Source organism: Leucobacter sp. GX0328, from assembly GCF_053567315.1.
Genome location: NZ_JBSGPC010000001.1, coordinates 171188 through 284043, shown reverse-complemented (window position 1 = coordinate 284043; position 112856 = coordinate 171188). Strand labels below are relative to the sequence as shown.

Below are 112856 nucleotides of genomic sequence, written 5' to 3'. Positions count from 1 at the left end.
TCGCTGGTGCAGGGATCGACGCCCAACCGCATCACGGTCGCGGATTCGGTCGCCGGCGACTCGCGGGTCGCCCTCGAACGCATGCTCGCGGCACGGCCGTGATCGTCGTCATCGGGGCGGGCGTCGCCGGGCTCTCGTGCGCGCTTGCCGCCGCCGCGACGGCGGCCGGCGCCGAGTGCGGCGTCGAACTCATCGGTCTCGAACCCGGGATGGCCGAGGCCGGCGACGACAGCCGTGCGGCGGGCTGCAACACCGTGCTCGCGCAGGGCGGCATCGCCGCGGCGATCGGCCCGGGCGACTCGCCGGAGGCGCACCTCGCCGATACGATCGCCGCCGGCGCCGGTCTCGTCGACCCGCAGGCCGCCGACGTCCTGGTGCGCGACGGCGCCGCGGCGTTGCGGCGGATGCTCGCCGGTGGCTTCGCAGCGGATCGCGACGCCGACGGCCGAGTGCGCCTCGGGCTCGAAGCCGCCCACTCGGCCTCCCGCATCGTGCACGGCGGCGGGGACCGTTCGGGCGCGGTGCTGCACGCATGCCTGAGCGCGCGGGCGCGCGACGCGGAGCGCGCGGGCCGGCTCGTCATCCGCGGGAAGATGACGGCGGTGTCGCTGATCGAGGACGCGGGCGCAGTGACCGGAGTCGTGCTGCGCGATGCGCACGGCGGGCTCGCCGTGCGCTCTGCCGATGCGGTGGTGCTCGCCACGGGCGGCTACGCCGGACTGTTCCCGCGCACCTCGAACCATGCGGAGGCCCGGGGCGAGGGCATCGTGCTGGCCGCTCGAGCGGGCGCGCTCGTCGCCGATCTCGAGTTCGTGCAGTTCCACCCGACCGTGCTCGCGGGCACCGGCGAACTGGTGTCGGAGGCCGTGCGCGGAGCCGGAGCGGTGCTCCGCGACGGCAGCGGGCGACGGTTCATGCAGGGCGCCGACCCGCGCGCCGAACTCGCGCCCCGCGACGTGGTCTCCCGCGCCGTGCACCGCACCCTGCGCGAACGAGGCGAGGTCTCGGTGTGGCTCGACGCCCGCGGCATCGAAGCCGCCGAGGGGCCCGGGGCGCTCGCGAAGCGGTTCCCCGGCATCAGCGCCATGCTCGCGCGCCACGGCTACGACTGGGCGCGCGAGGAGATTCCGGTCGCCCCCGCGGCCCATTACTCGATGGGCGGGGTCGCGAGCGATCTCGACGGGCGGTCGACGGTGCCCGGGCTGCTCGTCGCCGGCGAAGTCTCTTCGACCGGCGTGCACGGGGCCAATCGCCTGGCCTCGAACTCGCTGCTCGAAGGCCTCGTGTTCGGTGGCCGCGCCGGTCGTGCCGCCGCCGCATGGGTGCGCGACGGCCGTGCGCGCTGGGAGCCGCGCGGCCCCGGCATCCGGGCCCTCGCCGCCGACGCGACGCCGGTGCGGCTCGCATCGTCGACCGAACCCGTCGCGCACGGCCGGGAAGCGCTCGAACGCGCCGCGGTCGCCGCCGCGCTCGAGACCGGGCTCGGCATCGAACGCGATGCGCACGGGCTGGGCGCCGCGCAGGAGGCGCTGCGCCCCCGCACCGGCCCCGCCGCCGAACTCGCCGCGATGCTCGTGCTCGCGGCCGCGGAGCGCACGGAATCGCGCGGTGCGCATCAGCGCGCCGACCACCCCGGCAGCGACCCCGTCCAGGCGCGGCGACGGGCGTTCCGCTTCTCGCGCCCCGACGCATCGGGTGCTGCGAGTACCGCCGACACCGCGGCCTCTGCCGCGGCACGATCCGTTCAAGGGAGCCTGACCCCGTGCTGACCCCGCACCACATCGAATCCGCCGTCCGCCGCGCACTCGAAGAGGATGCCCCGTGGGGCGACCTCACCGTCGAGCTCACCATTCCGCAGGAGGCGCAGCTCACGGCCCGCATCGTCGCGCGCGAGCCCGGGGTCTTCGCGGGCGGCCCCGTCATCGAGGCCGCATTCGGGCTGACCGACGCGCGCATCGTCGTCGCCGACCTCGTGCCCGAGGGCACGCGCTTCTCGTCGGGAGACGTGCTCGCGCGCATCTCGGGCCCGGCGCGCGGCGTGCTCACCGCTGAGCGCATCGCGCTGAACTTCGCCCAGCGCATGAGCGGCATCGCCACGCTCACCTCCCGCTTCGTCGATGCGGTCACGCATACCCGCGCCCGTATCGCCGACACCCGCAAGACGACGCCCGGTCTGCGCGCCTTCGAGAAGCACGCCGTGCAGGCCGGCGGCGGTTCGAGCCACCGCTTCAGCCTCTCGGACGCCGTGATGGTGAAGGACAATCACCTCGTCGCCCTCGGCGCCGCCGACGCCGAGACCACGACCGCCGCCCTGCGCCACCTGCGCGAGCGCGCCGGGCACACGACCTCGATCATCGTGGAGGTCGACCGCCTCGACCAGATCGCCCCGGTGCTCGAGGCGGGCGCGACCGGCATCCTGCTCGACAACCTCGACCCCGCGGCGCTCGCCGAGGGCGTGCGGCTCATCGACGGGCGCGCGATCGCCGAAGCCAGCGGCGGCGTCACCCTCGACACGGTCGCCGCGATCGCCGAATCCGGCGTCGATATCGTCTCGGTCGGCCTGCTCACCCACGGCGCCCGCGCCCTCGATCTCGGCCTCGACGCCGACCCGGTGGCAGGGCCCGTGACAGGCGCACGATGAACCGCTACCTCGACGCCGCCGCGACGGCTCCGCTGCGCCCCGAAGCGCTCGCCGCCATGGTCGCGGTGCTCGAAGCCGGGCCGGCGAACCCGTCGAGCGTGCACGCGCCCGGTCACCGCGCGCGGGTCGTCGTCGACGAAGCACGGGACACCGTCGCCGCGGCGCTCGGGGCACGGGCCAACGAGGTGGTGTTCACCTCGGGCGGCACCGAGGCCAACAATCTCGCGATCATCGGGGCGGCGCTCGCGCGGCCGCGCGGGCGGCACATCGTCACGACCCCGATCGAGCACCCCTCGGTGCTCGAGAGCTGCGACTACCTCGCCCGCATGTTCGGCTTCGAGATCGAACTGCTGCCGGTCGATGCCGACGGCGTCGTGCATCCGGCGGCCGTCGAGGCGGCCGTGCGCGCCGACACCACGCTCGTATCGGTCGGGCTCGCGAATGCCGAGATCGGCACGGTGCAGCCGATCGTCGAGATCGCCGCAGCCGCCCGTGCGCACGGCGCGCTCGTGCACACCGACGCCGTACAAGCGGCGGCCGCGCTGCCGGTCTCGTTCTCGGACGACGCCGGGTCGGGCTGGCCGGGCGGCGCCGTCGACGCGATGACCGTCGCGTCCCACAAGTTCGGCGGGCCGCAGGGCGCCGGGGCGCTCCTCGTGCGCAGCAGCATCGCGCTCGAACCGCTGCTGCACGGGGGCGGTCAGGAGCGCGGCCTGCGCTCGGGCACCCACAACGTGCCGGCGCTCGCCGGGTTCGCGGCCGCCGTGCGCGCGGGCCGCGCAGCGATCGGCACGCACGCGCTTGCACTACTGCGCAGCCGTGACGCGCTCATCGCCCGCGTGGTCGCCGAATTGCCCGGCGCCCGACTGACCGGGCACCCGGAGGAGCGGCTGCCCGGTCACGCCTCGTTCGTCGTGGCCGGGCGCAGCGGCGAGTCGATGCTCGTCGCTCTCGATGCGGCGGGGTTCGCGGTCTCGTCGGGGTCGGCATGCGCGGCGGGGGAGGACGAGCCTTCGCCCGCGCTGCTCGCGCTCGGCATGGACCCCGTGCTCGCGCAGACCGCCATCAGGTTCACGCTCGACGATGCGATCGACGTCGCCGACGTCGATCGCATCGTCGCGGTGCTGCAGCGGGAGGTCATCGGCCGCTGATGCATGTGTGACGTCCCCTCCACTGAGGTACCGGCGCCGCACCTACGCGGCACGCCCGGCCGACTGCCGCTGCCGAGAGCGGAGCATGCGCGCGGTGAGCGGCACCTCGACGACGCGTTCGACCATGCGCACGATGGCGTCGTCGTCGTCATCATCGGCGGTGATCGCGAGCGCTTCGGCGATGTGACGGCTCGCGACCGTCTGGTTGCCCCGCAACCACCACAGCAGCGCGCTGAGCGCGAACTGGCCCGGACGCAGTTCGGTCGGGGTGTCGGCAATCGACCGAGCCAGGGCATCGACGAGCGGAGGCAGCCGCTCGTGGTCTTCGAAGCCCGGGCAGATGCCCGTCAGGATGCGTCTGATCGACCAGCCGGCGACGGGCGGCCGGCGAGACCCGTCGTCGACATCGATGGGGATGCCGGCGAAGCCCTCGGGCGCTTCTCCGCACTGCGCGAGCTCGATCGGGAACTCGGGCCGCGTGAGCAGGCCGATCACGAGTACGAGCCAACGGTCTGAGTGCGCTGCGGTGCGCGCGAGACGGGCGGTGCTCGTGGGGTCGAGTCCGGAGGAGGGGGTTGCGCTCACGGCCCGCAGCGCCTCGGCCACGGCCGCCGTCTCGTGCATCCAGTCGAGCCCATCGCGGGGGAGGGACCGGCTGCTGCGAGCGGCCTCGCCGAACGAGCGCCCCGGTACCGGCCGGGGGATCGTGTACGGCGGCAGCTGCGACAGTGCCTGCGAAACGGCCTCTGATCGGGCGGGGTCGGGGGCGGGGATGCGACCGAGGGTCGAGAGATCGTGCACCTCGGCGTCGCTCCGATGCAGGCGGGCGACGGTGCTCCGCTCGATCTCGGAGAGCGGCCGCCCGCCCGCGGGCGCGTGCGGGTCGAGGAAGCCGACCCAGCGGTCGGCGGCCAGGCAGCACAGCTCGCGCAGCGGGAGGCCGTCGCGACGCAGACGACGCTCGAGGCGTCGGGCCAGCCGCTGCCAGGGGGCCGGGCCGCGCGGAGGGAACGGCAGATCGGTCGTGATCACGATCGCGGGCGAGATCGTCTCGATCTCGTGCAGTTCGCGCAGGGTACCTGCGATGAAGTCGAGCAGCGGCGCGGTGGTCGCGGGGCTGTCGTCCTCGGGCAGATCGAGCCGCACCGTGCGGCCGGCGAAACGGCCGGCGAAGAGGACGATGAAGATGCTGTTCGTGGCGGTGAAACCGACGAGCAGGGGGAGGGCGGCGAGGAAATCGGCGGTCGTGCGGCACCGGATGACCTCTGGCGTGGAGTCGGAGTATGCGGTCATACCTCGATCATCGGCACGATTCGCGGGCGTTCCGAGTTCTCCACAGAACTCGCGACGAGAGATCCACGAATTCGCCGAATAGCGTACCTGTGGAGGAAGAAGCTTTCGGCGATTTGGCGCCTCGCCCGCCTGCTTGCTACGCCAGTTGCGCCTCCACCTGGCGCAGGTCGGCCTCGAGGGCGACCCAGCCGAGCATGGCGCACTTCACCCGCATCACGAACTTCGAGACGCCCTGCAGCGCGACGGCGTCGCCGAGCAGCTCGTCGTCGGGCTCGCCGCCCTTACCGCGCGCCTGGATCATCTCGCGGAAGGCGTCGATGCGCACCTGCGCCTGCTCGAGCGTCAGCGGCTCCTCGCGGATCAGCTGCGACAGGATCGAGGCCGACGCCATCGAGATCGAGCAGCCCTGGCCCTCCCAGGCGATGCCGGTCACCGTGCCCGTCGCCGGGTCGACCGATACCGAGAGGTCGATCTCGTCGCCGCAGCTCGGATTGAACTCGTGATGCGATGCCGAGAGTTCGCCGACGGCCGGATCGAGCGCGCCCTTGCCGATCGGCCGCTTCGAATGGTCGAGAATGACTTCCTGGTACAGACCGTCGAGCGCGCTCATGCGGATACCTCCACGCCGAAGTACCGCTGGGCGCCGCGGAGCGCGTCGAGGAACCGATCGATCTCGTCCTCGGTGGTGGTCAGGTGCACGCTCGCCCGCGTCGACGAGGCGATGCCGAGGGCCCGGTGCAGCGGCTGGGCGCAGTGGTGGCCGACGCGCACGAGCACTCCCTGCTCGTCGAGGAACTGGCCGACGTCGTGCGCGTGCAGGCCTTCGACCGACACCGCCGCGAGCGCGACGCGCTTCGAAGCATCCGCCGGTCCGAGCAGGCGCAGCCCCGGGGTGGCGGCGATGCCGTCGACGAGGCGCTCGACGAGCTCGTGCTCGCGCGAAGCGGCGCGATCCATACCGACCTGCGAAAGGAACCCGACGGCCGCGCCGAGCCCGACCGCCTGCGATACGGGCTGCGTGCCCGGCTCGAAGCGCATGGGCGGCGGCATGTAGAGCGCCGACTCCATCGTCACCTTCGTGATCGCCGAGCCTCCCGTGCGCGACGGGGGCAGTGCGTCGAGCAGCTCGGGCCTGCCGTACAGTACGCCGAGGCCGTTCGGGCCGAGCATCTTGTGCGCCGAGAAGGCAGCGAAGTCGACGCCGAGCGCGCCGAGATCGACGGGGATGTGCGGCACCGACTGGCAGGCGTCGAGCACGGTGACCGCGCCGACGGCGTGCGCGAGCTCGACGAGCTCCGCGACCGGGGCGAAGTAGCCGGTGACGTTCGAGACGTGGGTGAAGGCGAAGACGCGCGTGCGCGCGTTCAGCGCCTCGCGGGCGTCGTCGAGCGTCCACGTGCCGTCTTCGCGCACCGGGATGTAGCGGAAGGTCGCGCCGGTCTTGGCGGCGAGGCGCTGCCACGGGATCAGGTTCGCGTGGTGCTCGCTCTCGGTGACGAGGATCTCGTCTCCCGGCTCGAGGCGGTAGCGTTCGCTGCCCGGCACGCCCAGAGCGTCGCCGGCGTTCGCTTCGAAGATGCCGAGCGCGAGGATGTTCAAGGCGTCGGTGGCGTTCTCAGCCCAGACGATCTGCTCGGGCGCCGGGGCGCCGACGAACTCCGCGACCGCGGCGCGGGCGCCCTCGAACGATTCGGTGGCCTGGCCGACCGCGCCGCTCGTGCCCCGATGCACCGCGGCGTTCGCCGATTCGAGGAAGCGCCGTTCGGCGTCGAGTACGACGCTCGGCCGCTGCGACGTCGCGGCCGAGTCGAGGTACGCGGCCGATCCGGGCGTCGCGTCGAGGTGTGCGAAATAGGGGAAGGCCGCGCGGAGCTCGGCGACCTCGGCATTGGAGAGAGCGGACATATCCACCATTCTTCCACTCGGGACTGTCTGCAGCCCTCAACCGCGTCGGCCGGCGCAGTATTCCGTCTGTCGCGGCCCCAGGGTCCGCCCATCGGCCTCATGGTAAAGACGCGCGTTGCGCTTTTTCTGGATGACGTCTAATGTTCTTGATGGGATGCTCACGGCATTCACGTAGTTTTCGGCAGCAAGATACTCGCGCTTCTGCAAGCACGACCGTATGAACGCGATACCAATGCCGAGAACCCGACTCAATTCTGCGGACTCCGAGGAGAACATTCAGTGAAGAATTCGACAGTGCGTCGTACGAACGTCGCAAAGGTCGGCCTGGCGCTGGCCGCCGCCGGAGCGCTCGCATTCGGCGGTATCTCACCCGCGTATGCGGCAGACCTGACGCTCGGGCCGGGCGACGTCGCCGGTTTCGAGAACGGCGACGAGACGCAGGTCGGTGCGGGCTACAACTACGACCAGTGGCATGTGGGTTCGAACTACGACCCGGAATTCGCACTCGAGCAGAGCGTGCAGTTCGGCGAGTGCTCGGTCACCGCCCTCGCGCAGACGAGCTCCGAGCCCGGTGTCTCGGTCGTGCAGCTGCTGAAGGGCTTCCCGATCGATGCGAGGCCGACCGCCGGACTCCCGGCCTACGGCGGCGACGGCACGCTCGCACCTATCGAAGGGCTCGTGAACTCGACCTCGATCGAGGTGCTGCAGGGCAGTGTCACGCTGCAGATCCCGGTTTTCGTCTTCGATGGCCTGGACGATGAGCCGCGCTCGCCCGAGTCGTTCTCCACGGTCCGATCCGTCGCGCTCGAGCCCGGCACCTATAACCTCGCCGATCTCGCACTGACCGATTCCAGCGGGTGGACGAGCTTCCTCGGCACCTCCTGGAGCGAGATCTACACGAACCTCCAGGCCGATGTCGACGACGACTACTACTTCCAGATCCTCGGCGTCGGTTTCACCGGCTCCGAAGGCGCTGAGGTGTCCACGGTCAGCTTCGGCGGCGACACCTACTACTTCGGCAGCGGTGACTGCGCTCCGGCTCCCGAGCCCCAGCCCGAGCCGCAGCCGCAGCCCGGCCCGACGGCGCCTAAGCCGCCGGTCGCGGTGCAGACGGCCGCCGAGTAACGGAATACAACGGAATAGTTTCACGAGCAGCGCAACGCTGCGCGGAGTGCGACGAGGTCTCCCGGGTGCGTCCCGGGAGACCTCGTCGCACTCGTGATGGAAGGGACCGCGAGATGACGGTTGCGGACGACGAACACGGACAAGGCGCTGAACCCGGGCCGCTCCCTGCCCGTCGGTTCGATTCGGAGACCGGGGCGGTGGCCGCCGACCTCGCACCTCGAACCGCCGAGCCGCGAGCGCGGAAGCGCTGGCCGTGGTTCGCCGCCGCCGGCGCCGTCGTGCTCGCGGGAGCGGGCATCGGCATCGCGGCGGCCCTGGGCGCATTCGCTCCGGCTCCCGAGCCGGTGGCCGAGCGACCCGCTACGACCGCACCTGCGTCTCCCGCCCCCACTACTCCGGCGCCCGCGCCGCCCCGCGAGCCGCTCACCACCAGCATCCCCTCGGTGCAGCAGATGCCCTACACGGAGGTGTGGAACCCGCCGGACGGCGGGCAGTACTTCTGGCAGATCGTGGACCCCGCGAACGGCTACCCGCAGACCGGGGGTACGACGTACGTGCTCGCGCACGCCTGCGAGAACCAGAGCTGTGCGGGCGACCAGTTGCGCAGCCTCGAAGCCGGCGACACGATCGACTACCTCGGCCAGGCGTACCGGGTGCAGGAGTCGCGCGAGATCCTGAAGACGGATATCGCCGCGCAGGACATCTGGTATCACGACCCGAATCGACTCGTCGTCATCACCTGCGTCATCGAGACGACTTGGGATCAGTCGGATAAGAACGACATCGTCATCGCGACGAAGCTGTGAACACCGGCATCATGAGCCTTCCGGCGGGGTGAGTGCCCAGTTCGCGGCGCCGCACGCCAGCACGAGCGTTCCGGCCCCGAGCGGCAGCAGCATCGCGACCTCGACGCCGGCGTCCTCGGCGACGGCTCCTGTGGCAGCGGCCGCGAGCGATTGCCCGAGCATGATGCCCGAACCGAGCATCGTCATCACGGTCGCCGAACGGCCCTCGGGGCTGCGGATCGCGCCGAAGCTGAAGATCGTGACGAGCAGCGGGCCGATGCCGATGCCCATGAGCGAGAGGCCGACGAGCACCGTGCCGACGGAATCCGCGCGCGCCAGTGCGATGCCGCCCACGATGATGAACAGGTTGAAGAGCAACCAGCGGTAGCGCAGGGTGAAGCGCGGCGAGAACAGCGCGACGCACAGGGCGAGGATGGCGGAGCCGACGCCCATCGCGCCGTAGAGCAGGCCCGCCGACTCGGCATCGCCCTGCTGCTGCATGAACGCGGTGAGCGTGGTGAGCGTGGTGCCGAAGATCAGCCCGACCGAGAAGATGCCGAAGACGATGACCAGGAGCGACGGTCGGAACAGGTGGCTCGCCGGGGCGAGCACCGCGGCGCGCTCCTCCTTCGTGCGGGCGGGCACGGCGGTGCGGTGCAGGGCGAAGGCGCCGACGAAGAACACGGTGAGCACCGCCGCGCCGACGATGGGCGCCCACGCGCCGAAGGCAAGCGCGAGCACGCCGACGATCACGGGGCCGAAGACGAACACCATCTCGTCGGCAGCCGACTCGTACGCGAGGATCGACGACAGGGCGCGGGGCGCGCGCTCCGGCGGCAGCCGGGTCGTCGCGATCGTGACCACCCGCGAGCGCGACATCGGCGACACCTGCGGCACGGTCGCGCCGACGAAGAACGCGGTGATGAACACCGCCGAATCCGGGGTGTCCGCGGTGGTCACCCAGGCGATCGCGACGAGCGCGAGGCTGTTGCACAGGCCGGCGACGATGAGGGTCGGGCGCTGGCCGAAGCGATCGGCGGCAGCTCCGATCAGCGGGCCGACGATCGCCGAGCCGATGCCGACCATCGCCGAGCCCAGCCCGGCGGTCTCCACGGAGCCGCGCAGCGAGACGATGAGGGTGAGCACGCCGACCACCAGCATCGCGAAGGGCAGCCGCGCGATGAAGGCGAGCGGGAAGTAGGCGAAGCCCGTATGCGAGATCAGCGTCGCGCCGCGCGGGGCGGGAGTCGGGGTGGAATCGGCGGGGAGCATAGCCGACACAGCCTAGCAGCGTTCGGGCGGAGGAGTGTGGCGCCGCGGGCGACGCGTACGATGAGGGGGTGATCATTCTCGCCGCCACGCCCATCGGCAACCTCGGGGACGCCTCGACCCGGCTGCGCGAGGTGCTCGGCTCCGCGAGCGTCGTCGCGGCGGAGGACACGCGCCACACGGTGCAGCTGCTGCGGCTGCTCGGCATCGAGCACCGCCCGGAGCTCGTGGCGCTGCACGACCACAACGAGCACGACCGTGCGGCGCAGCTCGTCGACCGCGCCGAGCACGAGGACCTCGTGCTCGTGAGCGACGCTGGCATGCCCACCGTCTCCGACCCCGGCTTCCGCGTCGTGCAGCTCGCGGCCGAGCGCGGCGTGCAGGTCACCGCCGTTCCCGGCCCCTCCGCGGTCGTCACCGCGCTCGCGGTCGCGGGGCTCCCGACCGATCGCTTCGCCTTCGAGGGGTTTCTGCCGCGCAAAGCGGGCGAACGCGGTCGCGCGCTCGCGATGCTCGCCGACGAGCGCCGCACGCTCGTATTCTTCGAAGCGCCGACGCGGCTCGCGGCGTCGCTCGCAGACCTCGCCTCGGCGTTCGGCGGCGACCGGCCCGCGGCCGTCTGCCGCGAGCTCACCAAGCTGCACGAGGAGGTGCGCCGCGGCCCGCTCGACGAGCTCGCCGAATGGGCGGCCGGCGGCGTGCGCGGCGAGATCGTCGTCGTGGTCGGGGGAGCGCCCGAACGGACCGTCTCGCCCGAGACCGCCCTCGCCGACGTGCAGCTGCGCGTCGCGGGCGGCGAACGCCTGAAGGACGCCGCCCGCGCGGTCGCCGAGGCCACGGGGCTGTCGGCCAGGGATCTCTACGAGGCCGCCCTCGACGCGCGTCGGGGCGACGGCGCCCGGTGATCCCTGGCGCCGAATACAGAGAACGCAAAGACCGATGGACCAGACTGGGGAGCTGCGCCGATTCGCGCCGCGCGTCGCCGCCCCGGATCATGCCGACCCGTTAGTGAGGAACCCAGCTGTGAAGCTCACCCGCACCATCCTGCCCGCCGCCGCCGTGGCGGCCCTGCTCCTGATGACCGCCTGCTCGAGCGGAGGCCCCACCCAGGACGCCTCGGGGGCCGATTGCATGGCGCCGGGCGATGCCAGCAAGTCGATCGAGCTCTCGGGCGAGACGGGCGCCGAGCTCAAGCTGAAGTCGAAGACGCCGGTGCGCACCGAGACCACCGAGCGCTCGGTCATCACCGAGGGCAAGGGCGCGGTCGTCGCCGAGGGCGACGCGATCACCTACTCGATCACGGTGTTCAACGGCGCCACCGGCAAGATCCTCGAAGCCGATGACGGCGCGGGCAACATGATGCCCATGGCGAACCAGGACATCGAGGGCGTCTTCTCTGCCGCAGCCGGTTCCGACCCGCTCGCGGGCGGCGTGCTCAGCTGCGCCACCGAGGGCCAGCGCGCCGTCGCCGTGGTACCGCTCGCGTCGATCCTGAACGGTTCGACCCCCGAAGACGCCGGTGTTCCCGATATGACCGAGAAGGACGCCATCGTCGTCGCGGTCGACACCACCAAGATCACCCGCGGCGATGGTGCGGCCGCCTCGGGGGCGGAGGATGAGATCGTCTGCGAGAAGCTCGACAAGCGCGATGAGCAGTACCCGAAGGTCGACCTCGGCGACGGCGCCTCCGAGCCGAAGATCACCATCCCCGAGTGCATGGAGCCGCCGACCGACCTCGAGATGCAGGTGCTCGAGGAGGGCGATGGAGCCGTCGTCGCCGAGGGCGACGAGATCATGACCAACTACGTCGGCGTCGACTGGAACGGCGCGGTGCGCTTCGACGGCAACTGGAGCGAGACCGGCATCCCGTTCAGCACCGAGAAGGGCAAGCTGATCGAAGGCTTCCGCTCGGCGATGATCGGTCAGAAGATCGGGTCGACGATCCTCGTCACCATGCCCTCCGACCAGGGCTACAACGATGGCATGACCCGCACCTTCGTGCTGCAGCTCGTCGAGAAGAGCGCCTAGGCGCCCCGCGCCGGTGGCTTCGGGCACAATGGTGGCATGAAGCGCGTCATCATCCTCGGATCCACCGGTTCGATCGGCGAGCAGGCGCTCGACGTCGTGCGCCGCAACCCGTCGAAGTTCCAGGTCGTCGGGCTTATCGCCGGTACGCAGGGCGAGCTCGTGCAGCAGCAGGCCGAGCAGTTCAACGTCGAGCACACCGGCCTCGGCGCGGACGCGGCGGTGCAGCTCATCCGAGATGTGCCCGCCGATGTCGTACTGAACGGCATCACCGGCTCGATCGGCCTCGCCCCGACGCTCGCGGCGCTCGAAGCGGGGCGCACGCTCGCCCTCGCGAACAAGGAGTCGCTCATCGTCGGCGGCGATCTTGTCACGGCGGCCGCGAAGCCCGGTCAGATCGTGCCGGTCGACTCCGAGCATTCGGCCATCGCGCAGGCGCTGCGATCGGGCTCCCGCGACGAGGTTCGCAGGCTCGTGCTGACCGCGTCGGGCGGCCCGTTCCGCGGCCGCACCCGCGACGCGCTGCGCGACGTCACGCCCGCCGAGGCGCTCGCGCACCCCACCTGGGATATGGGCCGCGTCGTGACCACGAACTCGGCGACCCTCGTGAATAAGGGCCTCGAGGTCATCGAGGCCCACCTGCTCTTCGGCGTCTCGTACGGCGACATCGAGGTGGTGGTGCACCCGCAGTCGATCGTGCACTCCATGGTCGAGTTCGTCGACGGCTCGACGATCGCCCAGGCCTCGCCCCCCGACATGCGCCTGCCCATCGCGCTGGGCATGACCTGGCCCGACCGTCTCGCGAACGTCGGCGCGCCGCTCGACTGGAGCACCGCCTCGACCTGGGAGTTCGAACCGCTCGATTCCGAAGCGTTTCCCGCCGTCGAACTCGCGAAGGAGGTCGGGCGGGCGCGCCGCACCTACCCGGCGGTGTTCAATGCCGCGAACGAGCAGGCCGTCGAGGCGTTCCACGCCGGTCGCATCGGCTACCTCGACATCGTCGACACGGTGCGCGACGTGCTCGAGAAGCACACCGCCCCCGACGCGCTCACGCTCGACACGCTCGTCGAGGCCGAGCGGTGGGCGCGCGAGCAGGCCGAGAAAGCGATCGCGGCGAAGGCCCGGTAGCGCCGCGGGTACGGCCAGACCCGACAGGGATCGTCGAGCCCGTCACGCGCAGCGTTCACCGGGCGCGCTCCCCGAAACTCCACAGCGCCGACCAGTAGCCTGAACCGCGTGATCGAAGTGCTGCTGTATGTGCTCGGAGTCGTGATCCTGCTCGCGGGTCTCGCGCTCTCCATCGCCCTGCACGAGGTCGGCCATCTGCTGCCGGCGAAGCTCTTCGGCGTCAAGGTGACGCAGTACATGATCGGCTTCGGCAAGACCATCTGGTCGCGCCGCATCGGCGAGACCGAGTACGGCGTCAAGATGCTGCCGTTCGGCGGATACGTCGCGATGACGGGCATGTACCCGCCGCAGAAGCCGGGGGAGGCGCCGCGCGCCTCGACGACAGGGTTCTTGAACACGGTCGTGCAGGAGGGCGGCGCGGTCGCCCACCGCGACGGTCGCGGCGCCGTGCTCGAGATCGAGCGCGAGCTCGACCGCGTCGGCGATGCCGGCGACGGCGCTGTTGCGGGCGGCGATGCCGAAGACGTGCCGGGGGAGTCCCGCAGAGGGATCGCCGGCCTCGTCGACGAGGCGCGGCTCGCCAGCGCCGAGACGATCGCGCACGGGGAGGACCACCGCACCTTCTACCGGCTGCCCGTGTGGAAGAAGATCATCATCATGCTCGGCGGGCCGTTCATGAACCTGGTGCTTGCCTTCGTGTTCTTCGCGATCGCGCTGGTCGGCTTCGGCGTGCCGCAGTCGAGCACGACCCTCGCCCAGGTGAGCGAATGCCTGCTGCCCGCCTCGAGCACGTCGACGAGCTGCTCGACCGGCGACCCGGCGGCCCCCGCCGCCGCGGCCGGGCTGCTGCCGGGCGACCGCATCGTCTCTGCCGACGGCGCCCCGATCGACGACTGGCAGCGGTTCAGGGATCTCGTCTCGGCGTCGCCGGGAGTGCCGATCGATCTCGTGATCGAGCGCGGCGGGGCCGAGCAGCGCCTCGAGCTCACCCCCGTGGCGAACGAGCGCGCGGTGGTCGACGACAAGGGTGCCGCCGTCACAGGTGCGGACGGCGCACCGGTCACCGAGACCGTGGGCATGGTCGGCGCGACGCCGGCCTCGGAGACCGTCGCGCTGCCGATCACGGCCGTGCCGGCCTACGTCGGCGATAACGTCGCGAACGTCGCGGGCGTCATCGTGCGCCTCCCCGAGCGCATGGTCGATGTCTGGAATGCGGCGTTCGGCTCGGAGGCGCGCGACCCGAACGGCCCGATGGGCGTCATCGGGGTCGGCCGCCTCGCGGGCGAGGTCGCGAGCCTCGACCAGGCGCCGGTCGCGGCGCGCACCCAGATCATGGTGCAGCTGCTCGGCTCGCTGAACGTCGCGCTCTTCGTGTTCAACCTGGTGCCCCTCATGCCGCTCGACGGCGGGCACGTCGCGGGCGCCCTGTACGAGGGGCTGAAGCGCGGCATCGCGCGCCTGCGCGGCAGGCCCGATCCGGGCCCGGTCGATACCGCGCGCATGGTGCCCGTCACCTTCGTCGTCGTGATCGCGCTCGGCGCGATGAGCGTGCTGCTCGCCTACGCCGACATCGTGAAACCGGTGTCGCTCTTCGGCTAGCTCCTAGTAGGTCGGGGCGGCGGGGAGGCCGAAGTAGTCCTCGAGGTTCGGGATGCCCTTCGCCTGCATGTCGGCGGCGACCTCCGGCCCGACGTAGCGGAAGTGCCAGGGCTCGTACACGTAGCCGACGACGGGCTCCTGGCCCGGCTGGTAGCGCATGATGAAGCCGAAACGGTACGCGTTGTCGCGCGCCCAGATGCCCTGCGGCGTGCCGCCGAACGCCTCGCTGAGACCGCAGCCGCCGCACTCCGTGATGTCCATCACGAGCCCGGTCTGGTGCTCCGAGAAACCGGCCCGAGCCGAGTAGGTCTCGGCCGCCTCGACGCCGTCCGACGCGACGTAGCTGTCGAAGAGGGACACCTGGTAGTAATAGTCGCGGAAGCCGCTGGCGATCGTGAACGGGACGCCGGCGGCCGAGGCCTCGGCGTACATCGCCTCGGCCGCCGCCGCTGCCTCCGCGCGCATCGGCTGGCCGTTCTGATTCGGCACGTTCGGCATCACGAGGTCGCCGGGGGCCCAATCGATCGGATTGAACGGGCGCTGCTTGTTGACGACCACCTGGTACGAGGCGGGGTCGTCGACCGACCACTGCGGGGCCGGCGGTTCGACGGGCACCTCTTCGACGGGCGGAGCGGGCTCGGGCGTCGGCTCCGGTGTCGGTGTCGGAGTCGGAGACGGCGTGCGCTTCGGCGCCGCGGGCTTCGACGCCTCGGCCGCGGTGCTCTGCTGCGACATCGCCGAGATCGTGGCCCAGGTCGCACCGCTCGCACCGAGCACGGCGGCGACCCCGATCACGGTGCCGATGAGGAGGCGCTTCCGCCTGCGCCCGCTCGCAGCCGCGGGAGTGCTTGCCGGGGTCGGGGGCGTCTCAGCCGCGCCGTCGCTCTGCTCGCGCGCCTGTTCGTCGTGAATGCCTTGCACGAGGTCTGAGAGGTCGTCGGGGTTCGTCATCGCTGCCAATCGCACGTCCGGGTCTGCGTCACAGGCGATCCTACCCGCGGCACCGGGCGACCCGGCGGAGGAGCACGGCGCTTCCCGGGACGACCGCTGTAGACTCGGGCCCGTGGCAGCTGTGAATCTGGGAATGCCGTCCGTGCCCGAGGTGCTCGCACCGCGGCGCGCGACTCGGGCGATCAAGGTCGGTTCGGTGACCGTCGGCGGCGGTGCGCCGGTGTCGGTGCAGTCGATGACGACGACGCCGACGACCGACATCAACGCGACGCTGCAGCAGATCGCCGAGCTCACGGCGTCGGGCTGCGACATCGTGCGCGTCGCCGTGCCGAGCCGCGATGACGCCGAAGCACTGCCGATCATCGCGATGAAGAGTCAGATCCCGGTCATCGCCGACATCCATTTCCAGCCCAACTACGTGTATGCGGCGATCGATGCGGGCTGCGCCGCGGTGCGAGTGAACCCGGGCAACATCCGCAAGTTCGACGACCAGGTCGGCGAGATCGCGAAGCGCGCGAAGGCCGCCGGGGTGTCGCTGCGCATCGGCGTGAACGCGGGTTCGCTCGAGCCGAGCCTGCTGCAGAAGCACGGCAAGCCGACCGCAGAGGCGCTCGTGGAGAGCGCCGTCTGGGAGGCCTCGCTCTTCGAGGAGCACGACTTCCACGATTTCAAGATCTCGGTCAAGCACAACGACCCGATCGTCATGGTGAAGGCGTACCGGCAGCTCGCCGAACGCGGCGACTGGCCGCTGCACCTCGGCGTCACCGAGGCCGGCCCCGCGTTCCAGGGCACGATCAAGAGCGCCACCGCGTTCGGCATCCTGCTCTCCGAGGGCATCGGCGACACGATCCGCGTCTCGCTCTCGGCCCCTCCGGTCGAGGAGGTGAAGGTCGGCCTGCAGATCCTGCAGTCGCTGAACCTGCGCGAGCGCAAGCTCGAGATCGTCTCGTGCCCGTCGTGCGGCCGCGCCCAGGTCGACGTCTATACGCTCGCCGAAGAGGTCACGAAGGGCCTCGAGGGCATGAGCGTGCCGCTGCGCGTCGCCGTCATGGGCTGCGTCGTGAACGGCCCGGGCGAGGCCCGCGAGGCCGATCTCGGCGTCGCGAGCGGCAACGGCAAGGGTCAGATCTTCGTGAAGGGCGAAGTCATCAAGACGGTGCCCGAGAGTGAGATCGTCGCGACCCTCATCGCCGAGGCGAACCGCATCGCCGAGGAGATGGGGCACGAACGCGAATCGGGCGCGCCCGAGGTCGTCACCGTCTAGACGATCGGCTCCGGCGGCCGTCAGGCGAGCGCGAGCGCGAGCCTGCCGCTCGGCACGTCGGCGCTCACCACCCGCGCCGAAACCTCGGTGCCCGGCGCGAGTCTCTCGGGCACCGGTTCTGCCGACGCCGTGATCGGCGGGTCCGCGATCTGCAGGCGCGCACGCGACCCGCGCACCTCGAGCACGGTTGCGGCGACCACATCGCCGATGCGGTCGTGCAGCAGCGCGGCCTCGACGCGGTCGAGCGCCTCGCCGCCGATGCGGCCCGCGAGCGACGACGAGGCCCGCATGAGCGCGGGCAGGTCGCCGAGGCTCGCCCGCGCCCACTCGGGTACGGGGGAGCCCGAGCAGAGCGCTTCGCAGATGACGAGGCCCCAGCGGTCGACGAGGCGTCGCAGCGGCGCCGTCACGTGCGCGTAGGGGGCGGCGATCGCCGACTGCACGGCGTCCTCGGCCGAGACCGTCCCGCCCGCGTCGAACACGGTGTAGCCCGCGCCGCGGAAGAGGCTGGCCGCAGCGTGAAGCACGGCGAGGCCCTGCGCCGTGTCGCGGGGCACATCGCGCAGGTAGTCGCCGTACGCCGTGCGCTCGGGCCACGGGAGCCCGAGCGCCCGCACGCGCACCTTGAACTCGGCGAGGGTCTCGGCTTCGGGCGCCGGCATGGTGCGCAGAATGCCGATGCCGCCGTCGAGCATGATGCGGGCCGCAGCCATGCCGGTGAGGAGGGACAGCTGCGCGTTCCACTCCTCGACGGGCAGCGGCGACCGGCGTTCGATGCGGTAGCCGGAGTCGTCGCACACGATCTCCTCGTCGGGCATGCTCAGGCTCGCGCCGCCGCGCCGGTGCTCCTGCGCGATGCGCAGCAGACCGAACTCGCGCAGCAAACGCACCTGCTCGCGCGCGCTCTCCGCGTCGATCTCCCGCTGCGCTGCGGCGTAGTCGAGTCGTGCGCGCGAGCGGACGAGGGCGCGCTCGACCCGTGCCGGCGCCGCGGCGCCTCCCTCGAACTCCGCGGCTCCCGACGCGTCGACAGGGATCGTCCAGACGTACGCCGTGCGGTCGCCGGTCGGGTGCAGAGACACCCGGTCCTCGCTGAGGATCGGCGGGTGCAGCGGGACGAGGCCGTCGGGCAGGTAGAGGGTCTGCCCGCGCCGCCGCGCCTCCAGATCGATGGCGCCGCCGGGCCGCACGAACGACGGCACGTCGGCGATCGCGTACCGCAGCACGTAGCCGCCGGCGGCGTCGCCCGCGGGGGCGGGCTCGATGCAGAACGCCTGGTCGAGATCCTGCGACCCCTCGGGGTCGAGCGTGACGAACGCGATCCCGCGCAGATCGAGGTCGGGGAGCGGGCCGCCATGCGCCGCCTCGGCCTCGGCCAGCACCTCGGCCGGGAAGCCGACGGGCACGCCCGATTCGGTGCGGAGCTCGGAAAGAGCGGCCGCGAGGCCGTTCTGTTCCGTCCGCCGGGTGAGATGCGCGCGCCGACTGGGCATGGCCCCAGCCTAGACCTCCCTGCGCGGGGCGCCGCCCGGAATCTTCCGTTCCGATCTCCTAGACTCTGCAGATATGGCCGATCACGTACAGAATCCCGCCGACGACGCTCTCGCCCGATCGATCGACGCGCTGCTCGCGGAGGCAGGCATCGCGCACCAGCGCAAGCTCGTCGAACAACTGATCGAAACGAGTCTCGGCCTGGGAGAGGACGGCACGAGCCGCGCCAATCTGAAGCTCACCGCGGCCGCGATCGCCGAGATGCGGCGCGCCTTCCAGCTCTTCGCCGGCCACGAGGGCCCGCGCAAGGTGACGATCTTCGGCTCGGCGCGCACCCTCGTCGGCGACCCGCTCTGGGAGCAGGCCGAAGCGGCGGCGCGCAGCCTCTCGGAGCTCGGATGGATGGTCGTGACGGGGGCCGGCCCCGGCATCATGGAGGCCGCAGCGCGCGGTGCGGGCCCCGAGATGTCGCTCGGGGTCTCGATCCGGCTCCCCATGGAGGAGAAGCCGAACGACATGATCAACCAGGACGGCAATCACGTCGCCATGCGCTACTTCTTCACGCGCAAGCTCATGCTTGTGAAGGAGTCGAGCGGATTCGTCTGCCTGCCCGGCGGCTTCGGCACGCTCGATGAGACGTTCGAGCTGCTCACGCTGCAGCAGACGGGAAAGATGCTGCCCGCCCCGATCGTGCTGCTCGACCGGCCCGGCGGAGATTTCTGGGGCGGCTTCGAACGCTTCGCCCGCGAACAGCTCGCCGCGTCGGGCATGATCGCCGAGGACGACCTGGATCGGGTGCTCATCACCGACTCCGCCGAGGAGGCGGTCGAGGAGATCGCCGGGTTCTGGCGCAACTTCGACTCGCTGCGCTGGGTGCCCGACCGCAGCGCGACCGGCCCCGGGGCGCCCGAGGCGGAGGCGCGCTCGGCGGCGGGCGACGGCGAGCCGCCGAAGTACGACCGCCTCGTGCTGCGGCTGCGCGCGGAGCCGACCGCGGCCGAGATCGCCCAGCTGAACGAGCGGTTCGGCGAGATGCTCGCGGAAGGCCGCATCGAGACGACCGGCCCGGTCGGCCCCGAGGTCGTCGACCGCGACCGGCTCGAGCTGCCGCGCCTGACGCTCGTGCCGATGCCGCGCGCGGTCGGCAAGCTGCATCGGCTCATCCGGGCGATCAACGCGCTGGAGTCCGCGCCCCGCTGACCGCTGAGCCTACTCGTCGCTCGACGCGGCGAGATGCTGGGGAATGTCCCGACGTTCGTGCAGGACGCGCAGAACCTCGATGCGACTCTCGTCGGCGATCTCGATGTAGAACAACAGGTACGGGAAGTCTCGAGCCTTGCAGAATCGCAGTACGGCGCCGGGAAGAGCCTTCGAATACGCGTCTGAGCCGAGTGCAGGATAGTCGACGATGCGGTGAGAAGCCTCGGCCATCGCGTCGATGAACCGATCTGCGATGTCGTTCGAGCTGTGCTCGGCGTACCAGGCGACTGCACTGAGGTATTCGAGTCGCGCCTGGTCCGTCCAATTAAGCGTCGGCGTGCTCACGCGCGATCCGCCTTGCTTCAGCGTGTATCTCTTCCGAGGACATCGTCGACAGCGGCGAGTTCATCCCGTCGAGGATCTTCTGCCGGAAGATCGCCTCCTCGCGCTTCTCGCGGATGAGCTGGCGCATGTATTCGCTCGCCGAGGTGTACGCGCCGTCGTGCACTTCGTGCTCGACGAACTCCTTGAGCTCGTCACTGAGGGAGATGTTCATCGTGGCCATGCCCGGATTCTACTGCGAATGACAATCTTTGTCATAGGTCATGCAATATATCGGCCCTAACCCGATGCGGCTTTGGCGTGTCAAGCCCCCGCTGCGGCGCGCGCGACGGCGGTCGCGATGCGGCGCTCGCGGGTCTCGGGGCGCTTCGCCTCGAGGATCGCGTTCACGAGCTCCTTGCGGTGCGTGAAACTGAGTCGGTCGAACGACTCGCGGCTGCCGGGTGCCGCGTCGAGCGCCGCGGCGAGATCGGCGGGCATTTCGACTTCTCGGGGCGCAGTGTCGAGCGCTATCCCAGCCTCGATCTCATCGCCGATCTCGACGCCGAGCGCGGCGCGGTTGGCTTTCGAGATGCCGATCATGTACGCGCCGCCCATCGAGGCGAGGCGCAGCCGCGCCGAACGCCCGCCGATCGTGACGATCACGGCCGCGCGCTTGCCGCCGCCGAGCGCGGCGACCTGACCCTCGTCGAGAACGATCGCAGTGGCCGGGCCGTGGGGCTCGAGCACGGTGCGCACGGTGAGGCTCATCCCGCCTCCTCCTCGCCCCGCGCCACGTAGGCGGCGAGATGCCGCCCGGTGAGCGTCGAGCCGTCCTCGACGAGCGCCCGCGGCGATCCCTCGAACACGACCTCGCCTCCCGTATGGCCCGCGCCCGGGCCGATGTCGATGATCCAGTCGGCATGCGCCATCACGGCCTGATGGTGCTCGATCACGATGACGCTCTTGCCCGCATCGACCAGGCGGTCGAGCAGTTCGAGCAGACGCTCGACATCCGCGAGGTGCAGCCCCGTCGTCGGCTCGTCGAGCACGTAGACGTCGGCGTCCTCGATCATGCGGATCGCGAGCTTCAGGCGCTGGCGTTCGCCGCCGGAGAGCGTCGAGAGCGGTTGGCCGAGCTTGATGTATCCGATGCCGGCCTCGACGAGGCGGTCGAGGATCTTCGCGGCCTTCGGCACCTTCGCCTCGGCGCCCGCCTCCGAGGTTCCGGCGAAGAACTCCCGCGCTTCCGCCATCGACAGGTCGAGCACCTCGGCGATGCTCTTGCCGCCGAGCGTGTACTGCAGCACCTCCGAGTCGTAGCGCTTGCCGTCGCACACCTGGCAGACGCTCTCCATCGTCGCCATCATGCCGAGGTCGGTGTAGATGATGCCGGCGCCCTTGCATTCGGGGCAGGCGCCCGCTGAGTTGGCGCTGAAGAGCGCCGGTTTCACGCCGTTCTGCTTCGCGAATGCCGTGCGCACCGGGTCGAGCAGGCCGGTGTACGTCGCCGGGTTCGAGCGCCTGGACCCCTTGATCGGTCCCTGGTCGACCGCCACGACGCCCTCCCGATTCGAGACGTACCCGTGCACGAGCGTGCTCTTGCCCGAGCCCGCCACTCCTGTGACGGCGCAGAGCACGCCGAGCGGGAAGTCGACGTCGACGCCCGTGAGGTTGTGCTTGTCGGCGCCGCGCACCTCGAGCGCGCCGGTCGCCTCGCGCACCGTCACCTTGAGCTTCGCCCGATCGTCGAGATGCCGCCCCGTGCGCGTCCCCGAAGCGCGCAGGCCGTCGACGGTGCCCTCGAAGCAGATCTCGCCGCCGTCGGTGCCGGCACCGGGCCCGAGATCGACGACGTGGTCCGCGATCCCGATCATCTCGGGCTTGTGCTCGACGACGAGCACCGTGTTGCCCTTGTCGCGCAGCTTCACGAGCAGCGCGTTCATGCGCTGGATGTCGTGCGGGTGCAGGCCGATCGACGGCTCGTCGAAGACGTAGGTCGCGTCGGTGATGGGGGAGCCGAGGTGGCGGATCATCTTCGTGCGCTGCGACTCTCCGCCCGACAGCGTGCCGGTCGGGCGCTCGAGCGAGAGGTAGCCGAGCCCGATCTGCACGAACGAGTCGAGCGTGTCGATGAGCTTCGCGATCAGCGGCGCGAGCCCGGGGTCGTCGATCGTGCGCGCCCACGCCGCCACATCCGAGATCTGCATCGCGCACACATCGGCGATCGAGCGCCCGTCGATCTTCGATGATCGCGCGGTCGCGTTCAAGCGGGTGCCGTCGCATTCGGGGCAGGTGCGGAAGACGATCGCGCGATCCACGAACGCGCGGATGTGCGGCTGCATCGCCTCGCGATCCTTCGACAGCATCGACTTCTGGATCTTCGGGATGAGGCCCTCGTAGGTGAGGTTCACGCCCTCGACCTTGATCTTCGTCGGCTCCTTGTGGAGCAGGTCGTCGAGCTGCCGCTTCGTGAAATCGCGGATCGGCGTGTCCATCGGCACGACGCCCGAGAAGACGCGCCCGTACCAGCCGTCCATGCTGTAGCCCGGCACCTTGAGGGCCCCGTCGTTCAGCGACTTGTCGGCGTCGTAGAGCTCGGCGAGGTCGAAATCGCTCACCGAGCCGCGGCCCTCGCAATTCGCGCACATGCCGCCGAGCACCTCGAACGAGCGCCGCTCCTTCACGGTGCGGCCGCCCTTCTCGACGGAGACCGCGCCCGCGCCCGAGACCGAGGCGACGTTGAACGAGAACGCGTTCGTGCCCCCGATGCGCGGCGATCCGAGGCGCGAGAAGACGATGCGCAGCATGGCGTTCACATCGGTCGCCGTGCCGACGGTCGAACGGGGGTTCGCGCCCATGCGCTCCTGATCGACCGTGATCGCGGTGGTGAGCCCCTCGAGCACATCGACGTCGGGGCGCGACTGCGTGGGCATGAACCCCTGCACGAACGCGCTGTACGTCTCGTTGATGAGCCGCTGCGACTCGGCCGCGATCGTGCCGAAGACGAGCGAGCTCTTGCCCGACCCCGAAACTCCCGTGAACGCGGTCAGACGGCGCTTCGGGATCTCGACGTTCACGTTCTTGAGATTGTGCTCGCGTGCTCCGGAGACTCGGATGCGATCGTGCGAATCGGCGGGGTGGACCTGCGCTCGGCCCGCGGCTTCAGTGCTCATAGGGGACAGGGTAGCGCGGGCAGGGGCCGTGCGCTCGCCATCGTGTATTATGGGTTGCTGTACTTCGGCGAGGGGCGCAGCACTGCGCCCGTGATCGACGCGGTAGTGCCTCTCACGGGCCCTTCTGACGCGCCAATCGGCGAGACAATTCGAAAGGGCGCAAGGCCCGTAAAGGAGACATCATGAGCGAGAACAAGCTCGTCGCGAATGCACGCGACAACTTCGGCAAGGGCGCAGCGCGCAAGCTCCGCGCCGCCGGCCAGACCCCGGCCGTCGTCTACGGCCACGGCACCGACCCGCTGCACATCTCGGTCGATGCGCACGCCCTCAGCCTGATCGTCCGCCAGGCGAACGCGCTCATCGAGCTCGACGTCGACGGCAAGCCCCAGCTCGTGCTGGTCAAGGACGTGCAGAAGGATCCGGTGCGCCAGATCATCGAGCACATCGACCTCATCGTCGTGAAGAAGGGCGAAAAGGTCGAGGTCGAGGTTCCGGTGCACGTCACCGGCGTCTCCTTCTCGGGCACCAACGCGCTGCAGGAGCTCAACACCCTGCGCCTGAGCGTCCCCGCGACGAACATCCGCGACTTCGTCGAGGTCAGCGTCGAGGGCCTCGAGGCCGGCACCCGCATCGTCGCCGGCGACGTCCAGCTCGACGCCGATGAGCTGCTGCTCGACGCTGCCGACCAGCTCGTCGTGCACATCGTCACCCCGCGCGGCGCTTCGGAGGACGAGGGCGCCGAGGCAGAGGCCGCCGAGTAAGCGACCCACCGCAGCAGAACCCGTCGGGCCGGCCATCGCGCCCGACGGGTTTTTGCATGCCGCGGATCGTGACCCCGGTCAGCGATCTGCGGCAGAATTGTCGGGGGCCGATGCGAGCATGGAGGCGTTGATGTTCTGGCGCACACGGAATGAGGGAGCGGAACGAGTGTCCGAAGACAGCTGGTTGATCGTCGGCCTGGGCAACCCGGGGGCGAAGTACGAGACCACCCGGCACAACGTGGGCCAGATGGTGCTCGACGTGATCGCCGATCGGCTCTCCGCGCGCTTCTCCTCGCACCGCACCGGCGCGCGCGTCGCCGAAGGACGCATCCGTCCGGGCGGGCCGAAGGCGGTCCTCGCGAAATCGAACGGATACATGAACACTTCGGGCGGCCCGGTCTCCGCGCTCGCGAAGTACTTCGGCGTGCCGGCCGAGCGCATCATCGTGATCCACGACGAGCTCGACCTGCCGTTCGACACGCTCAAGCTCAAGCAGGGCGGCGGCCACGGCGGCCACAACGGCCTCCGCGATATCGCCAAGGCCCTCGGCACCCCCGATTTCCTGCGCGTGCGCGTCGGTATCGGGCGGCCGCCCGGGCAGCAGGACGCGGCCGACTTCGTGCTGCGGCCGTTCTCGAGCGGCGAGCGGTCGACGCTCGCCGTGCTGCTCGAGGACGCCGCGGACGCGGCCACCGCGCTCATCGACGACGGCCTGCTCGCGGCGCAGCAGCAGTTCCACGGAGCCAAGCAGTGAGCCTCGGCGGCATCGAGCGGCTGCTCGAGCAGTCGGAGTCGTTTCTGCAGGCGCAAGACGCCGCCGCGCAGGATGCCGACTTCTCGGTGACGGAGGGGCTGCGCGCCCCGCTGGTCGCCGGGCTCCTGCGACGGCTGCGCGGCGGCGGCGACCGCGGGGCGCTGCTGCTCATCGCGGCCACGAGTCGCGAAGCCGATGCCCTGCGCACTGCGATCGCATCGATTCTCCCGAAGGCCGACACCGTCGAGTTCCCGGCGTGGGAGACGTTGCCGCACGAGCGGTTGAGCCCGAGCCCCGAGACCGTCGGGCGCCGCGCGCAGGCGCTGCGCATGCTGCGGGAGCACACCGGCGAGCGCATGCTCGTCGTGGTCGCCTCGGTGCGCGCCGCACTGCAGCCGATCTCGCCGCACGCGGCGACGGCCGAGCCGCTCGTTCTGACAGCGGGCGCCGCATCCGACGGCCTCGACACCGTCGCTCGCGCACTCGTCGATCGCGCGTACACCCGGGTCGACATGGTCACCCGGCGCGGCGAGTTCGCCGTGCGCGGCGGCATTCTCGACGTGTTCCCGCCCGAAGCGCCGCACGCGGTGCGCGTCGACTTCTTCGGCGACGAGGTCGACCAGATCCGGGCCTTCTCCGTCTCCGACCAGCGGTCGGCAGGCGACCCGCTGCCCGCGGTCGAGCTGTGGCCGGCGCGCGAACTGCTGCTGACCGACGATGTGCGCGAGCGCGCCGCCGCGCTGCTGCCCCGGTTCCCGGCGCTCGGCACCCTCCTCGAGAAGTTGAGCAACGGCATCCCGGTCGAGGGGATGGAGAGCCTGCTCCCGCTGCTCGTGCCCGAACTGCTCCCGCTCACCTCGCTCATGCCCGAGGGCGGGGCCGTGCTCGTGGCGTCGCCCGAGCGCGTCGCCGGGCGCGCGGTGAGCCTCGTCGAGACGAACCGCGAGTTCCTCGAGGCGGCCTGGCATGCGGCGACCGCGGGCGCGGATGCGCCGATCCCCGCCGACGACTCGAGCATGCTCACGATGCGGGAGCTGCGATCGGGCTCCCGGGGCCTGCGCCCGTGGTGGACTCTCTCGAGCTTCGTGCACGGCGAGGATGCATCCGCCGAGCACGAGGGGGGCGCCGACCCCGTCGTGCCCGTCGACCCCGCCGCGATCGCCGTGCACGGCGCGCCCTTCCCGCGCCCGGCGCAGAGCGCAGACCCGACGGGCGCCGCCATCCGAGTGCTCGGCGAGCGCATGCGCGAAGGCTGGCATGCGGTCGTCGCCGCCCAGGGCATGGGGCTCATCGAGCGCGCCCGCGACGTGCTCGCCGAGGCGGGCGCCGCCGCGCGCATCGTCGACGAGCTGCCCGCAGAGCTCGAGAACGGCGTCGTCTACCTCGTCACCGGCGTCGCGCCATCCGGCTTCGAGAGTCCCGAGGCGAAGCTGCTGCTCGCCACCGAGGCCGAGTTCTTCGGCCGCGCCGTCAGCGCTCAGGCCGCGGGCAGCCAGAAGCTCGCCCGGCGCCGCGGCAAGAACGTCGTCGACCCCCTGAAGCTCGTCGCCGGCGACTACGTCGTGCACGAGACCCACGGCATCGGCCGCTTCGTCGAGCTGACGCAGCGCATGGTGCCGACCGGCATGGGGCGCGATGCCGAGAAGGCGCCCCGCGAATACCTCGTGCTCGAATACGCCGCCTCGAAGCGCGGGCTGCCCAAGGACAAGCTGTACGTGCCCACCGATCAGCTCGACCAGCTCTCGCGCTACGTCGGCGGCGAGGCGCCCGCCCTGTCGAAGATGGGCGGCAGCGACTGGTCGAACGCCAAGTCGAAGGCCCGCAAGGCCGTGCGCGACATCGCCGTCGAGCTCGTGAAGCTCTACTCGGCGCGCGTCGCCTCGAAGGGGCATGCGTTCTCGCCCGACACCCCCTGGCAGCACGAGCTCGAGGAGGCGTTCCCGTACGCCGAGACGCTCGACCAGCTCACCACCATCGACGAGGTGAAGCGCGACATGGAGCGGCCGATCCCGATGGACCGCCTGCTCGCCGGCGACGTCGGCTTCGGCAAGACCGAGGTGGCCGTGCGCGCGGCGTTCAAGGCGGTGCAGGACGGCAAGCAGGTCGCCATGCTCGTGCCCACCACGCTGCTCGTCACGCAGCACCTCGAGACCTTCCAGAACCGCTTCGCAGGTTTCCCCGTATCCATCCGCCCGCTCAGCCGCTTCCAGACCGAGAAGGAGTCGACCGATACGATCGAGGGCCTGGCTGCGGGCACCGTCGACGTCGTCATCGGCACCCACCGGCTCCTCGCCGAGAGCGTGCGCTACAAGGATCTCGGGCTCCTCATCGTCGACGAGGAGCAGCGCTTCGGCGTCGAGCACAAGGACGCGCTGAAGAAGCTGAAGACCGGCGTCGACATTCTCGCGATGAGTGCGACGCCGATTCCGCGCACCCTCGAGATGGCGGTCACCGGCATCCGCGAGATGTCGACGCTCGCGACCCCGCCCGAGGATCGCCACCCGATCCTCACCTTCGTCGGCCCGCGCAGCGACAAGCAGATCGCCGCCGCCATCAGGCGCGAGCTGCTGCGCGAAGGGCAGGTCTTCTTCGTGCACAACCGCGTCTCGTCGATCGGGCGCATCGCCGCCCAGATCTCGGAGCTCGTGCCCGAGGCGCGCGTCGCCGTCGCCCACGGCAAGCTCTCGGAGCATCAGCTCGAGCGCGTGGTGCAGGATTTCTGGGAGCGCAAGTTCGATGTGCTCGTCTCGACCACGATCATCGAGACCGGCCTCGACATCGCGAACGCCAACACCATCATCATCGACGCCGCCGACAAGTACGGCCTGAGCCAGCTGCACCAGCTGCGCGGCCGTGTCGGGCGCAGCCGCGAACGCGCCTACGCCTACTTCCTCTACGACCCCGACAAGCCGCTCACCGAGCACGCGCACGAGCGACTCGAGACGCTCGCGACGAACAACGAGCTCGGCTCGGGCATGCAGGTCGCGCTGAAGGATCTCGAGCTGCGCGGTGCCGGCAACCTGCTCGGCGGCGAGCAGTCGGGGCACATCGCGGGCGTCGGCTTCGACCTCTACCTGCGCATGATCGGCGAGGCCGTGAACACGTTCAAGGGGGAGGAGACGAGCGGGCCCTCCGAGCTCGTGCTCGAGCTGCCCGTCGACGCGCACATCCCCGAGGCGTACGTCGAGAGCGAGCGGCTCAGGCTCGAGGCCTACCAGAAGTTCTCGGCCGCATCGCACCCGCAGGCTCCGGAGGATCACGTCGCGCTCGTGCTCGAGGAGCTCACCGATCGCTACGGCGAGCCGCCCGCGGAGGTCGAGCGCCTCGCTGCGGTCTCGGCGCTGCGCCGCCGGGTCACGAAGCTCGGCATCGCGAAGCTCGTCGCGATCGGCCCGAACCTGCGTATCGAACCCGTGCGGCTGCTCGACTCGCGGCGCATGCGCATGAACCGCATGTACCCGGGCGCCCGCTACACCGAATCCACGGGGGTGCTGCAGATCCCGATGCCGGGCTCTGCCTCGCCCGCGCGCAGCCCGCTCGCGTCGGTCGGACGCAAGCCGACGGACGATGACGGCGATGTCGTGGCCTGGGCAGGGCGCGTGCTCGCGCACCTGCTCGAGGACGATGCGCCGGCCGCGTGATCCCTGTGCTAAAGTAGACCCTTGGTGCGCAAGCGCCCGATTTGTTGAGCCCTCCACGGCCCCTGCACCCTCGCGGGACGGGGCACGGAGCGGGATTCACGAAACACCTCCATTTCGACAGAAAGCAGCACGACAGTGACTCGCACTTATTCGCCGAAGGCAGCTGAGCAGAAGCACGACTGGATCGTCATCGACGCCACCGACGTGGTTCTCGGCCGTCTCGCCTCGCACGCGGCAGCCCTGCTCCGCGGCAAGCACAAGACCACGTTCGCCCCCCACATGGACATGGGCGACTACGTCATCATCGTGAACGCCGACAAGGTCGTTCTGACCGCCAACAAGGCGGCCAAGAAGATGGCCTACCGTCACTCGGGCTACCCGGGCGGCCTCACCGCCGTCAGCTACACCGAGCTCCTCGCGAACAACCCGGAGCGCGCGGTCGAGAAGGCCATCCGCGGCATGCTTCCCAAGAACTCGCTGGGTGCCGACCTGTTCCGCAAGCTGAAGGTCTACGCGGGTGCCGAGCACCCGCACGCCGCGCAGCAGCCCACCCCCTACACCTTCGGCCAGGTCGCGCAGTAATCGCGCCCGACGAGACGTTCAAGAGAGAGACTGCACAGTGACTGAAGAGCAGACCGTGGCCACCGAGAGCTACACCACCGAGACCCCGGCCGCCCAGGCGACCGAACAGGCCCCGCGCCCCGCGCTCACCGTTCCCGGTGCCGGCGTCGGCCGCCGCAAGCGCGCGATCGCGCGCGTGCGCCTCATCCCCGGTTCGGGCACCGCGACCGTCAACGGCCGCGAGCTCGCCGAGTACTTCCCGAACAAGCTGCACCAGCAGCTCATCACCGACCCGTTCACGGTGCTCGAGCTGAACGGCTCGTACGACGTGATCGCACGCATCACCGGCGGCGGCCCCTCGGGCCAGGCGGGCGCCCTGCGTCTCGCCATCGCTCGCGCGCTCAACGAGATCGACGCCGAGCACAACCGCCCGACGCTGAAGAAGGCCGGCTTCCTGAGCCGCGACGCCCGCGTCATCGAGCGCAAGAAGGCCGGCCTCAAGAAGGCGCGCAAGGCTCCGCAGTACTCGAAGCGCTAAGCTTCGGAGCTTCCTTATGGGACGCCTTTTCGGCACCGATGGGGTTCGGGGTCTGGCCGGGGTCGATGTGACCGCCGACCTGGCCCTGGGCCTCGCCCATGCAGCGGCTCTCGTTCTCGGCCGTTCGGCCCGGAGCGAGAGCCGTCGTGCTACCGCCGTCGTCGCGCGCGACCCGCGCGTCTCCGGTGAGTTCATCGCGGCCGCTGTTGCAGCCGGCCTCGCCTCCGCCGGAGTCGACGTGCTCGACGCCGGCGTCATCCCGACCCCGGCAGCGGCGTACCTCGTCGCCGACACCGGCGCCGATTTCGGCGTCATGGTCTCGGCCTCGCACAACCCCGCCGCCGACAACGGCATCAAGTTCTTCGCTGAGGGCGGGCGCAAGCTCGCCGACGACATCGAGGACGCGATCCAGGAGGCCATGAGCCGGCCCCCGATCGCGGTCACCGGACGCGAGGTCGGCCGCATCCGCCGCTTTGCCGACGCCGAGGACCGCTATCTCGTGCACCTGCTCGGCACCCTCGAAGGCCTCCGCCTCGACGGGCTGCACGTCGTGCTCGACTGCGCGCACGGCGCCGCGGCCGGCATCTCGCCCGACGTCTTCAGCGACGCCGGTGCGAAGGTCACCGTGATCGGCAACGACCCCGACGGCTTCAACATCAACGACGGCGTGGGCTCCACCCACCTCGAACCGCTGATCGCCGCAGTCACCGAGCACGGCGCCGACCTCGGCATCGCGCACGACGGCGACGCCGACCGCTGCCTCGCGATCGACGCCGACGGCAACGTCGTCGACGGCGACCGCATCATGGCGATTCTCGCGCTCTCGATGTCGGCGCGCGGCCGCCTCGAGCAGAACACGCTCGTCGCGACCGTCATGTCGAACCTCGGACTGAAGCTCGCGATGGCCGACAACGGCATCGATGTCGTCGAGACCGGAGTGGGCGACCGCTACGTGCTCGAGTCGATCAACGCGAATGGCTACTCGCTCGGGGGCGAGCAGTCGGGCCACGTCATCATGAGCGAGTACGCGACGACCGGCGACGGCATCCTCACCGGCCTGCACATCGCGGCCGAGATGGTGCGCAGCGGCAAGACGCTCGCCGAGCTCTCGACATGCATGACCGTGTACCCGCAGGTGCTCGTCAACGTGCGAGGCGTCGACCGGACCGGCGTGAACGGCGACGAAGTGCTGCAGCAGGCCGTGACCCAGGCGGGTATCGCGCTCGGCGGCAAGGGCCGCGTGCTGCTGCGCCCCTCGGGCACCGAGCCCGTCGTGCGCGTCATGGTCGAGGCCGAGCACGAGGACCAGGCGCTGAGTCTCGCGAACGACCTCGCGGCCATCGTCAAGGAGCGCCTCGCGGTCTAGCAGATCCTCGTCGGAGAGCTCACGGCCCCGTCGACCCGAGCGCGGGTCGGCGGGGCCGAGTCGCGCCCTACGATGTACGGATCCCTGCTGAGTGCGGAGCCATACGGTTCACCGTCATGGCCCCGGTGGGCCATATGGCACCACACCTGTTGGAGCGCCGGCGCGGCCGGCGCCAGGGCAGGGAGCCGTTCGATTCAGAGCTTGCGCAGGAGCACCTTCTGCACGCTGTGGTCGGCGTCCTTGCGCAGCACGGCCGTGGCCCGCGCGCGGGTCGGTCGGATGTTCTCGATGAGGTTCGGCTCGTTGATGTTCGTCCAGAACTCGTCGGCGACGGCCATGGCGACCTCGTCCTCCAGGCCGGCGTAGCGGCGGAAGTACGAGTCGGGGTTCGAGAACGCGCTCGCCCGCAGCTTCAGGAAGCGGTTGCGGTACCAGCGGTGGATGTCGGACGTGCGCGCGTCGACGTAGACCGAGAAGTCGAACAGGTCGCTGACCGCGACCGGATGCTCCATCGACGCCGGGCGCAGCACGTTGAGCCCCTCGACGATGAGGATGTCGGGGCGGCGCACCACGGCGTACTCTCCGGGCACGATGTCGTAGATGAGGTGGCTGTAGATCGGCGCGCACACCTCGGGCACCCCGGCCTTCACCTGCGACACGAAGCGCAGCAGGGATCGCCGGTCGTACGACTCGGGGAAGCCCTTGCGCGAGGCGATGCCGCGGCGCCGCAGCTCGGCGTTCGGGTACAGGAACCCGTCGGTCGTGACGAGCGACACGTTCGGCGTCTCGGGCCAGCGCGCGAGCAGGTCGCGTAGAATACGGGCCACGGTCGACTTGCCGACCGCCACCGAACCGGCGATGCCGATGACGAACGGGCTCTGCTGCTCATCCGGATGCTGCAGGAAGCCGCGGGTGCGGTTGTGCATCTCGCGCGCCGCCAACGCGTACTGGTTGATGAGCCGACTGAGCGGCCGGTACACCTCGGCGATCTCGGTGAGGTCGAGCGGCTCGCCGAGGCCGCGGAACGCCCGCACTTCCTCCTCGGTCAGCGGCATGGGAGTGGTGTCCGCGAGGCGCGACCATTCCTCGCGCCCGATCTCGGTGAACGGCGTGAGGAATTCGGGTCGGATCAACGCCTGGGTGTCGGTTCCGATTTCGCCGGTCTCGGCGCTGCTGTCAGTCATCGTCCATCAATCGTGCCACTAAAATATTCCTCATGTGTGGAATCGTCGGATATGTCGGCCCGAATAGTACGGTCGACGCGCTGATCGGTGGCCTGCGCCGCCTGGAATACCGCGGATACGACTCGGCGGGCATCGCCGTGTACGACGACACCGGTCAGATCGCCGTGCGCAAGCGCTCGGGCAAGCTCGCGCGCCTCGAAGAGCTGCTCGAGGCCGCCCCCCTCGCGGCCGCGGGCACCGGGATCGGCCACACCCGGTGGGCGACCCACGGCGGCCCCACCGACGAGAACGCGCACCCGCACCTCGGCGACGACGGCAAGCTCGCGCTCATCCACAACGGCATCGTCGAGAACTTCGCCGAACTGCGCGCGGAGCTCGCGGGAGAGGAGTTCCACGGTGAGACCGACACCGAGGTCGTCGCCGTGCTGCTGGGCCGCGAGGTCGCCCGCACCGGCGATCTCGAATCCGCGTTCCGCGGCGTCGTGAAGCGTCTCGAGGGCACCTTCACGCTGCTCGCGATGCACCGGGACGAGCCCGGCAAGGTGGTCGCCGCCCGGCACCACTCGCCGCTCGTCGTCGGCCTCGGCGACGGCGAGAACTTCCTCGGCTCCGACGTCGCCGCATTCGTCAGCTCGACGCGTCGCGCCGTCGCTGTCGACGAGGACAACATCGCGATCATCACGCCCGAGGGCGTGCGCATCACCGACTTCGACGGCGCTGCGGTCGAGTTCGCCGAGTTCGAGGTCGAGTGGGATGCCGATGCGGCCGACAAGGGCGGCTGGTCGTCGTTCATGGCGAAGGAGATCAACGAGCAGCCCGAGGCGGTCGCGAACACCGTGCGCGGCCGCCTCTCGGGCCGCGCGGTCGTCGTGCCCGAGCTCACTCCGCTCGATGACCGCCTGAAGGAGATCGACCGCATCGTCATCATCGCCTGCGGTACCGCATCGTACGCGGGACAGGTCGGTTCGTACGCGATCGAGCAGTGGGCGCGCGTGCCCGTCGAGGTGCAGCTCAGCCACGAGTTCCGCTACCGCGAGCCGGTGCTCAGCGATCGCACCCTCGTCATCTCGGTCAGCCAGTCGGGCGAGACGATGGATACGCTCATGGCCGTGAAGTACGCGATCGAGCGCGGCACCACGACCGTCTCGGTGTGCAACACGCAGAGCGCCACCATTCCGCGCGAGTCGGATGCGGCCGTGTACACGCACGCCGGCCCCGAGGTCGCCGTCGCGTCGACGAAGGCCTTCACCGCCCAGATCACTGCGCTCTACCTCATCGGTCTGCACCTCGGCCGCGTGCGCGGCACCCTCTCGGACGACGATTCGGCCACGGCCGTCGCCGAGTTCGAGACGCTGCCCGAGAAGGTGCGCGAGGCCGTCGACACCCACGAGCAGATCGCTCAGCTCGCGCACTGGATGGCCGACACCCGCTCGGTGCTCTTCCTCGGCCGCCACGTCGGCTTCCCGATCGCCCTCGAAGGCGCGCTGAAGCTGAAGGAGATCGCCTACATCCATGCGGAGGGCTTCGCCGCGGGCGAGCTGAAGCACGGCCCGATCGCGCTCATCGACCACGGCCAGCCCGTGTTCGTGCTCGTGCCGAGCCCGCGCACCGCGCCGCTCATGCACTCGAAGGTCGTCTCGAACATCCAGGAGATCCGCGCACGCGGTGCCCGGGTGATCGCGATCGTCGAGAAGGGCGACACCGCGGTGCTGCCGTACGCCGACGACGTCATCCGCATCCCGCTCTCGGATCCGCTGTTCGACCCGATCCTGCAGGTCGTGCCGCTGCAGTGGTTCGCGCTCGAGCTGTCGACCGCGAAGGGCCTCGACGTCGATCAGCCGCGCAACCTCGCGAAGTCCGTCACCGTCGAGTAGCGTTCGCAGCATGATCGTCGGCATCGGCGTCGACACGGTCGACATCCCGCGCTTCGAGCGGCAGCTCGAGCGCACCCCGGCGCTGCTCGAACGGCTCTTCACGCCGACCGAGCGCGGGCTGTCGCTCGTCTCGCTCGCCGCGCGCTTCGCCGCCAAGGAGGCGCTGATCAAGGCGCTTGGCGGCTCGGGCGAACTGCGCTGGCACGACATGAGCGTCGCCAGGGATCGGGGCGATGCGCCGGCGTTCATCTCGACGCCGCGCTTCGCCGAGGCGCTCGCCGAGAAGGGCGCGCATCGCGCGCACCTCTCGATGACGCACGACGCCGGCGTCGCCACCGCGTTCGTCATCATCGAGCGCGACCCGCACGCGGAGACCCCCGGGGGAGGCGCGCGATGACGCGGCTCGAGATCGCCGACCCGGATGCGATGCACGACCTCGGCCTGCGGCTGGGGCGCGTGCTCGCTGCCGGCGACCTGCTCATCCTGACCGGGCCGCTCGGCGCGGGCAAGACGACGCTCACGCGCGGCATCGGCGAGGGCCTCGGCGTACGCGGGCCCGTGCAGAGCCCGACCTTCGTGCTCGCGCGCACCCACCCGTCGCTCGTCGGCGGTGCTCCGCTCGTGCACCTCGACGCCTACCGTCTGAACGATGCGACCGAGCTCGACGACCTCGACATCGACTTCGAGGCCTCCGTCGTCGTCGCCGAGTGGGGCGCCGGCCTCATCGACGAGCAGGAGTCGTGGGTCGAGATCGTGATCGAGCGCCCGGTCGGCGCGGGGGAGGCCGTCGATGCGGGCGCGGGGCCCGAGGCGGAAACCGACGCGGAGCACGAGCTCGTCGAACCGCGCATCGTCACCATCGCCGGGCACGGGCCCCGATGGCAGAGGGGAGTGCTCGCATGACCGACGCGCACAGCGATATCGCGGCGCCCGAGCTCGGCGGGCAGGTGCTGCTCGCGATCGACACGGCCATCGGCACGAGCATCGCGCTCGGCGCCGACGGGCGCATCACCGAGGTCTCGAGCGACGACCCCCGCGGCCACGCCGAGCTCATCGGCCCGCTGCTCGCCGAGGTCTTCGACCGCTCGGGCGTCGCGCCCGAGCGGGTGACCGGCGTCGTCGCAGGTATCGGGCCCGGCCCGTTCACCGGGCTCCGCGTCGGCATCGCCGCCGCGCACGTCTTCGCGCAGTCGCGCGCCGTGCCGCTCCTGCCGTTGCAGGGACACGAGGCCGTCGCGCTCGATCACCTGCGGGGCGCCGAAGCCGGCGTGCGCGTCGTGCAGGATGCCCGGCGGCGCGAACTATTCGTCACCGACTACTCGGGCGTCGACTGGGCGGGCATCCCCGTGCGCAGCGACGGGCCGCGACTCGTCGCCCGCACCGACCATGCCCCGGTCGTAGGCGAGATCTGGCCCGAGCGCATTCCGGCGAGCGGGCTCGTGCGCCTCGCCGCCCGTCGCCTGGCCGCCGGCCTCGCCTTCGAATCCGACCGCGCCCTGTACATCCGCCAGCCCGACGTGCTCGTGTCGTCGGGGCCGAAGAAGGTCATTCCGAGTGCTTGATGCGGTGGCGGGCGAGCTCTCGATCCGCTCGGCCGAAGAATCGGATCTCGACGCGATCCTCGCGATCGAACGCGCCGTGTTCGGCGGCGAGGCCTGGAGCGAGGGCGCGCTGCGCTCGGAGCTCACGGGCGACTTCCGCCGCTATATCGTGCTCGTCGATGAAGCCGGGGCCGTGCAGGGCTACGCCGGCCTTCTCGCGGTAGGCGACGACGGCGACATCCAGACCATCGCGCTCGCACCCGCCGTGCGCGGTGCGGGCCACGGCAGACGCCTCATGGATGAACTGCTCGACGAGGCCGACCGACGGGGCACCCGCCAGGTGTTTCTCGAAGTGCGCGCCGACAACCCGCCCGCCCGGGGCCTCTACGCCTCGCTCGGCTTCGCGGAGATCGGCGTGCGCCCCCGCTACTATCAACCCGACGACGTCGACGCCGTGGTCATGCGGCTGAATCTGGAGGACCGGCGATGAGCCCGAACCGCGAGCCTCTCGGGAGCGCTCATGGCACGAGTGTCGAGCCGCTCGGCAGTGCTTATGGCACGAGCGTCGAGCCGCTCGTGCTCGGCATCGAGACCAGCTGCGACGAGACCGGCGTTGGTATCGTGCGCGGCCGCACGCTGCTCGCCAATGCGATCGCGTCGTCGATGGAGGAGCATGCACGATTCGGCGGCGTCGTGCCCGAGGTCGCCGCGCGTGCGCACCTCGAAGCGATGACCCCGACCATCGACCGCGCGCTCGCAGACGCCGGCGTGACGCTCGACGAGATCGACGCCGTCGCGGTGACCTGCGGCCCCGGCCTCGCCGGCGCGCTCATGGTGGGCGTCTCCGCCGCGAAGGCGCTCGCGGTCGCGCGCGGGCTGCCCCTCTACGCCGTGAACCACCTCGTCGGCCACGTCGGCGCCGACCTGCTGCAGAGCGAGGGGCTGCGCCCCGCCGTCGGCGACATCGGCGAGCTCGAACTGCCGACGGTCGCGCTGCTCGTGTCGGGCGGCCATACGTCGCTGCTCGTCGTGCGCGACCTCACGGGCGACGTCGAGATGCTCGGCGAGACGATCGACGATGCCGCCGGCGAGGCCTTCGACAAGGTCGCCCGCCTGCTCGGGCTGCCCTACCCCGGCGGCCCCCAGATCGACCGCGCCGCCGCAGACGGCAATCCGACGGCGATCCGCTTCCCCCGCGGCCTGACGCTGCCGAAGGATATGGCGAAGAACCGCTACAACTTCTCGTTCTCGGGGCTCAAGACCTCGGTCGCCCGCTGGGTGGAGAAGCGCGAGGCCGAGGGGCTCGAAGTGCCCGTCGCCGATGTCGCCGCGAGCTTCAGAGAGGCCGTCGTCGACGTGCTGCTCACGAAGGCGCTCGCCGCGTGCGCCGACCTCGGCGTACCGCGGCTGCTGCTCGGCGGGGGCGTCGTCGCGAATGCGCGCCTGCGCGAGGTCGCCGCGGAGCGCTGCGCCGCCGCGGGCGTCGAGCTGCGCGTGCCGCCGCTGTCGCTGTGCACCGACAACGGGGCGATGATCGCATCGCTCGGCGCGCAGCTCGTGGCGGCCGGCCACGCGCCGTCATCGCTCGGCTTCGGCGCCGACTCGACGCTGCCGGTCACCGAGATCCAGGTCGCCTAGACCCGTCGCCTGCTCGACTCGTCGACTGCAGGCTGCCCGCCCTGCCGCCTGCCCGCCCTGCCGGCTGTTTACCCCGCCCGAACTTCGGCTCTCACCCGTATTTCGGATCGCATCCCCGGTTCTCATCCGAAATACGGGTGAGAGCCGAAGTTCGGGCGCAGGTGTCCGTCAGCAGCGCTCGGCGAGGAGCGCGACGTGGCGCTCGCCCTCGCGGGTGAGGAACAGCGTCGCGCTCCGCGATCCCTGCAGCTTCAGACGCGACCGCAGCTGCGCAGGGTCGACGTCGGCGCCCCGCTTCTTGATCTCCAGGCGACCGATTTCGCGCGCGGCGAGCGCCTTGCGCAGCTGCTTCTCCTTCGCCGGCAGCCGCTCGAGCACGCGAAAGGCGGCGGCGAACGGCGTCGGGACGAGCTCGTCGCCCGTGAGATAGGCGATGCGCGCGCTGACCATGCCCGCCCCCAGCTGCTCGGCGAGCAGCCCGATGAGGCGCGCGCGGATGACGGCGCCGTCGGGCTCGTAGAGGAACTCGCCGAGGCCGCGCGCCTCGGCATCGGGAGTGTCGGCCGAAGCGGTGAGCTCGTGCACGTGGTCATCGCCATCGCGGCCCGAGCGGTGCACGAGCGCCGCGCGACCGATGCCGGGTCGCGCGGCGGCGCCGAACCACAGCCCCATCTCGACGAGCTGCCCGTCGCTCGACACCCACTGCGCCTCGGCGTTCTCGGGGATGAGGTCGCGGTCGAGCCCCGGGCCGAGCTTCACCCCGGTCGGCATCCGGTCGCCGTGCGAGAAGGCGAAGCCGAGCGAGGGGGAGTAGTCCCCGTGCGAAGCGAGGCGTCTCGTATCCCGATGCCCGGCCGTGCGTCGGGCGGGGTCGAGGAAGGCGCCGTCGACGCCGTGCGCGAGCGGCAGCGCCTCCGCGTCGCCCACCCGCACCTCGGCGTCGCAGCCGACCGCCCGCAGGTTGTGCGCCGCCAGTCGTGCCGTGAACGGGTCGAGCTCGACCGGGGCGGGAGTGAGACCCGCGCCTGCGATCGCGAGCGACTCGGCTCCGATGCCGCAGCCCAGGTCGGCGACCGATGCGCAACCCGCGCGCGCGAAGCGAGCCGCATGCAGCGCCGCGATCGGCGCGCGGGTCGCCTGTTCGAGCCCCGCGGGCGTGAAGAGCAGCCGCGAGGCGAGTGCGCCGAACTTCGCCCGCGCGCGGCGCCGCAGGTCGGCCTGCGTGAGCAGTGCCGAGACCTCGTCGGGTTCTGCTCCCGCGCGCCGCAGTGCGGCGCCGACGGCGGAGGGGTCGCTGCCGCCCGCGATCTCGGCCTCGACGCCCCGGAGGCGTTCCGCGCCGTCCGGGGCGAGCAGGGCCCGCCAGCCGGGCGGCCCGTCGGGGCCGTCTGCGCGCGTCATGCTCGGGTGCGGGGCGGGTCAGTATGCGTAGGAATCGTCCCAGGCGCCTTCCATGCCCGAGATGGCGGCGCCCATCGTGCCGAGCATGATGAAGATGAAGCCGATGTAGAAGATGAAGAACAGCGCGACCATGGCGAGCGAGGCGTAGCCGATGATGGTGCCGGTGAGGGCGAGGCCGCGGCCGGCGTCGCCGTTGCGCTTGATCTGGCTGAGGGCCATGTGCCCGAAGACGATCGCGGCGATCGGCGACAGGAAGGCGAGCACGATGGAGACGAGCGCGAAGGCATTGGTCGCGGCGAGCGTCGTGGCGCCGGCAGGAGCGGTGGCGGGCGGCGCGGGGAGCGGGGCGACGTAGGGGGCGGGTTCCGAGCCCGCGACGACGGCCTCGGGGAACTGCGCCGAGGGGAGCTGCATGTCGGGCAGCGGGACCGTGGGCTGTGCGGACGTGGGCTGCGGGGTGTCGGGGGTCGTCATGGTTTCCTCGATTCCGGTCGGCCGAGCAGGCGCGCTCAGGCGTCGCCGTCGATTATTCCACACCGCCGTTTCGCGCCGCCGTTCTCGAGGCGGGCGGCCGCAGGGCGGCGGCGGCCGTTCGCTGAGCGCGATCCCCGGCCGAATCATTGGCACTCACCTTGCGAGAGTGCCAGCGACGGCCATAGACTTTGCTGCAGAGCCCGACCGAAGTGGTGGGGCGCGAGAGTCACCTTGTCATCAGAAAGAGGTCAACCGTGTCGGTAGCCATCAAGCCGCTCGAAGATCGTATCGTCATCAAGCAGGTCGAGGCGGAGCAGACCACCGCTTCGGGTCTCGTGATCCCGGACAGTGCGAAGGAGAAGCCCCAGGAGGGCGAGGTCGTCGCAGTCGGCCCCGGCCGCGTCTCGGACAGCGGCACCCGCATCCCCGTCGACGTTGCCGTCGGCGACATCGTGATCTACTCGAAGTTCGGCGGCACCGAGGTCAAGGCCGGCGGCCAGGACTACCTCGTGCTCTCGAGCCGCGACATCCTCGCGGTCATCGAGCGCTGAGCGCTCACCGAGCACTCGCCCTGAGGGCGCGCACCGCGCCCGGGCATCAGCAGGAGCCCGTCGGGATCATCCCGGCGGGCTCCTGCGCGTTCGCAGGCGGGTTCGCGGAAGCGTTCCCGGTGCGCGATCCATCCCCGCCCGCGCCCTAGACTGGTGCGGATGAGCAGCACACGCACCGGCCTGGCCTTCGGCATCGGGGCGTACGCCTTCTGGGGCGCCTTCCCCTTCTACTTCACCCTCATCGCGGTCGTGAACCCGCTCGAGGTGGTGCCGTGGCGGGTCGCCACCACCTTCGCCGTCTGCATCGTCGCGGTGACCGTGCTGCGCAGATGGCGCCTCGTCCGGGCGATCCTGCGCACCCCGAAGCAGTTCGGCTGGTTCGCGCTGTCTTCGCTCATGCTCTACGCCAACTGGCAGATCTTCATCATCGGCGTCATCACCGGCCACGTCATCGAGACCGCGCTCGGCTACTTCATCAACCCGCTCTTCACGATCGTGCTCGGCGTCATCTTCCTGAAGGAGCGCCTCAGCCGCCTGCAGTGGACCGCGGTCGCGATCGCGGCGGTGAGCGTGCTCGTCTCGGCGATCGCCTACGGCTCGTTCCCCTGGATCGCGCTCGGCCTCGCGTTCTCGTTCGGCATGTACGGGCTGCTGCGCAAACGCACGGGCGAGGTCGACGGCATCACCGGCCTCATGATCGAGACCCTCGCCTCCGCGCCGATCGCAGTCGTCCAGCTCGTGCTGGTCGGCGTCTTCGCGGGGCTCACCGGCCTCTCGCACGGCACCGGCATCACGGTGCTGCTGATGCTGAGCGGCGTGATGACCGCGATCCCGCTCGTGCTCTTCGGCGAGGCCGCCAGGCGGCTGCCCCTGTCGACGCTCGGCTTCATCCAGTTCCTCACCCCGATCATCAACTTCCTCTACGGCTACTTCGTGCTGCACGAGGAGATGACCTTCGGGCGCTGGGCCGGCTTCCTCGGCGTCTGGTGCGCGCTCGCGATCCTCGTGTTCGACATGGTCAGAACGGGGCGGCGGCAGGCCGCGGTCTTCCGGGAATAGGGCGTTCGCCCGAGGCGCAGCCGTTCCGAGGCCGCACCCGCCGCGATCCCTTACACTGAATAGTGGTACGGCGGCCGCCCGCATCAGTCGACCCCGCGCCCCCAGGCCCAGCCACAACATAGATGAGGTTTTATGGAACAGCGTGACCCCTTCGCGTTCACCGGTCTGACTTATGATGACGTGCTGCTGCTCCCCGCGCACACGGACGTCATTCCGAGCGAGGCGGATACGTCGACCCAGCTCACCAAACGCATCCGCCTCGGCATCCCGCTCATCTCGGCGGCGATGGACACCGTGACCGAGACCCGCATGGCCGTTGCGCTCGCGCGCCAGGGCGGCATGGGCATCCTGCACCGCAACCTGTCGATCCAGGATCAGGCCGAGATGGTCGACCGGGTCAAGCGCAGCGAAGCGGGCATGATCACGAACCCCGTCACCACCACGATCGACGCGACGGTCGCCGAGGTCGACGCGCTCTGCGGCGAGTACCGCGTATCGGGTCTGCCCGTCGTCGACCAGAACGGCACGCTGCTCGGCATCATCACCAACCGCGACATGCGGTTCATCGCCCCCAGGGATCGCGCGAACGTGCGTGTCGAGGACGCTATGACGCGCATGCCGCTCATCACTGCGCCGACCGGCATCTCGCGCGCCGACGCCGCGGCGATCTTCAGCAAGCACAAGATCGAGAAGCTGCCCCTCGTCGATGACGCGGGCAAGCTCACCGGTCTCATCACGGTCAAGGACTTCGACAAGGAGGAGGAGTACCCGAACTCGGCGAAGGACGATGCGGGGCGCCTGCTCGTCGGTGCCGCGGTCGGCTTCTTCGGTGACGCGTGGAAGCGCGCGGGCGCCCTCGTCGACGCGGGCGTCGACGTCATCATCGTCGACACCGCCAACGGCGACAGCCGCGGCGTGCTCGAGATCATCGCGAAGATCAAGGCCGACCCCGCATTCGCGCGTGTCGACGTCATCGGCGGCAACGTCGCGACCTATGCCGGTTCGAAGGCGCTCGTCGAGGCCGGGGCCGACGCGGTCAAGGTCGGCGTCGGCCCCGGCTCGATCTGCACCACCCGCGTCATCGCCGGCGTCGGCGTGCCGCAGGTGACCGCGGTCTACGAGGCGGCCAAGGCGGCGACGCCGGCGGGCGTTCCGGTGATCGCCGACGGCGGTCTGCAGTACTCGGGCGACGTGGCGAAGGCCCTCGTCGCCGGCGCATCCTCGGTGATGATGGGGTCGCTCCTCGCGGGCACCGACGAGAGCCCGGGCGAGCTCGTGCTGCTCGGCGGCAAGCAGTACAAGAACTACCGCGGCATGGGGTCGCTGGGCGCCCTCCAGACGCGCGGCGAGCGCACCTCATACTCGAAGGATCGCTACTTCCAGGCCGACGTGCCGAGCGATGAGAAGCTCATCGCCGAGGGCATCGAGGGCCAGGTCGCCTACCGCGGCTCGGTCGGCACGGTGGTGCACCAGATGGTCGGCGGGTTGCGCCAGTCGATGTTCTACGTCGGTTCGCGCTCCATCGACGAGCTCAAGGAGCGCGGCGAGTTCGTGCGCATCACCTCCGCCGGGCTCAAGGAATCGCACCCCCACGACGTGCAGATGGTCGTCGAGGCGCCCAACTACCGGCGCTAGATACGGCACTTCCCGGAAGGGGGCGGAGCGGCTTGAACTGCTCCGCCCCCTTCCGCCGTCTGTCAGGAGCGAGCGGATAGACTGGCAGGGTGAGCAACGAGATCGAGATCGGGCGGGGCAAACGCGCCCGCCGCGTGTACACCTTCGATGAGATCGGCATCGTGCCGACCCGTCGCACCCGCGACCCCGAGCTGGTATCGACCTCCTGGTCGATCGACGCGTTCCATTTCGGGCTGCCGGTGCTCGGCGCCCCGATGGATTCGGTGATGTCGCCCGCGACGGCGATCGAGCTCGGCCGTCTCGGCGGTCTCGGCGTGCTGAACCTCGAAGGCCTGTGGACCCGGCACGAGAACCCCGAGGCGCTGCTCGAAGAGCTCTCGACGATCACCGATGAAGTCGCCGCGGTCAAGCGCATGCGCGAGATGTACGCCGCGCCGATCCGCGCCGAGCTCATCACCGCGCGGCTCGGCGAGATCCGCGAAGCCGGCGTCACGGTGGCCGGGGCGCTCTCGCCCCACCGCACCGCGCAGTTCACCGAGACCGTGGTGAACGCCGGCGTCGATCTGTTCGTCATCCGCGGCAACACCGTCTCTGCAGAGCACGTGTCGGTCGAGGGGCGCGAGCCGCTCAACCTGAAGCAGTTCATCTACGAGCTCGACGTGCCCGTCATCGTCGGCGGGGCGGCGACCTACCAGTCGGCGCTGCACCTCATGCGCACGGGCGCTGCGGGCGTGCTCGTCGGTTTCGGCGGCGGCGCATCGTCGACGACCCGCGCGACGCTCGGCATCCGCGCACCGATGGCCAGCGCGATCGCCGATGTGGCGGGCGCGCGCTCCGACTATCTCGACGAGTCGGGCGGCCGCTACGTGCACGTCATCGCCGACGGCGGTCTCGGCAGCTCCGGCGACCTCATCAAGGCGATCGCCTGCGGTGCCGACGCCGTCATGCTCGGCACGGCGCTCGCCAAGGCGTCTGACGCTCCGGGGCGCGGCTGGCACTGGGGCCAGGAGGCCCACCACGAGGATCTGCCGCGCGGCAAGCGCCTGCAGGTCGCGCCGGTGGCGCCGCTCGCCGAGGTCATCAACGGCCCGGCCCACACCGCAGACGGCGATGCGAACCTCGTGGGCGCGCTGCGCCGCGCGATGGCGACGACCGGGTACTCCGAGCTGAAGGAGTTCCAGCGCGTCGGCATCGTCTACGCCGAACGGTGACAGTGACGAGTACCGAGCCCGCTTCCCGTAAGCCCGAGTACCTCGGCGACCCCACGATCGCGCGCGTCGCGACGCGGCCGCGGTGGATCGCCGCGCTCGCACTCGCGCTGGCGGTCGCCGCGGGGTTCGCCTGGCTCGGCCGGTGGCAGCTCGACAACGCGATCCGCACCGACGCCTTCGACAGCGTCGAGTACGAGACGCCGCGCCCCCTCGAAGAGCTCGCTGAGCCCGGGGTCGCAGTGACCGAGGCGGCCGCCGGCGCCGTCGTCACGACCGCGGGCACGATCCGCTCGGACGACCTGCAGGTCGTCGCCCCGCGAGACAACGCGGGGCAGCGCGGCGCCTGGGTCGTGGGGCACCTCGTCACCCCGGCCGATGCGGCGGGCGAGACGCGCCACCTCGCGGTCGCGATCGGGTGGGCGCCCAGCGCCGCACAGGCCCGAAGCGCGATCGACGAACTCGCCACAGGCGGGGCGCTCGAGCCCGAGCTGGCGATCGAGGGGCGGTTCATGCCGACGGAGGGGCCGGTGGTGCCCGATGCCGGCGAGGACCCGTCGCTCATCAAATCGATGGTGCCGGCCTACCTCGTGAACCTCTGGAACGGCTTCGACAGCGGCGCGTACGCCGGGTACCTCGTGCTGCACCCCGAGGGCGACACCGCGCAGCTGATCGAATCGGTCGCCCTCGACCCGATCGACTCGGTCGCGCCCGAGGCGCCCGAGGCCGTCAACTGGCTGAACGTCTTCTACGCCATCGAGTGGGTCGTCTTCGCAGGTTTCGCCGTCTTCCTCTGGTGCCGCCTCGTGCGCGACGCCTGGGAGAAGGAGCACGAGATGAAACTGCTCGTCGCCGAAGAAGCTGCGGCTGCAGAGCGAAATGCACTCGCTGAACGATCAGACAGCGCCGAATAGAATAGGGATCATGCAGCTGCAGCCCAAGCCCGCCGATTATCCTCGCATCCGCAAAGCGTTGAGCTTCTACAAGGTCACCTCGGTGGTGACCGGTGTGATGCTCCTGCTGCTCTGCGCGGTGATGGTCATGAAGTACGCCTTCGGCGTGCAGCTCTACCTCTTCACACCCGACGGCTTCGCGCATTTCACGCCCATCGCGCAGGAGGGGCTCGAGAGCGAGTTCGCTCCGCAGGGCTTCGATCTGTTCCGCGCGATCCTGATCGCGCACGGCTGGTTCTACGTCATCTACCTCGTCTCCGACTTCCTGCTCTGGAGCCCGATGCGCTGGAACTTCTGGCGCTTCATCCTCATCGCGCTCGGCGGCGTCGTGCCGCTGATGTCGTTCTTCCTCGAAGCGCGCATCGTGCGCGAGGTCGACGGCTTCCTCGCCGAGCGCGAGGCCGCGCCCGCGGCGCGGTAAACTTCTCCCATACGTCACCCGCCGCGGTTCATGCCGCGTTATTCCGAAAGGCCGACCGCACAGACTATGGCGACGCAGGCACAACAGACCGAATCCGGGCACCGTCCCGTTCTCGTGGTGGATTTCGGGGCGCAGTACGCGCAGCTGATCGCACGCCGAGTGCGCGAGGCCGGCGTGTACTCCGAGCTCGTACCCCACACGATCACCGCGGCGGAGATCGCCGAGAAGCAGCCGCTCGGCATCGTCATGTCGGGCGGGCCCTCCTCGGTCTACGCCGAGGGCGCCCCCCAGTTCGACCCGGCTATCTTCGACCTCGGCGTACCGATGCTCGGCATCTGCTACGGCTTCCAGGTCATGGCGCACACTCTCGGCGGCACCGTCGCGAAGACCGGTGACAGCGAGTACGGCGCGACCGACGCTCAGCTGCTCGGCGACGGCGGCGCCCTCCTCGGCGGTCAGCCCGAGGCGCAGAGCGTGTGGATGAGCCACGGCGATGCCGTGCAGCAGGCTCCCGAGGGCTTCGAGGTCTACGCGAAGACCGACGTCACCCCGGTCGCGGCATTCGGTTCGCCGGAGCGGGGGCTCTACGGCGTGCAATGGCACCCCGAGGTGAAGCACTCGGAGCACGGCCAGCGCGTGCTCGAGAACTTCCTCCACCGCATCGCCGAGATCCCCGCCGACTGGAATGCGGGCAACGTGATCGCCGATCAGATCGAGCGCATCCGCGAGCAGGTCGGCGACGCCCGCGTCATCTCGGCCCTGTCGGGCGGCGTCGACTCGGCAGTCTCGACGGCGCTCGTGCACGAGGCCATCGGCGACCAGCTCACGGCGGTCTTCGTCGATCACGGACTGCTGCGCAAGGGCGAGCGCGAGCAGGTCGAACGCGACTACGTCGCCTCGACCGGCGTGAAGCTCATCACCGTCGACGCGGCCGACATCTTCCTCGGTCACCTCGAGGGCGTCACCGACCCCGAGCAGAAGCGCAAGATCATCGGCCGCGAGTTCATCCGCGCCTTCGAGAAGGTGCAGCTCGATCTCGTCGCCGAGGCGAAGGCGTCGGGCGAGAAGGTCAAGTTCCTCGTGCAGGGCACGCTGTACCCCGACGTCGTGGAGTCGGGCGGAGGCTCGGGTACCGCGAACATCAAGTCGCACCACAACGTGGGCGGGCTGCCCGAGGACCTCGACTTCGAACTCATCGAGCCGCTGCGCGCCCTGTTCAAGGATGAGGTGCGGGCGATCGGCCGCGAGCTCGGCATCCCCGAGGCGATCGTCGGTCGCCAGCCGTTCCCCGGCCCCGGCCTCGGCATCCGCATCGTCGGCGAGGTGACCCGTGAGCGTCTCGACGTTCTGCGCGAGGCCGATGCGATCGCCCGCGAAGAGCTGACCATCGCCGGGCTCGATCAGACGATCTGGCAGTGCCCGGTCGTGCTGCTCGCCGATGTGCGCTCGGTGGGCGTGCAGGGCGACGGCCGTACCTACGGCCACCCGATCGTACTGCGCCCGGTCTCGTCGGAGGACGCGATGACCGCGGACTGGACGCGGGTGCCCTACGACGTGCTCGCGAAGATCTCGAACCGCATCACGAACCAGGTGCCCGAGGTGAACCGCGTCGTGCTCGACGTCACCTCGAAGCCGCCGGGAACGATCGAGTGGGAGTGAGCGTTCAGGAAACGGCCATTTCTGGCCGTTTCTCGCTCACTCCGGGTTCGTCTCGACCCCGGTTGGCGCGTCAGCGCCAGGGTGTGGAACGCCCATTTCTGGGCGTTTCTCGCCTATTCCGAGGCCGTCTCGGCCTCGGTCGGGGCGCCAGCGCCGTAGAGGTGGAACGGCCATTTCTGGCCGTTTCTCGCTCACTCCGGGGTCGTCTCGACTCCGGTTGGCGCGTCAGCGCCAGGGGAAAAGCCCGGCTTCGGCTGGGCTTTTCCGTTTCGTGTCGCGCCTGCGCGGCCGGGCCTGTCACACTGGGGTGATGGCGGATACTCAGAATGGCCGTGTCGCGGTCTACCTCGACTTCGATAACATCGTGCTCTCCTGGTACGACCGGGTGCACGGGCGCAACTCGTTCGGCCGTGATCGCCAGCGCATCGCCGAGAACCCGAACGATCCCGAGACGGCGGCGCGTCTGAAGGCCGCCATCGTCGACGTCGGCGCGATCATCGACTACGCCTCGTCGTTCGGCACGCTGGTGCTCACGCGCGCCTATGCCGACTGGTCGGCGCCGATGAACGCGGAGTACCGGTCGCAGCTCGTCGCGCGCGCGGTCGACCTGGTGCAGCTCTTCCCTGCGGCTGCGTATGCGAAGAACGGCGCCGACATCCGTCTCGCGGTCGATGCGGTGGAGGACATGTTCCGGCTCGACGACCTCACCCACGTCGTGATCGTCGCCGGCGATTCGGACTACGTGCCGTTGGCGCAGCGCTGCAAGCGCCTCGGGCGCTACGTCGTGGGCATCGGCGTGGCCGGGTCGACGGCGAAGGCCCTGCAGGCGGCGTGCGACGAGTTCGCCTCGTACGATGCTCTGCCGGGCATCGAGCGGCCCGAGCCGCCGGCGAAGGCGGTCCCTGCACGGTCGTCGCGGCGCGGCGGCCGGTCCGGCGCCGCCGCTCAGTCGGCACCGGCCGCGCCCGCGGAGCCGGAGGAGCCCGGCATGAGCCTCGCCGACGATGACGTCGATGCCGTCGACGTCGACGACGAGTTCGACGACGATACCGAGGTGTCGGTGACGGGCCTGCTCATCCGCGCACTCTGGCTCAGCCAGGACAAGGACGACTCGGGCTGGCTGTACAGCTCGGCGGTGAAGCAGCAGATGCGCCGCATGGACCCGTCGTTCAATGAGAAGGCGATGGGGTTCCGCTCGTTCTCCGACTTCCTGCGCTCGCGCTCCGAGGTGGTCGAGCTCGAAGAGACGGGGCACGAGCGCCTCGTGCGGCTCCGGGATCAGTCGGCGTAGCCCGGCGATCCCTGGCGCTGTCGGCCTGGTCGGCCCGGCCGGCCCGTGCGCCTGTGACCCCGCGAATGCTGGAAATAGTGCAGTATCCGTGACGAATTGTGCACCAGATCGTGCATGCGCAGGGTCGCTGCCGCGGCACGGGATGCCCCGGGCCCAGACGACGATGGGCCCGGCCGCAGAACGGCCGAGCCCATCGAAAGCGCGCGCTGAGCGCTCAGTCGCCGCGCAGGATCGCGAGGATGCGCAGGATCTCGACGTAGAGCCAGATCAGCGTGACCATGAGGCCGAATGCGGCCGACCAGCCCCACTTCTCGGGCACGCGGTTCTTGACGCCGTTCTGGATCAACTCGAAGTCCATCACGAGCGAGTACGCGGCCAGCAGTACGGCGAAGACGCCGATCGCGACGCCGAGCCAGCCGGAGCGCATGCCCCACGGGCTGTCGGTGAGGTTGAACATCACCAGCACGAAGTTGATGAGCGAGAACACGCCGTAGCCGACGAGCGCGATGAGGAAGATCTTGTTGAGGCGCGGGCTCGTGCGCACCTTGCCGCTGCGGAAGAGCAGCAGCGTGACGCCGAACACCGACAGCGTGCCGATGATCGCCTGCGAGACGATGCCGGCCCACTGGGCCTCGAAGATGCCCGAGATGCCGCCGAGGAAGACGCCCTGCGCCGCAGCGTAGGCGACGATGAGCGGCACGCTCGGCTGCTTCTTGAACGAGTTCACGAGGCCGAGCACGAGGCCGACGATCGCGGCGGCGAAGATGACGAGCGGGGCGGCCTTCACGAGCCACCAGCCGACGGCGCCGAACGCGAGCACGATCACGAAGAGCAGCGCCGTCTTCGAGATGGTGTTCTCGTAGGTCATCGGGCGGTCCGAGGGAGCGATCGCCGGCGGCTGGCCGGGGCCGAGACCCGCGCCCGTCGCGGGCTGGTCGATGCCCGGGCGCTGCGGCTGGGCGGCCGGCTGGTCGTAGATGCGGTGCAGCTCGTCGGCGGTCATCGTCTTGCCGTTGAGTGCCGGGTTGCGGCTCAGGGCGGGGTTGCTCATGCGTCGGAGTCCTTCCTGGCGTATGGGCCGAAGTCATGTGAGTACTCCCAGACTATCGAATACGGGCCCTGCCGCGCCTGTGTTTTCGGGCTGAATGCCGGTGGGCTCCAGGGATCGCCCCGCTGAGTCCCGGCCACTACACTGTTGGCATGCCAGCGCCTCTCGTCATCGGCCACCGCGGTGCCTCAGGCTATCGCCCCGAGCACAGCGAGTCGGCGTACCGCCTGGCCTTCGAGCTCGGCGCCGATCTCGTGGAGCCCGACATCGTCTCGACCCGCGACGGCGTGCTCGTCGTGCGGCACGAGAACGAGATATCGGGCACGACCGATGTCGCCGCGCACCCGGAGTTCGCCGATCGGCGCACGACGAAGGTCGTCGACGGTAAGAGTCTCACCGGCTGGTTCACCGAGGATTTCGACTGGGCCGAGCTGCGCACGCTGCGCTGTCGCGAGCGCCTCGCGAAGCTGCGGCCCGCGAATACGGAGTTCGATGGCGATGAGCCGATTCTGCGGCTCGCGGATGTGCTGCGCATCATCGATGATGAGAGCGCCGCGCACGGCCGCGAGTTCGGCGTGGTGCTCGAGATCAAGCACGCCCAGTTCTTCCTCGACCGCGGCTACGATCTCGGCGAAATGCTGCTCACCGACCTCGAACGGGCGGGCTGGGACGCGCGGCCCGATCGGGTCGTGTTCGAGTCGTTCGAGCTCGGCGTGCTCGACCGGCTGCGCGAGGCGGGCGCGCAGGGCGAGCTCGTGTTCCTGACCGAACGCGGCGGCGCTCCGGCCGATGAACCGGTCGGCGATGCGCACCCGCGCGGCTACGTCTGGTATCGCAGCGACGCGGGCCTCGATCTGCTCGCGACCCGGGTCGACGGCATCAGCGTCGCGAAGAGCAACCTCATCAAGCTCGGCCCGGTCGGTATCGCGGTCGGCCCGACGACGCTCGTGAAGCGGGCGCACGCGCGCGGGCTGCGCGTCTACACGTGGACGCTGCGGCCCGAGAACTTCTTCCTGAGCCTGCGCTTCCAGCGCCCGATCTCGCCCGCGCACCACGGCGACTGGCAAGGCGAGTTCGGTCTGATCATCGGGTCGGGCGTCGACGGCATCTTCGTCGATCACCCCGATCTGGGCCGCGCCGCGGTGGAGAAGCGCGAGGGCTGAGACCGCCTAGCGTGCTGCGCCGACGCACTCGCCGACGAGGTTCGTCTGCATGAGCGTGCGGATCTCGGCGGAGTCGCAGCCGCGGTCGAGCAGGAAGCCGAGCTTCGCGATCGCGGCCTCGACGGTGAGGTCGGAGCCGTCGATCGTGCCGGTCGCCGCGAGTTCGCGGCCGACGGCGTACCGGTCGAGGTCGACGCCGCCGTTCGCGCTCTGCGTGATCGCGACGACCGGGATGCGGCTGCACACCTCGCGCAGGGCGCCGAGCATGCCGGGGCGCGCCATCGGCGCGGTGCCGCTGCCGTAGCACTCGAGCACGAGCCCGTCGGGCGCCCCGCCGACCGCCGCGCGGAGATCGGCAGCGGTAACGGCGGGGGTGAAGCGGAAGCCGAGCACGCGCGCCGAGGTCGCGCGCGGGCTGCCGTGCGCGACGGGGACACCCGCCGCCCCCTGCGCGAGCGCCCGTTCGGCGCGGAAGGCCTGGAACGCGCTGCTGTCGTGCTTGGTCGCGCGCACGGCGGGCAGCAGGGCGCCGCCGAACGCGATCGATACGGGGGCGGCGCTCGAGGCCCGGACCGCGGTGCGCAGCGCGAGCGAGAGGTTGTCGAAGGCGTCGGTGCCGATGGCGCCGTGGGCGAGCTGGCTGCCGGTGACGATGACGGGCGCCCCGAGGTCGGCCAGGTCGAAGGCGAAGCGCGCCGCGCTGTACGCGAGCGTGTCGGTGCCGTGGGTGATGACGACGCCGCGGGGCCGCTGCGTGCGCACGCGGGCGCGCACCGCGCGGGCGATGCGGGGCGCGGTGTCGGCCTCGGCGTTCGCGCTGTCGATGGCGGGCAGCAGCTGGTTCACGCGGTGCTCGACGCCCATCGGCCCGCAGATGCTCGCGACGATCTCCTCGAGGATGTCCGGGAAATCGGGGTCGGGGGCGAGCCCGCGATCCGTTTCGTGCATGCCGATGGTGCCGCCGGTCGCGAAGACGAGAACTCCTGCCATGCCCACTATTCTCGCGGATGCGGCGACCGTGCGGCGACCGTGCGGCGACCGTGCGGCGACCGTGCGGCCGTCGGACCGCGTTGTCGGCGGCCCGGCCTAGACTTGTGGACGATGAGCGACTTCGAACTTCTCGACCCCTCCGGCATTCCGATCGGCGACGGCTTCGGCGCGCCCGCAGACGCCGGTGCCGACCCGCTGCTCGACGGGCTGAACCCGGCTCAGGAGCGCGCGGTGACCGCCCGAGGGCCGGCGCTGCTGATCGTGGCGGGCGCGGGATCGGGCAAGACGCGCGTGCTCACGCACCGCATCGCGCAGCTCATCCAGGGGCGCGAGGCCTGGCCGAGCCAGATCCTCGCGATCACCTTCACCAACAAGGCCGCCGCCGAGATGCGCGAGCGCCTCGAGGGGCTGCTCGGCTCGGGCGTCGAGGGCATGTGGGTGTCGACGTTCCACTCGGCCTGCGTGCGCATCCTGCGACGGGAGTCCGAGCGCTTCGGCTACGTGTCGGGGTTCACGATCTACGACTCGGCGGATTCGCGGGCGCTGCTCAAGCGCATCATCAAGGAGCTCGACGCCGACAGCTACGGATTCACCCCCGCGAACTCGGGGTCGAAGATCTCGAAGCTCAAGAACGAGCTCACCGACGTCGACGACTACCGCGCGACCATGAACGAGACCGACCCGCGCGACCGGCTCTTCGTCGAGATCTTCGCGATGTACCAGCAGGAGCTGAAGCGCGCGAACGCCTTCGACTTCGACGACCTCATCGGGCAGACGGTGCAGCTGTTCCGCTCGCACCCCGACGTCGCGGCGATCTACCAGCGGCGCTTCCGCCATATCCTCGTCGACGAGTACCAGGACACGAATCACGCGCAGTACTCCTTGATCCGCGAGCTCACGCGGCCGGTCGAGCCCGAGCAGGTCGAGCGGCTCGTGCCGCCGGTGCGGGGCCGCGAACTCGATGCCGCCGGGCGCATCCCGGGCGCTTCGCTCACCGTCGTCGGCGACTCCGACCAGTCGATCTACGCGTTCCGCGGCGCCGACATCCGCAACATCGTCGAGTTCGAGCGCGACTTCTCGGGGGCCGAGGTCGTGAAGCTCGAGCAGAACTACCGTTCGACGCAGAACATCCTGTCGGCCGCGAACGCCGTGATCGGCAATAACTTCGACCGCCAGGAGAAGAACCTCTTCACGACTTCAGGGCACGGGGCGAAGATCGTCGGCTTCACCGGATACTCGCAGCACGACGAGGCGCGCTTCGTCGCCGAGGAGATCGAAGACCTGCGCCGCGAGGGCATCGCCTACAGCGATATGGCCGTGTTCTACCGCACCAACTCGCAGACGCGCGCGCTCGAGGAGCTGCTGATCCGCTCGGCAGTGCCGTACCGCGTGCTCGGCGGCACGAAGTTCTACGAGCGCGCCGAGATCAAGGACGCCATGGCGTACCTGACGAGCATCGCGAACCCGTACGACCCGATCGCCTGGTCGCGGCTGCTCGGTGCGCCGAAGCGCGGCATCGGCCCCATGGCCGAGGCCCACCTCGCGAACTTCCAGGAGGCGCAGGGCATCTCGTTCGTCGACGCCATGCTGCGCGCCGACGAAGTGGCGGCGCTCGGCCCGAAGCTGAAGACGACGGTGCGGGAGCTCGGCTCGCTGCTGTCGCGCGCCGCGCGCATGGCGGCCGGCGGGGGCGCGACCGACGTCTCGTCGACCGCTCCCGATGCCGCCGACGGCGCAGAGAAGGCGCCCGCCCCCGTCGGCGATCTGCTGAAACTGCTGCTCGACGAGACCGAGATGATCGAGAGGCTGCGGGCGAAGCGCGACCCGCAGGACGACGCGCGCGCCGAGAACCTCGAAGAGCTCATCGCGGTCGCCCGCGAGTTCGACGCGAAGCAGCCCGGAGCCGGCCTCATCGCCTTCCTCACCGAGGTCAGCCTCGTGGCCGCCGCCGACGACCTCGACGACACGAGCGGCACCGTCTCGCTCATGACCATGCACACCGCGAAGGGTCTCGAGTTCAAGGCCGTCTTCATCACGGGTGTCGAAGAGGGGCTGCTGCCGCATCAGATGTCGGTCGACGAGATCGGCGGCATCAGCGAAGAGCGCCGTCTCATGTACGTCGGCATCACCCGCGCCCGCGAGCGCCTGTACCTCACGCTCGCCTCGACGCGCGCGACGTTCGGCGACATCTCCGCGGCGATGCCCTCCCGGTTCCTGCAGGAGATCCCCGAGGGACTCATCGACTGGCGGCAGTCCCCGGGCGAGGTCACCGGCCGCGGCGGCACCGAATCGCGCGCGCTCAACGCACCCCGCGGCGGCGCGGCGGCCGGCGCCGGCGGCCGCTTCCGCGCGCGCACCGACTCCGCGGTCTCCTTCGGCGGGAACGCCTCGGGGGCGGCTGCGGTGAGCGAGCCCGCGAGCGGCAATATGCAATCGGCGCTCGACAAATGGCGCGAGCGCAAGCGCCTCGCGAAGGAGGCGCAGGCCGCGGGCGGCGGCTTCCCGAACCTCATCGGCGGGGCGACCCGCGACAACGGCGAGCTCGAACTCTCTCCGGGAGATCGCATCACGCACGACGACTACGGCGGCGGCCGCGTCTCGGCGATCACCGGCACCGGTTCGAAGCGCGTCGCCCACGTCGTGTTCGACTCGGTGGGGGAGCGGAAGCTGCTCGTGAAGCTCGCCCCGATCGCGAAGACCGAGGGCTGAGCGGGCCGATGCGTCGAACCGGGCGGGGCGAACAATCGTGCGCGACCCGCTGCCCGGGTATTCCCGCAGCGGCGAACGGCACCCCGTAGGCTCATGACCATGAACGATTCATCGTCGAATCCGTGGCCGGCCATCGTGGAGGATGCGAGGCGCTACCCGAGCCCGCACAACTCGCAGCCGATCAAACTGCGGCCGACCGGCCGGCTCACCGCGACGGCGTACTACGATCTCGACCTCGGGCTCCCCGCCGAATCGTTCGGCATCCCGTTCGCCCACGTCTGCGCGGGCGTCTTCCTCGAAACCCTGCGGGTCGTCGCGAGAGCCGCGGGCTACGGAGTCGTCGAACGGCTGCACCTCGAAGAGATGGATTTCGACAGCGCCGATCGATTGCACCGCTTCGCCGATGTGACGCTCGCACCGCTCGACCTCGACGCCGACGAGCGCGTGCAGGCCGGCATCGAACTCGAACGGCTGCGCACCCGGCGCACCTCCCGCCGGCCGTACACGCGCCGCAGTGTGCCGGCCGAGGTGCTCGACGCCGCCGTCGCGCTGGCGGCGGGCGCCGGCTACGACTTCCGCTTCACGAACGATCGCGCGCTCGTGAAGCGCATCGTGCACGTCAACCAGGCGACGCTGTTCGACGACCTCGAGAACGACGCCGTCTACGACGAGATCATGACGTGGCTGCGGTTCTCGAAGGCGGAGGCGGGCGAGAAGGCGGACGGGCTCTCAGCGGAGGCGATGCTGATGCCCGGGGGCGTACTGAAATACGCGATGGGGCATCGATCCCTGTGGCGGGCGCCCGTCGTCGGCGATGCGATCAGGGCCGTCTACCTGAACACGATGCGCGGCGTGCACCAGCTCGGATGGCTCGAGGGGCCGTTCGACGGACCGGGCGACTACCTCGAGGCGGGGCGCACTTTCATGCGCCTCTGGCTCGAACTGCACCGGCACGGCGTCGTACTGCACCCCTTCGGCACGGTGATCACGAACCCGCGCTCGCACGAACTGTTCGCCGAAGCCGTCGGCACGCGCGAGGGAAGCGGGCGCATGGCCTGGATGCTGTTCCGCTTCGGATACAGCGCGTACCCGCCGCTCGCGCACCGCCGCAGCGCCGCAGCGATGCTGCTGGAGGCCGCAGAGGAGACCACCGCCGATATCGCCCCAGACCCGGGCCACGACTCAGAACCAGACCCGGGCCGCGGCCCCGCGGGCGCAGAGGAGACAGCATGAAACGCCTGATCGCATTCGGATTTCTCGCACTGCTCGAGCAAGCGGTGCGGCTGCTCATGCCGCGCGTCGGCACGCACCGCATCCTGCTCGCCCCGGGCATCGAGCCGCTGCGATGGAAGCTCGGCCGACTCCGCGCCTGGCGCACCTTCGAGCAGACCGCGCGCCGGGTGCCGGCCTACCGCGAGTTCCTCGCCGAGCGCGGCTTCCCGCGCAAGCTCGACACGAGCGCCGGGCTCGAGGCGGCTCTGAAGACCATCCCCGAGATGGACAAGGATTCGTATGTGAAGCGCTGGTCGATCCCCGAGCGCTGCCAGGGCGGCCGCATTCCGCGCCGCGGCGTCATCGTCGACGAATCGAGCGGCAGCTCGGGCACGCCGACGAGCTGGATCCGCGGGCCGCGCGAGCGCCAGGCCACGCGCCAGATCCTGCAGCTCGGCTACTCGAACACCGCGAGCGCGCTCAAGTACCCGCCGTTCGTGCTCAACGCCTTCTCGCTGGGCGCGTGGGCGACCGGCATGAACGTGACGACCTCCCTCACCGACGTCAGCATGATCAAATCGATCGGCCCCGACAAGAACAAGATCATCCAGACCATCCAGGAGTTCGGGCCGCGCTACACCTACGTGATCCTGAGCTACCCGCCGTTCTTGAAATCGCTCTTCGACGACACCCGTCTCGACTGGTCGCAGTACGACATCGTCGCGGCATTCGGCGGCGAAGGCATCAGCGAGAGCATGCGCGACCGCATCCTCGAAGTGGCGCACTCCGCCTACGGCAGCTACGGAGCGAGCGACCTCGAGATCAACCTCGCCCTCGAGACCGACTTCACAGTCGAGGTGCGGCGGGCGATCGCAGCGAACCCGGAGCTCGCGAAGCGCATCAGCAAGCGCGCCGAGTACGGCGTGCTGCCCATGGTCTTCCAGTTCAACCCGTTCAATTACCGCATCGAGACGAACGATCGCGGCGAACTGCTCGTGACCATCCTCCGCGCCGAGAACCTCAACCCGCGCGTCAGGTACAACATCCACGACCGCGGGCATGTGCTGCGCGTCGCCGAGCTCGAGCCGGTGCTGCGCGAGCTCGGGATGCAAGGCGTGATGCAGTCGAAGCTGCTCGACCTGCCGTTGCTCTTCCACTACGGCCGCAGCGACCTCTCGGTCGACTTCAACGGCGCCGTCATCGGGCCCGACTCGCTGCGCGATGTCGTGAACGCGCACGAGCTGCTGCTCGGCATCGTCGAGAACCATCGCCTCATATCGTTCGAGGACGCGCACGGCAACCGCCAGCTGCACCTCGCCATCCAGCTCGTCGACGGCGCCGACGCCGCCTCGCTCGATGCCCGTGCCCTCGCGGCCGAGATCTTCGCGCAGCTGCGTCGCGCGAACGGCGACTTCCACAACGCGATCCTCACCTCCGACGAGGCGATGCTGCCGACGCTCGCGTTCTACGCCTTCCGCCGAGGTCCGTTCGAGGGCGATGGCGCGAAACTGAAGAACGTGTACGTCGCCCACCTCGACGCCGATGAGGCGGCCGCGGAAGGGCTCGACCTCGAGATCGTCGCCGAGCAGCAGCTCGGCAAATAGCGCGGAAGCCGGGAAACGGCGGCTCGGCGAGAGGTCTGGAGACTGGCGCCTCAGCCGAGCACGGTGCGGTAGTTCGCGAGGGCCTGCAGCAGGTCGCCCTCCTCGGCGATGGTGTCGCCGTCGCGGCTCGCCCAGATCGGCATGTATGCGGCGACCATGCCGTGCACGAGAGTCACGGCGAGGGTCGCCTCGGTCTCGGGCGAATCGAGCTTGGCGTGCTCGGGGTGGGCGTTCAGCCAGGCGGTCGTGACCAGGCTGAGGTGGTACGACGACTCGAGCAGCGACGAGATGGTGAGGTGCAGCGCCTGAGGCTGCTCGGCCAGCAGTCGGGAGCGCAGGCGCGCGACCTCGGCGTTGACGTTCGCGTGACCGATCGCGGCGAACAGCAGTCGGAAGACGCCGAGCGGCAGATTGTCGGGGGAGGAGTCGAGCACGGCGAACGCTTCGGAGCCCTCGGGCAGCGTGATGGCACGGCCGACGATCGCGTAGTCGCGCGCCGAGAAGTAGTTGAAGAAGGTGCTGCGCGAGATGTCGGCCTTCTCGCAGATCGCCTCGACGGTGACGTTGTCGACGCCGAGCTCGAGCGCGAGGCGCACCGCGGAGCTCTCGATCGCATTCTCCGTCGCGCGGCGCTTGCGGGCGCGCAGGCCCTCGGGCTTCGGAGATGCAGCGTTGTTCACGTGAGCGTTCCCTTCCTCGTGCCTGGGCAGGCGGGGCCCGCGTCGAACGCGCACCGGCCCCGGCAGTCGATCAGCGAGTGTATCCAGCCGGCCTGTGAAGCCGTGCAGGATCGGGCATGCGTGCGCAGGCTGGCACTCGTGCCTCTCGTCTGCGCCGGGTGAGGGCGGCCGCTGTACCGGCTCCGCGCTCTGCGCGGGCCCCTGAGCGGACTCAGATCCGGGCTCTGCCAGGCGGTGGTACACTTGGCCATTGGTCGACTTATCTCGACATCGAGACATTTTCAGCCTCGGATCACCCCCGACTCCCAATGCAAAGGACAGTACGTGGATCTGTACGAGTACCAGGCACGAGATCTTTTTGAGCGATACGGAGTGCCGGTGCTTGCCGGCATCGTCGCGGACACTCCCGAGGAGGTGCGTGCGGCAGCCGAGAAGCTGGGCGGCGTGGTCGTCGTCAAGGCCCAGGTGAAGACCGGTGGCCGCGGCAAGGCCGGCGGCGTGAAGGTCGCGAAGAGCCCCGACGAGGCGTTCGAGGCCGCCCAGGCCATTCTCGGCCTCGACATCAAGGGCCACGTCGTGAAGCGCGTCATGGTCGCAGCCGGTGCCGATATTAAGCAGGAGTTCTACTTCTCTGTGCTGCTCGACCGCGCGAACCGCTCCTACCTCTCCCTCTGCTCCGTCGAGGGCGGCATGGAGATCGAACAGCTCGCCGTCGAGAAGCCCGAGGCGCTCGCGCGCATCGAGGTCGACCCGATCGCGGGCATCGACGCCGCGAAGGCCGAAGAGATCGCGCGCGCCGCGAAGTTCCCCGAGGAGCTCGTCGGCAAGGTCGTGCCGGTCTTCCAGAAGCTCTTCGAGGTGTACGCCGGTGAAGACGCGACGCTCGTCGAGGTCAACCCGCTCGTGCTGACCGGCGAGGGCGATATCATCGCGCTCGACGGCAAGGTCTCGCTCGACGAGAACGCCGAGTTCCGCCAGGCCGGCCACGCCGAGCTCGAGGACAAAGCCGCGGCCGATCCGCTCGAGGCGAAGGCCAAGGCGCAGGATCTCAACTACGTGAAGCTCGACGGCGAGGTCGGTGTCATCGGCAACGGTGCGGGCCTCGTGATGTCGACGCTCGACGTCGTCGCCTACGCCGGTGAGAACCACGGCGGCGTCAAGCCCGCCAACTTCCTCGACATCGGCGGCGGCGCCTCGGCCGAGGTCATGGCGGCGGGCCTCGACGTCATCCTCGGCGACCCGCAGGTCAAGTCGGTCTTCGTCAACGTCTTCGGCGGCATCACCGCCTGCGACGCGGTCGCCAACGGCATCGTCGGCGCGCTCGAGAAGCTCGGCGACGCCGCGAACAAGCCGCTCGTCGTGCGTCTCGACGGCAACAACGTCGAAGAGGGCCGCGCGATCCTCAACGAGGCGAACCACCCGCTCGTCACCCAGGCCGCGACCATGGACGCGGGCGCCGACAAGGCCGCCGAGCTGGCGAACGCCCGCTGATCCCGCACGAGACTCAAGGAAAGAACTAGCACTATGTCGATCTTCCTGAACAAGGATTCCAAGGTCATCGTCCAGGGCATCACCGGCGGCGAGGGCTCGAAGCACACCGCGCGCATGCTCGCCGCGGGCACCAACATCGTCGGCGGCGTGAACGCGCGCAAGGCCGGCACCGTCGTGTCGCACACCGACGCGTCGGGTGCTGCCGTCGAGCTGCCCGTGTTCGCGACCGTCGCCGAAGCGATGGCCGAGACCGGCGCCGACGTCTCGGTCGCCTTCGTGCCGCCGGCATTCACCAAGGACGCCGCCGTCGAGGCGATCGACGCGGGCATCGGCCTGCTCGTCATCATCACCGAGGGCGTGCCCGTCAAGGACTCCGCAGAGCTGTGGGCGCACGCCCAGGCGACCGGGAACCGGACGCGCATCATCGGCCCGAACTGCCCCGGCATCATCACGCCGGGCGAGGCGCTCGCCGGCATCACCCCGGCGACCATCACGGGCAAGGGCCCGATCGGTCTCGTCTCGAAGTCGGGCACCCTCACCTACCAGATGATGTACGAGCTGCGCGATCTCGGCTTCTCGACCGCCATCGGCATCGGCGGCGACCCCGTCATCGGCACGACGCACATCGATGCGCTCGCCGCGTTCGAGGCCGACCCCGAGACGAAGGCGATCGTCATGATCGGCGAGATCGGCGGCGACGCCGAGGAGCGCGCGGCCGAGTACATCAAGGCCAACGTGACGAAGCCCGTCGTCGGCTACGTCGCCGGCTTCACCGCCCCCGAGGGCAAGACCATGGGCCACGCCGGCGCCATCGTGTCGGGCTCGGCGGGCACCGCTCAGGCGAAGCAGGAGGCCCTCGAGGCCGCGGGCGTGAAGGTCGGCAAGACCCCGACCGAGGCCGCCGAGCTGCTGCGCGCGGCGTACAACGCGCTGTAATCCACGCGCGCCCGCAGCCGAGGCCCCTGTTCCCCGATTCCGTCGCGGGAGCAGGGGCCTTCCGCGTCCCCGCTCCGTAGTGCTCGCGAACGGCACCGAAGCCTTCGCGTTCACCACCGTAGAGCTCGATCACGAGTGTGGATGCGAATCACCGTGATTCGGGTGCACACTCGGTCGAGACCTGCACGCTCGCTCGTTCTGCGCGGGCCGGGCGGGGAGCCGGTGCGAGTAGCCTGGTCGGGTGAGCGAACAGGTCGGGCCCGGGGCGCGGTGGTGCGCGGTCGGCTGGGCCGGGGATCGCGTCGCGCTCGTCGATCTCGACGCATCGGGAGCCGCGATCGGTCGCACCGACGTCGAGCCCGCCGAACTGCCCGCGACGGTCGCCGCGCGCGAGGGGGAAGATCGCCCGCGCTGGGTCTGGAGCGATACCCCGCACTGGTACCCGCGGCTGCTCGACGCGGGCGTCGAAGTGCAGCGCGCCCACGACCTGCGCCTCTGCCACGCGATTCTGCGCAGTTCGGACGGCGCCGCCGGCAGCGCCGAGCACCGCGCGCTCGCCGAGGCGCGCGAGTGGGATCGGCCGTCGGCGGCCCTCGCCGCGGCCCCGGCGAGCCAGGCGACGCTCGGGGCGGATCCCGCGACCGCGCTTTTCGAAGTCGACGAGCTCGGAGACCTCGACGGTCGGGGCGCCCCCGCCGCACGCGCAGACGAAGTGCCGCACCGCATCGACGCCGCCCTCGCCGAGTTCGCACGCCAACGGGCGGCGCTCGCCCGCGCGGCGGGGTCTGCGCGTCTCGGCCTGCTGCTCGCCGCCGAGTCGGCCGGCGGCCTCATCGGCACCGAGCTCGGGTCTGCCGGGGTGCCGTGGGATGCCGACGAGCACGACCGCATCCTCGTGCACGAGCTCGGCCCGCGCCCCGACCCGGGTGCGAAGCCCGCCGAGATGCTCCGGGCGGCCGAAGCGGTGCGCGCGGCGCTCGGCGATGCGGCCGTGAGCCTGGACTCGCCGCCGAAGCTGCTGCGTTCGCTCCGCGCCGCCGGCATCGAGGTCGCCTCGACCTCTCACTGGGAGCTCGAGGAGCACGACCACCCTGCGATCGCGCCGCTGCTGCGCTACAAGAAGCTCGCACGCCTCCTCAGCGCCAACGGCTGGGCCTGGATCGACGAGTGGGTGCAGGGCGCGCGCTATCGCCCCGTCTACGTGCCCGGAGGCGTCGTCACCGGGCGGTGGGCGTCGAGCGGCGGCGGCGCGCTGCAACTGCCGCGCCAGCTGCGCCCCGCACTGCGCGCCGACCCGGGATGGACGCTCGTCTCGGCAGACGTCGCCCAACTCGAGCCGCGCGTGCTGGCCGCCATGTCGGGCGACCGTGCGATGGCCGGGGCGGGCTTCGGCACGGACCTGTACTCGGGCATCGTCTCCAGCGGCATCGTCGGCTCGCGGCAGGAGGCGAAGATCGCGGTGCTCGGCGCCATGTACGGCGGCACGAGCGGCGACAGCGGCCGGCTCGTACCGCGGTTGCGCCGCAGCTTTCCGCAGGCCATGGGGCTCGTCGACGGAGCAGCCGGCGTGGGGGAGCGCGGCGGCATCGTCTCGACCCGGCTCGGCCGGTCGTCGCCGGCGCCGGGGCCCGAGTGGGCCGAGCTGCAGGCACGAGCGAGCCTCCCGGGCGCGACGACGCGCGACGAGCAGCAGGCGCGCCGCGCCGCCCGAGACTTCGGCCGCTTCACCCGCAACTTCGTGGTGCAGGGCACGGCTGCCGAATGGGCGCTCGCCTGGCTCGCGGACCTCAGGCTGCGTCTCGCCGCGTTCCCTCCGGTGCCGGGCGGCGATCCGGTCGCCGAGGCATCGGGCCCGGTGTTCGCCCGCCGACCGCATCTCGTGTTCTTCCTCCACGACGAGGTGATCGTGCACGCCCCGCTCGAGCACGCCGATGCCGTGGCGGAGGCCGTCGCCGCTTCGGCGGCCGGGGCTGGGCGGCTGCTCTTCGGGGACGCGCCCGTCGACTTCCCGCTCGACATCCGGATCGCGGAGCGCGCCGCCCAGCACTGACCGGAGGGCCGGCCGCCGTCATCGTCCGTCATACGGCGCGCGCCGAACGCCGCTCGCAGGATACTGGGAGGATGAGCGAGCGCACCATCGAACCCCGCGGCTGCCATCTCGTCGGCAGCATCAACTTCGACGATGCCGAAACGACGCTGCGCGTCGCGGCCGAGCACCTCGGCGACCGTCTGAAGCGCATCCCCGACGGCGAGGTCGGCGAGCGCTTCCACTGGATCGTCTTCCAGGCCGACCGACTCGGGCGGGCCGCCGGCATCGAGCGCGTCGGCGATACGCCGATCCCGCTGCGCATGCTCGACATGCGGCAGGTCAGACTCGCCGACGGAGTCCGAGCGGCGGAGCTCGATCTGCCGCCGCTCGGCTACGCCGAGGCGGCGATCGACTCGTTCGCGATCTTCGACCGCCTGCAACGGGAGGGCGCGATCCCTGCGGCGACGCGCTTCCAGGTATCGCTGCCGACACCGCTCGGCGTCGTCGGCAGCTTCGTGCGGGCCGAGGATCGCGCCGAGTTCGAGCCGGTCTACGAGGCCGCGCTGGCGCGCGAACTCGACCGCATCCTCGAGGAGCTGCCGCACGACCGCACCGCGATCCAGTGGGATGCCGCGCTCGAATTCGCCATGCTCGAAGGCCAGACGAGCTTCGACGGCAGGCCCTACGAATGGTTCGACGACGTCTGGCAGGGCACGAGCGAGCGCCTCGCCCGCCAGGTCGACCGCGTGCCCGCCGACGTCGAAGTCGGGGTGCACCTCTGCTACGGCGACGTCGCCGAGAAGCACTTCGTCGAACCGGCCGACTCCGGCAACCTCGTGAGCTTCGCGAACCTCGTCGTGCGCGCGGCGCACCGACCGCTCACCTGGCTGCACCTGCCGGTGCCGATCGAACGCGACGACGACGCCTACTACGATGCGCTCGAAGCGCTCGAGATCTCCGGAGAGACCGAGCTCTACCTCGGCCTCGTGCATCGCGAGGACGGCGAGGAGGGCGCCGCCCGGCGCATCGCGGCGGCGCGGCGGCACGTGCCGCGACCCTTCGGGGTGTCGACCGAGTGCGGTTTCGGGCGGGCTCCCGAGGGCGCCGCCGTTCCGCTCTTCGCGGCGCACCGGGCGGTTGCCGCGGCCTGGTAGCTACGACGCGAACGAGTCGCGAAGCGCGGGCGCGAGCTCCGGGTAGGCGAATTCGAAGCCGACCCGCTGCAGCCGCTCGGGCAGCACCCAACGGCTCTTGAGCACGAGCTCGGTCTCGGTGCGAATGCCGATGGCGCCGATCTCGAGCATCCAGCGCGGCATCGGCGGCCCGAACTTCACGCCGAGCTGCCGCCGCACCTCGGCCATGAAGGCGCGGTTGTCGACGGGGTTCGGGCTGCTCGCGTTCACGGGCCCCGAGAGCGACGGAGTCGCCTCGGCGAAGTCGATGATGCGTGCGACATCGTCGATGTGCACCCAGCTGAAGCGCTGGGCGCCGTGCCGCGCGCCGGGAAGGTGCGCGGTGCCGGCCGCGCGCCGGGCCCGCGTGACCGGCCATGCGCCGTCGTGCTGCGCCCCGCCGAGACCGAGCCGCGCGAGCACCCTGATCGGGCCGAGCACGCCGCCGTCGCCGAGTACGATCGCGCTGCGCAGCGCGATGCGGCGTGTCGAGTGGAGCGCATCGGCGCAGAGCGCGCGCTCCCAGGCCTTCGCGACCTCGACCGAGAACCCGCTGCCGATCTCGCCTGCATCCTCGGTCATCGGGCGATCCTCCGCATGGCGGTAGATGGTCGCGGTCGACGAGTTCACCCAGAGCGGCGGGGGAGCCGCGGCGGTGCGGATCGCCCGCGACAGCGCCGCCGTCGTCTCGAGCCGCGACCGGAAGATCTCGGCGCGGTTCGCCTCGGTGTACCGGCAGTTCACGCTCTTGCCCGCGAGCCCGACGACGAGGGCTGCGCCGTCGACGGCCGCGGCGATCCCTGGCACGTCGCCCCAGGCCAGGTCGGCGCCTGCGCGCCCGATCGTCACCACCTCGCGCCCCGAATCGCGGTAGCGCGACGCGAGGTACCGGCCCATGAAGCCGCCGGCTCCGCCGAGCACGACGCGCCCGCCGCTCGCAACCGACTCGTACGATTCAGTCATGTTCGGCCTCCGGCACGATCTCGTAGGTGAAACTGCCGCGGTACGCGTAGATGCGGCCGACGAGCGGCGCGTCGACCGTCAGGTCGACCCGCTGCACGCCGAGCGCATCATCGTACGCCTCGCTGAGCCGTACCACGGGCGAGAACGCGCGCGGCAGCCGCACCCGGAACCGCCCGCACACGAGGCCCACCGCGCGGCTCGTGAGCCGCAGCGCCCCGCCTCGCACCTCGGCGTCGAAGAGGGCCGACATCGTCCAGGGCGCGCCGATGCGGTCGACGACGCGCGACCCGACGCAGACGACCGAGTCGATCATCGTCCACGGCCCGCACGGCAGCTCGACGACCCGCTCGGCCCGGGCGGCAACGGTGCCGTCGCCGAGCGGTACCGACCGATTGACGATGCGGAACGGAACATCGCGCCCGCGACCGGCGGCGAGCGCCCGGCGCCGCTCGAACGGCATGAGCAGCGGCCGCAGCCAGCCCCGTGCCGCCCCGAACACGGAGAACACCCCGTGCCCGACGCCGATGCTGCCCGCAGGGATCGCCGAGAAGTAGCGGCGCAGCCGCGGATGCAGCTCGTCGACCCGCGCGCCGAGCGCGGCTTCGTACGGGCCGAGCACGGCGGCGGGTGTCGTGGCCATGCCCCCAGCCTAGGGGCCGGGACGCAGAGTCGGGGTGCAGAACCGGAACGCAGAGCCGGTGCGCGCCGCTCGCAATGTCACCCGGAACCGATGATCGGCAGCGGGATTCCGAGCTGCGTCGCGCCCGAGCGCACGAGCAGGAACCCGATGATGCCGAGCACCCAGGCCGTGTTCTCGGCCCCTGTGCGCTCGAGCCAGGCCGCGAGCCGCCGCAGAGGTGCGTCGATGACGCGGGCCAGCAGCAGCCGGCCCGCGATGAGCACGAGCGCCGGTGCGATCATCACGAGGCAGTAGCCGGCGAGCAGCGCGACACGGTGCGGCATCGTGATCGGGGCGTCGGCGATCATGGTCATGCCGATGAGGTAGGGCAGCATCGTCGCGACCTCGACGAGCCCCGCGGCGAGCGCGACGCCCATGATGGCGCCGCCGCTCGTGCCGTCGGCGAGCAGACGGTCGCGCCATCGCGCGATGCGTCCGCTCGGCGACTGGGCCGATTCCTGGGCCGATCCCAGGGGCGATCCCTGCAGCGCCCCCGGGGCCGACCCCGGGGGCGATCCCTGCAGAGCCCGCTCCCGTTCGGCGGCTTCGGCCTTCCGTTGCCGGGCCTTCGGACCGGGAATACTGAACGCGGCGACGAGCATGACGATGCCGATGGCGAGCATCGCCGTCTGCCCCGCCGGTGAACCGATGAAGGCGCGGCCGGCATCGACGATGTTCACGAGCCCGAGCATGAACAGTACGCCCACGGCGAGGTAGAACAGCGTGATAGTGCCGAGGTAGAGCATGATGCGGCCGGTGCGGGGCCTGCCCGGCGCGATGAGGAAGAACACGGGGATGAGCAGCGTGCCGACGCTGAGTCCGTCGAGCAGAGCGAGCAGGGTCAGCCCCGCGGGCAGCGGGATGCCGGTCAGGAAGTCCATGCCATCCAGATTCGCGTCACGGGCGGGGATGCGGATCGGCGAAGAGGACGAGGGGGCCTCATCCTTTGGGCGGAGCCGAGCGGGCCCTTCGTACTGGTTGGATGGGAGCATGACCGCACCGCAATCCGCTGCAGCGCCGAGATCAGTGCCGCTCTGGGCGCAGGCGATCGGATATGCGCTGCTCGCGGTGTTCTTCGCGGCGCTCGGCTTCTCGGGGTTCTGGACGGTGTTCCGCATCGTGCCCGAGTACTCGCCGGTCTGGTCGTCGCTGCTGACGGGACTGCCCGCGGCGGCGCTCGCGCTGACGAAGCAGCGGGCGCCGCTCGCGGGCTGCCTCGGCGCCGTCGTACTCGTACTCGTCGACCTGCTGTTCGTGGGCGGCCTCGTGCCGTTCATCGTGCTGCTCGACCTCGTCTACACGCTCACCGTCGCCCTACCGGCTCGGGCCCGCCGCCGCGTGCTCGTGGCCGTGGCGATCGCGACGGCGGCCGTCGCGGTGTTCACGATGATCGTCGGCGGCGATCTGCGCGTGACCGTGGTGATCGGGCTGCAGTTCGGTGCGCTGTTCGGCACGACCTACTGGTACGGCACCGCCGTCGCGCAGTCGCGCGAACTCGTCGAGCTGCATCGCCGGCAGGCCGACGACGCGCGTCGTCTCGCCGAGCTCGACCGCGAGGCGGCGGTGCTCGGCGAGCGGGAGCGGATGGCGAGCGAACTGCACGACATCATCGCGGGGCACGTGGCGGCGGTCGCGATCCGCAGCGAGGCGGCGCTCGCCGCAGTGCCGGCGGAAGTGGGGCAGCCCGAGGGTGCGACGGCCTCGGGTGCCGTTCCGGGCGCATCCGCCGAGCGCGCCGCGCTGCGGGCGGTGCGCGATTCGAGCCTCGAAGCTCATGAGGCGCTGCGCGCGATGATCGGCGTACTGCGGGGCGGCTCGGGCGAGACGGCGGCGGCACCGGGGATCGACCGCATCCCGGTCATGATCGAGGGCGCCAGACGCTCGGGCGTGAGCGTGGAGCTCGACGACCGGATCGCCGGCAGTGAACTGCCCGATGCGGTGGACCGGGCGACCTGGCGCATCGTCAACGAGGCGCTCGTGAACGCGGTGAAGCACGCCTCGGGCTCGGAAGTCGACGTGGTGCTCGTCGCGGAGGGCGGTGCCGCGCGGGTCGATGTCGTATCGCGGGGCGGAGCTCCGATCGCTCGGCCGGTGCTGCGGGGCGGCGGCATGGGGCTCGAGATGCTCGCCGAGCGGGTGCGGGCGCTCGGCGGCGAGTTCGATGCCGGGCCGATCGCGGGCGGCTGGGCCGTGCGCGCCCGCATACCGATGGAGGCGCGCGCATGACCGGGCGGGGAACCGACCAGGGGCGCGATCAGAGTCGGGAACCGACTGCCGTGGGGCGTGCGCCGCGCGTCCTGATCGTCGACGATCACGGAATGATCCGCGAGGGCCTGCGCCTGATGCTCGAGCGCCAGGGCATCGAGGTCGTGGGCGAGGCCGCCGATGGCGCGTCGGCGGTCGGCAATGCGCGATCCCTGCGTCCCGATGTGGTGCTGATGGACCTGCGCATGCCCGGCGTCGACGGCGTGACCGCGACCGCGCGCATCGTGGGCGACGGCATCGCCGAGGTGCTCGTGCTGACGAGCTTCGACGAGGATGAGCTCGTGTTCGCGGCGATCCGCGCTGGGGCCGCCGGATTCCTGCTCAAGACGACCGAGGCCGGGGCGCTCGCGGAGGCGGTGCGGCGAGTGGCCGCGGGCGACGGCGTGCTCGACCCGCGGGTCACACGACGGGCGCTCGCGGCCCTCGCCGACGCCCCGGAGGAGGCGCGGCCCGAAGCAGACCCCGTCGACCTGGCGCAGCTGACGGCGCGGGAGCTCGAGGTGCTCGAGCAGTTGCGCGAGGGCCGCTCGAACACGGCGATCGCCCTGCGGCTCGGCATCTCGGTGACCACGGTGAAGACGCACGTCTCGAGCATCCTCGTGAAGCTCGGCGCCGAGAGCCGCACTCAGGTGGTCGCGATGCTGAACCGCTGAGGCGGGCGCGGGGTCAGAAGTCGCGCTGCTGCATACGCACGGTGTTGCCGGCCGGGTCGCGGAATGCGAAGTCGCGCACGCCCCAGTCCTGCTCCATCGGTTCCTGCAGAATGTCGGCGCCCGCGGCCTCGACGCGTTCGTACAGGGCGTCGAGCTCGTTCGTCGCGAGGATGATCGTGGCGAAGAGGCCCTTGGCGATGAGCTCGCCGATGACGCGGCGCTCCTCATCGGTGAGGCCGGGGTCGACGGCGGGCGGAGTGAGCACGATCGAGGTGCCGGGCTGGTCGGGATGGCCGACCGTGATCCAGCGCATGCTCTCGTAGCCGACGTCGCCGCGCACCTCGAAATCGAGCACGTCGCGGTAGAAGGCGAGCGATGCCTCGGCGTCGGTGTGGGGCAGGAATACGGTGGTGATGTTGATCTTCATGACTGCCACGCTAATCGCCGGGCGGCGGCGGAACTTCTTGATTCCTGACCGGTCTCGTCATCCGCATCGCGACGACTCCGGGGAGCCCCGGCATCGGGCGCTCGCGCAGCCTCCGGTATCGGCCCGGCGAGACGCCCACGAGCTCGGTGAACCGTGTGGTGAACGTGCCCAGGGATCCGTACCCGACCGCGAAGCACACCTCGGTCGTGCTCAGCTCGCCCACGCGCAGCAGCGCCATCGCGCGTTCGATGCGCCGCGTCATCAGGTAGCTGTACGGCGATTCGCCGAAGGCCGCCTTGAACTCGCGGCTGAGGTGCCCCGCCGAGAACCCGACTTCGCGGGCGAGGGAGTCGACATCGAGCGGCTCCGCGTAGTCGCGATCGATGCGGTCGCGCACGCGGCGCAGCCGCACCAGCATGTCGAGGCGGGCGTCGTCGGGCATGGAGTCAGCTTACGCGCAGCGGTTTCGCCCGATGGAGCGGGTGCCGCGTGGAGCGGGAGGGGTTCGGTGCACTATACGGGCGGATTCTGCACCAAACCCCTCCCGCTGTGCGCCGGTGCCCGGCCGCCCGCGATAGCCTTGACGAGTCTTGAAAGGTGAGCGATGAGAGCAGTGGTGACGGCGGTGATCGCCGCGATCGAGGCGGCGGCCGTCGCGCTCATGGGCATGGCCGTCGTCGTCGTGCCCGCTGCGCTGCTCTGGGCGGTGACCTTCGATCTCGCGGCAGAGCCCGTCTCGGTGTTCGCCGGGGCGATCGGCGTCTGGTTCCTCGCCCACCTCGTGCCCATCGGCTTCGACGTCGGTGCGGAGGCCGCGGTCGGGCTCGGCCTGCCGCAGCAGGCATTCGAGTACCCGCTCTCGCTCGCGCCGCTCGGGCTCACCTGCGTCACGATCGCGCTCGCGGTGCGCGCCGGCCTGCGCTTCGGCGCCAGAGGTGGCATGGGGGCCGCAGGCGTGCTCGGCGGCATGATCGGGTTCGGCGCGGTCGTGCTCGCCGCGCTGCCGGTCGCCGCTCCGCTGCTGCACTGGTCGCCGGAATGGTCGATCCTCGTGCCGGTGGCGCTCTACGGCGCGTGCGCGACCGTCGGCTTCTGCGTGCGCGCGGCCCGCGACGGCCACGACTGGTGGCTGGCCGCCGTGCGCGCGGCGCAGCGGGGCATCGCACGCTTCGGCCTGCCAGGCTCGGCCGCGCTGCCCGATCGCGCTGCGGCGGCCGTGCGGATCGCGACCGCGCTGCTGCTCGCAGTGACGGTGCTCGCCGCAGTCGCAGTCGCCGTCACGCTCGTCGTGCACTACGTGCAGGTGGTCACGCTCTCGCAGTCGCTGCAGCTCGACCCGCTCGGCGCGCTCGTCGTGTTCCTGCTGCAGCTCGTCCTGCTCCCGGTGCTCGCGATCTGGGCGGCGTCGTGGCTCACCGGCGCCGGATTCGCGCTCGGCTCCGGCAGCAGCGTGACGCCGTTCGAGACGCTGCTCGGCCCGGTGCCCGCCGTGCCGATGTTCGGCGCGATCCCTGCCGGCTGGGACGGGGCGGGGCTGCTCGCGCCGACGCTCGTCGTGCTGGCCGCGGTCGCCGTCGGCACCCTGTTCTCGAGGCGGCCGCTGCTGCGCCGCGCCTCATGGGCTGCGACCGTCGCGATCGCCGTGTCCGCTGCCGCAGGCGCCGGGCTCGTGCTCGCGGGGGCGGGCGCGCTCGCCTCGGGCGGCATCGGGCCCGACCGGCTCACCGAGACCGGGCCCTCGCCCTGGGTCTTCGGCGGGTTCGCGGCGGCCGAGCTCTGCGTCGGCCTCATCGTCGGCCTCGCGGCGGGCCGCGTCGATGCGCGCCGCGTCGCGACGTCGCTGCCCGGCCTGCGCGGGTCGCAGGATCTGCCCGGCGAGGATTCCGAGGCCGGCGCCGCCGCCGCGACGGTGCTCGGCACCGATGCCGAGCAGGAGACGGTGCCGCTCGACGAGGCCGTGAAGGACCTGCGGGTGAAGGTCTGGCCCCGTGTGAAGCGCGCGGAGCAGGCCGACGGGAAGGCCGCACTGGAGTCCGATCCGCCACAGAGCGGGAGCCATGATCAGGGCCAGGATCAGGACGAGGTCGAGACCGGAGTGATCCCCGACAGCGTGCGCGACGCGGCATCAGCCCCGACCGCGGCAGCCGCCGGCCCCGCAGCGGCCTCGGGAGCGGAAGAAGCTGCCCCGGGCCCCGCGGTCGACGCCGATGCCGACGCGGACGACCTGCTGCGGGCCTACTCGTGGGATCAGCGCGACCGTGCCGGCGATGCCGCCCGCGAGGCGGCCTCCCGCAGCATTCCCGGTGCCGCGGCGGGCGACGGCAGCGCGTCCGGCGCCGACGGCGAAGCCGCGTCGAAGCGACGCCGCGGCTGGCCGTTCGGCCGGCGCGACGGCTAACCCGAATATGCCCTAAGGTGGAGGGTGCAATCCACGGGAGCCCCGACGCGCGGGGCTGAGAGGAAGCACGCGTGCTTCGACCGTTCAACCTGATCTGGGTCATTCCAGCGGAGGAAGGAACACCTCGATGACGCTTGTCCGAATCTCATCGCCCGCGCTGCGCCGCTTCGGCACCGCCTCGGTCGCCCTGACGGCGGTCGCGACGCTCGGCCTCGGCCTGACCGCCTGTTCGACGGGCGACGACGCCGCAGACGCCAGAACCGTCACGCTCGTCGTGCACGACGCGTTCCCGAACGAGGAGTTCGCGGCCGCCGCGAGCGAGGCGACCGGGTACGACGTCGAAGTGATCACCGCGGGCGCCGGCAGCGAACTCGCCAACAAGCTCGTGCTCACGAAGGGCGCCCCGATCGCCGACGCGTTCTACGGCATCGACAACATCGCCGCGGCGAGCCTCGTCGACAACGACGTGGCCGAGTCGTACACGCCCGAGGGGCTGCCCGAGTCGGCCGCCGAGTACGCCTTCGCCGGCTCCGATGCGCTCACCCCCATCGACATGGGGGCGACCTGCATCAACATCGACACCGCCTGGTTCGCGGAGCACGGCATCGCCGAGCCCGCGACCTTCGAGGATCTCGCCGACCCCACCTATCGCGACATGACCGTGCTGCTCGACCCGCTGCAGTCGTCGACCGGCAGCTCGTTCCTCGCAGGCACCGTCGCCGCGTTCGGCGAGAACGGCTATGCGGAGTACTGGAAGAACCTCATGGGCAACGGAGCGCGCCTCGAGCAAGGGTGGAGCGACGCCTACTACGGCCAGTTCTCGGCGCTCGGGGAGGGTACGAAGCCCATCGTGCTGTCGTACAGCTCGTCGCCCGTCGCGACGCTGAACGACGACGGGACCGAGACCACGACGCGCGCCCTGCTCGACACCTGCACGTCGCAGATCGAGTACGCAGGCGTGCTCGCGGGCGCCGCGAACTCCGAGGGCGCGCGGGCCGTCGTCGACTACCTCGTCTCCGACGAGTTCCAATCCACGATCCCCGACACGATGTACATGTACCCGGTGAGCGCGAATGCCGAGATGCCCGAGACCTGGGTGAAGTTCGCACCGCTGCCGGCGCGGGATCAGCTGAACGACCTCGACCCGGCCACCATCAACGCCGAGCGCGAGACCTGGCTCAAGACCGTGAGCGAGCAGATCGGTCTGTGACCGCAGCGGGGCCGAGGGCGGGTGAACCGGAGGGCGGTGACGGCACCGCCCTCCGGAGCCCGGCGACGGCCTGGAGCGTCGCCGGATGGACGCTCGCCGTCGCGGTCCCGCTCGCCTTTTTGGCGCTGTTCTTCGCGTGGCCGGTGCTCGCACTCGTGGCGACCGGGTTCGGCGGCACTGGGGCAGGCGCCGGCGCCGTGTTCGACACGAGCGGTATCGTCGAGGTCTTCGGAGCGCCGCGCACCTGGCGGGTCATCGGCAACACGCTCGCGCAGGCCGGCCTCGCGACGATCGTCTCGGTGCTGCTCGGCCTTCCCGCCGCGTACGTGCTCTACAAGCTGCGCTTCCGCGGCAGACTCGTGCTGCGCGGCCTGCTGACAGTGCCGTTCGTACTGCCGACCGTCGTCGTCGGCGTCGCCTTCTCGGCGCTCTTCGCGCCCGGCGGGCTGCTCGAGTGGACAGGGCTCGACCGCACGCTCGCGGTCGTCGTGCTCGCGCTCGCCTTCCCGAACGTTGCGGTCGTCGCGCGTACGGTCGGCGGGTTCTGGGCCCGTCTCGACGACAGCTCCGAGCAGGCCGCCCGCGTGCACGGCGGCGGCCGCCTGCGGGCCTGGACCATGATCGTGCTGCCGGCCCTCGCGCCGGCCCTCGCATCGGCGGCCGCCCTCGTCTTCCTCTTCTGCTCGACGTCGTTCGCGATCGTGCTCATCCTCGGCGGCAGCGCGAACGCGAACGTCGAAACCGAGATCTATCGGCTCACCGTGCAGTTCCTCGACCTCAAGGGCGCTGCGGTGCTGTCGCTCGCGCAGTTCGCGATCGTCGGCGCGACGCTCATCGTCTCGTCGCGCCTCAGACGGGCGGGCGAGCGCGCGGTGCAGCTGCGCGAGGACAGTCGGGATCTGGAGCGGGCGCCCGGCCGTGCCGACGCCGCCGTGCTCGCGGTCTTCGCGGCGACCGCACTGCTGCTGCACGTGCTGCCGCTCGCCGTGCTCGTCGCCCGTTCGCTGCGCGGCCCCTCGGGGGAGTGGACGTTCGAGAACTACGTCGCGCTCGTGCACCCGCCCGACGGCCTGCCGCTCGACGCGCCCGTGCTCTCAGCGGTCCTGCTGACCTTCCGGTACGCCGTCGCCTCGGCGGCGATCGCGATGACCCTCGGCGTGCTGCTCGCCTTCGTGCTCTCGCGCCGGCCCCGATCTCGCCTCCTCGCGCGCGGCATCGACGTCTTCGACGGCGCCGTCATGCTGCCGCTCGGCGTCTCGGCCGTCACGCTCGGGTTCGGCCTCCTGCTCACCATGCACCGGCCGCTCGGCATCGGCTTCGACCTGCGCACCTCGACCGTGCTCATCCCGATCGCGCAGGCGCTCGTCGCGCTGCCGATCGTGGTGCGCGTGCTGCTGCCGGTGCTGCGCGGCATCGACCCCGCACTGCGCGAGGCCGCCGCTTCGCTCGGCGCGACGCCCTTCGCCGTGCTGCGCTCGGTCGACCTGCCGCTGCTCGGCCGCTCGACGGGCGTCGCGCTCGGCTTCGCGCTCGCGGCCTCGATCGGCGAGTTCGGGGCGACGTCTTTCCTCGTGCGGCCGGGCGCGCAGACCCTGCCGATCGCGGTCGGGCAGCTCATCGGCAGCCAGGCACCGGGTGCCTACGGGGCCGGGCTCGCGGCGGCGGTCGTGCTCGGGGCCCTGGCCGCGGCGATCATGCTGCTCGCGGAGCGCCTGCGCACCGACCAGGCGGGGGCGGAGTTCTGATGCGCGGCGCCGAGACCCGCGGCAGTGCGAGTGGCGGGACGCAGAGGCAGACCGGGCGGGTGCCCGGTTTCGAGGTGCTCCTGATCGACGGCCGCTCGGGTGCGGGCAAGACGCAGCTCGCCGATCGGCTGCTCGCCGAGCTGCGTGCGGCGGGGCAGCGGCCGGAGGTGCTGCGGGTCGAGCACCTGTACCCCGGCTGGGACGGGCTCGCCGCGGGATCGTCGGCCCTCGCCGCCGCGCTCGACACGGGGGAGTATCGGCCCTACGACTGGGTCGCCGAGCGCTTCGGGGCGGCGCAGCGCATCGGCCCGGGCCGGCCCCTCGTCATCGAGGGATGCGGGGCTGTGACGCGCGAGAACCTCGCGGCCGCCGCGCGCTTCGCGGGTCCCGGCGGACGGGTGCGGAGCCGATGGGTGGAGTGCCCGGCGGCGGCCCGGCGGGAGCGGGCGCTCGCGCGCGACGGCGAGATGTACGCACCGCACTGGGAGCGCTGGGCGGCGCAGGAGGAGGCGCACTACGCGCGCCACCGCCCGTGGGAGATCGTCGACGAGGTCGTCGCGGGCGGCGCGGCCTGACGGGACGACAAAGGGTCGCGAATTGGGGTTCCGATACGGGACGAACCCCAACTCGCGACCCTTTGTGCGCGGCGCGGCGCGGCATGGCACGGCATGGCACGGCGCGGCGCGGGAGGTGCGGCGCGGGAGGCGCGGTGCGCGTTTAGAACGCGGCGGGCACGCCGAGCTCCTCGAGCACCGAGCGCACCTCGTCGCTGTGGAACGCCTTCGCGAGCGCCTGCGTGGCGGCCGAATCCTCGTCCTCGCCGCGGCTCACGAGCGACACGGCGAACTGCTCGTCCTGCTCGACCGCGATCGCGTCGTTCTTGGGCGTGAGCTCGAGCTGACGCGCGAAGGTGCCGTGCAGGAAGACGGCGTCGGCCTCGGGGTAGGCCGCGACGAGCTGCATGATGTCGATCTCCGTGAACTTGAGGTTCTTCGGGTTCTTCACGATGTCCTGCACCGTGACCTGCCACTTGTCGACTGAGGGGTCGAGCTCGATGAGGCCCTGGTCGGCGACCATCTGCAGCGAACGGGCCGCGTTCGAGGCGTCCTGCGGAATGACGATATTGCCGCCCTCGGGTACCTCGTCGAAGCTCTTCCACTTGCTCGAGTACATGCCGACGACGGTCAGGTAGACGGGTTCGACCGCGACGAGGTCCGCGCCGTTGGCGGCGTTGTACTCCTCCATGAACGGCGGGTGCTGCACGAAGTTCGCGGCGAGCTCGCCGTTCTGCAGCATCATGTTCGGCTGCACGTAGTCGGCGACCTCGACCATCTCGATCGTGTACGGTGCCTCGATCGCCTTGCCGGCAGCCTGCACGACGTCGGTCATCGGCGTGGTGGTGGCGGCGACCTTCAGGGTCTCGGTGCCCTTCGCTTCGTCGCCCGAGCCGTCGCTCGATCCGCCGGCGCATCCGGTGATGAGCAGCAGCGCGGCAGCTGCCGCCGAGATCGGGGCGAGGAGGTGTCGTTTCATAGGGATCCCTGTCGTTGTGTCAGATGGAGCGGAATGGGGGAGATCAGCGCTTGTCGATCGCGCGCGAGACCTTGTGGCCGAGCGCCTGCAGCCCGACCACGCAGAGGATGGTGATCGCGATCGTCACGTACATGAGCGCGAAGTCGTACCGGTGGTAGCCGTAGCGCATCGCGAAGTCGCCGACGCCGCCGCCGCCGACGACGCCGAGCACCGCCGAGTACGAGACGAAGCTGACCGTCGCCGAGGTGAGCGCGTAGACGAGACCCGAACGGCCGTCGACGAGCAGGAATCGGAAGATGGTCTGCGGCACGGAGGCCCCCATCGCGGCCGCGGCCTCGTTCAGACCGCTCGGCAGCTCGAGCAGGATCTGCTCGGTGAAGCGGGCGTAGATCGCGACCGCCACGAAGCCCAGCGGGAAGGTCGCGGCGACCGTGCCGAAGCTCGTGCCGAAGACGGCGCGCGTGAGCGGGATCATGAAGACGATGAACAGCAGGAACGGGAACGAGCGCACGATCGTCACGTAGAGGTCGGCGATGGTCCAGACGGTGCGCTGCTGCATCAGCCCGCCTTCGCGGGTGAGGTAGATCAGCGTGCCGAGCGGCGTGCCGATGATGACGGCGGCGAGGATCGAGACACCGACCATGTAGCCGGTCTCGGCCATCGCGACGGCGATCTCTCCGCCGTATTCGCCGAATACGCGCTGCAGTTCTTCGATGATGATCATGCGCCGAGCACCTCCTGCACGTGCGAGAGGTAGCGCTTGCCGCGGTCGCCGCGGGCGTGCTTCACCTCGACGATGTCCTGCAGACGGCCCTGCTCGAAGACCGCGGCGCGGTCGCAGATCGCCTTCACGGCCTCGAGCTCGTGCGTCACGAGCACGATGGTGGTGCCGAACTTCTCGCGGGTCGTGCGCAGCAGATCGAGGATCTCGCCGGTCGTGTGGGTGTCGAGGGCCGAGGTCGGCTCGTCGCACAGGAGCAGCGAGGGGTCGGTGACCAGCGCGCGGGCGATGGCGACGCGCTGCTTCTCGCCGCCCGAGAGCTTCGCGGGGTGGTGGTCGCGGCGGTGCGAGAGGCCGACGAAGTCGATCATCTCCTGCACCCGCGCCGGATCCGTGCGGCGCTGCAGGTGCAGCGGCAGTTCGACGTTCTGCCGTACGGTGAGATTGCCGACGAGGTTGTACGACTGGAAGACGACGCCGATGCCGTGGCGCATCCGGTTCATCTGGTGCTTGTTCAGCTTCGAGAGGTCGGTGCCGCCGACGAGCACGGTGCCTTCAGTGGGGTGGACGAGGCCGAGCATCTGCCGCAGCACCGTCGACTTGCCCGCTCCGCTCTCGCCGAGGATGCCGAAGATGGTGCCGGTCGGGATGGCGAAGTCGACGTTGTCGAGTGCGATCACGGGGGTCGGGCCGTCGCCGAAGCGTCGGGTCACGCCGCGGAACTCGAGGGCGTAGGCGACGGGTTCGCTGGCGGTCGTGTGCGCCTGCTGCGCGTTCATTCTGGGGATGGCTCGCTGTTTCGCGTCGAGGCCCGAACGGGGCCGAGGGTGGTGCGGCGGTGGCTGCGGGGCGGCGACCGGTGGGTCGTAGGCCGGGGCTGCCGCCGGATCGGTGTTGTTAGACTCGGTTTAAGATAGGCCGGATCGGTCGATAAATCAAGTGGAGCGGCGTGACGAACATGCGGACGGAACAGTTGGGCGACGTCGTTTTCACGGCGGTCGCCGAGAATTCCAGCGGAATCAACGGTGAGAGCCGCGTAGAAGGCGGCCTCGCCGTCGAGGTGGCTTCGCCGACGGCGCAGGATCGCGGCGGTGCCACGAACCCCGAGGAGCTGCTCGCGCTCTCGTGGGCGACCTGTCTGAACGCCGCGGCCCGCGTCGTCGCCGGGCCGGGCGTCGAGGTCTTCGCGCGCACGCACGTGTCGCTGCACCGACGTGCAGACGGCGAGGGCTTCGAGTTCTCGGCCCGGGCCGAACTGCGCTTCGACGGCAAGGCCGCCGAAGAGGCCGAGGCGCTCGCCGCCGCCGCGCACGAGCGCTGCCCGGTGTCGCGCATGCTGAGCGGGCGCTCGCCCGTCAGCGTCGTCGCCATCCCGTAGATATCCAGAGCGGGGCTGCAGCGGAGCCGCGGCCTCGAGAGGGCCTCCGGTGCCGTGCGCACAGGCGCCCGTGCGGTCGGCGGAGTAGACTGGTGCGGTGCTGAATGTCGTGGTGCTCATTTCAGGCGGAGGCAGCAACCTCAAGGCGCTGATCGACGCGGCCGCCGACCCCGCATACCCGGCGCGCATCGTCGCGGTCGGTGCGGATACCGACGCGGCGGGTCTCGCGCACGCCGAGGCGGCCGGCATCCCGACCTTCGTCGAGCGGCCGGGGGAGCACCCGGGCCGCGACGCCTGGGGCGACGCGTTCGCTGCGCGGATCGAGGAGTTCGAGCCCGGACTCGTCGTGAGCGCGGGCCTCATGCGCATTCTGCCCGCGGGCTTCGTGCGCCGCTTCTCGCCGCGCCTCATCAACACCCACCCCGCACTCCTGCCGCTGTATCCGGGAGCGCACGCCGTGCGCGATGCGCTCGCCGCGGGCGCCACCGAGACCGGCGTCACGGTGCACGTCATCGACGAGGGCGTCGACACCGGCCCCGTGCTGCGCCGGGCGTCGGTCGAGATCGCGCCCGGCGAACTCGAAGACGACCTCCACGAGCGCATCAAGCAGCTCGAACGCCCGCTGCTCGTGCAGACCGTGCGCGAGATCGCGCAGGGCGGCATCGACCTCGCAGCTTTCCGATCCTGATCACCCACCTCTCGAACCAAGGAGCCAGATGGCAGTCCAGAGCCACGATCCCAGCCTCTACGAGCACCGCGACCTGATTCCCGTGCGCCGTGCGCTCATCTCGGTGAGCGACAAGTCCCGCCTGCTCGATCTGGCGGCGGCACTCACCGAGGCCGGCGTCGAGATCGTGTCGACGGGTTCGACCGCGGCGACCATCCGCGACGCGGGCCACGCCGTCACCGACGTCGCCGAGGTCACCGGGTTCCAGGAGGTGCTCGACGGTCGCGTGAAGACCCTGCACCCGGCCGTGCACTCGGGGCTGCTCGCCGATCTCCGCCTCGCCGACCACCGTGCGCAGCTCGAGGATCTCGGCATCGCGCCCTTCGAGCTCGTCGTCGTGAACCTCTACCCGTTCGACGAGACGGTCGCCTCCGGGAAGCCCGCTGCGGACGTCATCGAGAACATCGACATCGGCGGCCCCTCGATGGTGCGTGCATCGGCGAAGAACCACGCCAACGTCGCGGTCGCCATATCGCCCGCGCGCTACGACGAGATCATCGCCGCGGTGCGCGCCGGCGGTACCGGCCTGTCGCTGCGCCGCTCGCTCGCCGCCGAGGCGTTCGTGCACACGGCGCAGTACGACGCGTCGGTCGCCAACTGGTTCCTCGATCGCGAGGATGCGGACTGGAGCGACGCCCCGGCCGAGGAGGAGCAGACGCCCGCGGGCGAAGGCGACATCGACAGTCTCTTCGAAGCGACCGAGGGGTATGTCGGCTACGAGACCTTCGGTCTGCGCGAGGCCGTGCTGCGCTATGGCGAGAACAGCCACCAGCGCGCCGCGCTCTTCACCGAGAACGAGGGCTCCGGCATCGCCCAGGCGACGCAGCTGCACGGCAAGGAGATGTCGTACAACAACTACGTCGACGCGGATGCTGCGCTGCGCACCGCATTCGACCACGAGCGGCCCGCGGTCGCGATCATCAAGCACGCGAACCCCTGCGGCATCGCCGTCGCGCCCGAGGGCGCGGCCGATCCGATCGCCGCGGCCCACGAGCTCGCCCACGCCTGCGACCCCGTGTCGGCGTTCGGCGGTGTGATCGCCGCCAACCGAGTCGTGACCGAGCAGATGGCGCAGACCGTCTCGGGAATCTTCACCGAGGTCATCGTGGCGCCCGGCTTCGAACCGGCCGCGCTCGAGATCCTCACGCAGAAGAAGAACCTCCGCCTGCTCGTGCTGCCCGCCGACTTCTCGGCGAACCCGATCGAGTTCCGCCAGATCTCGGGCGGCTTCCTGCTGCAGGATGCCGATCGCAGCTTCGCGCCGGCTGCCGAGTGGGAGCTCGCGACCGGCGAGCCCGCCGATGCCGCGACGCTCGCGGATCTCGAGTTCGCCTGGCGCGCCTGCCGCGCCGTGAAATCGAACGCGATCCTGCTCGCCTCGGGCGGCGCCTCGGTCGGCGTCGGCATGGGCCAGGTCAATCGCGTCGACTCGTGCCGTCTCGCGGTCGCCCGCGCGGAGGATCGCGCGGCCGGATCGGTCGCGGCATCCGACGCCTTCTTCCCCTTCGCCGATGGCCTGCAGGTGCTGCTCGACGCCGGTGTTCGCGCCGTCGTGCAGCCGGGCGGGTCGGTGCGCGACGCCGAAGTGATCGAGGCCGCGACGGCCGCCGGCGTCACCATGTACTTCACCGGCGAACGCCACTTCTTCCACTGACCCGGTAGTCGACCACCGGGCCGGGACACACACCAGGAGAGACAGGAACCATGGAAATTCTTCAGGGCATTCTCGTCGTGCTGCACATCGTGGGCTTCGCCCTCGTGTTCGGCGGCGCGCTCGGGCAGCTGCCGAACGTCAAGAAGGGCATGGCGCGCGTGCAGCCGTTCATGCTCTGGGGTGCGCTGCTGCTGCTCGTGACGGGCCTCGCGCTCGTCGGCATGACCTACGCGCTCGGCGGCCAGCCGAACAACATGAAGATCGGCGTGAAGCTGATCGTACTGCTGGCGCTCATCGGCCACATCTTCGGAGTGCGCAAGAAGGAGAGCCTCTCGGCGGGCGGGCTCACCGCGATGGCGGGCATGGCGCTCGTCAACGCGAGCATCGCGGTGCTCTGGCACTAGCGCGCACCGGCTCCGACGAGACAGGCGGCCCAGGGATCGATGACCCCTGGGCCGCCTGTCTCGTGTCCGGACCGGGAGCCGGAAGACCACTTTTAGTCCAGTTGGTTTCAACTGGACTAATTGGTCTAAATGTGTTTGACTCTCTTCAGAGCCGAAATCCGCGGCACTCGAATGGCGAAGGAGCAACCGCAGTGACCACACCTATCTCGCTGGCGATCATCGGCGCAGGTACGATCACCCAGTCCGTGCATCTGACGAGCCTGCGCCGTGCGGGCTACGATGTCGCGATCGTGTGCGACCTGTCGCCGGCCCGTGCCGAGGAAGTCGCGCGGAGCATCGGCGCGCGCGGTGTGAGCGACCCGGCCGAAGCGTTCGCCTCGGACGTCGACGCAGTGCTCATCGCGACCCCCGGCAGCCACGCCAAGCTCGCCGCCGACGCGATCCGCGCCGGCAAGCACGTGCTCGCGGAGAAGCCGCTCGCCTTCACCGTGCGCGAGGTCGAGGAGCTCGAGGCCCTCGCCGCGGAGCACGGCGTCGTGACCCAGGTCGGGTACATGAAGATGTTCGACCCGCTGCTCGAAACCGCTGCGTCCGAGTACCGCGACCTCAATGGTGTGCGCATGGTGCGTGTAACGGTCATGCATCCGGCCGATGAGCCGCAGGTCTCCCACCTGCGCATGTCCGCGCCGCCCGCGGACGCCGACCGCGCCGCGATCGCCGAGTCGGTCGCGTACGACGAGGCCCGTGCAGCCGAAGCGCTGCCCGGTGCCGACGCGGCGCTCGTGCAGTACTACGCGAACGTGCTCAACGGTTCCGTGATCCACGAGCTCAGTCTCATGCGCGCCATGGGGATCGCGCTCCCCGAGAGCTGGCGCGCGGACGCGATCACGCCGCTCGACGGCGCAGCGCCCGCTTCTCTGCTCGCGACCGGTGTAGCCGGTCAGACCGCGTTCGTGCTGAGCTGGAACTGGCTGCCCGATTACCCGGAGTACGCGGAAGAACTCGTCGTGCTCGGCGCGAACGGCCGTCTCGAATTCGATCTCGCGAAGCCCTATCTCGTCGAGGAGCGCAGCCGTCTCGTCAGCCGCCGTCACGACGGCGATCTCCGTGCCGACACGGAGTACCGTTCGGGTCACGAGACCGGTTTCCTGCGCCAGCTCGACGCGTTCGCCGCGGCCATCCGCAACGGGGCGACGAATCCCGCGGACTTCGCCGGGGCGAAGACGGATATCCGTCAACTGCAGCGCCTCGCGCAGGCGATCGCCGCGGCACATGGCGACACCATCGCGATCGAGGCCGATACCGTTGCGGTCGGTGCCTGATATGCGCTTCGCGAACGCCCCCATCTCGTACGGCGTCTTCGGCGACCTGACGGTCGAGGGAGCGACGACCACCGAGGAGCTGCTCGCCACCATGGCGGAGACCGGCTACGCGGGGTCCGAGCTCGGCCCTCCCGGCTTCTTCGGTTCGATCGACCGGATGGTCGCATCGTTCGATGCCGCTGGTATCGATGCCGTGGGGGCCTACGTCCCGCTGAACACGCAGCAGCCCGGGCCCGTACTCGATCGAGATCTCGAGCGCATGGAGATCACTCTCGACGAGATCGAGGCGGTGAACCCCGGAGCGCTCGTCATTCTCGCGGACGAGGGCGATGCGGAGATCATCGCGCAGCCGCGCAAGGACCCGTCGCGCATGCTCGGCGCAGAGGACTGGAAGCAGCTCGTCGAGACCGTGCAGGGCGCCGCCGACCGAGCCCGCGCCCGCGGACTCGAGGTCTCGTACCATCCCCATGTCGGGACCTTCGTCGAGCTGCCCGACGAGATCGAACGCTTCCTGAACGACACCGATATCCCGCTCACGTACGACATCGGGCATGTGGTGCTGGCCGGCGGCGACGGCGTCGCGCTCTTCCGACGCTGGCGCGACCGCATCAACCATGTGCATATCAAGGACGTGCTCCCCGGCGTGCTCGAGGAGGCGCGCGCGAACGGCGCCGATTTCGAGGAATGGTTCCCCCGCGCGTGCACGCGGCTGGGGGAGGGCGAATCGAACCTCGCGGCTTTCGCGGGCGCGCTGCGCGATTCCGGATACGACGGCTGGGTGGTCGTCGAGCAGGATCGCGAACCGTTGACCGCTGACACCTACCGCCGTGTCGTGGCGGATCAACGAACGAACCTCGAATGGCTGCAACGGCACCTCGCCGTCTCGGCCGCAAACTGAAAGGACCACTAGCGATGTCAACTCAACGTCGAATGACGCGCCTCGCCCCTGTCGCGCTGGGCGTCGGCCTGGTGCTCGGGCTCTCCGCCTGCGGCGCTCCCGGAGGGAGCGCGAAGCAGGCCGCGGAGTTCACTCCGATCGATGCCCCGGTCACGGCCGAGCAGGTCGCCGAGCTCGGCGACGTCACCCTCGACGTCTGGGCGGATCAGGGCGAGCAGGATCTCATGGACCAGTTCGTGCCCCTCTACGAGGAGCAGTTCCCGAACGTGGACGTGCAGATCCAGTTCAAGAGCTACAACGACCTCACGGCGACCGTGCTCAACGCCATGAACTCGGACGACGCGCCCGATGTGACGCAGGGCAATCAAGGCTGGGCCACCGACGGCGCGCTCGTGAAAGCGGGTCTCATCCGGCCGCTCGACGACGTCGCCGATGCCTACGGCTACCGCGAGGCCGCGGGCGATGCGATCACCCAGCTCGAATGGTCGGAAGACGGCAAGACGTTCGGTTCGGGCACCGTCTACGGCATGTCGCCCGACAACCAGATGGTGGGCCTCTTCAGCAATACGGAGAAGCTCGCGGCGCTCGGGCTCGAGGTACCGACCACGCTCGACGAGTTCGAGGCCGCACTCGAGACGGCGAAGGCCGCCGGCGAAGTACCGCTCACGCTCGGCAATTCGGATAAGGCGTCGGCGATGCAGGCGCTCTCGCTCGTGCAGGGCGCGCTGACGCCCGCCGAGGACACCCGCGCATGGATCTCAGGTACCGAGGGATCGGACTTCGCGGTCGACAGCAATATCGCCGCGATCGAGAAGTTCACCTCATGGGCGCAGGCCGGATACCTGACCGAGGGCTACGACGGCATGAGTCCCGATGATGCCGCGACGGCGTTCGCGGGCGGCGACGGCGTATTCTTCGTCCACGGCAACTGGTACGCGGGCACCATCTCGGACAGCGCGAAGTTCGACTTCTCCGCGGGCCTCACGGACGGCGACTATGCGACGGCAGGGTCCTTCGGTATGCCGTGGCATGTCGGTTCGGCCTCCGAAGCGGAGCTCGCAGCGGTCGCCTTCGTCGGCATGCTGAACTCCGAAGAGACGTCCTCGATGCTCGTCGACGTGCAGCGCGTGCCGATCTACTCCGTCGAGGCGGGCGATCCCGCGACGACGTTCCCCGACCTCCTCGCGGCATCGAGCGACCAGCTCCAGGGCGCGGGCCCCCTCTTCTGGTACGACTGGGCGACCGACACCATGTTCGACACCTTCACCGGCGGACTGCAGGAGGCCATGGCGGGCAAGACTGCGCCGGAGGATCTCGCTGCGCGCGTCCAGGACGACTGGAGCGCCTTCCACGACAAGTAATCGGATGATGGCGCACCCGACTCTTCGAACCGGGTGCGCCATCGACGATGGATGGCAACGGACATGCATACAACAGCCAGAACCCGGAACCGGCGCTCTCTCCTGCGCCGGTACGACTGGGACGCCTATCTCTACCTCCTCCCGGCCTTGGTCTTCTACGCCTGGTTCCTGCTGCGGCCGACGATCGAATCCGCGTGGATCGCGTTCTTCGATTGGGACGGCATCGGCCCGAGCACCTGGGTCGGTTTCGGCAACTTCGCGGACGTGCTCGGCGACCCGAAGGTCTGGGAAGCGATCGCGCACTCGTTCGTGTTCGTCGTCTTCTACGCGCTGCTGCCCATCGCGTTGGCGCTGCTCATCGTCGGCATCGTGTCGCGCTTCCGCGTGAAGGGCCTCGCGTTCTTCCGCGCCGTGCTCTTCATGCCGTACATCCTCTCCACCGTCGTCATCGCCATCGCGTGGCGCTGGATCTTCGCCGAGACCGGCCCGTTGAACTCGGCACTGCGCGCGGTCGGCCTCGACGCGCTGACGCGCAGCTGGCTCGGAGATTTCGGCACCGCGCTGCCGTCTGTGGGCATCATCGGCACCTGGGCGATGTTCGGCCTCGCCTTCGTGCTCTTCGTGAGCGGCCTGCAGGGTATCCCCGGCGAGCTCTACGAGGCGGCGCGCCTCGACGGGGCCGGTCCCGTACGCGAGTTCTTCACCGTGACTCTCCCGGGGCTCCGCGGCGAAATACAGGTCGCTCTCGTGCTGCTCATCACCGCAGCGCTGCGCAACTTCGATATCGTCTGGAACACGACGGCGGGCGGCCCCGGCAACTCGACGACCGTGCCGTCGTACTTCATCTATCGCGAGGCGTTCACTGCGCACCACGTCGGCCGCGCCTCGGCCATCGCCATCATCCTGATGCTGCTCATCTTCGCCGTGGTCGGCCTCGTCATGTATCTCACCCGCCCTGACGATCGGGGGAACCGATGAAGGTCGCACGCCACGAACGCATCATCGGCTACATCGTACTGATCGTCGGTGCCATCCTCGCGTTCTATCCGTTCTTCTCGATCCTGATGCTGTCGGTGACGCCCGCGGACGCGCGTCGTCCCGGGCAGGTGATTCCTCCCGCCTTCACATTCGAGAACTTCATCGAGGCCTGGACCCGCGGCGGGTTCGGCTCCGCGCTCTGGTCTTCGCTCGTCGTAGCCGTCGGTGTGGTCGTCGGTGCGCTCATCGTCTCGATGCTCGCGGGCTACGCGTTCGTCGTGCTGCGCTTCCCCGGCAAGTCGCTCATCATGGCGGTGCTGCTCGTCGGGCTCATCGTGCCGTACGAGGGCATCATCGTCCCGCTCTACTACCTGCTCGACGGCATGGGGCTGCTCAATACCTATTGGGCCCTGATCCTGCCTCAGATCGCGACTTCGGTTTCGCTCGGAGTGCTCTGGATGCGCACGACCTACAGCAACATCCCGAAGTCTTTGAACGAGGCAGCCCGCGTCGACGGCAATACGCACTGGGGCGCGCTCTGGCGCGTGTACGTGCCGATCTCCGGGTCGGGCATCGCCACCCTCGGCACGCTGCTGTTCCTCTACACCTGGAACGAGTTCCTCATGGCGCTCGTGCTCGTGCCGCAGAACCCGGACGTGCAGACCGCGCCGCTCGCGCTCTCGTTCTTCGCCGGCAGTACGCGCAATTTCGACCCGGGCGTGACCGCAGCCGCGGCCGTGCTCGTGGCATTGCCCATCCTGATCTTCTACGTCATCTTCCAGCGACGATTCATCAATGGAATCGCCGCCGGTGCAGTCAAAGAATAATTGAGAGGAAGCGACGCGATGTCGAACCCGCACAATCCGATCGTCGTCCACCCGGACGCCGAAACACTGGGCAGCGCAGTAGCCGCCGATATCGCTGATCGTATGAGCGAGAAGATCGCGGCAGGTGGGCGCTTCCTGCTCGGCTGCCCGGGTGGGCGCTCGCCGCAGACGACGTATGCGGCGCTCGCCGATGAGGCCGCTACCCGCGGTCTCGATCTCGGTTCGCTCGTCATCGTGATGATGGACGACTACCTGCAGGAAGTCGATGGCGGCTGGGATCACATCCCGGCCGACGCGCACAACTCGTGCCGTCGCTTCGCTCGGGAGGACATCCAGGCCGTACTGAACCGTGCGGTGCCCGAAGAGCACCGGGTTCCCGATGCGAACGTCTGGTTCCCGAATCCGGCCGACCCGTCCGCATACGACGGCCGGATCCGCGACGCCGGCGGTATCGACTTCTTCATCATCGCGAGCGGCGCCGGCGACGGTCACGTCGCATTCAATCCACCGGAGTCGCCGGTCGACTCCCGCTCCCGTATCGTCGAGCTCGCCGAGCAGACTCGTCGCGACAACCTCGCGACCTTCCCCGACTTCCCCTCGATCGATGCAGTGCCGACGCACGGGGTCACGGTCGGTATCGCGACGATCGCCGAGCTCTCGAAGGCGGGTGCCCTCGTACTCGTCGGGGCCGACAAGCAGTCCGCCTTCGGCAAGCTGGCCGACGGCGAGGGGTACGACCCGAGCTGGCCTGCGACGGTGTATCGCCTGATCGATGGCGCCGTGCTGCACAGCGACGCCGCAGCTGCCGGAGATCGCGCCTGATGACGAAAGCGACGAGCAGCGCGAGGGAGCTCGGGAGGGCGGCCTCCGGCGCTCGCCGTCGCATCATGGAGCTGATCGACTCGGGCGTCTACCCGCCGGGGAGCAAACTGCCGGGCGAGCGCGAGCTCGCAGTCGCTGTCGGAGTGAGCCGAGCCGTGCTCCGAGACGCGCTCGGCGTACTCGCCGACGAGCAGCAGCTCGAGGCATCGCCCTGGCGGGGCTGGTTCGTCACCGCCCCGCATATGGAGGAGAAGGTCGATCTGCTCTCGTTCACCGAGATGGCCGAACAGCGTGGGCTCCGCGCCGGCGCCGAAGTGATCGACTTCGCACGCCGAGCCGCGACGCTCGAGGAAGCGCGCAGACTCCGCCTCGCCCCCGGTGACGAGGTCTTCGATCTCGTACGTCTGCGCACGCTCAACGAGAACCCCGCCTGCGTCGACTACACCGTGATGCCGGTGGCGCTGATGCCGAGTGCGACGCGCGATGACTTCGTCGATGCCTCCCTGTATGCGGTTCTCGAAGCACGCAGCGAAGTCGTGATCGTGCGCAGCGACTACGCGGTACGCGCAGAAGGCGCGGCCGCAGAGGACGCCGGAAGACTCGGCATCGACTCCGGGTCCCCGGTGCTCGTGGGCGAGGAGACCGCGGGAGCGATCGATGGCGTGCCGAGGCTTCTCGGCCGAGTGGTCTACCGTCCCGACGCGTACGAGTTCCACGCGACCCTGTTCAGATCGGTCGGCGCATGAACGGGACTGTTCTCGCCATCGATATCGGGGGCACCAAGACGCTCGTCGGCCTCGTCGATCGTGCGGGCTCGGTCCTCCTGGAATCCGAGCAGGCGACACGTCCCGGGGCGGCGCCCGAAGCTGCCGTTGAACCGGGCAGCCCGGACGAGTTCGATCGTGCATTCGCGTTCGGCTGCGAATTCGCTGCATCAGCGGGCGTGCATCCGGTCGCCGTGGCGGCCGGGGCTCCGGAGTACGTCGCCGCCGACGGCACGGTCAGCACCTCGGAGGTGCTGACCTGGCAGCGCCAGCCCGCTGAGTCACTGCTGCGACGCGCGACACAGGCGTTCTCGAGCCCGAGCGCCGGCGTGGTGCCGGCGGTGCTCGACTCCGACGTGAGACTGGGAGCATTGGGGGAGCTGCGCTTCGGCGCGGGGCGAGGCCTCGGCTCGTTCCTCTATGTCTCCCTCGGCACGGGATTGTCGTCGACGCTCGTGATCGACGGGCGGCCCTGGGCCGGTGCGCGCGGCCAGGCGATCGCACTCGGCGAACGGGTGATCGGATCGGGGGCCAATCTCGAATCGTTCGCGTCGGGGACGGCACTGACGGTACGCTACGAAGCGGAGACCGGCGAGCGCCTGCCCGGGCCCGAGCTCGTGCGCCGAGCGAACAGCGGTGATCATGTCGCCGCCGAGGTGCTGCGCACTGCGGGCGAGGCGCTGGGCGATGCATTCGCCGATGCGCTCGAGCTGCTCGATCCGGGCGCGATCATCGTGGGCGGCGGTCTCGGGTCCGCTGAGACTCCCGTGATGGATGCGGCGCGAGCGCGCTATGAATCCCGTGCCGTGCACCGGGCCGGCGGCGCGCCGCTGATCACGGCGACGTGCGGCAAGCGCTCGGCTCTGCTGGGTGCGGCCGCGCGCGCCTGGGGGCTCGTTCAGCCCGCGTGACGCTCGAGCGCGCCGATCTCGGCGCCGCTCTCGTCGAACAGGGTCAGGGTATCGCCCGACAGCTCCGCCGTGCGCGCCTGCACGAGCCACGTGTCGACGCCCTCGCAGAACATGAGCGTCGACCGCATGAGTCCGAGGTCGATGCTGCCGTCCTCGACGGTGAACGACCCGCCGACCGAGTTGCACCCGTCGGTACCGGAGTAGTCGCCGGAGCCCTCCGTGCCGCTGAACTCCAGCGACGGCGTCGCCTGCGCATCCGGGTCGCCCCACGTGCCGATCAGTTCGCCCGAGGGCGACGCGCATGCCGAGAGTCCGATGAGCACCGCTGCGGCGAGGGCGGTCGTGCGCAGGAGAATCTTCATGCTGCTCAGCATAGACGGGGCACGCCGGAGGCGCGCGGGTCGGAACCGGGCATCCGCTGTGCTAGTTTTAGTATGTTGAAATTATTTGATGTTTATTGAAACTTGACTGGAGCAGCGCGCCGCGGGGCGCCGCAGCGACGGCACGACGGAGTGTTATGAAGATCGTAGACCTGCATTCGGATGTCTTCACCGACATCGCCTGGCGGGTGTCCCAGGGCGAACGACAGGTATTCGACCGCCTCCATTATCCCGCACTGCGCGCCGGCGGCGTCGACACCGTGATCTGCGTGTTCTGGGTCGAGGAGCGCCACCTGCGGCAGGCGAGCCCGCGCTTCAGGGATCTGCGGTCGCGGGTGCTCGCAGACCTCGCCCGCAGCGAGCACGCGAACATCGTCGCCGAACCGGCGCAGCTCGCGGACGCGCCCGAGGGGCGCATCAACATCGTGCTCGGCCTCGAGGGGATGAACTTCTTCGAGACCGACGCCGTGCTCGACAGCGAGCAGTCCGTCGACGAGCAGATGCAGCAGCTGCACGAGAACGGCATCCGCCATGCGATGCTCGTCTGGAACGACAACAACGCACTCGCCTCGGGCACGGGGGCCGCGCATCCGAGCCCGGAGCCGGGACTCAGCGCCGCCGGCCGCCGGGTCGTGCGCTCCATGCAGCAGCGCGGCTGGGCGCTCGACGTCTCGCACCTCGACGTGAACTCGTTCTGGGGGATGCTCGAGGCGACCGAGGCCCCGATCATGGCCTCGCACTCGAACGCATTCGCCCGCTGCCCGCACGAGCGCAACCTGCGCGACGAGCAGCTCCAGGCGCTCGCCGAACGCGACGGGCTCATCGGCCTGAACGCCTACTACGCGTTCGTGGACGAGGAGGACCCGAACCTCGACGCGTTCATCGACCACGCCGTGCACATCTGCAGCCTCATCGGCGTGCGCCACGTCGGCTTCGGCTTCGATTTCCTCGATTTCCTGCCGACCGAGCACGGCGGCTCCTTCATGGGCGGCCGCACCCGGGGGCTCGAGAGCCACCGCGACATCCCCGCTCTGATCGAGCGCATGTCGGCACGCGGCTTCTCCGAAATCGAGATCGCCCAGATCGCCCATGTCAACGCCACGCAGTGGCTCACCCGAACCGCACCCGCTACAAGGAAGTAGGTACCACCTCCCATGACAGACACACTGATCCAACCCGATGACACGCTCACACTGTGGTCGATCATCATCGTCTGGGCCACCATCAGTATCGTGCTCGAGCAGCGATACAAGTGGGCCAGCCGCATCTCCGGCGCCATCATCGCCCTCATCGGCGCGCTCGCGCTGTCGAACCTGAACGTGATCCCGACCGAATCCTCGGTCTACGACGCGGTCTGGGGATTCATCCTGCCGCTCGCCATCCCGCTGCTGCTCTTCCACGTGGACCTGCGGCAGATGTGGCGCGAGAGCCGCAGGCTCCTGCTCATCTTCCTGATCTCGACGGTCGGCACCGTCGCCGGCGCGATCCTGAGCTTCTTCCTGCTGCGCGAGCACATCCCGTACCTCGACAAGATCGCGGCCATGATGACCGCGTCGTACACGGGCGGCGGAGTCAACTTCGCCGCGATGGCCGGCAAGTTCGAGACCCCCGGCGAGATGGTCTCGGCCACGATCGTCGCCGACAATCTCATGATGGCGCTCTTCTTCGTCGTGCTCATGGCGATCCCGGCCATGTCGTTCTTCCGCAAGCGCTACCAGACCCCGCACCAGGATGCGGTCGAGCGCGACGCCGCCGCGGCCGGTGACGACGGCACCGAGACTGTCGCGGCCGAGTACTGGGGGCGCAAGGAGATCTCGCTCAAGGACATCGCGCTCTCGATCGGCACCGCGATCTTCCTGCTCGCCGTCTCGACGAAGCTCGCCGAGTTCTTCGCGGGCATCATCCCGACGGGCGACGGCGACAACGTCTGGCTCAACCTGCTCACCGGCATCTTCGGCGACAAGTACCTCGTGCTGACGACGCTCACCTTCGTCGCCATGCTGCTCTTCCCCGGCTACTTCAAGTCGATCGCGGGCAGCCAGGAGATCGGCACCTTCCTCATCTACCTCTTCTTCATGGTGATCGGCATCCCCGCCTCGATCCCGCTGATCGTGCAGAACGCGCCGCTGCTGCTCGTCTTCGTGTTCATCATCGTCGCATGCAACCTCGCGCTCTCGCTCGGCCTCGGCAAGCTGTTCAAGTTCGATCTCGAGCAGATCCTGCTTGCCTCGAACGCGAACATCGGCGGCCCCACGACCGCCGCGGCCATGGCCATCGCGAAGGGGTGGAAGAACCTCGTCGGCCCGATCCTCGTCGTCGGCACCGTCGGCTACCTCATCGGCAACTACCTCGGCACCGCGGTAGGGGTCACATTTGCTGGCATGATGTAGGCATGGTGTCACTGGGGTCGGCCGATGTTTGACGGCACGAGGCTGCGCGAGCTGCGCCAGAAGCAGGATCTGACGCTGAAGGATCTCGCCGAGCGATCGGGCGTGAGCCTGAGCATGATCAGCCAGATCGAGCGCGGCAAGGCCGACCCCACCCTCACCACCCTCTACAAGATCTGCAAGGGCCTCGAAGTCCCGCTGTCGATGCTCGTCGTCGACGACGCCGAGGAGTTCCAGATCGTGCGCGCCGATGAACGGCGCGTGATGAACTTCCCCGACTCGCGCTCGCGCTACGAGTTCTTGACGCCCAGCCATCACGGCGGCGTCGAGATGCTCATGATCCATCTCGAGCCGGGCACGCACAACCGGCACCAGGTGCAGCACACCGGCGAGGAGTGCGGTCTCGTGCTCTCGGGCATCCTCACCGTGTCGCTCGCGGGCGAGGAGCACGTGCTCCGCCCGGGCGACAGCATCAGATATCTGAGCACGTTGCCGCACCGCCTGCACAACGACTCCGACGAGGTGACGGTGTCGGTGTGGGCGATGACGGGTCAGGCTCTGTAGCGGTGCTCGTCCAGGGATCGCGCGAGCAGCGCCACAGCGACGCCGACGATCACGAGCAGTCCGAGCGCCCAGCGCAGTGAGGCGGCACCGGCGAACAGGCCGATCGCGGGGCTCGCCACGACGGCGCCGACGCGCATCAGCCAGCCGATGAGCGTGAGCGCTGTGCCCTGCCTGAGCCCCGGCACCTCGGCGGCGGCGCTGAACGCGCTCGGGATGAGCGTCGCCGAGCCGAAGCCCGCGAGCGCGAGGCCGGTGAACAGCAGCACGGGGCGGCCCTCGGCACCGACCACGGCGAGCCCGCCCGCGGCGATGAGGATGCCGCCGAAGCGCGCGACCCGTGCCCGGCCGTAGCGATCGATGAGCGGGTCGCCGGTGAAGCGGCCGAGGCACTGGCTGCCGATCATGAGAGTGTATGCGATGCCCGAGACGGCGGGCGGGCTTCCGCCCACCGCGACGGCCGAGAGCGCGGCCCAGTTGTTCGCGATGTCCTCCACCACGGTCGCGAAGAGGCCGATGCAGACGAGCGGGGCGATGGCGACCATGATGCGGCGCCGGCTCGGGGACGGCTGCTCGGCGCCCGTTGCGCCGCCGCCCGCTTCGCGCACGCGGGCCCTCCCGGTGAAGCGTAGGGTCATGGCCCCGCCGGTGATCACGAGCGCCGCCCCCGTGCCGCCCGCGACGATGAGGTAGGCGCCGATGCCGAGTCCGGCCGCGGCCGCCGCTGTGGCGAGGGCTCCGCCGGCGACGCAGCCGAGGCTCCACATGGCGTGCATCGACGAGATGATCTGCCGTCCGCGCCTGCGCTGCACGGTGATAGCGGCATCGTTCTGGGCGACGTCGGCGATCGCGTCGCAGAAGCCGATCGCGCCGAGGCAGGCCGCGAGCATCCAGGGGGCGCCCGCGAACCCGGCCGCGGCGAGGCCGGCCGCGAGCAGCAGCGTCGAGCCGATCGAGACCGGAATGGGGCCGAAGCGCCCGACGAGCGGGGCGGGCAGCGCCGACGAGACGATCGCGCCGGCGACGAACGCCGAGACGACCAGGCCGAAGGCCGCCGTATCGAGTGCGAGCCGCTCGACGAGCAGCGGGTACCAGGGGAGCAGCGACGCGAAGAGCGCGCCGTTGCTCGCGAACATCAGCGCGACGCCGATGGTCGGGCGCAGCGTGCCGTCTCGTCGCGTCATCGTCGCACCGCCATCATCGCCCGGGTGCCGTCCGCCCGCGCTACGCGGTCGCCGGGAGCGCCCAGCGGCTGCCCCAGGAGCGCGAGGCGCCCGCGGGGGAGACCGTCTGCGCGACGCCGCGCGGGTTGTCGTCGCGCAGCACGTCGGGCAGGAACGCGGCGGGCGCGTTCTGGAAGGCGACCGGGCGCAGGAAGCGGGTGATCGCCGAAGTGCCGACCGAGGTGTTCGCGTCGTTCGTTGTCGCGGGCCACGGGCCGCCGTGCTGCTGCGCCGGCGTCACTGCCACGCCGGTGGGCCAGCCGTCGAAGAGCACCCGACCCGACTGGCGTCCGAGCGCCGCCACGAGCGCCTGCAGCTCGGCGACGTTCTCGCTCGCACCCGCGGCCTCCTCGCCTCCGAGGTGCACGGTGCCCGACAGGTTGCCCTCGAACAGTTCGGGTACGAGGGCGGCGAGATCGGTGCCCTCGGGCACCTCGACGATGATCGACAGCGGCCCGAAGGCCTCCTCCACGAGCGCGTCGGCCGAGGCGCGCAGCTCCGCGAGCGGCACGGAGGCGATCGTCGCAGCGGCCCACCCCTGCTCGTCGGCGTCGAAGCGCAGCGCCCCCGGTACGACCGCTCGCACGCCGGGGGCGGCGAGCACCGCGTCCCGCCTGGCGGCGAAGGCCGCGGCGATGCGCGGCCCGAGCAGCCGGTGCTCGGCGAGACCGTCGGCCGCGGCCGCGGCCGCGGCCACCGCCTCCGTGAAGCCCGACCCCTCCGGCACGAACACGATGCCGGGCTTCGTGCAGAGCTGGCCGGCGGAGCCGGAGACGCTCGTGAGGTAGCCCGCCGCGATCCCCTCCGCGCGCTCCGCGAGCGCGGCCGCGGTGATGAAGACCGGATTCATGCTGCCGAGCTCGCCGAAGAACGGGATCGGCGCGGGGCGCGACGCCGCGATGTCGGCGAGGGCGCGGCCGCCGGGGATGGATCCCGTGAACGCGCCCGCCGCGATGCGCGGGTCGCGGAGCACGGCGACGCCCGCCTCGCGCCCGTGGATGAGCTGGAATGCGCCCGCGGGAAGGCCGGCCGAAGCGATGGCCGCCGTCGCGATCTCGGCCGTGGCGTCCGAGAGCTCCGGGTGGCCCTCGTGGGCCTTCACGATGAGCGGGCAGCCCGCCGCGATGATCGAGGCCGAGTCGCCGCCCATCACCGAGAACGCGAACGGGAAGTTCGAGGCCGAGAAGTTGATGACCGGGCCGAGCGGGAAGTGCGCGCGGCGGATGTCGGGGCGCGCCCCGAGCACGAAGTCGGCATCGGCCGGGTCGATGCGCGCGCCGGCGTAGTCGCCGTCGACCGCCTCGTCGGCGAACAGCCGCAGCTGCACCGCCGTGCGCGTCACCTCGCCCGTGAGCCGTGCCTCGGTGAGCCCGGTCTCGCGGGCCGCGATCTCGACGAGGCAGGGCTTCGCGGCCTCGAGCGCGTCGGCGATGGCGACGAGCGCCCGGGCGCGCTGCTCGGGTGCGGTGCCGGCCAGCACCGGGGCGGCCGCTGCGGCCCGGGAGACCACCGCCTCGAGTTCGGGGGAGAGGGCGATGTGCTCTCGCTGATCGGTCATGCTCGGGATCCTTCCGGCGGTGCGCTGCACCGCTCGCGTTCTCTATCGAAAGCGGCTGAGCCTGTTCCCGCGATCCGATCGCGGGAACAGGCTCAGCCGGGTGGGTGGCGTCTAGGCCTCGAAGCGCAAGGTCTCCGCGACGATCCGCTCCTGCTCGACCGCGTGCACCTTGGCGGAGCCCGTCGAGGGGGCGGCGGATGCGGCGCGCGACACGACTCGGATGCGGTCGTTCGCGAGGTGCTTCGCGAGCATGAGCGAGATGAACGGCCATGCGCCCTGGTTCTCGGGCTCGTCCTGCGCCCACACCAGTTCGGCGTCGGGGTAGCGGGCAAGCACGCGACCGAGCTCGGCGGTCGGCATCGGGTAGTACTGCTCGATGCGCACGAGCGCGATGCGCGGGTCCGGGCCCCGCTCGAGCGCCGTCGCGAGGTCGTAGTAGAGCTTGCCCGAGACGAGCACGACCCGTTCGATCGTCGACGCGTCCGCAATGGTCGGGTCGTCGATCACGGGGCGGAAGTGGCCCTCGGTGAAGTCCTCGACGTCCGACGTCGCGCCGCGCAGGCGCAGCATCGACTTCGGGGTGAAGACGATGAGCGGCTTGCGGGGGCGGGCGTACGCCTGGCGGCGCAGCAGATGGAAATAGTTGGCCGGCGTGGTCGGCTCGGCGACGACCATGTTGTCCTCGGCGCACAGCTGCAGGAAGCGCTCGATGCGGGCCGACGAGTGGTCCGGGCCCTGTCCCTCGTAGCCGTGCGGCAGCAGCATCACGACGGAGGACTGCTGGCCCCACTTCTGCTCGGCGCCCGCGATGTACTCGTCGATGACGGCCTGCGCGGTGTTCGCGAAATCGCCGAACTGCGCCTCCCACACGACGAGTGCGTCCTCGCGCTGCAGCGAGTAGCCGTACTCGAAGGCGAGTGCCGCGTACTCGGCGAGCAGCGAATCGTAGATCCAGAACCTCGACTGATCCTCCGAGAGATTCAGGAGCGGAATCCATTCCTGGCCGTTCAGACGGTCGTGGAAGACGGCGTGGCGCTGGGCGAAGGTGCCGCGGCGCGCATCCTGGCCGGCGAAGCGCACGGCCGTGCCCTCCATGAGCAGCGAACCGAGGGCGAGCAGCTCGCCGAAGCCCCAGTCGATCGAGCCCGACCGGCTCATCTCGGTGCGCTTCTTGAGCAGCTGGTCGAGCTTGCGGTGCACCGTGAAGCCCTCGGGCTTGTTCTGGTGCGCATCGCCGATGCGTTCGATCATCGCCCGGTCGACACCGGTCGGGATGACCTCGGTCGAGGCCGCGTTCGACTCGGCGGGGGCGCCGGCGGAGATGCCGCTCTGGTCGATCACGGGGATCGAACCGGTCTGCGCGGCGTGCGTCTCCATGAAAGCGCGCTCGAGGCGGCTCTGGAAGTCCTCCTTCGCCCGCTCGTACTGCTCCTCGGTGAGATCGCCGCGGCCGACGAGGGCACTCGTGTACAGACGGCGGGTCGAGCGCTTCGCCTCGATCAGGTCGAACATGAGCGGCTGCGTCATCGATGCGTCGTCGCCCTCGTTGTGGCCGCGTCGGCGGTAGCAGACGAGGTCGATGATGACGTCGACGTGGAATCGCTGGCGGAACTCGTACGCGAGGCGCGCCACCCGCACGACCGACTCGGGGTCGTCGCCGTTCACGTGGAAGATCGGGGTCTGCACGACCTTGCCGATGTCGGAGGAGTACACCGCCGAGCGCGAATCGCGCGGCAGGGTCGTGAAGCCGACCTGGTTGTTGATGATGATGTGGATGGTGCCGCCGGTGCGGTAGCCGCGCAGCTGCGACATCTGCAGCGTCTCGTACACGACGCCCTGACCGGCCATCGCGGCGTCGCCGTGGATGAGCACGGGCAGCGTCGTGAACGAGCCGATCGGCTTCAGGTCCTGCTTCGCGCGCACGATGCCCTCGAGCACGCCGTCGACGGTCTCGAGGTGCGAGGGGTTGGCGGCGAGGTGGATCGGGACCTTGGTGCCGTTCGGCGCGGTGAACACGCCGGAGGTGCCGAGGTGGTACTTCACATCGCCGGAGCCGCGGCTCTGGGTCTGCGCCCCCTCGAACTCGCGGAAGATCTGGCCGTAGGTCTTGCCGGCGATGTTCGAGAGCACGTTGAGGCGGCCGCGGTGGGCCATGCCCACGTCGACGCTGTCGACGCCGTCCTCTGCCGCATCGATGAGCATCGCGTCGAGAAGCGGGATGACCGACTCGCCGCCTTCGAGGCTGAAGCGCTTCTGGCCGACGTACTTGGTCTGCAGGAAGGTCTCGAAGGCCTCGGCCTCGTTGAGCTTCTCGAGGATGCGCATCTGCTCGTCGTGGTTCGGCTTCGCGTACGGCACTTCGAGCTGCTCGCGCAGCCACAGGCGCTGCTCCGGATCCTGGATGTGCATGTACTCGATGCCGATCTTGCGGCAGTACGAGTCGCGCAGCACGCCGAGGATGTCGCGCAGCTTCATCGTGCGCTTGCCGCCGATGCCGCCGGTGACGAACTCGCGGTCGAGGTCCCAGAAGGTGAGGCCGTGGCTCTCGATCTCGAGGTCGGGGTGAGTGCGCTGCACGTACTCGAGCGGGTCGGTGTCGGCCATGAGGTGGCCGCGCACGCGGAACGAGTTGATGAGCTCCTGCACCCGCGCGGTCTTGTCGACCGCGCCCGACACGTCGACGTGGATGTCGGAGGCCCACTGCACCGGCTTGTAGGGGATGCGCAGGGCGGCGAAGATGTCCTCGAAGAAGTCGTGGCCGCCGATGAGGCGCTCATGCACCTTCTTCAGGAACTCGCCCGAACCGGCGCCCTGGATGACGCGGTGGTCGTAGGTGCTGGTGAGCGTGATCGTCTTCGAGATGCCGAGGTTGACGAGCACGTCCTCGGAGGCGCCCTGGAACTCGGCGGGGTACTCGAGCGCGCCGACGCCGATGATCGACCCCTGGCCCTTCATGAGGCGCGGCACCGAATGCACCGTGCCGATGCCGCCCGGGTTCGTGAGCGAGATCGTCGCACCGGCGAAGTCGCCGGCCTCGAGCTTGCCGCCGCGGGCTCGCTTCACGAGGTCTTCGTAGGCGCTCAGGAACTCGTTGAAATCGAGAGTCTCGGCGCGCTTGATGGCGGGCACGAGCAGCGAGCGGCTGCCGTCGGGCTTCGGGAGATCGATCGCGATGCCGAGGCCGACGTGCGCGGGCACGACGATCGACGGCTTGCCGTCGACCTCCGCGTACGACACGTTCTGGCTCGGGAACTCCTTCAGCGTCTGGATGAGCGCCCAGCCGATGAGGTGCGTGAACGACACTTTGCCGCCGCGGCTGCGGCGGAGGTGGTTGTTGATGACGATGCGGTTGTCGATGAGCAGCTTCGCCGGCACCGTGCGCACGCTGGTCGCGGTCGGCACGGTGAGGCTCTGGTCCATGTTCTTGGCGAGCGTGCGCGGCATGCCGCGCAGCGGCGTCACCTGATCGACCGCCTCGTCATCCGAGGTGCCGGCGTCTGCCTTCGCCCGCGGGGCATCCGCAGGGATCGGGGCCGTGCGCGGCGCGACGTTGGTGGTGCGGGCCGGTGCAGCCGCTGCCTGAGCGGCGGGAGCCGCTGCAGCGGGGGCCGCGGGCGGCGCCGGAGCCGGGGCTGCCGGGGCCGCGGGTGCCTGCTGTGCAGCGCCGTACTGCTCGAGGACCGGCCACCATGCCTGATCCACCGAGTTCTTGTCGACTTGGAATTGCTTCCACATCTCCTCGACAAGCCAAGCGTTTGCACCAAAATCTTCTGCGGAACCGCCCTGTACGGGGGTCTCCGTGCGCTCCGCCAAAGCGACGTCCTCTCGTTTGTGCCGATGCGTGGCGGCGATGCAGCCGGGGTGGCGGCTCCATAGCCCAATGCCTCCGACAAGCCTACGCCTTTTCCTCTTCGATGTTCGGAGCTTTTCTCAGGGCATCGCCCGTACGGGCTGGTAAAGTGGGGAAGGCTATGGATGCAGACTCCCGAAGACCCTCAGACCCCCCGAGTACCAGCCGCGCTGACGCGCGGCCCCTCTTCCTTCCGAGGTGCACCCGGTGAACGACTGGGTGCTCCTGCTCATCGGAATTCTGCTCACCGCGGGCACCGGCATCTTCGTCGCCGCGGAATTCTCGCTCGTCGCGCTCGACCGGCAGGATATCGAACGCCGCCGCGACTCCGGCGAGCGCGGACTCGACCGCGTCATCAGCGGTCTCGCGCGCACGTCGACCCATCTCTCGAGCGCGCAGCTCGGCATCACGCTGACGACGCTGCTCGCGGGCTACACGCTCGAACCCGCGATCAGCGGGTTCCTCGACGCCCCGCTCGGCGCGCTCGGCGTGCCCGAAGAGCTGCGCCGTACGATCAGCGCCCCGGTCGCGGTCATCGTCGCCACGATCCTCTCGATGATCGCGGGTGAGCTCGTCCCGAAGAACTTCGCGATCTCGCGGCCCCTGGCCACCGCGAAGTTCGTGATGCCGGCGCAGGCCGCGTTCACGGCCGTGTTCAAGCTGCCGGTGCTGGCGCTGAACGGCAGCGCCAACGGCATCCTGCGTTCGATCGGCATCGAACCGAAGGAGGAGCTGTCGGGTGCGCGCTCGGCCGAGGAGCTCTCGTCGCTCGTGCGCCATTCGGCGAGCGCCGGCTTGCTCGAGGCCGACACGGCGACGCTGCTCGATCGCACGCTGCGGTTCGCCGAGCTCACCGCCGGCGACGTGATGACCCCCCGTCTGAAGATCGAGAGCCTGCACCGGCTCGACTCCGCGCAGGCCGTGCTCGAACTCTCGGGTCGCAGCGGGTTCTCGCGCTTCGCCGTCATCGACGACGACCGCGACGACGTCGTCGGCATCGTGCACGTGAAGCAGGCCGTCGCCGTGCCGCGGGCGAAGCGGGCCGAGGTGCCGGTCGCGGCGCTCGCCGAGGAGGTCCTCCGGGTGCCCGACACGATGCGCCTCGATCAGCTGCTCGAAGAGCTGCGCGGCAGCGGCTTTCAGTTCGCTCTCGTCGTCGACGAGTACGGCGGCACGGCGGGCATCGTGACGCTCGAGGATCTGGTTGAGGAGATCGTCGGCGAGGTCGCGGACGAGCACGACCGCGCCTCGGCCGGGGTGATCGGCACCGCCACCGAGATGACCTTCCCGGCGAATCTGCGCCCCGACGAGGTGAAAGAGCAGACGGGCATCGACATCCCCGAGAACGACGATTACGACACGATCGCGGGCTACGTGCTGCTCGAGCTCGGCCGCATGCCCGAGGTCGGCGACTCGGTCGACCTCGAGGGCGGCGGCACCCTGACCGTGACGCGGCTCGAGGGCCGCCGCATCTCGCGCGTGAGGTTCACGGCCCCCGCGCTGCCCGAGACGCAGGGCGACGCGGGCGGCGATGCCGGCGGCGCGGGTGCGACGAACGGAGGCGCGGCATGAGCGACTGGATGGGAATCTTCTGGCTCGTGGTGCTGCTCGTCGCGAACGCCTTCTTCGTCGCGGCGGAGTTCGCGGTCATCTCGGCCCGTCGGTCGCAGATCGAACCGCGCGCCGAGGCCGGTTCGAAGAGCGCGAAGACCGCGCTCTTCGCGATGGAGCACGCGACGCTTATGCTCGCGACCAGCCAGCTCGGCATCACGGTGTGCTCGCTCCTGATCCTGAACGTGTCCGAGCCCGCCATCCACCACCTGCTCGCGGGGCCGCTCGAGTGGACGGGGCTCTCGACGCAGGCGGTATCGGTCACGGCGTTCGTGATCACGCTGGTCATCGTGTCGTACCTGCACGTCGTCTTCGGCGAGATGGTGCCGAAGAACGCGGCGTTCTCGGTGCCCGACCGGGCCGTGCTGCTGCTCGCGCCCCCGCTCGTGGCGATCTCGCGACTGCTGCGGCACGTGATCGCGTCGCTCAACGCCGTCGCGAACGGCGCGCTGCGCCTGTTCGGCGTCGAGCCGAAGTCGGAGACCACGAGCACCTACACGCTCGAGGAGGTCGCGAGCATCGTGAGCCATTCGACGCGCGAGGGCGTGCTCGAAGACCGCAGCGGGGCGCTCTCCGCCGCGTTCGAGTTCACGACGAAGCACGCGTCGGACCTGCTCGTGACCTCGGATCGGCTGGTCGTGCTGCCCGAGGGCGCGACGCCCGAGGACGTGGAAGCGGCCGTCGCCCGGCACGGCTTCTCGCGGTACCCGATCGCGGGCCCCGGCGGCGAGCTCGAGGGCTACGTGCACATCAAGGATCTGGTGCGCCTCGGCGAGGATCGCATCGCCCAGCCGATCCCGGCGAAGCGCATCCGCACGATGGTCACCTTCCCGGGGGGCGCCGACCTCGAGGACGTGCTGAGCAGCCTGCAGCGCGGCGGCATCCACCTCGCGCGCATCTGCGACAGCGATGGGCGCGAGCTCGGCGTCGTCTTCCTCGAGGACATCATCGAGGAGCTCGTCGGCGAGGTGCACGACGCGACGCGCCGCCGCCGCTACGAGTAGGCGGTACGGGGCCTGCTCAGAGCGCGGCGGGTGCGGTGCGTCGTGCCCGCCGCGTCCCGTCGCCGTCAGGGCGCGGCGGTGAGTGCGATGCGCGCCGTGAGATCTTGCACGGTCGCGGCGCTCTGCTCGAACGGCAGTTCGCTCGGCAGGTCGAAGTCGATGTCGAACACGAGCTCGTCGATCTCCAGCGTCGTCGGCGTGAATTTCACCATCGTCGGAATGGGCGGGTGATCGCCGATGGTCAGCTCGCCGACGGCGTAGGCCGGCCCGGTCTCGTTCTCGGCCCGGCGCAGCGTCGTCGGCTCGGTGAGCACGAAGCTCGCGCTCTGCAGGCCGGTCACCCCGAAGTCGAACTCGGCGTCGGTGATGATGTCGTCGCTCAGCACGATCGCACCCGAGTAGCGGAAGCCCGACTGCGCCGCATCGCTCAGCGAGGCGAGGGCGCTCGGCGCGGTGATCGTGAACTCCGAGAGCTCGTACACCTGCTCCGTCGGCAGCGCCAGCAGGTTCGAATCGCGAGCCGCTCGCAGTTCGGCGAGGTGCTCGGAAGGCGCCGCGACGGCCGCGGAGCACCCGCTCAGAGCGAGCGGCAGCAGCACTGTTGCGATCGCCGCAGCCGTGACCGTGCGCGGGGCTCGAATCACGTGCAAAGGGGCTCCAGTCGAATCTGACCCGAGGGCGGATCTGAACAGTACTGGGCCGAGCCTACGACCGGAATGTGTGAAGCTCTTGTGAGAACGTCGGGAGAACGCTTCGGCGTCACTCCGCGAGCAGTCGGGCGAGCTGCGCGCCGACCATCTCGAACTCGATGAGGAAGGAGTCGTGGCCGAACGGCGAGTCGATGCGGGTCGCGAGATCGCCGTCGAGACTGCCCGGCGCGTGCCGCGCGATCTCGTCCTGCCCCTCGAGCGTGAAGAGGCGGTCGCTCGGGATGCCGAGCACGAGCAGCGGCATGTCGAGCGCCGCGAGCGCCTCCGCGACGCCGCCCCGCCCGCGGCCGACATCGTGCGAATTCATCGCCTGCACGAGCGTGAGGTAGCTGTTCGCGTCGAAGCGGCGCGTGAACTTGTTGCCGTGGAAGTCGAGGTACGATTCGACGGCGAAACGGCCGCCCGCGCCGAGCGGGCTCACCGCCGACTGCCAGGAGCGGCCGAAGCGCTCATCGAGCTCGGTGTTCGAGCGGTAGTTCAGCAGCGCGAGGCGGCGCGCGGTCGCGAGCCCGTGGTGGGGGCCCTTGCCGTCGGGCGCGTCGTAGTAGTCGCCGCCGTGGTAATTGGGGTCCGAACGGATGGCTTCGAGCTGCACGAGGTTCAGGCCGATCTGGTCGGCGGTCGTCACCGGGGGAGCGGCGATGACGGCCAGGCGCTCTACGCGGTCGCGGTGGGCGATGCCCCATTCGAGGGCGTGCATGCCGCCCATCGAGCCGCCGATGACGGTGTGGAAACGGTCGATGCCGAGCGCGTCGGCGAAGCGGGCGGTCGCCGCGACCTGATCCCTGATGGTCAGGTACGGGAATCGGCCGCCCCATTCGCGGCCCGTCGGGTCGAGCGAACCCGGGCCCGTCGACCCCTGGCAGCCGCCGAGCACGTTCGGCACGACGATGCAGAATCGAGAGGTGTCGAGCACGAGCCCGGGGCCGACGATCTCGGACCACCAGCCGTCGGTCGGGTGGCCTGCGGTCGCGGGCCCCGCGATGTGGCTGTCGCCGGTGAGCGCGTGGAACACCAGTACGGCGTTGTCGCGGGCCTCGTTGAGCTCGCCGAAGGTCTCGTAGGCGATGCGCACGTGGGGCAGCTCATCGCCGGATTCGGTCGTGAGCGCGCCGACCGGCACGAATCCGCGGTCGCCGACCGGGTCGCCGTCGCGCCAGCCGCCCGAGATCGGGGGGCGGCCCATGAGCGCCCGCAGCTGCGCGTCGGTGATGAAGTCGGTCGGAAACGAATCCTCGGGCGTCTGCCAGTCCATAGCTCCCTATTCTGCCCGCGATGCCGGGGCGTCGCGGCAATGTTACGACGGCCGGCGGCGCGAGCGGCGGTTTCTCCAGGGATCGCCCGGCCCGGGCCCGCCCCGACGCATGCGAAAGGCCGCATATATGTCCGCCTCGCGACGGGAGAACATAGATGCGGCCGATCACATATCGTGAGCCGGAGCCGGAGCCGGAGCCGGAGCCGGAGCCGGAGCCGGAGCCGGAGCCTAATGACCGAGAACTAGGCGCGGGCGGACGCGACGACCTCGCGTGCGGCGGCGAAGCCGAGCTCGAGGTCGCTCTTGATGTCGTCGATGTGCTCGAGGCCGACCGAGAGGCGCACGAGGCCCGGAGTGACGCCGGCCGTGAGCTGCTGCTCGGGGGTGAGCTGCGAGTGCGTCGTCGAGGCCGGGTGGATGACGAGCGAGCGCACATCGCCGATGTTCGCGACGTGGCTGAACAGCTCGAGGTGGTTCACGAACGCCTTGCCGGCGTCGACGCCGCCCTTCAGCTCGAACGACAGCACCGCGCCGACGCCCTTCGGAGCGTAGGCGTTGGCGGCCGCGTACCACGGCGAGGTGGGCAGGCCCGAGTAGTAGACGGCCGCGACGTCGTCGTGGGCGTCGAGCCACTCCGCGATCTCCTGCGCGTTCTGCACGTGGCGCTCCATGCGCAGCGACAGGGTCTCGATGCCCTGCAGCAGCAGCCAGACGCTGAGCGGCGCGATCGCCGAGCCGAGGTCGCGCAGCAGCTGCACGCGCGCCTTGATGATGTAGGCGATGCCGTCGCCGACGGCCTCGGTGTAGCTGACGCCGTTGTACGAGGGGTCGGGCTCGGTGAGACCCGGGAACTTCTCGACGTTCTGCGACCACGCGAACTTGCCGCCGTCGACGATGACGCCGCCGATGGTATTGCCGTGGCCGCCGAGGAACTTCGTGGCCGAGTGCAGCACGATGTCGGCGCCGTGCTTGAGGGGCTGGATCAAGTAGGGGCTCGCGACGGTGTTGTCGATGATGAGCGGCAGGCCGTTCTCGTGCGCGACGTCGGCGACCGCGCGGATGTCGAGCACGCTCGAGCGGGGGTTGGTGAGGCTCTCGGCGAAGAAGAGCTTCGTGTTCGGGCGCACGGCGCGCTGCCAGGCCGCGACGTCGTCCTGATCCTCAACGAACGTGACCTCGATGCCGAGCTTCGCGAGGGTGTACTTGAAGAGGTTGTAGGTGCCGCCGTAGATCGACGACGACGACACGATGTGGTCGCCGGCGTTCGCGATGTTGAGCACGGCGAAGGTCGAGGCGGCCTGGCCGCTGGCGAGCAGCAGCGCCGCGGTGCCGCCCTCGAGGGCTGCGATGCGCGCCTCGGCGGCATCCTGCGTCGGGTTGCCGATGCGGGTGTAGATCGGGCCGAGGTCGGCGAGTGCGAAGCGGTCGGCCGCCACCTGCGTGCTGTCGAAGACGAACGACGTGGTCTGGTGGATCGGGAGGGCGCGCGATCCGGTCGTCGGGTCGGGCTCCTGGCCCGAGTGGATCTGCTTGGTCTCGAAGCCCCAGGCGGTCTGGTCGGTCATGAAAACTCCTCGGTGAGTGGAATCGGGGGGTCGCGTGCGGAACGGCAACGCTCACGAGAGTATGCAGAGCGATCGCGAACGGCAAGGGGCCGCGACACGAAGTGTAATGTTCTCCGGGCGATAGGGTGGGAGGCGCCGGCAGACGGAGCCGTCGATGAAGGGAGACTCGGATGCAGCGAGTGGTCGTCACAGGAGCGAGTTCGGGCATCGGCGCGGCCTCGGTGCGCAGGTTCTCGGAGCTCGGCTGGCAGACCGTCGCGGTCGCGCGGCGCGAGGATCGGCTCCGCGAGCTCGCCGAGGAGACCGGCGCGTACCCGATCGTCTGCGACGTGACCGACGAGGAGCAGGTATCGCGGCTCGCGGGCGAGGTCGCGGCCACCGGCGGCGCGACCGGCCTGGTCAACAACGCGGGCGGTGCGATCGGCACCGAATCGGTCGAGCACTCGTCGAACGAGGACTGGCGGCGCATGTTCGAGGTGAACGTGCTCGGGCTGCGCGCGGTCACGGCCGCCATGCTGCCGGTGCTGCGCGAGGGCGCACGCCAGACGGGGTGGGCTTCGATCCTGAATCTCACCTCGACCGCCGGGCTCAACGCCTACCCGGGCGGTGCGGGCTACAACGCGGCGAAGTATGCGGCGCACGCCGTCACCGAGGTCATGCGCCTCGAGCTCGCGGGCGAGCCGATCCGCGTGATGGAGCTCGCACCCGGGCTCGTGCACACCGAGGAGTTCACGCTGAAGCGTCTGCGCGGCGACGCGGCCGCGGCCGCGAAGCCGTACGCCGATGTCACGCCGCTGACCGCGGAGGACGTGGCGAGCGTGCTCGTCGGCGCATTCGAGCAGGCGCCGCACATCAATCAGGATCTCATCGTGCTGCGCCCGGTCGCGCAGTCGAGCGTGTTCCATACGCACCGCGGCCCGCTGGTGCCGAAGATCTGAGACGCGACGCATGGCGATGACGGCGGGCGGGGCCCTCGGGAGCGGCATCGCAGCCGACTGGGCCGAGGTTCTCGCGCCGGTGCGCGGCACTCTCGCCGAGCTCGAGGCGTTTCTGGATGCCGAGCGCGCTGCGGGGGAGCAGGTTCTGCCCGCCGAGCGGCGCATCCTCGCCGCATTCGAGCGGCCGCTCGCCGATGTGCGGGTGCTCATCGTGGGGCAGGATCCGTACCCGACCCCCGGCCACTCGATCGGGCTCGCGTTCGCCGTGCAGCCGGAGGTGCGGCCGATCCCGCGCAGCCTGCGCAACATCTACCGCGAGCTGCACGACGATCTCGGCATCGCGCCCGCCGACCACGGCGATCTCACGGCCTGGGCCGATCGCGGTGTCATGCTGTTGAACCGCGTGCTGACCGTGCGCGCCGGGCAGATCGCCTCGCACCGGCGCAAGGGCTGGGAGACCGTCACCGCTGCAGCGATCCGGGCGCTCGCCTCGCGCGGCGGCCCGCTCGTCGCGATCCTGTGGGGCAACGATGCCCGCGCGCTCGCGCCCGTGCTCGGCGACGTCCCGTGCATCGAGAGCCCCCACCCGTCGCCGCTGTCGGCATCGCGCGGGTTCTTCGGGTCGCGGCCGTTCAGCCGCGCAAACGCGGCCCTCGCGGCGCAGGGGTCGCCGCCGATCGACTGGTCGCTCGCGTAGCGGGTCCGTTCTGCAGCATCGCTCAGGCGATGCGCGAGCCGCGCGGCAGCCGCTTCGCCGGGGTGTCGAGCCGGCGATAGCCGCCCCAGAGGGCTCCTGCGACGAGCAGCAGCTGCAGGCCGAAGCCGATCCACCACACGGGCACGGTGCTCTCGAAGACCTCGTCGGTGGGGTCGACTTCGAGCGGCACCCGGTTCTCGGGCGCGCAGTCGTTCCACCCGGTCGGCGCGGCCGGGGCCTGCTGCAACGAGCGCACCGTGTAGGCGATGCCGCCGAAGAGGTCGTTGGGAGTGCGGTACCGGTCGAGTTGCGGCGGCACCATATCGGCGACGACGACGTAGGGGTTGAGCGCCAGAATCCACCACAGCCGGTCGGTGGGCACGTAGGGCACCCGGTCGATGCGGGTCTCGCACTCCTCGGGCACCGCCTGCCAGCACGCCTCGTCGGTGCACTCCGCGGTGGCGGCGTAGTACTCCGATGTGAATGCGCGGTTCTCGACCTCGTGGTAGCTCGTCGTCACGCCGCTCGCGAGGGCGAAGCCGATGAGGGTACCGACCGAGAGCAGCGCCACCATGAGGTAGGCCATGACGATGGCGAACACCTGCGAGCGGATCATCGCCGACAGGCCGACCCCGATCGCGGTGAAGACGCCGATCTGCAGGGCGAGCGCCACGAGCGCCAAGCACAGCTGGGCGGCGCCGGTGCCGCTGAGCAGCAGACTGAACACGACGAACGGCGCCGCGATGACGAGGAAAGCGATGCCGGTGATCCAGGCCGCGAGGGCCTTGCCGAGCAGGATCTGCCAGAGGCCGATCAGCGTGACCTGGGTGGTGGCGAGCGTCGCCTGGCCGCGCTCGGCGCCGATCGAACCTGCCGAGATGGCGGGGGCGACGAGGGTGCCGAAGAGCAGCACGAAGGCGACGATGAGGGAGAACAGCGGGTACCCGTCGGTCTCGGCTCCGGCGGCCCCGAGCATCGCCGAGAGCGTCGCCCAGGCGAGCAGGGTGACGGCGCCGATGATGACGAACCAGACGATCGCGAGCACGAGTAGGGCGCGCGACCGCATGCGCTGCCGCAGCTCGAGCGCGGCGATGAGCCGGAGGCCGCGCCAGAAGCCCGGGCGGCTCACGGCGAGGCGGTCCGGGGCACGGCCGGTCATGACCGGCCGGCTCTCTCCCCGGCCGCTCATCATGCCTCCTCCGCCGAGAGGTGCACGAACGCCTGTTCGATCGCGCTCGAGGCGGGCCCGAAGCCGATCACGGGCACTCCGAGCGTGACCAATCGGCTCAGCAGCTCGGCCGCGGCCGGTTCGTCGGCGAGCTCGACGGTGAGGCTCGTGCCCGCGAGCGTCTGCCGGGTCTCCGCGGTCACGCCGAGCTGCGCGAGCGCGGCGTGCAGCGCGCCGGCGTCGAGCGCCCGGATGCGCCAGCTGCGGCCCGGGCGCAGCGCCGCCTCGACGACCGCGGTCGGCGAGGTGCTGCCGTCGTGCAGGAAGACGACGTTCGAGGCCAGCTCGTCGAGCTCGTCGAGCACGTGGCTCGTGACGAGGATCGCGGTGCCCTCGGAGGCGAGACGGCGCAGGAGGTCGCGCTGCGCAAGGCGCGCCGCCGGGTCGAGGCCCGCGGCCGGCTCGTCGAGCAGCAGCGCGCGAGGGCCGTGCGCGACCGCGCGGGCGAGACTCAGGCGCTGCTTCTGGCCGCGCGATAGCGTGCGGGTCTGCTGCGCGGCGAGACCGTCGAGGTCTGCGAGGGCGAGCAGCTCGGCGACGCGACCCTCGGCCGCCGCGCCGCGGATGCCGTACATGCCGCAGACGGCGACGAGCGTCTCGCGCACGGTCAGCGTCGGCCACGAGCCGAGCGCGTCGGGCATCCATCCGAGCGCAGCACGTGCCGAGGCGGGGTCGCTCGCGGCATCGTGACCGGCGATGCGCACCGTGCCGCGGTCGGGCGCGAGCAGCGTCGCCAGCATGAGCAGCAGGGTCGTCTTGCCGCTGCCGTTCGGCCCGACGAGGGCCGTGATCTCGCCGGCGTGCACCGCGAGCGACGCGTCGCGCACCACGTCGACCCCGCCGAACGAGCGCGCGAGCCCGTCGGCCACGATCACCGGTGCGGCGGTTGCGGCTTCCATGGCCTCACGGTAGCAGGTGCGGCGCGAGGCCCGGCGAGACCTGCGGAGACTCCGAGCGGTCGAGTCTGCCGGCGAGGCCCGCGGCGGCCTCGAGCACGCACATCGCGGCGAGGCGCACGGTGCGCTGGTCGGCGGCGTCGGCCGTCGCGTCGACCTCGGCGATATCGATGCCGCGCACCCGGAGGTCGGCCGCGAGCAGCCGCGTGATGCGGCGCAGCTCGTGCGCCTGGATGCCGCCCGGGATGGAAGCGGGGCAGGCTGGCGCGACCGAGCGGTCGCAGACGTCGACATCGAGGTCGACGTGGATCGGGCCGCCCGAGGCCCCCGCGACCCCGAGGGCCTCGGCCACGATCTCGCCGAGCGGGCGGTCGTGCAGCTCGTCGCGGTGGATCACGGTGATACCGAGCTCCTTCGCGCGCCGACGGTACTCGTGGGAGTTGGCGAAGTCGGCGATGCCGATCTGCACGATGCGCCGCGGGTCGAGGCCCGCCTCGATCAGGCGGCGCACGGGCGCGCCGTTGGTGCGGCCGTCGCGCAGGTCGTGATGGGCGTCGAGCGTGATGAGGCCGGCCGTGCCGAGCTCGTCGCCCGCGACGCCGAGCGCCGCCGGCACCGTGAGCGCGTTGTCGCCGCCGAGCGCGACGACGAGCTGCGCCTGCCGCGCGAGCTCGGCGACCCGTGCGGTCGCGGCGCGCTCGCCGTCGACGGAATCGGCGTCGGCGACGTCGCCCACGTCGACGATGCGCAGCGCCTCGTCGATGACGGTCTCGGCCTCGTCGCCCCGCGACTCCGCGTCGCCCGGGGCGACGACATGGCCCGAGTAGCGGCGCAGGGCGGCGCGCACGGCGGCGGGCGTCACGTGCGCATTCGAGGGAGAGAGGGAGGTCTGCGACGTCGGGATGCCGATGAGCGCGAGGTCGACCGGGTCGCCGCCGGGGGCGGGCCATCCGCCGGTGCGGGGCCAGGAAGGGTCGTGCGGCAGGGGGCGCTGGGTCGGGGCGTCGGGGCTCATGCCTGCGACGCTAGCAGCGGGCCCCGGCGCGGCCGCGAGAGGGATCCGCGGCGCCGTCTGGAATCCCGGACACGATCGGGCGCCGTGCACCCCTGCGGCACCCGCGCGTGCGGTTCCATCGAAGTTATGAACACTCGCCCAGCACCGGTCGTCGTCATCGGTTCGTCGCCCCTCACCGTCGCCGACGTCGTCTCGGTCGCCCGCCACGACGCGCGCATCGAGGTCTCGGAGGCCGGCCTCGCCCGCGTCGCCGAGAGCCGCCGCGTGATCGAGGAGCTCGCGAACGACACCCGGCCCCACTACGGCGTCTCCACAGGCTTCGGCGCGCTCGCGAAAGTGCAGATCCCTGTCGAGAAGCGGCAGCAGCTGCAGCGCAGCCTCATCCGCTCGCACGCCGCCGGCACCGGGCCCGAAGTCGAGCGCGAGGTCGTGCGCGCCCTCATGCTGCTGCGCCTCGACACACTCGCCTCGGGCCGCACCGGCGTGCGCCCGGTCGTCGTCGAGACCTACGCCGCCATCCTCAACGCCGGCATCACCCCGGTCGTGCACGAGTACGGCTCGCTCGGCTGCTCGGGCGACCTCAGCCCCCTCGCGCACTGCGCACTCACGCTCATGGCCGAGGGCGACGTGCGCGTGAGCCTCGACCCGCACGACGCGCCGATCTCCGCGGCCGAAGCGCTCGCCGCCGCCGGTATCGAACCGCTCGTGCTCGCCGAGAAGGAGGGGCTCGCCCTCATCAACGGCACCGACGGCATGCTCGGCACGCTCTGCCTCGCCCTGCACGACCTCGCCCTGCTGCTCAAGACCGCCGACATCGCCGCCGCCGCGAGCGTCGAGGGCCTCACCGGCACCGACGCCGTGTTCGCCGCCGATCTGCACGCCCTGCGCCCCCACCCGGGCCAGGGCGCGGCCGCCGCCAACATGCTGCGCGTGCTCGAAGCCTCGACCCTCTGCCAGCGCCCCGCCGAGGGGGAGTTCACGCGGGTGCAGGACGCGTACTCGCTGCGCTGCGCCCCCCAGGTGCACGGCGCCGCCCGCGACACCGTCGACCATGCCGCCCGCGTGGCCGCCATCGAGCTGCGCTCGGCCATCGACAACCCCGTCGTGCTGCCCGACGGGCGCGTCGAATCGAACGGCAACTTCCACGGCGCCCCCGTCGCCTACGTGCTCGACTTCCTCGCGATCGCCGTCGCCGACGTCGCCTCGATCAGCGAGCGCCGCACCGACCGCTTCCTCGACACCGCGCGCAATCACGGCCTGCCGCCCTTCCTCGCAGCCGACCCCGGCCTCGACTCGGGTCTCATGATCGCGCAGTACACGTCGGCCGGCATCGTCTCCGAGCTGAAGCGCCTCGCGGCCCCCGCCTCGGTCGACTCCATCCCGTCGTCGGCGATGCAGGAGGACCACGTGTCGATGGGGTGGCACGCCGGCCGCAAGCTGCGTCGCGCCATCGATGGCCTCGGCCGCGTGATCGCGATCGAACTGCTCGCCTCGACCCGCGCGCTCGACTTCCGCGCGCTCGACGCCGCCGCGGGCGTCCCCGGTGCGGCGACCGCGGCCGTGCACGCGCTCTTCCGCACCGCCATCCCGACGCCCGACACCGACTCGTTCCTGTCGCCCACGATCGCGGCCGCGCACGAGTTCGTCGTGACCGGGCGGGCGCTCGAGGCCGTCGAGGGCGCGCTCGGCTCGCGGTTGGACTGAGCCGGGCTACTTCGCCCAGCGCAGGTCGCTGAAGCCGAACCGGCCCGCTTCGGGTGTCGCCGCGAGGATCTGCTCCCGGGTGAGCATCTTCCTGGGGAGCAGATCCTCGGGCAGCTTCTCGGCGTATGGCGCAGCATGCGAGACGCCCTCCGCGAGCATGCGCACCTGCGCCTTCGCGACGAGCGGCACCTGCATGGTCCATTCGGTGAGCTGCCCGAGCGCGGTGAGCGCCCAGACCGGTGCCGGCAGGATCCCGATCGGCCGGCCCTGCACATCGGCCACCCGGCGCACCACGCGGCTCAGCTTCAGCTCCTCGGCGCCGACGACCTCGACGGTCTTGCGCTCGAGCCGCCCGCGGAGCGCCGCCTCCATCACGTCGACAAGCTCTTCGACGGGTACGGGGCGCACGGTCTTCTCCTTGAGCCCGACGGTGGCGAACAGCGGCAGAGTTCTGACGGTCCGCGTAGTGTGATCGATCAAGTGGTCGCCGAGCCCGTAGATCATGCCCGCTTTGAGGATCGTATAGTCGACCCCCGAGGCGCGGATCATCTCCTCGGCCTCCCACTTCGACTCGTGATAGGGCGACCCGCTTCCGGGCCTGGCGCGGAGGAAGCTCAGCATCACGATCTTCTTCACACCGGCCCGCTTCGCCGCCTCGATGACGGCGGCGGTGCCGCGAACATGCACGCGCTCGTACGTCTGGTCGCCGATCTCGCGGTTGATGCCGGCGCAGTGGGCGACGGCGTCGCACCCCGCGAACACGCGGGCGAGCGCCTCGACGTCGTCGACCGGGACGCCGGTTCTGCGGGAGACGATCACGGGACCCTCGAACCGTTCCGCGAGGTTGCGTCCGACGAATCCAGTGCCGCCGGTGATTGCGATGCGAGGTTCAGCCATATCCCGACAATAGCCGCCGAAGCCCGCAGTAGGATCGATGGATGACCCAGCCGAAGGTGCCCGCGGCCGACCAGACGCTGCGCATCCTGAGCCTGCTCGCAGCCTCGCGCGGGCCGCTGGCGGCGAGCATGATCGCGACGCAGCTCGAGCTGCCGCGATCGACCGTCTACCATCTGCTGGCGACGCTGCAGGAGCACGGCTTCGTCATGCACCTGCCCGAGGAGCAGCGGTACGGGCTCGGCATCGCCGCGGTCGAACTGAGCTCGGCCTACGAGCGGCAGGAGCCGCTCGCCCGCATCGCCCGCCCGCTCATCGCCTCGCTCGTCGACCGCTTCGGCTTCAGCGGGCACTTCGCGGTGCCCCACGGGCGCGACGTTCTCTACGTCGTCGAGGAGCGCGCGCAGGGCGCCCCTGCCCTCATCACCGATGTCGGAGTGCGCCTGCCGATGCAGCTCGCGGCGAGCGGCCGCTCCATTCTCGCCGCCCTGCCGCGCGCCCAGGTGCGCGCGCTCTTCCCCGACAGCGCCGCGTTCGTGCACCGGCACGACACCGCGCTCCGGCCGGGCGACGTCGAGATCGACCGCTACTCGCGGTTGCGCACGGTGCTCGACGACACGACGACGCGGGGCTATGCGCTCGAACGCGGTTCGGTGACGCCGGGCTTCGCCTCGGTCGCGCTGCCCGTGCTCGACCACCGACACTGGCCCGTCGCGGCGGTCGCGCTCACCTTCCGCGAAGGCGAGGTCGACGAGGCCGGGCTCGCAGCCCTCGTCGCCGAGGTGCGCCGAACGGCGACGACGCTGTCGCAGCGCATCCACGGCCGCAGCACGGCCGGGAGCTCCGGGGCGGCGGGGTAGCACGGGCTCGGCAGTGCGAGCTCAGCATCGCGGGCTCGGCATCGCGGGCTCAGCGCTGCGCGGCGGCGGGATCGTCGGTGCGCGCCGCCGTCTCGTCCACGAGCGGGTGGGGCTTTCGCCCGTCGCCCCGCACGAACGCGAAATAGCAGATCGCGAGGAGACCGACCCAGATGAGGCCGACCCAGAGCGCGGGCCGCGAGTCGGGCACGATGCCGACCATCACGATGACGAAGCCGATGAACCCGACGGTCAGCCACGAGGCGACCGGCCACAGCGGTACGGGGAACTCGCTCGATGTGCGGCGCTCGGCGGCGATCTCGCGCTTCATGCGGATGTGCGCGATGAGGATCACGAGCCACACGAGCACGGTCGCGAAGGTCGCGAGGGCGCCGAAGAGGAACAGCGCCTGGTCGGGGTAGAGGTAGTTGAGGACGACGCCGACGAGCAGGCCGACGACCATCGTGGCGACGGTCATGATCGGCACGCCGCCCCGGGTCGTGCGCATGAACGCTCGCGGCGCTTGACTCTGCTCGGCGAGGCCGTGCAGCATGCGCCCCGCGCCAAAGATGTCGGCGTTCATCGCCGAGAGCGCGGCGGTGATGAGCACCACGTTGAACACGGCGGCCGCGGCCTGGAAGCCCATCGACTCGAAGAGCGAGACGAAGGGGCTCGTCTCGCCGGTGATGTCGACCCACGGCTGGATGCACATGATGACGCCGAGAGCGAGCACGTAGAAGAGCAGGATGCGCAGCGGCACCGAGTTGATCGCCTTCGGGATGACCTGCTTCGGGTTCTGCGCCTCGCCGGCCGTGACGCCGATGATCTCGATGCCGCCGAAGGCGAACATCACGATGGTGAACGAGGCGAGCAGCCCGGTCAGCCCGTTCGGCATGAAGCCGCCGTGCGCGACGAGATTCTGCGGGCCCATCTGGTCGTGGCCCGCGACGCCGAAGCCGAAGACGATGACGGCGGCGCCCGCGGCGATCAGCACGACGATCGCCGAGATCTTGAT

Annotated in this window: 103 protein-coding genes and 1 riboswitch (2 of these 104 running past the window's edge); of the genes, 67 read left to right on the top strand and 36 right to left on the bottom strand. The window is 70.5% G+C overall.

Annotation, left to right across the window (positions count from 1 at the left end; all coding sequences use genetic code 11):
* The 4 genes in view from nadA to ACUYTF_RS01225 are tightly spaced (each overlapping or abutting the next) and all read left to right on the top strand, a layout consistent with a single transcriptional unit that may run on beyond the window.
* Positions 1-102: the final stretch of a quinolinate synthase NadA gene (gene nadA, locus ACUYTF_RS01240; RefSeq protein ID WP_434141326.1), read on the top strand. It extends 1215 nt beyond the left edge of the window; only the last 102 of its 1317 coding nucleotides appear in the window; its start codon lies beyond the left edge, outside the window; it ends in the stop codon at positions 100-102.
* Positions 99-1769 (top strand): L-aspartate oxidase, encoded by a 1671-nt coding sequence (locus ACUYTF_RS01235; protein ID WP_449279221.1) that lies wholly within the window; start codon positions 99-101, stop codon positions 1767-1769. The genes nadA and ACUYTF_RS01235 overlap by 4 nt, the downstream gene beginning before the upstream one ends.
* A complete protein-coding gene (gene nadC / locus ACUYTF_RS01230; RefSeq protein ID WP_434141330.1) occupies positions 1763-2641 on the top strand; it encodes a carboxylating nicotinate-nucleotide diphosphorylase in 879 nt (292 codons plus the stop codon). Before ACUYTF_RS01235 ends, nadC begins: the two co-directional genes overlap by 7 nt.
* On the top strand, positions 2638-3792 hold the full coding sequence (locus tag ACUYTF_RS01225) for an aminotransferase class V-fold PLP-dependent enzyme (protein WP_434141332.1): 1155 nt from the start codon (positions 2638-2640) through the stop codon (positions 3790-3792). The genes nadC and ACUYTF_RS01225 overlap by 4 nt, the downstream gene beginning before the upstream one ends.
* A gap of 42 nt (positions 3793-3834) precedes the next feature.
* Here ACUYTF_RS01225 and ACUYTF_RS01220 read toward each other — a convergent pair whose 3' ends face one another.
* The 3 genes from ACUYTF_RS01220 to ACUYTF_RS01210 form a co-directional block, all read right to left on the bottom strand.
* Positions 3835-5085: a hypothetical protein gene (locus ACUYTF_RS01220; RefSeq protein WP_434141334.1), complete on the bottom strand. Its 1251-nt coding sequence runs from the start codon at positions 5083-5085 to the stop codon at positions 3835-3837.
* Between the two features lie 136 nt (positions 5086-5221).
* Positions 5222-5695 carry a Fe-S cluster assembly sulfur transfer protein SufU gene (gene sufU, locus ACUYTF_RS01215; RefSeq protein ID WP_434141336.1) on the bottom strand — a complete coding sequence of 158 codons (474 nt, stop codon included), beginning with the start codon at positions 5693-5695 and terminating at the stop codon, positions 5222-5224.
* Complete coding sequence (locus ACUYTF_RS01210; RefSeq protein WP_449279220.1) at positions 5692-6990, bottom strand: aminotransferase class V-fold PLP-dependent enzyme; 1299 nt, start codon at positions 6988-6990, stop codon at positions 5692-5694. Before ACUYTF_RS01210 ends, sufU begins: the two co-directional genes overlap by 4 nt.
* A gap of 279 nt (positions 6991-7269) precedes the next feature.
* On the opposite strand from ACUYTF_RS01210, the gene ACUYTF_RS01205 reads away from it, so the two are divergent.
* Both ACUYTF_RS01205 and ACUYTF_RS01200 read left to right on the top strand, forming a co-directional pair.
* Positions 7270-8115, top strand: coding sequence for a hypothetical protein (locus tag ACUYTF_RS01205; RefSeq protein ID WP_434141340.1), 846 nt, complete (start codon positions 7270-7272; stop codon positions 8113-8115).
* A 113-nt stretch (positions 8116-8228) separates the two neighbouring features.
* Positions 8229-8921 (top strand): hypothetical protein, encoded by a 693-nt coding sequence (locus ACUYTF_RS01200; protein WP_434141342.1) that lies wholly within the window; start codon positions 8229-8231, stop codon positions 8919-8921.
* A 9-nt stretch (positions 8922-8930) separates the two neighbouring features.
* Here the strand turns inward: ACUYTF_RS01200 and ACUYTF_RS01195 are convergent, their stop codons facing one another.
* A complete protein-coding gene (locus ACUYTF_RS01195) occupies positions 8931-10172 on the bottom strand; it encodes an MFS transporter (protein WP_434141344.1) in 1242 nt (413 codons plus the stop codon).
* Between the two features lie 68 nt (positions 10173-10240).
* On the opposite strand from ACUYTF_RS01195, the gene rsmI reads away from it, so the two are divergent.
* The 4 genes from rsmI to ACUYTF_RS01175 all read left to right on the top strand — a co-directional run bounded on the left by rsmI (position 10241) and on the right by ACUYTF_RS01175 (position 14921).
* The gene (gene rsmI, locus ACUYTF_RS01190) at positions 10241-11074 is read left to right on the top strand and encodes a 16S rRNA (cytidine(1402)-2'-O)-methyltransferase (protein WP_434141346.1); all 834 of its coding nucleotides are present in this window, start codon (positions 10241-10243) and stop codon (positions 11072-11074) included.
* Between the two features lie 118 nt (positions 11075-11192).
* A complete protein-coding gene (locus ACUYTF_RS01185; protein WP_434141348.1) occupies positions 11193-12197 on the top strand; it encodes an FKBP-type peptidyl-prolyl cis-trans isomerase in 1005 nt (334 codons plus the stop codon).
* 36 nt (positions 12198-12233) lie between these two features.
* Positions 12234-13322 (top strand): 1-deoxy-D-xylulose-5-phosphate reductoisomerase, encoded by a 1089-nt coding sequence (dxr, locus tag ACUYTF_RS01180; RefSeq protein WP_434141350.1) that lies wholly within the window; start codon positions 12234-12236, stop codon positions 13320-13322.
* 117 nt (positions 13323-13439) lie between these two features.
* Positions 13440-14921, top strand: coding sequence for a site-2 protease family protein (locus ACUYTF_RS01175; RefSeq protein WP_434141678.1), 1482 nt, complete (start codon positions 13440-13442; stop codon positions 14919-14921).
* A 3-nt stretch (positions 14922-14924) separates the two neighbouring features.
* On the opposite strand, the gene ACUYTF_RS01170 is transcribed toward ACUYTF_RS01175, so the two are convergent.
* Positions 14925-15872 carry a D-alanyl-D-alanine carboxypeptidase family protein gene (locus ACUYTF_RS01170; RefSeq protein WP_434141352.1) on the bottom strand — a complete coding sequence of 316 codons (948 nt, stop codon included), beginning with the start codon at positions 15870-15872 and terminating at the stop codon, positions 14925-14927.
* 133 nt (positions 15873-16005) lie between these two features.
* Here ACUYTF_RS01170 and ispG point away from each other — a divergent pair, with 133 nt between their 5' ends.
* Positions 16006-17136, top strand: coding sequence for a flavodoxin-dependent (E)-4-hydroxy-3-methylbut-2-enyl-diphosphate synthase (ispG, locus tag ACUYTF_RS01165; RefSeq protein ID WP_434141679.1), 1131 nt, complete (start codon positions 16006-16008; stop codon positions 17134-17136).
* A gap of 20 nt (positions 17137-17156) precedes the next feature.
* Here the strand turns inward: ispG and ACUYTF_RS01160 are convergent, their stop codons facing one another.
* Positions 17157-18629, bottom strand: coding sequence for an RNB domain-containing ribonuclease (locus tag ACUYTF_RS01160; protein ID WP_434141354.1), 1473 nt, complete (start codon positions 18627-18629; stop codon positions 17157-17159).
* Between the two features lie 73 nt (positions 18630-18702).
* On the opposite strand from ACUYTF_RS01160, the gene ACUYTF_RS01155 reads away from it, so the two are divergent.
* Positions 18703-19827: a TIGR00730 family Rossman fold protein gene (locus ACUYTF_RS01155; RefSeq protein ID WP_434141355.1), complete on the top strand. Its 1125-nt coding sequence runs from the start codon at positions 18703-18705 to the stop codon at positions 19825-19827.
* Positions 19828-19836: 9 nt separating this feature from the next.
* On the opposite strand, the gene ACUYTF_RS01150 is transcribed toward ACUYTF_RS01155, so the two are convergent.
* From ACUYTF_RS01150 to ACUYTF_RS01135, 4 genes are all read right to left on the bottom strand, one after another.
* On the bottom strand, positions 19837-20172 hold the full coding sequence (locus tag ACUYTF_RS01150; protein ID WP_434141357.1) for a type II toxin-antitoxin system RelE/ParE family toxin: 336 nt from the start codon (positions 20170-20172) through the stop codon (positions 19837-19839).
* On the bottom strand, positions 20153-20392 hold the full coding sequence (locus ACUYTF_RS01145; RefSeq protein WP_434141359.1) for a type II toxin-antitoxin system ParD family antitoxin: 240 nt from the start codon (positions 20390-20392) through the stop codon (positions 20153-20155). Before ACUYTF_RS01145 ends, ACUYTF_RS01150 begins: the two co-directional genes overlap by 20 nt.
* Positions 20393-20472: 80 nt before the next feature.
* Positions 20473-20919, bottom strand: coding sequence for a YdeI/OmpD-associated family protein (locus ACUYTF_RS01140; RefSeq protein ID WP_434141361.1), 447 nt, complete (start codon positions 20917-20919; stop codon positions 20473-20475).
* Complete coding sequence (locus ACUYTF_RS01135) at positions 20916-23324, bottom strand: ATP-binding cassette domain-containing protein (RefSeq protein WP_434141362.1); 2409 nt, start codon at positions 23322-23324, stop codon at positions 20916-20918. Before ACUYTF_RS01135 ends, ACUYTF_RS01140 begins: the two co-directional genes overlap by 4 nt.
* 182 nt (positions 23325-23506) lie before the next feature.
* Between ACUYTF_RS01135 and ACUYTF_RS01130 the strand changes: the two genes are divergently transcribed.
* The 6 genes from ACUYTF_RS01130 to glmM all read left to right on the top strand — a co-directional run bounded on the left by ACUYTF_RS01130 (position 23507) and on the right by glmM (position 30945).
* A complete protein-coding gene (locus ACUYTF_RS01130) occupies positions 23507-24085 on the top strand; it encodes a 50S ribosomal protein L25/general stress protein Ctc (RefSeq protein ID WP_434141364.1) in 579 nt (192 codons plus the stop codon).
* A gap of 130 nt (positions 24086-24215) precedes the next feature.
* Positions 24216-24839, top strand: a complete 624-nt coding sequence (gene pth / locus ACUYTF_RS01125) for an aminoacyl-tRNA hydrolase (protein WP_434141365.1) — start codon at positions 24216-24218, stop codon at positions 24837-24839.
* A complete protein-coding gene (gene mfd / locus ACUYTF_RS01120; RefSeq protein WP_434141367.1) occupies positions 24836-28480 on the top strand; it encodes a transcription-repair coupling factor in 3645 nt (1214 codons plus the stop codon). The genes pth and mfd overlap by 4 nt, the downstream gene beginning before the upstream one ends.
* A 135-nt stretch (positions 28481-28615) precedes the next feature.
* Positions 28616-29062, top strand: a complete 447-nt coding sequence (gene rplM / locus ACUYTF_RS01115) for a 50S ribosomal protein L13 (protein ID WP_434141369.1) — start codon at positions 28616-28618, stop codon at positions 29060-29062.
* Between the two features lie 37 nt (positions 29063-29099).
* Entirely contained in the window at positions 29100-29579 is a 480-nt protein-coding gene (gene rpsI, locus ACUYTF_RS01110) for a 30S ribosomal protein S9 (protein WP_434141371.1), read from the top strand.
* Positions 29580-29595: 16 nt separating this feature from the next.
* Positions 29596-30945, top strand: coding sequence for a phosphoglucosamine mutase (gene glmM, locus ACUYTF_RS01105; RefSeq protein ID WP_434141373.1), 1350 nt, complete (start codon positions 29596-29598; stop codon positions 30943-30945).
* Between the two features lie 194 nt (positions 30946-31139).
* Here glmM and coaA read toward each other — a convergent pair whose 3' ends face one another.
* Positions 31140-32129: a type I pantothenate kinase gene (gene coaA / locus ACUYTF_RS01100; protein ID WP_434141375.1), complete on the bottom strand. Its 990-nt coding sequence runs from the start codon at positions 32127-32129 to the stop codon at positions 31140-31142.
* Positions 32130-32161: 32 nt separating this feature from the next.
* Here coaA and glmS point away from each other — a divergent pair, with 32 nt between their 5' ends.
* From glmS to tsaD, 6 genes are read left to right on the top strand one after another with little or no spacing between them, the layout of a single operon-like run.
* Positions 32162-34003, top strand: coding sequence for a glutamine--fructose-6-phosphate transaminase (isomerizing) (gene glmS, locus ACUYTF_RS01095; RefSeq protein ID WP_434141377.1), 1842 nt, complete (start codon positions 32162-32164; stop codon positions 34001-34003).
* Between the two features lie 10 nt (positions 34004-34013).
* Positions 34014-34400, top strand: a complete 387-nt coding sequence (locus ACUYTF_RS01090; RefSeq protein WP_434141379.1) for a holo-ACP synthase — start codon at positions 34014-34016, stop codon at positions 34398-34400.
* Positions 34397-34906, top strand: coding sequence for a tRNA (adenosine(37)-N6)-threonylcarbamoyltransferase complex ATPase subunit type 1 TsaE (gene tsaE / locus ACUYTF_RS01085; protein WP_434141381.1), 510 nt, complete (start codon positions 34397-34399; stop codon positions 34904-34906). The genes ACUYTF_RS01090 and tsaE overlap by 4 nt, the downstream gene beginning before the upstream one ends.
* The gene (tsaB, locus tag ACUYTF_RS01080; RefSeq protein WP_434141383.1) at positions 34903-35565 is read left to right on the top strand and encodes a tRNA (adenosine(37)-N6)-threonylcarbamoyltransferase complex dimerization subunit type 1 TsaB; all 663 of its coding nucleotides are present in this window, start codon (positions 34903-34905) and stop codon (positions 35563-35565) included. Before tsaE ends, tsaB begins: the two co-directional genes overlap by 4 nt.
* Entirely contained in the window at positions 35558-36034 is a 477-nt protein-coding gene (rimI, locus tag ACUYTF_RS01075) for a ribosomal protein S18-alanine N-acetyltransferase (protein WP_434141385.1), read from the top strand. The genes tsaB and rimI overlap by 8 nt, the downstream gene beginning before the upstream one ends.
* On the top strand, positions 36031-37182 hold the full coding sequence (gene tsaD / locus ACUYTF_RS01070) for a tRNA (adenosine(37)-N6)-threonylcarbamoyltransferase complex transferase subunit TsaD (protein ID WP_434141387.1): 1152 nt from the start codon (positions 36031-36033) through the stop codon (positions 37180-37182). Before rimI ends, tsaD begins: the two co-directional genes overlap by 4 nt.
* A 168-nt stretch (positions 37183-37350) precedes the next feature.
* On the opposite strand, the gene ACUYTF_RS01065 is transcribed toward tsaD, so the two are convergent.
* Together ACUYTF_RS01065 and ACUYTF_RS01060 are read right to left on the bottom strand one after the other, a co-directional pair.
* A complete protein-coding gene (locus ACUYTF_RS01065; RefSeq protein ID WP_434141389.1) occupies positions 37351-38583 on the bottom strand; it encodes a THUMP-like domain-containing protein in 1233 nt (410 codons plus the stop codon).
* Between the two features lie 18 nt (positions 38584-38601).
* Positions 38602-39057, bottom strand: coding sequence for a DUF4190 domain-containing protein (locus tag ACUYTF_RS01060; RefSeq protein ID WP_434141391.1), 456 nt, complete (start codon positions 39055-39057; stop codon positions 38602-38604).
* A gap of 254 nt (positions 39058-39311) precedes the next feature.
* Here ACUYTF_RS01060 and groES point away from each other — a divergent pair, with 254 nt between their 5' ends.
* From groES to ACUYTF_RS01020, 8 genes are all read left to right on the top strand, one after another.
* On the top strand, positions 39312-39608 hold the full coding sequence (gene groES, locus ACUYTF_RS01055) for a co-chaperone GroES (protein ID WP_434141393.1): 297 nt from the start codon (positions 39312-39314) through the stop codon (positions 39606-39608).
* Positions 39609-39767: 159 nt separating this feature from the next.
* The gene (gene rarD, locus ACUYTF_RS01050; protein WP_434141395.1) at positions 39768-40667 is read left to right on the top strand and encodes an EamA family transporter RarD; all 900 of its coding nucleotides are present in this window, start codon (positions 39768-39770) and stop codon (positions 40665-40667) included.
* 132 nt (positions 40668-40799) lie between these two features.
* Positions 40800-42302: an IMP dehydrogenase gene (gene guaB, locus ACUYTF_RS01045; RefSeq protein WP_434141397.1), complete on the top strand. Its 1503-nt coding sequence runs from the start codon at positions 40800-40802 to the stop codon at positions 42300-42302.
* A gap of 89 nt (positions 42303-42391) precedes the next feature.
* Entirely contained in the window at positions 42392-43513 is a 1122-nt protein-coding gene (locus ACUYTF_RS01040; protein ID WP_434141399.1) for a GuaB3 family IMP dehydrogenase-related protein, read from the top strand.
* Between the two features lie 2 nt (positions 43514-43515).
* On the top strand, positions 43516-44424 hold the full coding sequence (locus ACUYTF_RS01035) for an SURF1 family cytochrome oxidase biogenesis protein (protein ID WP_449279219.1): 909 nt from the start codon (positions 43516-43518) through the stop codon (positions 44422-44424).
* Between the two features lie 10 nt (positions 44425-44434).
* Positions 44435-44884 (top strand): DUF3817 domain-containing protein, encoded by a 450-nt coding sequence (locus tag ACUYTF_RS01030; RefSeq protein ID WP_434141403.1) that lies wholly within the window; start codon positions 44435-44437, stop codon positions 44882-44884.
* A 66-nt stretch (positions 44885-44950) separates the two neighbouring features.
* Complete coding sequence (guaA, locus tag ACUYTF_RS01025; protein ID WP_434141405.1) at positions 44951-46543, top strand: glutamine-hydrolyzing GMP synthase; 1593 nt, start codon at positions 44951-44953, stop codon at positions 46541-46543.
* 310 nt (positions 46544-46853) lie between these two features.
* A complete protein-coding gene (locus ACUYTF_RS01020) occupies positions 46854-47834 on the top strand; it encodes an NYN domain-containing protein (protein WP_434141407.1) in 981 nt (326 codons plus the stop codon).
* 214 nt (positions 47835-48048) lie between these two features.
* Here ACUYTF_RS01020 and ACUYTF_RS01015 read toward each other — a convergent pair whose 3' ends face one another.
* Positions 48049-48885, bottom strand: coding sequence for a Bax inhibitor-1/YccA family membrane protein (locus tag ACUYTF_RS01015; RefSeq protein WP_434141409.1), 837 nt, complete (start codon positions 48883-48885; stop codon positions 48049-48051).
* Positions 48886-49034: 149 nt separating this feature from the next.
* On the opposite strand from ACUYTF_RS01015, the gene ACUYTF_RS01010 reads away from it, so the two are divergent.
* A complete protein-coding gene (locus ACUYTF_RS01010) occupies positions 49035-50045 on the top strand; it encodes a glycerophosphodiester phosphodiesterase family protein (protein ID WP_434141411.1) in 1011 nt (336 codons plus the stop codon).
* Between the two features lie 6 nt (positions 50046-50051).
* Here the strand turns inward: ACUYTF_RS01010 and ACUYTF_RS01005 are convergent, their stop codons facing one another.
* A complete protein-coding gene (locus ACUYTF_RS01005; RefSeq protein WP_434141413.1) occupies positions 50052-51035 on the bottom strand; it encodes an asparaginase domain-containing protein in 984 nt (327 codons plus the stop codon).
* 111 nt (positions 51036-51146) lie between these two features.
* Here ACUYTF_RS01005 and ACUYTF_RS01000 point away from each other — a divergent pair, with 111 nt between their 5' ends.
* From ACUYTF_RS01000 to ACUYTF_RS00990, 3 genes are all read left to right on the top strand, one after another.
* The gene (locus ACUYTF_RS01000) at positions 51147-53744 is read left to right on the top strand and encodes a UvrD-helicase domain-containing protein (RefSeq protein ID WP_434141415.1); all 2598 of its coding nucleotides are present in this window, start codon (positions 51147-51149) and stop codon (positions 53742-53744) included.
* Positions 53745-53843: 99 nt separating this feature from the next.
* Positions 53844-54977: a hypothetical protein gene (locus ACUYTF_RS00995; protein WP_434141417.1), complete on the top strand. Its 1134-nt coding sequence runs from the start codon at positions 53844-53846 to the stop codon at positions 54975-54977.
* Positions 54974-56560 carry a CoF synthetase gene (locus ACUYTF_RS00990; protein WP_434141419.1) on the top strand — a complete coding sequence of 529 codons (1587 nt, stop codon included), beginning with the start codon at positions 54974-54976 and terminating at the stop codon, positions 56558-56560. The genes ACUYTF_RS00995 and ACUYTF_RS00990 overlap by 4 nt, the downstream gene beginning before the upstream one ends.
* Positions 56561-56610: 50 nt before the next feature.
* Here ACUYTF_RS00990 and ACUYTF_RS00985 read toward each other — a convergent pair whose 3' ends face one another.
* The gene (locus ACUYTF_RS00985) at positions 56611-57240 is read right to left on the bottom strand and encodes a TetR family transcriptional regulator (protein WP_434141421.1); all 630 of its coding nucleotides are present in this window, start codon (positions 57238-57240) and stop codon (positions 56611-56613) included.
* A gap of 324 nt (positions 57241-57564) precedes the next feature.
* Here ACUYTF_RS00985 and sucC point away from each other — a divergent pair, with 324 nt between their 5' ends.
* From sucC to ACUYTF_RS00965, 4 genes are all read left to right on the top strand, one after another.
* Positions 57565-58731, top strand: a complete 1167-nt coding sequence (gene sucC, locus ACUYTF_RS00980) for an ADP-forming succinate--CoA ligase subunit beta (protein ID WP_434141423.1) — start codon at positions 57565-57567, stop codon at positions 58729-58731.
* 33 nt (positions 58732-58764) lie between these two features.
* Positions 58765-59667, top strand: a complete 903-nt coding sequence (sucD, locus tag ACUYTF_RS00975; protein WP_434141425.1) for a succinate--CoA ligase subunit alpha — start codon at positions 58765-58767, stop codon at positions 59665-59667.
* A gap of 241 nt (positions 59668-59908) precedes the next feature.
* Complete coding sequence (locus ACUYTF_RS00970; RefSeq protein ID WP_434141427.1) at positions 59909-61717, top strand: bifunctional 3'-5' exonuclease/DNA polymerase; 1809 nt, start codon at positions 59909-59911, stop codon at positions 61715-61717.
* Positions 61718-61788: 71 nt separating this feature from the next.
* Positions 61789-62850: a hypothetical protein gene (locus ACUYTF_RS00965; protein WP_434141429.1), complete on the top strand. Its 1062-nt coding sequence runs from the start codon at positions 61789-61791 to the stop codon at positions 62848-62850.
* Here the strand turns inward: ACUYTF_RS00965 and ACUYTF_RS00960 are convergent, their stop codons facing one another.
* From ACUYTF_RS00960 to ACUYTF_RS00950, 3 genes are all read right to left on the bottom strand, one after another.
* Entirely contained in the window at positions 62851-63831 is a 981-nt protein-coding gene (locus ACUYTF_RS00960) for an epimerase (protein ID WP_449279218.1), read from the bottom strand.
* Positions 63824-64471 carry a DUF4166 domain-containing protein gene (locus ACUYTF_RS00955; RefSeq protein WP_449279217.1) on the bottom strand — a complete coding sequence of 216 codons (648 nt, stop codon included), beginning with the start codon at positions 64469-64471 and terminating at the stop codon, positions 63824-63826. The genes ACUYTF_RS00960 and ACUYTF_RS00955 overlap by 8 nt, the downstream gene beginning before the upstream one ends.
* Before the next feature lie 77 nt (positions 64472-64548).
* Positions 64549-65391, bottom strand: a complete 843-nt coding sequence (locus ACUYTF_RS00950) for a GAP family protein (RefSeq protein ID WP_434141435.1) — start codon at positions 65389-65391, stop codon at positions 64549-64551.
* A 109-nt stretch (positions 65392-65500) separates the two neighbouring features.
* On the opposite strand from ACUYTF_RS00950, the gene ACUYTF_RS00945 reads away from it, so the two are divergent.
* Positions 65501-66736: a histidine kinase gene (locus tag ACUYTF_RS00945; protein ID WP_434141436.1), complete on the top strand. Its 1236-nt coding sequence runs from the start codon at positions 65501-65503 to the stop codon at positions 66734-66736.
* Positions 66737-66828: 92 nt separating this feature from the next.
* Positions 66829-67428 (top strand): response regulator, encoded by a 600-nt coding sequence (locus ACUYTF_RS00940; protein ID WP_434141680.1) that lies wholly within the window; start codon positions 66829-66831, stop codon positions 67426-67428.
* Positions 67429-67441: 13 nt separating this feature from the next.
* On the opposite strand, the gene ACUYTF_RS00935 is transcribed toward ACUYTF_RS00940, so the two are convergent.
* Positions 67442-67855, bottom strand: coding sequence for a VOC family protein (locus ACUYTF_RS00935; protein WP_434141438.1), 414 nt, complete (start codon positions 67853-67855; stop codon positions 67442-67444).
* Between the two features lie 10 nt (positions 67856-67865).
* On the bottom strand, positions 67866-68297 hold the full coding sequence (locus ACUYTF_RS00930; protein WP_434141440.1) for a helix-turn-helix domain-containing protein: 432 nt from the start codon (positions 68295-68297) through the stop codon (positions 67866-67868).
* Between the two features lie 162 nt (positions 68298-68459).
* Between ACUYTF_RS00930 and ACUYTF_RS00925 the strand changes: the two genes are divergently transcribed.
* From ACUYTF_RS00925 to ACUYTF_RS00910, 4 genes are all read left to right on the top strand, one after another.
* Positions 68460-70253, top strand: a complete 1794-nt coding sequence (locus ACUYTF_RS00925; RefSeq protein ID WP_434141442.1) for a cell division protein PerM — start codon at positions 68460-68462, stop codon at positions 70251-70253.
* A gap of 23 nt (positions 70254-70276) precedes the next feature.
* A riboswitch (TPP riboswitch) is annotated at positions 70277-70386 on the top strand.
* A complete protein-coding gene (locus ACUYTF_RS00920) occupies positions 70381-71463 on the top strand; it encodes a thiamine ABC transporter substrate-binding protein (RefSeq protein WP_434141444.1) in 1083 nt (360 codons plus the stop codon). Its footprint overlaps the riboswitch before it by 6 nt.
* The gene (locus tag ACUYTF_RS00915) at positions 71460-73208 is read left to right on the top strand and encodes an ABC transporter permease subunit (RefSeq protein ID WP_434141446.1); all 1749 of its coding nucleotides are present in this window, start codon (positions 71460-71462) and stop codon (positions 73206-73208) included. Before ACUYTF_RS00920 ends, ACUYTF_RS00915 begins: the two co-directional genes overlap by 4 nt.
* On the top strand, positions 73208-73783 hold the full coding sequence (locus ACUYTF_RS00910; protein ID WP_449279216.1) for a hypothetical protein: 576 nt from the start codon (positions 73208-73210) through the stop codon (positions 73781-73783). Before ACUYTF_RS00915 ends, ACUYTF_RS00910 begins: the two co-directional genes overlap by 1 nt.
* Positions 73784-73925: 142 nt before the next feature.
* Here ACUYTF_RS00910 and ACUYTF_RS00905 read toward each other — a convergent pair whose 3' ends face one another.
* Genes ACUYTF_RS00905 through ACUYTF_RS00895 form a run of 3 tightly spaced genes read right to left on the bottom strand, consistent with a single transcriptional unit; the run spans position 73926 to position 76241 of the window.
* Complete coding sequence (locus ACUYTF_RS00905; protein ID WP_434141450.1) at positions 73926-74741, bottom strand: MetQ/NlpA family ABC transporter substrate-binding protein; 816 nt, start codon at positions 74739-74741, stop codon at positions 73926-73928.
* 43 nt (positions 74742-74784) lie between these two features.
* Positions 74785-75465, bottom strand: a complete 681-nt coding sequence (locus tag ACUYTF_RS00900) for an ABC transporter permease subunit (protein ID WP_434141451.1) — start codon at positions 75463-75465, stop codon at positions 74785-74787.
* Positions 75462-76241 carry a methionine ABC transporter ATP-binding protein gene (locus ACUYTF_RS00895; RefSeq protein WP_449279215.1) on the bottom strand — a complete coding sequence of 260 codons (780 nt, stop codon included), beginning with the start codon at positions 76239-76241 and terminating at the stop codon, positions 75462-75464. Before ACUYTF_RS00895 ends, ACUYTF_RS00900 begins: the two co-directional genes overlap by 4 nt.
* A gap of 179 nt (positions 76242-76420) precedes the next feature.
* Here ACUYTF_RS00895 and ACUYTF_RS00890 point away from each other — a divergent pair, with 179 nt between their 5' ends.
* The 12 genes from ACUYTF_RS00890 (at position 76421) to ACUYTF_RS00835 (ending at position 87508) form a co-directional block, all read left to right on the top strand.
* Positions 76421-76840 carry an OsmC family protein gene (locus ACUYTF_RS00890; protein WP_449279582.1) on the top strand — a complete coding sequence of 140 codons (420 nt, stop codon included), beginning with the start codon at positions 76421-76423 and terminating at the stop codon, positions 76838-76840.
* Positions 76841-76937: 97 nt separating this feature from the next.
* A complete protein-coding gene (purN, locus tag ACUYTF_RS00885; RefSeq protein ID WP_449279214.1) occupies positions 76938-77528 on the top strand; it encodes a phosphoribosylglycinamide formyltransferase in 591 nt (196 codons plus the stop codon).
* Between the two features lie 28 nt (positions 77529-77556).
* On the top strand, positions 77557-79221 hold the full coding sequence (gene purH / locus ACUYTF_RS00880; protein ID WP_449279213.1) for a bifunctional phosphoribosylaminoimidazolecarboxamide formyltransferase/IMP cyclohydrolase: 1665 nt from the start codon (positions 77557-77559) through the stop codon (positions 79219-79221).
* Positions 79222-79271: 50 nt separating this feature from the next.
* Positions 79272-79625 carry a hypothetical protein gene (locus ACUYTF_RS00875; RefSeq protein WP_434141459.1) on the top strand — a complete coding sequence of 118 codons (354 nt, stop codon included), beginning with the start codon at positions 79272-79274 and terminating at the stop codon, positions 79623-79625.
* A gap of 191 nt (positions 79626-79816) precedes the next feature.
* On the top strand, positions 79817-80947 hold the full coding sequence (locus ACUYTF_RS00870) for a Gfo/Idh/MocA family protein (protein WP_449279212.1): 1131 nt from the start codon (positions 79817-79819) through the stop codon (positions 80945-80947).
* Between the two features lies 1 nt (position 80948).
* Entirely contained in the window at positions 80949-81845 is an 897-nt protein-coding gene (locus ACUYTF_RS00865) for a sugar phosphate isomerase/epimerase family protein (RefSeq protein WP_449279581.1), read from the top strand.
* A 14-nt stretch (positions 81846-81859) separates the two neighbouring features.
* The gene (locus tag ACUYTF_RS00860) at positions 81860-83206 is read left to right on the top strand and encodes an ABC transporter substrate-binding protein (RefSeq protein WP_449279211.1); all 1347 of its coding nucleotides are present in this window, start codon (positions 81860-81862) and stop codon (positions 83204-83206) included.
* 63 nt (positions 83207-83269) lie between these two features.
* A complete protein-coding gene (locus ACUYTF_RS00855; RefSeq protein WP_449279210.1) occupies positions 83270-84184 on the top strand; it encodes a carbohydrate ABC transporter permease in 915 nt (304 codons plus the stop codon).
* The gene (locus ACUYTF_RS00850) at positions 84181-85011 is read left to right on the top strand and encodes an ABC transporter permease subunit (protein ID WP_434141467.1); all 831 of its coding nucleotides are present in this window, start codon (positions 84181-84183) and stop codon (positions 85009-85011) included. Before ACUYTF_RS00855 ends, ACUYTF_RS00850 begins: the two co-directional genes overlap by 4 nt.
* 18 nt (positions 85012-85029) lie before the next feature.
* Positions 85030-85833 (top strand): 6-phosphogluconolactonase, encoded by an 804-nt coding sequence (locus ACUYTF_RS00845; protein WP_449279209.1) that lies wholly within the window; start codon positions 85030-85032, stop codon positions 85831-85833.
* Positions 85833-86579: a GntR family transcriptional regulator gene (locus tag ACUYTF_RS00840; protein WP_449279208.1), complete on the top strand. Its 747-nt coding sequence runs from the start codon at positions 85833-85835 to the stop codon at positions 86577-86579. Before ACUYTF_RS00845 ends, ACUYTF_RS00840 begins: the two co-directional genes overlap by 1 nt.
* The gene (locus tag ACUYTF_RS00835) at positions 86576-87508 is read left to right on the top strand and encodes an ROK family protein (protein WP_449279207.1); all 933 of its coding nucleotides are present in this window, start codon (positions 86576-86578) and stop codon (positions 87506-87508) included. The genes ACUYTF_RS00840 and ACUYTF_RS00835 overlap by 4 nt, the downstream gene beginning before the upstream one ends.
* On the opposite strand, the gene ACUYTF_RS00830 is transcribed toward ACUYTF_RS00835, so the two are convergent.
* Positions 87496-87870, bottom strand: coding sequence for an META domain-containing protein (locus tag ACUYTF_RS00830; RefSeq protein ID WP_434141475.1), 375 nt, complete (start codon positions 87868-87870; stop codon positions 87496-87498). The genes ACUYTF_RS00835 and ACUYTF_RS00830 overlap by 13 nt on opposite strands.
* Before the next feature lie 155 nt (positions 87871-88025).
* Here ACUYTF_RS00830 and ACUYTF_RS00825 point away from each other — a divergent pair, with 155 nt between their 5' ends.
* The 3 genes from ACUYTF_RS00825 to ACUYTF_RS00815 are packed head-to-tail and all read left to right on the top strand — an operon-like array spanning position 88026 to position 90839.
* Entirely contained in the window at positions 88026-89030 is a 1005-nt protein-coding gene (locus ACUYTF_RS00825) for a membrane dipeptidase (RefSeq protein ID WP_434141477.1), read from the top strand.
* 12 nt (positions 89031-89042) lie between these two features.
* A complete protein-coding gene (locus tag ACUYTF_RS00820) occupies positions 89043-90278 on the top strand; it encodes a DUF819 family protein (RefSeq protein WP_434141479.1) in 1236 nt (411 codons plus the stop codon).
* Positions 90279-90302: 24 nt separating this feature from the next.
* On the top strand, positions 90303-90839 hold the full coding sequence (locus ACUYTF_RS00815) for a helix-turn-helix domain-containing protein (protein ID WP_434141481.1): 537 nt from the start codon (positions 90303-90305) through the stop codon (positions 90837-90839).
* On the opposite strand, the gene ACUYTF_RS00810 is transcribed toward ACUYTF_RS00815, so the two are convergent.
* The 3 genes from ACUYTF_RS00810 to ACUYTF_RS00800 form a co-directional block, all read right to left on the bottom strand.
* The gene (locus ACUYTF_RS00810) at positions 90827-92020 is read right to left on the bottom strand and encodes an MFS transporter (RefSeq protein ID WP_434141483.1); all 1194 of its coding nucleotides are present in this window, start codon (positions 92018-92020) and stop codon (positions 90827-90829) included. The two genes, ACUYTF_RS00815 and ACUYTF_RS00810, sit on opposite strands and share 13 nt — an antisense overlap.
* 40 nt (positions 92021-92060) lie before the next feature.
* Complete coding sequence (locus ACUYTF_RS00805; RefSeq protein ID WP_434141485.1) at positions 92061-93617, bottom strand: aldehyde dehydrogenase family protein; 1557 nt, start codon at positions 93615-93617, stop codon at positions 92061-92063.
* 111 nt (positions 93618-93728) lie between these two features.
* On the bottom strand, positions 93729-97352 hold the full coding sequence (locus tag ACUYTF_RS00800) for a multifunctional oxoglutarate decarboxylase/oxoglutarate dehydrogenase thiamine pyrophosphate-binding subunit/dihydrolipoyllysine-residue succinyltransferase subunit (protein WP_434141487.1): 3624 nt from the start codon (positions 97350-97352) through the stop codon (positions 93729-93731).
* Positions 97353-97674: 322 nt separating this feature from the next.
* On the opposite strand from ACUYTF_RS00800, the gene ACUYTF_RS00795 reads away from it, so the two are divergent.
* Both ACUYTF_RS00795 and ACUYTF_RS00790 read left to right on the top strand, forming a co-directional pair.
* Positions 97675-99039, top strand: coding sequence for a CNNM domain-containing protein (locus ACUYTF_RS00795; protein ID WP_434141489.1), 1365 nt, complete (start codon positions 97675-97677; stop codon positions 99037-99039).
* The gene (locus ACUYTF_RS00790) at positions 99036-100082 is read left to right on the top strand and encodes a CNNM domain-containing protein (protein WP_434141491.1); all 1047 of its coding nucleotides are present in this window, start codon (positions 99036-99038) and stop codon (positions 100080-100082) included. The genes ACUYTF_RS00795 and ACUYTF_RS00790 overlap by 4 nt, the downstream gene beginning before the upstream one ends.
* Before the next feature lie 65 nt (positions 100083-100147).
* Here ACUYTF_RS00790 and ACUYTF_RS00785 read toward each other — a convergent pair whose 3' ends face one another.
* From ACUYTF_RS00785 to ACUYTF_RS00775, 3 genes are all read right to left on the bottom strand, one after another.
* A complete protein-coding gene (locus ACUYTF_RS00785; protein ID WP_434141494.1) occupies positions 100148-100732 on the bottom strand; it encodes a hypothetical protein in 585 nt (194 codons plus the stop codon).
* Between the two features lie 109 nt (positions 100733-100841).
* Positions 100842-102047, bottom strand: coding sequence for a homoserine O-acetyltransferase MetX (gene metX / locus ACUYTF_RS00780; protein WP_434141496.1), 1206 nt, complete (start codon positions 102045-102047; stop codon positions 100842-100844).
* A 242-nt stretch (positions 102048-102289) separates the two neighbouring features.
* Positions 102290-103612 carry a bifunctional o-acetylhomoserine/o-acetylserine sulfhydrylase gene (locus ACUYTF_RS00775; protein WP_434141498.1) on the bottom strand — a complete coding sequence of 441 codons (1323 nt, stop codon included), beginning with the start codon at positions 103610-103612 and terminating at the stop codon, positions 102290-102292.
* Between the two features lie 170 nt (positions 103613-103782).
* On the opposite strand from ACUYTF_RS00775, the gene ACUYTF_RS00770 reads away from it, so the two are divergent.
* Together ACUYTF_RS00770 and ACUYTF_RS00765 are read left to right on the top strand one after the other, a co-directional pair.
* Positions 103783-104550, top strand: coding sequence for an SDR family NAD(P)-dependent oxidoreductase (locus tag ACUYTF_RS00770; RefSeq protein ID WP_434141500.1), 768 nt, complete (start codon positions 103783-103785; stop codon positions 104548-104550).
* Positions 104551-104560: 10 nt separating this feature from the next.
* On the top strand, positions 104561-105247 hold the full coding sequence (locus ACUYTF_RS00765; RefSeq protein ID WP_434141502.1) for a uracil-DNA glycosylase: 687 nt from the start codon (positions 104561-104563) through the stop codon (positions 105245-105247).
* Between the two features lie 22 nt (positions 105248-105269).
* On the opposite strand, the gene ACUYTF_RS00760 is transcribed toward ACUYTF_RS00765, so the two are convergent.
* From ACUYTF_RS00760 to ACUYTF_RS00750, 3 genes are read right to left on the bottom strand one after another with little or no spacing between them, the layout of a single operon-like run.
* The gene (locus ACUYTF_RS00760) at positions 105270-106436 is read right to left on the bottom strand and encodes an ABC transporter permease subunit (protein WP_434141504.1); all 1167 of its coding nucleotides are present in this window, start codon (positions 106434-106436) and stop codon (positions 105270-105272) included.
* Positions 106436-107374, bottom strand: coding sequence for an ATP-binding cassette domain-containing protein (locus ACUYTF_RS00755; protein WP_434141506.1), 939 nt, complete (start codon positions 107372-107374; stop codon positions 106436-106438). Before ACUYTF_RS00755 ends, ACUYTF_RS00760 begins: the two co-directional genes overlap by 1 nt.
* Before the next feature lie 4 nt (positions 107375-107378).
* The gene (locus ACUYTF_RS00750; protein ID WP_434141508.1) at positions 107379-108386 is read right to left on the bottom strand and encodes an arginase family protein; all 1008 of its coding nucleotides are present in this window, start codon (positions 108384-108386) and stop codon (positions 107379-107381) included.
* A gap of 126 nt (positions 108387-108512) precedes the next feature.
* Here ACUYTF_RS00750 and hutH point away from each other — a divergent pair, with 126 nt between their 5' ends.
* Positions 108513-110090 carry a histidine ammonia-lyase gene (gene hutH, locus ACUYTF_RS00745; RefSeq protein WP_434141510.1) on the top strand — a complete coding sequence of 526 codons (1578 nt, stop codon included), beginning with the start codon at positions 108513-108515 and terminating at the stop codon, positions 110088-110090.
* Between the two features lie 6 nt (positions 110091-110096).
* Here hutH and ACUYTF_RS00740 read toward each other — a convergent pair whose 3' ends face one another.
* Positions 110097-110987: an NAD(P)H-binding protein gene (locus ACUYTF_RS00740; protein ID WP_434141513.1), complete on the bottom strand. Its 891-nt coding sequence runs from the start codon at positions 110985-110987 to the stop codon at positions 110097-110099.
* A 41-nt stretch (positions 110988-111028) separates the two neighbouring features.
* On the opposite strand from ACUYTF_RS00740, the gene ACUYTF_RS00735 reads away from it, so the two are divergent.
* Positions 111029-111844, top strand: a complete 816-nt coding sequence (locus ACUYTF_RS00735; protein WP_434141515.1) for an IclR family transcriptional regulator domain-containing protein — start codon at positions 111029-111031, stop codon at positions 111842-111844.
* 49 nt (positions 111845-111893) lie between these two features.
* Here the strand turns inward: ACUYTF_RS00735 and ACUYTF_RS00730 are convergent, their stop codons facing one another.
* A protein-coding gene (locus tag ACUYTF_RS00730; RefSeq protein WP_434141517.1) for an amino acid permease crosses the window boundary here: on the bottom strand, positions 111894-112856 show its 3' portion. Its footprint extends 474 nt past the window's final position; 963 of the gene's 1437 nt are visible here — the last part of the coding sequence; its start codon lies beyond the right edge, outside the window; its stop codon occupies positions 111894-111896.

Coding starts and splice junctions, on each gene's coding strand:
- ACUYTF_RS01220 (WP_434141334.1), bottom strand. CDS start 5,085: ATGACCGCATACTCCGACTCCACGCCAGAGGTCATCCGGTGCCGCACG.
- ACUYTF_RS00865 (WP_449279581.1), top strand. CDS start 80,949: ATGCGCTTCGCGAACGCCCCCATCTCGTACGGCGTCTTCGGCGACCTG.
- ACUYTF_RS00820 (WP_434141479.1), top strand. CDS start 89,043: ATGACAGACACACTGATCCAACCCGATGACACGCTCACACTGTGGTCG.
- rarD (WP_434141395.1), top strand. CDS start 39,768: ATGAGCAGCACACGCACCGGCCTGGCCTTCGGCATCGGGGCGTACGCC.
- ACUYTF_RS01145 (WP_434141359.1), bottom strand. CDS start 20,392: ATGGCCACGATGAACATCTCCCTCAGTGACGAGCTCAAGGAGTTCGTC.
- ACUYTF_RS01005 (WP_434141413.1), bottom strand. CDS start 51,035: ATGGCAGGAGTTCTCGTCTTCGCGACCGGCGGCACCATCGGCATGCAC.
- ACUYTF_RS00800 (WP_434141487.1), bottom strand. CDS start 97,352: ATGTGGAAGCAATTCCAAGTCGACAAGAACTCGGTGGATCAGGCATGG.
- ACUYTF_RS00790 (WP_434141491.1), top strand. CDS start 99,036: ATGAGCGACTGGATGGGAATCTTCTGGCTCGTGGTGCTGCTCGTCGCG.
- sufU (WP_434141336.1), bottom strand. CDS start 5,695: ATGAGCGCGCTCGACGGTCTGTACCAGGAAGTCATTCTCGACCATTCG.
- ACUYTF_RS00965 (WP_434141429.1), top strand. CDS start 61,789: ATGAGCGAGCGCACCATCGAACCCCGCGGCTGCCATCTCGTCGGCAGC.
- ACUYTF_RS00895 (WP_449279215.1), bottom strand. CDS start 76,241: ATGAACGCGCAGCAGGCGCACACGACCGCCAGCGAACCCGTCGCCTAC.
- guaB (WP_434141397.1), top strand. CDS start 40,800: ATGGAACAGCGTGACCCCTTCGCGTTCACCGGTCTGACTTATGATGAC.
- ACUYTF_RS01210 (WP_449279220.1), bottom strand. CDS start 6,990: ATGTCCGCTCTCTCCAATGCCGAGGTCGCCGAGCTCCGCGCGGCCTTC.
- ACUYTF_RS01010 (WP_434141411.1), top strand. CDS start 49,035: ATGCCAGCGCCTCTCGTCATCGGCCACCGCGGTGCCTCAGGCTATCGC.
- ACUYTF_RS00735 (WP_434141515.1), top strand. CDS start 111,029: ATGACCCAGCCGAAGGTGCCCGCGGCCGACCAGACGCTGCGCATCCTG.
- ACUYTF_RS01065 (WP_434141389.1), bottom strand. CDS start 38,583: ATGACGCGCGCAGACGGCCCCGACGGGCCGCCCGGCTGGCGGGCCCTG.
- ACUYTF_RS00755 (WP_434141506.1), bottom strand. CDS start 107,374: ATGGAAGCCGCAACCGCCGCACCGGTGATCGTGGCCGACGGGCTCGCG.
- ACUYTF_RS01170 (WP_434141352.1), bottom strand. CDS start 15,872: ATGACGAACCCCGACGACCTCTCAGACCTCGTGCAAGGCATTCACGAC.
- ACUYTF_RS00835 (WP_449279207.1), top strand. CDS start 86,576: ATGAACGGGACTGTTCTCGCCATCGATATCGGGGGCACCAAGACGCTC.
- ACUYTF_RS00890 (WP_449279582.1), top strand. CDS start 76,421: ATGCGGACGGAACAGTTGGGCGACGTCGTTTTCACGGCGGTCGCCGAG.
- ACUYTF_RS00775 (WP_434141498.1), bottom strand. CDS start 103,612: ATGACCGACCAGACCGCCTGGGGCTTCGAGACCAAGCAGATCCACTCG.
- coaA (WP_434141375.1), bottom strand. CDS start 32,129: ATGACTGACAGCAGCGCCGAGACCGGCGAAATCGGAACCGACACCCAG.
- hutH (WP_434141510.1), top strand. CDS start 108,513: ATGAACACTCGCCCAGCACCGGTCGTCGTCATCGGTTCGTCGCCCCTC.
- ACUYTF_RS00995 (WP_434141417.1), top strand. CDS start 53,844: ATGAACGATTCATCGTCGAATCCGTGGCCGGCCATCGTGGAGGATGCG.
- ACUYTF_RS01015 (WP_434141409.1), bottom strand. CDS start 48,885: ATGAGCAACCCCGCCCTGAGCCGCAACCCGGCACTCAACGGCAAGACG.
- ACUYTF_RS00940 (WP_434141680.1), top strand. CDS start 66,829: ATGATCCGCGAGGGCCTGCGCCTGATGCTCGAGCGCCAGGGCATCGAG.
- ACUYTF_RS00845 (WP_449279209.1), top strand. CDS start 85,030: ATGTCGAACCCGCACAATCCGATCGTCGTCCACCCGGACGCCGAAACA.
- ACUYTF_RS01160 (WP_434141354.1), bottom strand. CDS start 18,629: ATGCCCAGTCGGCGCGCGCATCTCACCCGGCGGACGGAACAGAACGGC.
- ACUYTF_RS00765 (WP_434141502.1), top strand. CDS start 104,561: ATGGCGATGACGGCGGGCGGGGCCCTCGGGAGCGGCATCGCAGCCGAC.
- ACUYTF_RS00920 (WP_434141444.1), top strand. CDS start 70,381: ATGACGCTTGTCCGAATCTCATCGCCCGCGCTGCGCCGCTTCGGCACC.
- purH (WP_449279213.1), top strand. CDS start 77,557: ATGGCAGTCCAGAGCCACGATCCCAGCCTCTACGAGCACCGCGACCTG.
- ACUYTF_RS00910 (WP_449279216.1), top strand. CDS start 73,208: ATGCGCGGCGCCGAGACCCGCGGCAGTGCGAGTGGCGGGACGCAGAGG.
- ACUYTF_RS00810 (WP_434141483.1), bottom strand. CDS start 92,020: ATGACGCGACGAGACGGCACGCTGCGCCCGACCATCGGCGTCGCGCTG.
- ACUYTF_RS01200 (WP_434141342.1), top strand. CDS start 8,229: ATGACGGTTGCGGACGACGAACACGGACAAGGCGCTGAACCCGGGCCG.
- tsaD (WP_434141387.1), top strand. CDS start 36,031: ATGAGCCCGAACCGCGAGCCTCTCGGGAGCGCTCATGGCACGAGTGTC.
- ACUYTF_RS00770 (WP_434141500.1), top strand. CDS start 103,783: ATGCAGCGAGTGGTCGTCACAGGAGCGAGTTCGGGCATCGGCGCGGCC.
- ACUYTF_RS00830 (WP_434141475.1), bottom strand. CDS start 87,870: ATGAAGATTCTCCTGCGCACGACCGCCCTCGCCGCAGCGGTGCTCATC.
- ACUYTF_RS00960 (WP_449279218.1), bottom strand. CDS start 63,831: ATGACTGAATCGTACGAGTCGGTTGCGAGCGGCGGGCGCGTCGTGCTC.
- pth (WP_434141365.1), top strand. CDS start 24,216: ATGTTCTGGCGCACACGGAATGAGGGAGCGGAACGAGTGTCCGAAGAC.
- ACUYTF_RS01225 (WP_434141332.1), top strand. CDS start 2,638: ATGAACCGCTACCTCGACGCCGCCGCGACGGCTCCGCTGCGCCCCGAA.
- ACUYTF_RS01000 (WP_434141415.1), top strand. CDS start 51,147: ATGAGCGACTTCGAACTTCTCGACCCCTCCGGCATTCCGATCGGCGAC.
- ACUYTF_RS00875 (WP_434141459.1), top strand. CDS start 79,272: ATGGAAATTCTTCAGGGCATTCTCGTCGTGCTGCACATCGTGGGCTTC.
- ACUYTF_RS00945 (WP_434141436.1), top strand. CDS start 65,501: ATGACCGCACCGCAATCCGCTGCAGCGCCGAGATCAGTGCCGCTCTGG.
- ACUYTF_RS00825 (WP_434141477.1), top strand. CDS start 88,026: ATGAAGATCGTAGACCTGCATTCGGATGTCTTCACCGACATCGCCTGG.
- ispG (WP_434141679.1), top strand. CDS start 16,006: ATGCCGTCCGTGCCCGAGGTGCTCGCACCGCGGCGCGCGACTCGGGCG.
- ACUYTF_RS01155 (WP_434141355.1), top strand. CDS start 18,703: ATGGCCGATCACGTACAGAATCCCGCCGACGACGCTCTCGCCCGATCG.
- ACUYTF_RS00840 (WP_449279208.1), top strand. CDS start 85,833: ATGACGAAAGCGACGAGCAGCGCGAGGGAGCTCGGGAGGGCGGCCTCC.
- sucD (WP_434141425.1), top strand. CDS start 58,765: ATGTCGATCTTCCTGAACAAGGATTCCAAGGTCATCGTCCAGGGCATC.
- glmM (WP_434141373.1), top strand. CDS start 29,596: ATGGGACGCCTTTTCGGCACCGATGGGGTTCGGGGTCTGGCCGGGGTC.
- ACUYTF_RS00860 (WP_449279211.1), top strand. CDS start 81,860: ATGTCAACTCAACGTCGAATGACGCGCCTCGCCCCTGTCGCGCTGGGC.
- ACUYTF_RS00750 (WP_434141508.1), bottom strand. CDS start 108,386: ATGAGCCCCGACGCCCCGACCCAGCGCCCCCTGCCGCACGACCCTTCC.
- dxr (WP_434141350.1), top strand. CDS start 12,234: ATGAAGCGCGTCATCATCCTCGGATCCACCGGTTCGATCGGCGAGCAG.
- ACUYTF_RS00805 (WP_434141485.1), bottom strand. CDS start 93,617: ATGACCGATCAGCGAGAGCACATCGCCCTCTCCCCCGAACTCGAGGCG.
- ACUYTF_RS01020 (WP_434141407.1), top strand. CDS start 46,854: ATGGCGGATACTCAGAATGGCCGTGTCGCGGTCTACCTCGACTTCGAT.
- ACUYTF_RS00930 (WP_434141440.1), bottom strand. CDS start 68,297: ATGCCCGACGACGCCCGCCTCGACATGCTGGTGCGGCTGCGCCGCGTG.
- ACUYTF_RS00955 (WP_449279217.1), bottom strand. CDS start 64,471: ATGGCCACGACACCCGCCGCCGTGCTCGGCCCGTACGAAGCCGCGCTC.
- ACUYTF_RS00990 (WP_434141419.1), top strand. CDS start 54,974: ATGAAACGCCTGATCGCATTCGGATTTCTCGCACTGCTCGAGCAAGCG.
- ACUYTF_RS00900 (WP_434141451.1), bottom strand. CDS start 75,465: ATGATCATCATCGAAGAACTGCAGCGCGTATTCGGCGAATACGGCGGA.
- ACUYTF_RS01130 (WP_434141364.1), top strand. CDS start 23,507: ATGAGCGAGAACAAGCTCGTCGCGAATGCACGCGACAACTTCGGCAAG.
- ACUYTF_RS01135 (WP_434141362.1), bottom strand. CDS start 23,324: ATGAGCACTGAAGCCGCGGGCCGAGCGCAGGTCCACCCCGCCGATTCG.
- metX (WP_434141496.1), bottom strand. CDS start 102,047: ATGGACTGGCAGACGCCCGAGGATTCGTTTCCGACCGACTTCATCACC.
- ACUYTF_RS01060 (WP_434141391.1), bottom strand. CDS start 39,057: ATGACGACCCCCGACACCCCGCAGCCCACGTCCGCACAGCCCACGGTC.
- ACUYTF_RS00935 (WP_434141438.1), bottom strand. CDS start 67,855: ATGAAGATCAACATCACCACCGTATTCCTGCCCCACACCGACGCCGAG.
- glmS (WP_434141377.1), top strand. CDS start 32,162: ATGTGTGGAATCGTCGGATATGTCGGCCCGAATAGTACGGTCGACGCG.
- ACUYTF_RS00950 (WP_434141435.1), bottom strand. CDS start 65,391: ATGGACTTCCTGACCGGCATCCCGCTGCCCGCGGGGCTGACCCTGCTC.
- ACUYTF_RS00925 (WP_434141442.1), top strand. CDS start 68,460: ATGAGAGCAGTGGTGACGGCGGTGATCGCCGCGATCGAGGCGGCGGCC.
- ACUYTF_RS01195 (WP_434141344.1), bottom strand. CDS start 10,172: ATGCTCCCCGCCGATTCCACCCCGACTCCCGCCCCGCGCGGCGCGACG.
- ACUYTF_RS00855 (WP_449279210.1), top strand. CDS start 83,270: ATGCATACAACAGCCAGAACCCGGAACCGGCGCTCTCTCCTGCGCCGG.
- ACUYTF_RS00815 (WP_434141481.1), top strand. CDS start 90,303: ATGTTTGACGGCACGAGGCTGCGCGAGCTGCGCCAGAAGCAGGATCTG.
- ACUYTF_RS00850 (WP_434141467.1), top strand. CDS start 84,181: ATGAAGGTCGCACGCCACGAACGCATCATCGGCTACATCGTACTGATC.
- ACUYTF_RS00905 (WP_434141450.1), bottom strand. CDS start 74,741: ATGAAACGACACCTCCTCGCCCCGATCTCGGCGGCAGCTGCCGCGCTG.
- ACUYTF_RS01030 (WP_434141403.1), top strand. CDS start 44,435: ATGCAGCTGCAGCCCAAGCCCGCCGATTATCCTCGCATCCGCAAAGCG.
- tsaE (WP_434141381.1), top strand. CDS start 34,397: ATGACGCGGCTCGAGATCGCCGACCCGGATGCGATGCACGACCTCGGC.
- tsaB (WP_434141383.1), top strand. CDS start 34,903: ATGACCGACGCGCACAGCGATATCGCGGCGCCCGAGCTCGGCGGGCAG.
- ACUYTF_RS01140 (WP_434141361.1), bottom strand. CDS start 20,919: ATGAGCCTCACCGTGCGCACCGTGCTCGAGCCCCACGGCCCGGCCACT.
- ACUYTF_RS00740 (WP_434141513.1), bottom strand. CDS start 110,987: ATGGCTGAACCTCGCATCGCAATCACCGGCGGCACTGGATTCGTCGGA.
- ACUYTF_RS00760 (WP_434141504.1), bottom strand. CDS start 106,436: ATGAGCGGCCGGGGAGAGAGCCGGCCGGTCATGACCGGCCGTGCCCCG.
- ACUYTF_RS01090 (WP_434141379.1), top strand. CDS start 34,014: ATGATCGTCGGCATCGGCGTCGACACGGTCGACATCCCGCGCTTCGAG.
- guaA (WP_434141405.1), top strand. CDS start 44,951: ATGGCGACGCAGGCACAACAGACCGAATCCGGGCACCGTCCCGTTCTC.